We start from the raw sequence: 109720 nt of genomic DNA, 5'->3' as shown, positions 1-109720 counted from the left end.
TCTGCGCGAACTCGGGGCCGTATTCGACCAGGGTCAGGTCGCGCTCGGCCACGCCGCGTTCGAGCAGGGCGCGAGTGAACACGCCGGTGCCCGGGCCCAATTCCAGCACCGGGCCGGTATCGGCGTCGATCTGCGCGGTGATCAGCCGCGCCAGCGCGGCGCCGGACGGGGCGATCGCGCCGACCCGGCCGGGCGCGCGCGACCACGAGCGCAGGAACGACCAGTAGTCGCCGCGCGCGGGAACGGCGGCGGCGCGGGCGGCGGGAGACAGCGGCTGGCTCATGCGGGCAACGCTCCGATCCAAGTCTTGGCCTCGATTGTCCGCACCGGCATTGCGTCAACATTGCGTCGCCGCGACCGGCCGCTCAGCCCTCGTCGGCGACCAGGCGGTCGCGGCCGCCGGCCTTGGCCCGGTACAGCGCCTGGTCGGCGCGGTCGAACACCTGCTCGGGCCCGTCGCGGCCGGGCTCGCCGGCGGCCATGCCGATCGACACGGTCAGCGCGAACGGCAGCGACGAACGCGCCACCCGCCGGCGGATGCGCTCGCCGACCTCGGCCGCGTCGGCCAGCCGCGTGCCCGGCAGCACCACCAGGAATTCCTCGCCGCCGTAGCGGATGGCGACGTCGTCGTCGCGGATCGAGGCGGCCACCGCATCGGCGACCGCGCGCAGCGCGCGATCGCCGAGCAGGTGGCCGTGGCGGTCGTTGACCTGCTTGAAATGATCCACGTCGATCAGCATCAGCGTGTAGGCCGCGCGGCCGAGCCGGTGCACGGTGTCCGGGCTGCCCTGCAGCTGCGCCAGCGCGCTGCGGTTGAGCAGGCCGGTCAGCGCGTCGTGGCTGGCGCTGTGCTGCAGTTGCTCGTTGCGCCGCAGCAGGTCGGCCTGGGCGCTTTCCATCTGCAGGGCGAAGGCCTCGCGCTCGGACAGCAGGCGGCGCTGTTCCAGCGCGTAGCGGCGCAGCTCGAACAGGTGCTGGGTCTGCCGCCCCAGCGCCGCCAGGCCTTCGGCCTGGGCCGGGCGCAATCGCCGCGGCACTGCGTCGAGCACGCACACCGTTCCGAGCGGATGGCCGTCGGGCGTCCACAGCGGCGCGCCGGCGTAGAAGCGCAGCGCGCGGCCGTCCTCCAGGCTCAGCCCGAGCGGAGCGAAGCGCGGATCGCCGCCGACGTCGTCGATCGTCAGCAAGCGGCCGGGCTGCGACTGCCAGATCAGCTCCGAACAGATCGAATGCGAGCGCGGCAGCTCGCTCGGCGCCACGCCGATGCGCGCCTTGAACCAGACCCGCTCGCGGTCGAGCAGGGCCAGCGCCGCGCCCGGCGTGTCGCACAGTGTCGCGGCGAGGCGGACGATGTCGTCGTAGGCGCTCTCGGCGACGCTGTCGAGCAGGCCGTAGGCGTCCAGCGCGAGCAGCCGCGCGGCCTCGTCGGCCGGCGTGGGCGGCGGCGGGTCGGGCACCATATGCAGCGGGCGGGGACGGGACACGGTCGCGGTAAACGTCTCGGCTCGGGCCTGTTCAGGGTACTGCCGCGACGATTCAACGATCGTGACGGCGGCCGGGCGGCCGCGCCCGCGGTTCAGCCGCCAGCCGGGCTCGTGCGCCGGCCCGCCGCGCGCGACCTGCGACCCGCCGCGGCGCTTGCGGTTATGCCGCTTTCGCGCCTAATAGCCCGCACCGACCGGCCCGCGCCCGCCGTCCCTGCCTGCGCATCGTGCCGGCGAACGCCGGGATCCATGGCGTCTTCCCATCCGCGCCCTAGCCGCGCGCCAGCCACACCTCGAGCCCCTGCGCATTGAGCTCCACGTCGATCGCCAGCGCCGCCCGCACCTGCGCATCGCTCAACGCGCTGCCATGCGCCCGTGCCCGCGCCGCGTAGTAATCGGCCAGCGCCGCGGTCAATCGCGCGTGCATGCCCTCGCCGCCGACCTGCGCCGCGCGCGCCATCCGCACCATGTCGTCGATCTGTTCGATCAGCTCCGCGCCGAGCCGCTGCGCATCGCCGACCCGGCCGTAGTGGGTCAAGTACATCGCGGCCGGATCGCGCGCCAGCAACGCGCGGATCGACTGCTTGAGCGCCTCGGGCTCGAACTGCACCGGCGAACTGGTCGGCAGGATGAAGGGCCCGCGCGGCGAATCGAATTCGCGATACGACAGGCCGAAGGTGTCGCCGGTGAACCAGCCGCGGCTGCGCGCGTCCCACACGCACAGGTGATGGCGGGCATGGCCGGGCGTGTCCACGCACAGCAACGCGCGGCCGGCCAGGTCGACGACGTGGCCGTCGCCGGCCACCACCACCCGCTCGGCGGGCACCGGCACGATCTCGCCGTAGCTGCGCGCCATCTCCTGCTCGCCGTACACCGCGGTGGCGCCGGCGACCAGCCGCGCCGGATCGATCATGTGCGCCGCGCCGCGCGGATGCACCGCCAGGCGCGCGTTCGGCAAGCGCCGCATCAGCGCGCCGGCGCCGCCGGCGTGATCGAGATGGACGTGGGTGAGGATCAGCCAATCGACGTCGGCCGGCGCCAAGCCTTGCGCGTCGAGCGCGGCGAGCAGGGCCGGAATCGAATGCTGGGTGCCGCAGTCGATGAAGGCCGCGCGGCCGTTCTCGACCACCAGATAGGCCGCGTCGAACGACGGCCGCTGGAATCCGGTGTCGACGGTGATCACGCCGTGTTCGGCGGCGGAAGCGGTGGCTGCGCTCATGGGCGATGGCGGGGCTGTGACCGGTCCCCAGTCTAGGCCGGCGCGCGCATGCGCGGCGATGCGGCTTTGGTCGGAATCTGCAGGCCGGTGGCGGTTGTTGGCGTGGGAGGGGCTTCAGCTCCTACGCTTTCGGCTCAGATCGCTTGCGGCTTCACCGCGGCGGATCGGAAAGCATCGGGCCTGAAGGCCCTCCCACAGAAGCCCTCCCACAGAAGACCCTGCCACAGAGGGCCTGCCACAGAAGGCCTCGCCGCCCGAACCGAGCGCTTACTCGCGATAGTCCTTGACCCCGCGCAACCAGCGCCAGCGCAGCGCGAACGCCACCGTCAGCACCGCCAGGAACACGCCGTAGCCGAGCGAAGTGGCCAGGATCTGCGGCCACATCGCCCCATACTCGCGCCCGGCGTGCAGATGCGCCCAATGCACCGCCAGCACGAACGCGCACACCGATATCGCCAGCGACACCGCGTCGAACAGCTTGCGCGCGGGATTGCGCGGCCGTCGCGGATACAGCCAGAACAGCGCGCCGAGGATCGCGAACCACGGCAGGAACAGGATCAGCGCCAGGTTGAGCTCGACGAAGCGGCTCACGAAGCGGCGCGCTCCTGCGCGGCGGCGGCCTTGGCCTGGCGCGCGGCCTCTTCGGCTTCGCGGATCGCCTGCAGCGCCTGCGCCACGCGCGCGCGCGCATCGGCCGCGACCGGCTCGCTCGCCGCCAGCAGCGCGCCCAGCAGCGCGTCCGAGTCCTCGCTCTTGGCCCGGCCGATCAGCTGGCCGATGTCCTTGGGCGCAGCGAAACCGCGGCTCTGCAGCAGCACCTCGTCGCCGACGGCAAGCTTGAAGTAGAACCGGCCGTCGGCCTCGCGGTACTGCTTGAACGCCGCCACCGCCGCGGCCCGGGTTTCCTCCGCCAGCGACAGCCCGCCGGCGTTGGACAGGTCGCGCAGGCCGACCGCTTCGCGCAGCCGCTGCATGTTCGCCTTGCCGTAGCGCTCGCGCACCCGCCGCGCGCCGTCGATCAGCAACGCCTCGATGTCCTGCGGCCGCGCCATCAGCGCCTCGTACTTCTCGCGCAGCGGCGCGATCTCCGCGTCGATGCGCTCGAACAGCGCCTGCTTGGCCTCGCCCCAGGCGATGCCCTCGGCGAACGCGCGGCGCATCGCCTCGGTCTCTTCCTCGCTGGCGAACGCCTGATAGATCTGGAACAGCGCCGAACCCTCGGTCGGCTTGGGCTCGCCCGGCGCGCGCGAATCGGTGACGATCGAATAGATCAGCTTCTTCAACTCCTCGCGCGGCGCGAACAGCGGGATGGTGTTGTCGTAGCTCTTGCTCATCTTGCGCCCGTCCAGGCCGGGCAGCGTCGCCACGCTTTCCTCGATCAGCGCCTCGGGCAGGACGAAATGCTCGCCGTACAGATGGTTGAAGCGCTGGCCGAAGTCGCGCGCCATCTCGATGTGCTGGATCTGGTCGCGGCCCACCGGCACCTTGTGCGCGTTGAACACCAGGATGTCGGCGGCCATCAGCACCGGGTACATGAACAATCCGGCGGTGATCGACGCATCGTCGTCCTCGCCGTCCAGCCGGTTCTTGTCGACCGCGGCCTTGTAGGCGTGGGCGCGGTTGAGGATGCCCTTGCCGGCGACGCAGGTCAGGAACCAGGCCAGCTCGGGAATCTCGACGATTTCGCTCTGCCGGTAGAACCACACCTTGTCCGGCTCCAGGCCGCAGGCGAGCCAGCTCGCGGCGATCTCCAGGGTCGAGCGCTGCACGCGCTCGGGCTTTTGCACCTTGATCAGCGCGTGCAGGTCGGCCAGGAAGTAGAAGCTCTCCACCCCCGGGTCGCGGCTGGCGGCAACCGCCGGGCGGATCGCGCCGACGTAGTTGCCCAGGTGGGGAGTGCCGGAGGTGGTGATGCCGGTGAGGACGCGGGTCTGGGTCATGGGGAAATCTGCGATGGAGCCTGACAGGCCAGTGTAGCGGCTCGCGTCGCGCGCGGTGCGTACGCCGGCGCGGATCGGCGCGGGCGGTTGCGGGCGGTAGGCGCATGGTCGCCAAGCCGGACCGTCGCCCGCGGCTAAACCGTCGGCAACGGCGGCGGCACAGGCGGGCCCGCGACCGCACGGCCTAACCCCGCCCGCACCGGCCCCGCGTTAGCAACCTGCGACCCCGGCCCCGCCGCGCCGCGCGCGGCCCCACAGGAGATCCGCCATGTTCCGCTCATTCGCCCTGCTCGCCGCCGCCGCGTTGACCGCAGGCGCCTGCACCCCGGTCCAGGCCCGGCCCTTGGTCGACGTGGCGGTGATCGACCGCGACAACGGCGACTGGCTGCCGAACTGGTCCTGGCGCGGCCAGCAGTGGATCGCCGGCACGCCCGGCCATCGCTACACGGTCCGCCTCACCAACAACACCGGTGAGCGCGTGCTGGTGGTGCTGTCGGTCGACGGGGTCAACGCGGTCAGCGGCCAGACCGCCAGCCCGGCGCAATCGGGCTACGTGCTCGACGCCTGGCAATCCACCGAGATCAACGGCTGGCGCAAGTCGCTCGACGACGTCGCCCAGTTCGTCTTCACCGACCTGGGCGACAGCTACGCCGCGCGCACCGGCCGGCCCGCCAACGTCGGCGTGATCGGCGCCGCGGTGTTTCAGGAACGCCAGCGCTACCGCCCGGTCTACCCGACCCCGTCGCCCTACCCGTACCCGCCGTACGCGCGCAACGAGAACGGCGCGGCCAAGGCCGAAGGCCGCGCCGCCGGCAACGCCGCACCCGCCGCGCCGGCCGAGCGCGCGCGCGAATCGGTCGCCGCCGACACCGCGGCGCAGGCGCAGACCATCGGCACCGGCCACGGCGCGCGCGAATGGTCGCCGGTGTCGCAAACCGAATTCGTCCGCGCATCGCGCTCCCCCGCGCAAGTGGTGGAACTGCGCTACGACGACTACGCCACCCTGGTCGCGCGCGGCGTGGTGCCGCGCTACCCCGACCGCGCCTACCGCCCCGACACCCCGCGCGCCTTCCCCGAAGGCTTCGTCGCCGACCCGCCGCCGCGCCGGTGGTGAGCCCATCCGACCAACCGCTGTCGCCTCAGCGGATGCTGATGCCGTTGCCGTTGCCGTTGCCGTTGCCGTTGCCGTTGATGTTCGCTTTGACGCATCTCTACCCGAGGCCCAGGTTCCGCAGCCCCGGAGGGCGTGCGCATGGATGCGCACGCGCGCCATGGGGCAGGATGCCCCTTATGGCGCGGCCCCGCGCCGCTGCGAGCCATAATGGCTCTTGATCCGAAAAAACAAGGCCTTTTCTTTGGTTACTTTCTTTGTGGCTTAAGACAAAGAAAGTGACCCGGCCGCTTGCGGACGGAAGCTCTTGATGGTGGCTTGTCATCACCCGTAGCGACGACAGAAGCGAGAGCAACAACAGAGTCAAAATGGATTCCGGCTTCCGCCGGAATGACGGCTTGGGAGGTTCGTTGCTTCAAGGATTCCGGCTTCCACCGGAATGACGGCTTGAGAGGTTCGTTGCTTCAAGAAGCATCGGCGGAGCCACGTCGCTTCGGTTGGCTTCCGCCGGAATGACGGCTTGGGAGGTTCGTTGCTTCAAGGAGCATCGGCGGAGCCGCGTCGCTTCGGTTGGACGCCGGCTCTCGTCGAAATGACGCGCTGTGAGAATGGCGCCACACCCGAGCGGCTCCAAAACAACGACGGCGGCAACCCAAACCGCACCGCAACGGCAGCCCGGCTCGGATCTCCGCTCATCCCCAGACGCCCCAATCGCGATAGCGCCGCAGCCGCCCGCAAAAAAGCCGGGCGTCGCCCGGCCTACCGTCCCCACTCCACAGCCGCGACCCAACACCGCTACGGCCGCGAACGGAACGGCGGGCACCTTCGCCCGCCGTCCCGCCCCCGGATCAACGCGCGCAATTCAACGCACTGAAACCGGATAAAGCATTCAGTTCAACGTCTCGCCGAACTCACGCACTTCCTTCTCCGCCCGATCGCGTTCCCAGCCGTAGCGCTCCTGCAGCTTTCCGGCCAGATATTCGGAATTGCCTTCGGCGACATCGAACACGTCGTCGGTCAGATCGCCCCACTTGGCCTTGGCCTTGCCCTTGAGCTGGGTCCACTTGCCGGCAATGATGTCTTTGTTCATCGTTCCACTCCTGGTTGGGGGAAAACCTCGCGGCCCGCGTCGCGCTTCGCACTCGCAGCGATGCGCTCGCCGTCGGCCGGTATCGCCAGGACAGCTTCGCAGCGGACGCATTCGCGGACGGTCACGATTGCGTTAGCCCCTGCTTGACCTCGATGAACGCCTTGAATCCTTCAGCCCGCGATCGCGACCTGCGGCGCAAACCGCCAAAACGACAAGCGAAAAAAAACGAAGGCCGGGTCGCCCCGGCCTTCGTCGTCGCTCGTCAGGAGCCCGGCGCGCGTTACTTGCCGTCGCGCACGTCCTCGGCCTTCTCTTCGACCTTCTCGCCGGCCTTCTTCACGTCCTTGCCCGCGCCCGCGATGGTGTTGCACGCAGTCAGGGAGCCGATCGAGAACAGGGCCAGCAGCAGCAGGGCAGTCAAACGCTTCATGGGAACTCCTTGGGTCGTCGTTGCGGATAGCGAATCGGCCGCGCCAGCGGCCGCGTCCTGGGTCCGGATAAGACGCGAGCGAACGTGAAGCCGGCGTGCAGCGGCCTCCCTCAGCGCCGATTCATCCGCGCGCCGGCGCCTCAGTCGCGCATCAGGGTCGACTTGCCGAACAGGCTCTCGACCAGGTCCACCGCCAGCTTGGCGGTGCGGTTGCGCTTGTCCAGGATCGGGTTGAGTTCGACGATGTCGAGCGAACCCATCCGGCCGCTGTCGGCGATCATTTCCATCACCAGCTGCGCCTCGCGGTAGTTCGGACCGCCCGGCACCGTGGTGCCCACGCCCGGCGCGATGCTGGGGTCGAGGAAGTCGACGTCGAAGCTGACGTGCAGGTGGGTGTTTTCGTCCACGCCTTCCAGCGCCTCCTCCATGACCCGGCGCATGCCGATCTCATCGATGTAGCGCATGTCGTAGACGTCCAGCCCGTGTTGCTGGATCAGCTGCTTCTCGCCCGGATCGACCGAGCGGATGCCGATCTGGCGGATCTCGTCGGGCCGCATCGCCGGCGCATCGCCGCCGAGGCGGGTCAGCTCTTCCGGGCCGATGCCGCACAGGCACGACACCGGCATGCCGTGGATGTTGCCCGAGGGCGTGACCTGGCTGGTGTTGAAGTCGGCGTGCGCGTCGAGCCACAGCACGCGCAGTTGCTTGCCGGTGTCGCGGCAATAGCGCGCGACCGCGGTGATCGAACCCAGGCCCAGGCAGTGATCGCCGCCGAGCAGGATCGGCAGGCGGCCGACGCGCAGTTCCGCGCCGACGGCGTCCATCACCGCACGATTCCATGCCACCACTTCGGCCAGATGGCGGTAGCCGGCGACCGGCTTCTGCCACGGATTGCGCGGGCCGTCGAGATTGCCGCGATCGACCACGTCGACGCCGCGCGCGACCAGCGCCTCGCCGAGACCGGCGATGCGCAGCGCTTCGGGCCCCAGGCGCGCGCCGCGGTGGCCGGCGCCGACGTCGGTCGGCGCGCCGATCAGCGAAACGAGGGGATAAGTGCGACTCATGCGAATGTCCTCTGCGCCGCGCCGGACTAGCCACGGCGCGGCATCGTTAGGTGAACGCGCCAGTGCCGGCGGCACCGCGCGATCGCCGCAACAGGGCCGTTGCGGCCGCCGACGATGCGGGCATTTTAGAGGCTGCGCAGTGAGCGGGCCATGGTGGCGCCGCCGAGCGGCCGGGACGGCAAAGGCCGAACTGGGATGAGTGTTGGTTTCGCGGGAGATGCGCAGCGGGTATCGCGCGATGAACAGCGTCTGGAGACGCGGTTCCGGGTCGGGCAGCCCTGCGGGCGAAGCTGGGACGCAACGTGCGGGCGCTTGGCGTTTTCGACGTTGGCCCGGATCGCGAGCGGCCTTCGGATGGTGCGGCCGGGCGGTTGTTTTTACTCGGATTCACGTGGTGCCGCTTGTCCGAATCGAACGGACGACCGCTCGCTTACAAGGCGAGTGCTCTACCAACTGAGCTAAAGCGGCAGCGAAACGCGGGACCGGCTACGCTGCGCGCGCCGGCCGGGCCATTGTATCGCGCCGGCGCGGCCGCGGGACAAGCCGAGCGCCGCGGCGGCGCTCAGCGCACCTTGTCGCAGGAAATGCCGCGCCAACGTTGCGCGCCGGCGGCGACGCGCAGGGCTTCGCCCTTGGAGGTGACCGTGGCCGCATCGAGCCAGACCTGGCCGTTGCTTTCGCCCAGCGCCTCGACCTTGGCCGCGAACCCGGCCGCGGCCAGTTCCGTGCCGCGCTTGCGCGCCGATTCCTCGTTGCGGAAACGGCCCAGCGCGATCGCGTTGGCCTCCGCGCCGCTCATCACGAACAGGTCGTTGAAGCCGGCCGCGCGAATGCGCTGCGCGGTGGCCTGCGCGGCCTCGGCGCTGGCGGCCGGCAGATAGACCCGCCAACCGCGCGAATTGCCGCCGCCCGACAGCGTGCGGCTCGATACTTTCTGCGCCAGCGGCACGAGCTTGGCGCGCGCCGCATCGGCGGCGGCCACATCGGCGAACGGGCCGACGCTGAAGCATTGCGGCTTCGCGGCCGGCACCGCCGGTGCGGGCGGCGGCGGCACGGCGGCGGTTTCGCCTGCGAGCGGTTTGCTCTCACCCGCCTTGCTTTCGCCGGCTCTGTCTTCGCCCGGCTTGGCTGGCGCGACGCTGCTGTCCGCCGGTTTGACTTCGGCCGTCTTGGCCTCGCCAGGCTTGAGTCCGGCACCCGCCCCATCGAGCGGTCGCGCTTGCAGCGGCTGGCCCTGCCCCGCCGCGCCGGCCGCCAGCGCCGGCTTGGCCGCCGCAACGCGCTTGCCCTCGTCGACCAACCGCAGCCGGGCCACGCCCGGCGGCAGGGTTTCCGCAACCGGCGCGGGCGGCGCCGGACGCGCGATCCACCACGCGGCGACGCCGATGTTGAGAGCGGCCAACAGGACGATGAGGGCGCGAATGAGCATGCCGGGATTCTAGCCTGCCGCGCTCAGCGCGGAGTTTCGACCGCGGCCCAGATCGCCAGGCCTTCGAGCACCAGCGCGGGCGCGGCCTGCGCCATCGGCAGCGCCGCCATCAGCGCCTCGCCGCCGCCGCCGTGCAGCAACAGCCGCGGCGGCGCGCCCAGGCGCTGCGCCGCGCGCGCCAGGCTGCGCTCGATCAGCGCGATCGCCGCGCCGTCGGCGCCGGGCGCCAGCGCGTCCTCGGTATCGGCGGCGAAGTCGAGCGCGCGGCCGCCGTGCTCGGGCAGCTGCGGCGCGCGCGCGTGCAGCGCTTCGCGCATCAGCGTCGGCGACGGCGCGATCAAACCGCCGTGGTGCAGGCCGTCGGCGTCGATCAGGTCGATGGTCAAGGCGGTGCCGACGCCGCAGATCAGGCTCGCGCCGCGCGCGTGCGCGTGCGCGCCGAGCAGCGCGAGGAAACGGTCGACGCCGAACTTGCGCGGCTCGGCGTAGGCGATGCGCACCTCGCCGAAGCCCCCGGCGCGGAACCGCGATTGGGTGCGGGCGATGCTGATGCGGCCGCAGCGCGCGCTCAGCGCCTGCAGCACCGCCATGCGTTGGGCGGGATGGGCGACGCTGGCCAGGTAGGCGACGTCGATGCGCTCGCGCGGCAGCGCCTGCGCCAACGCGGCGGCGATGTCCTCTTCGCGATGCGGCAGCGCCAGCGCATCGCCGGGATGCCCGTCGGCGCGCAGCGGCGCGCACTTGAGCCGGGTGTTGCCGAGGTCGAACAGCCAGGCGTTCAACGCGTGGCTCCGCCGCGGCGCACGCTGACTTCGCCGGCGTGGAAGCGGCGTTCCTCGCCATCGTCCAGGCGCACGCGCAGGGCGCCGTCGTCGGCCAGTCCCAGCGCCACGCCGCGGTGCTCGCGATCGCTGCCGAGCACGCCGACCGCTTGCCCGGCGAGCGCGTCGAATGCGGCATAGCGGTCGAGGAACGGCGCCAGTCCCTGCGCGTCGAATTCGTCCAGCGCCGGCAGCAGCGCGTCGAGCAAGGCCGCCACGACCGCGTCGCGGGTCGGCGGCCGCGCGCCCGCCAGTTCGGCCAACCCGGCCAGATCGCACCAGGGTTGGTCGATCTGCGCCGCCGCGGCCGCCGGCATGCGCACGTTGAGGCCCAGGCCGATCACCGCGCGCGCCGGCCCGGCGTATTCGCCGCCGCCTTCCACCAGCAATCCGCCGAGCTTGCGCAGGCCGTCGCCGTCCAGCGCGACCAGATCGTTCGGCCATTTCAGCCGCACCGCGGCGAAACCGAGCGCGTGCAGCGCCTGCGCCGCGGCGATGCCGGCGACCAGGCTCAGCCCGCCCAGCCGCGCCAGCCCGCCGCCGAAGGCGCGCGCCAGCGACAGGTACAGGTGCGCCGCCAGCGGCGAGGCCCAGACCCGGCCGCGACGGCCGCGGCCGCCGGTCTGGCGTTCCGCCAACAGCACCGCCGCGCCGCGCGCGGGCGTGGCCCGGCGCAGCAGTTCGCTGTTGGTCGAATCGATGCTCCAGGCGACGTCCAGCGAATCCAGGCGCGCGCGCGCCGGCGCCGACAGCGCCGCCTCGATCGCGGCCGCGTCGAGCAGGTCCAGCGGCTGCGACAGCGCATAGCCGCGTCCGGGCTTGGCTTCGATCGCCACTCCGGCCTCGCGCAGCGCTTCGATCCGCTTCCACACCGCGGCGCGGGTCTGGCCCGAGGCCGCGGCGAGCGCATCGCCGGTGGCCGGGCCGGCGATCAGCCGCTGCAACAACGCGCGATCGTCCATCAGCCCCGGCGCCAGCGATGCAGCAACCGCGCGCGGGAGAAGCGCGATTCGGTGCCGGCGCGCAGGCGCGCCAGGTTGCCGCGATGGGTGAACAGCACCAGCGCCGCCGCGGCGACGCAGAACCACAGCCGCGGCGCGTCGGCGTCGCTGTACCAAGCCAGCAACGGCAGGCTCAGCGCGGCGATCACGCTGGCCAGGCCGACGTAGCCGCTCAGGGCGATGGTCGCGCCCCACACCAGCAGCAGCGCCGGCGTCACGAACGGCCACAGCACCAACAGGCCGCCGACCAGGGTCGCCACGCCCTTGCCGCCGCGGAAGCCGTGCCACAGCGGCCAGACGTGGCCCAGCACCGCCGCGAACGCGGCCAGGTAACCGTGCGCGGTGACCGACAGGCCGTCGCCGAGCGGCGCGTAGCGCAGCGCCAGCCACGCGGCCAGCGCGCCCTTGCCGATGTCGATCGCGACCACGCCGAGGGCGAAGCGCGCGCCCTGGGTGCGCAGCGCGTTGGTGCCGCCGGCGTTGCCGCTGCCCTGGGTGCGGATGTCGACCCCGCGCAGCTTGCCCAGGACGAGGCTGCCGGACACCGAGCCCAGCGCGTACGCCGCGGCGAACAGCGCCAGCGAGCGCGGTTCGGCGATGGCGGCGGACAACGAGGGCGCGAGATCGGAAAACGGCATGGCGCGGATTATGCGGGAGCCGGCGGGAATTGCGCTCCTGTGGGCGGGCCTTCAGGCCCGACGCTTTCCGGTCGGATCGCCGCGAACCGAAAACAAAAGCATCGGGCCTGAGAGCCCGCCCACAGGAGCGCTCACACCGCGCCGGGCACCGGCTGCAGCGACACCAGCAAGGCGCCGCGCCCGGCGTGCGCGCCCAGCGCCGGCCCGGTCTCGACCAGGAACGCCTGCTCCAGGTCGAGCCGCCGCCGCAGCGCTTCGAGCAGGCGCTCGCCGTCGGCGCGCGCGTCGCAATGGCCGACGATGGCGCGCCAGCGCTGCCGGCGCGAGGTACGCCGGGCGATGTAGCCGGCGAAGGCTTCCGGCGCGCCGGCGCGGGCGAACACGCCGCCGCTCACGCCCAGGCGGCCGTCGGCGCGGATCCGCGCGATCGGGGTCAGCCCGGTCCAGCGCACCAGCGGCCCGGCCCACGGTGGGATGCGGCCGCCGCGCACGGCGTGGGAAATATCGCGGGCCATCGCCCAGGTCGAGGTCAGCGGCTTGAGCCGCTCCAGTTCGGCCAGCACCGCCTCCAGGGCGATGCCGTCGGCGGCCAGTTCGGCCGCGCGCCAGGCCAGCAGCGCCAGCCCGCCAGCGGCGTTGCCGGTGTCGAACACCCGCACCCGCTGCGCATCGCTGCGCGCGGCCGCCTGCTCGCCGGCCTGCAACGTGCCCGAAACCGCGCGCGACAGGCCCACGTACAACACCTGCCGGCGATGGCCTGCGAGGAAATCGAACACCCGGCGGAAATCGCCCGGCGGCGGCTGGCTGGTGCGCGGCAGGTCGGCGCCGGCGGCCATGCGCCGGTAGAACTCGGCCGTGCTCAGCCCGGCCTTGTCGAGATAATCGCGCCCGTCCACCGACACCCGCACCGGCACCACCGCGATGCGGTAGCGTTCGGCCAGTTCCTCGGGCAGGTCGGCGGCGCTGTCGGTGACCACCGCCAGCGCCTGCGGGTGTTCGATGCTGCGCTGCTGCGCCAGCATGTCGTCGGCCTTCATGCCTTCGACCGCGCCGAAGCGCGCGCAGGCGTCGAACAAGGACTGCGGCGAGCCGACATGGCCGTGCACGCGCAGCCGCGCGGCGCCGCCGGCCAGCACCAGCGAGTCGGCGCCGAGCGCTTCGAGTTCGTCGCGCAGCGCCTCGCGCGGCAGGTTCTCGCCCAGCAACAGGCATTCGCTGCACCAGCGCCGCAGCGGATCGACCGCGTCGTGCGCGACCGGCAGCGCGTCGCCGTGGCCCGCGCCGCAGCCGTCGTTGGCGGCCGCGCCCGCGCCGCGCACGCGCAGCGCGCGCGGGCCGCCGTCGACGAACTCGGCGATGCCCTCGAGCAGGTCGACGAAGCCCTGCGCGCCGGCGTCCACCACCCCGGCGCGCTGCAACACCGCCATCTGCAGCGGCGTGCGCGCCAGCGCGCTGCGCGCCTGGGCCAGGGCACGGGCGAAGCCCGGGCGCGGGTCGCCGTCGGCGCTGGCGCGCGCGGCCTCGTCCAGCGCGTCGGCGAACGCGTTGATGACGCTGAGGATGGTGCCCTCGACCGGATGCGCCAGCGCCGCGCGCGCGTTGCCGGCGCCGTGGCGCACGGCCGCGGCCAGGGTCGCCGCGTCCAGCTCCGGTTGGGCACGCGCGTACTCGGCCACGCCGAACAGGAACTGGGCCAGGATCGCCCCCGAATTGCCGCGGGCGCCGTCGATGGCGTCGTCGCCGACCCGCTTGAGCAGTTCGCCGATGTGCCGGCTGCGCCGGCTCAGCGCCCCGTTCAGCAGGCTGCCGAGGGTGTGGGCGAGGTTGCTACCGGTGTCGCCGTCGGCGACCGGGAACACGTTGATGCGGTTGAGCGCCTCGCGCCCGGCGATGACCCGGCGCGCGCCGGCGATCAGGGCCCGGCGCAGGGCCGGGGCGGTCAGCGGCGGACGGGAGGCGGACATGAACGCGAGTCTGGCGCAAATGCGTGCCACGTCTTGCTGCAACGCACAATAGGCCGCCGCCCGAGCCGCCGGATTCGGTACGGTTTTCGCGTTATAGTCGGCAACTGCCGCAGCCCTACGGGCCGCGCCGCCCCTAGGATTCCGCCATGTTACGGATCTGCCTGTGCCTGCTGTTCCTGTCCGCGAGCCTGGCCGTGGCGCAGGCGAGCGCGCGCGAGGTCAACAAGCTGAGTCCGAACGACGCCTGCTCGTCCGGCGGCGCGGCCAAGGACGCGCCCGCGCGCGCCCAGGCCCGCGGCGGCAACGGCGGCGCGCCGCAGACCGCGCGCGACACCAAGGCCAAGCCGAGCGTGCACAGCGACTCGGACGCCGGCAACCGGCTGCAGTCGCCGCGCTGGCATAATTTCCTGCCGGGCATGTTCCGCTGAACTGAGCGCGCCGCCCGCTTTCCACCGGTTTTCCCTTGTTCGAATTCCTGCGCCGACTGCGGCGCCCCGCCGCCATCGACGACGCCCTGTGGCGCGACACCGTCGCCGCCGTGCCGTGGGCGCAAGCCCTGGACGCGCCGCGGCGCGAGCGCCTGCGCGAGTTGAGCGCGCGCTTCCTGCACGAGAAGACCATCAGCGCGATCGGCGAGTTCGAGCTCGGCGATCTGCAGCGCGCGCAACTGGCCGCGCTGTGCTGCCTGCCGCTGCTGGAGTTCGGCGCCGAAGGCTTGCGCGGCTGGTCGCAGCTGATCGTCTATCCCGACGCGTTCCGGGTCGGCCGCACCCACCTCGACGCGGCCGGCGTGCTGCACGAATGGGAAGACGAGCTGATCGGCGAATCCTGGGAGGCCGGGCCGCTGATCCTGTCCTGGGCCGACGTCGTCGCCGACTGCGCCGACCCGCGCGCGGGCTTCTGCGTGGCCGCGCACGAAATGGCGCACAAGCTCGACGCGCTCGACGGCGCGCTCGACGGCACCCCGCCGCTGCCGCGGCCGTGGCAGCGCGAATGGGCGCGCGACTTCCAAAGCGCGTACGACGCTTTCATCGAAGCGGTCGACAGCGGGCGCGAGGTCGTGATCGACCCGTATGCGGGCGAAGCGCCGGAGGAATTCTTCGCGGTCGCCACCGAATACCACTTCAGCGATCCGCGCTTGCTGCGCGAGGCGATGCCGCAGGTAGCCGACCACTTGCGCCGTCTGTACGGCGAATCGCCGTTCGCCTGAGCGTTTGTGGGAGGGGCTTCAGGCGCGATGCTTTTGGCTCAGTCGGCTTGAAACCTTCATCGCTGCGGATCGGAAAGCGTCGGGCCTGAAGGCCCTCCCACAAGAGCGCTGCGCAATCGCGATGCGGCCAAGACTTTCGTGGGAGGTGCTTCAGCCCCGATGCTCTTGGCTCAGACCGCTCGATACCGCACAGCAACGGATCGGAAAGCGTCGGGCCTGAAGGCCCTCCCACAAGAGCACTGCGTGATCGCGGTGCAAGCAAGCCTTTTGTGGGAGGGGCTTCAGCCCCGACGCTCTTGGCTCAGACCGCTCGATACCGCACAGCAGCGGATCGAAAAGCATCGGGCCTGAAGGCCCTCCCACATGAGCGCTGCGCGATCGCGGTGCAAGCAAGACTTTTGTGGGAGGGGCTTCAGCCCCGACGCTTTCGGCTCAGATCGCCAAAGCCTTCATCGCGACGGATCGGAAAGCGTCGCACCCGAAAGGCTTGCCGCCCCAAAACGCTTCCGCCCGAAGACGCCTCGTTTACAACCCCGGCGGCAGCTTCACCTCGAAACGCGTGCCGCCGAGCTCTTCCGACGCGGTGACGTCGAGCGTGCCGCGATACCCGCGCACCAGATCCTGCACGATCGCCAGGCCGATGCCGTGGCCATGCACGCGCTCGTCGCCGCGCACGCCGCGCTGCAGGATTTTCGCGACTTTCTCGGCCGGAATGCCCGGGCCGTCGTCGTCCACCGCCAGCAGCAGGCCGGGGCGGCGCTGGGCCGCGGTCTCGCCGGGCTTGACCGTCAGCAGCACCCGCGAATTGGCCCACTTGAACGCGTTCTCCAGCAGGTTGCCGAGCAGTTCCTGCAGGTCGCCCGGCTCGCCGTGGAATTGCACGCCGTCGGCGAGATCGAATTCGCACAGGATGCCCTTGGACGCGTACACCTTCTCCAGCCCGCGCACGATCTCTTCGGCGTGCGGCTCGATCGCGATCGGCGCGGCGAACAGCGCGTGGCCGCCGGATGCGGCGCGCGCGAGCTGGTAGGACACCAGCTCGTTCATGCGCCGCAGCTGCAGGTCCAGGTCCTCGCGCAGTTCCTTGTCCATCTGCGCGCCGCTGTCGTCGTCCAGGCGCGCGCGCAGCACCGCCAGCGGCGTCTTCAGGCTGTGGGCGAGGTCGGCCAGGGTGTTGCGCTGGCGGTCCAGGTTCTCGCGCTCGCTCTCGATGAAGGCGTTGATGCTCTCGGTCAGCGGCTCCAGCTCGCGCGGGTGGCGCTCGCTCATGCGCGAGGCCATGCCGCGCTGCACCCGCTTGAGCTCCTCGATCACGCGCTTCAGCGGACGCAGGCTCCACTGCATGATCAGCGCCTGCAGCAACAGCAGGATCACGCCGGCGCCGCCGAGGTAGCGCCACAGCGCCTGGCGGAACACGCCGACCTGATGGCGCAGCGCGCTGGTGTCTTCGAGGATCAGGATCGTGTACTGGAACTCGCTCCTGGGATCGCCGTCGACGCTCCAGATCAGCCCGCGCCCGTAGCGATAGGCCTCGCCGGGCTTGCCGTTGATCTCGGTAAGCGGCAGCGGGCCCTCGAAGGACTCCTCGGCCGGCTTGAGCATGCCGCCGTTGGGCAGCACGGGGCCCTGCGCCGACACCGAGTCCCAATGATCGTTGGGCAGGATCACTTCGGCGTACAGGCCGCTGCCCGGGCGGTCGAAGCGCGGGTCCGGCGGGTCGTAGGGCGGGATGATCTCGCCGCCGCGGCCGAAGTCGGTGTCGGCGGCGTAGGCCAGCGCGTAGCTGGTCAGGCGCTGGCGCAGGTTGTTCTCGGCGGTTTCCAGGAACGCGCGGTCCAGCGCCACGCCGGCCAGGGCGAGGAAGGCGAGCAGGCCGAGGCTGGCGGCGAGCAGCTGGCGCGCGCGCAGCGAGCGCGGCTGGCCCCAGCTCATGGCGACCGCCGGGCAGTCGTGGCCGTCGCGACCGCCTGGGCCGCTGCGGTGGATGGCGCGGGCCGCATGGGTCCGAACTGCTCCTGGGACCGAACTGGGGAAACCGCCGCCGGCGCGGTCTCGGCCGGGAAGCGGGCATGCCGCCGCGAAAGCGGCGGTCTATTGGATCGCCGCCGCGCGAATGCTGTCAACGTGCGCGGTCGGCGGACGAGCGGCTCAGTCGCCGCTGCGGGGAATGGCGAAACGGTAGCCGCGGCCGCGCACGGTCTCGATCGGCTTGAGCGCGCCGTCGGGATCGAGCTTCTTGCGCAGGCGGCCGATGAAGACTTCCAGCACGTTGGAGTCGCGGTCGAAATCCTGCTGGTAGATGTGCTCGGTGAGGTCGGCCTTCGAGACCAGTTCGCCGGCGTGCATCATCAGGTACTCCAGCACCTTGTACTCGTAGCTGGTCAGGTCGACGTTGCCGCCGTTGACGCTGACCGTCTGCGCGGCCAGGTCGAGCATGACCGGACCGCACTCCAGGGTCGGCTTACTCCAGCCGGCGGCGCGGCGCACCAACGCGTTGAGGCGGGCCAGCAGCTCTTCGACGTGGAACGGCTTGACCAGGTAGTCGTCGGCGCCCTGCTTGAGGCCCTCGACCTTGTCCTGCCAGCTCGAACGCGCGGTCAGGATCAGCACCGGGAATTTCTTGCCCTCGTCGCGCAGGGCCTTGATCAGCTCCATGCCCGACATCTTCGGCAAGCCCAGATCGATGATGCCCAGGTCGAACGGCACTTCGCGGCCCATGTACAGGCCCTCCTCGCCGTCTTGCGCGGCATCGACCGCGAAGCCCTCGCGCTTCAGGCGCGCGGCCAGGGTCTCGCGCAGCGGCGCTTCGTCTTCGACCAGCAGAATTCGCATGGGCACTCCCTTGATGATTTCGGCCCGACAGGATCGTTTTGCGGACCGTCGGAGCGAAGGTTAGTCGTTATTGTTGTCGTCGCGGCGTGTAGGGCGGTCGTCGTCGCGGCGCCCGCGCTGCTGCGGATCGTCCATGTAGACCCGGACCCGGCCGCTGGAATCGACCACCTTGACCCGATTGACGTCGCGGCCGTCGAAGGGGACGCGTTCCGCGCTCAGGACCTGGCCGCCGCCGCTTTCTTTCTCGAAGCGGCGGACCGAATCGGACAGGGTCTGCTGCTGGCCTTCGCGCCGGTCGTGGCCGCGCCAGCGCTCGCCGTCGTGCTGCGCCCAGGCGTTGCCGGCCGCCAGCGAGGCGACGAGCAGCAGCGACGGGACGCGGGCGGAGCGGATGTGCATGGCGTTCGGACTAGCCCCCAGCGGAACGATGTAGCGGCGAATAAGCGACGTGCCGGCATTTTCGAAACGCAGCGGTGAATCCGATCTGAACTTTTCCGGCGCCCCCCGGGCGCCATTCAGCCCGCCCGGACCCGCGTCACAGCGGGGCCGTGCGGTCGGCCGGCGGCGCCCGGCCATGCTCAGAACACCTCGCCGACGCAGCAACGCAAGGAGCCGCCGGCGGCCTCGATCGCGTCCAGCTCGACCGTCGCCACCGCGAATCCGGCCGAGGCCAGGGCCTGCCGGGTCTCATCGCGCAGGGCCCGGGCCGCGCCCGCGCTCATCCAAAGCGTATACGTCGACAGGGCGATGGCGTTGGCGGCGAAGGCGGCCTGCTCGGCGGCGTCGAGCACGATCCCGCGGCTGCCGTAGAACCCGGCGATGGCCGCGGCGACCGCCGGATCGGCGAAGCCGGCCGGGCTGACCAGGGCGGCGCGTCCGGCCAGCACCGCCAGCACCACGTTGGTGTGGTACTCGCCCTGCGCCAGGTCGAACAGCAAGGTGGCGCGCAGGCCGAAGGCCCGGTGCATCAGCGCCGCGCCGCGTTCGTCGCAGCGCTCCGACAGACCGGCGTAGCCGAGCCCGCGCGAACGGTCGATCACCATCGCGCCGGTCAGTTCGCACGGGTGCGGCTGCTGCGACAGGTCCACTTCCTCGTAGCCCAGCACGTCCTCGAAGAAGCGGCGGATGTCGCTGCGCGCGGCCTCGCGCTGGCGCACCGGGTGGCGCATGCGCCCGACCAGGTAGCGCGGCGCGGCGTCGGCGGCGCGGGCGGTGGCGAAGACGTTGTTGGGGAACAGCGCGTCGGGCGTCTCCGGGTCGCCGGCGAAGCAGACCGTCGGCAGGACCTGCGACAGGGCCTGGTGCAAGGCGCGGTGCTGGGCGCCGGCGCGGCCGGCGTCGAAGGCCTGGGCCTGCGCCATGTAGCGGTTGTCGCCGGCCGATTGCTCGGCGCGGGCGAAGCCGTCGGGCGCGACCAGGAACGCGGCGCGGGCGATGGCCGAGCCGAAGTCCGGGGCCAGGTCGCGGGCGTGCTCGAAGAAGGCGTGCGGGTCGCGGGTGATCATCGGCTCGGGTTCCGGCTCGGGTGCTGGCTCTGGCTCGTTTGGGGGCTCGGCCTCGGGCCCAGGTCAGGGTCGCGGTCGCGGCCCGGCCGCTCGGCGCGCGGCATCGGGCGCGACCGCGTCGCCGCGGACGCGGCGCGCCACGCAGACAGGTACGCAATCGGGCGACGCGACAGGCCTCGCGCCGGCGCCGCGGCCTCAGGCGGCATCGCGCGCGGCGAAGGATTCGGTAAGCGCCAGCGCGCGCTCGATCAGCGCCCAGTCGGCGCCCGGCCGGTGCGCGCCTTCGCTGAGGATCTGGCGGAACGCGCGCCCGCCGCGCTCGCCGTGGAACAGCCCGAGCAAGTGGCGGGCGATGTGCTTGAGGAACACGCCGCGCTCGAGCTGGGCCTCCACGTACGGCCGCAGCGAGCGCAGCAGCTCGGCGCGGCTGCGTTCGGCGCCGCCGAACCAGGCGACGTCGAGGCGGTGCAGCAGGTAAGGATCGTGGTAGGCGGCGCGGCCGAGCATGGCGCCGTCGGCATGCTCCAGGTGCGCGGTCGCCTCGGCCAGGTCGGCGATGCCGCCGTTGACCACCACCTGCAAGCCGGGCCGCTCGCGCTTGAGCCGGTAAGCCCAGTCGTAGCGCAGCGGCGGCACCTCGCGGTTCTCCTTCGGCGACAGGCCCTTGAGCCAGGCGTTGCGGGCGTGCACGACGAAGCTGCGGCAACCGGCGGCGGCGACCCGGTCGACGAAGTCGAGAAACACCTCGAAACGGTGCTCGTCGTCGACGCCGAGCCGGCACTTCACCGTCACCGGCACCGCGCAGGCGCCGATCATCGCCGCGACCGACTCGGCCACCAGGTCCGGCTCGCGCATCAGGCAGGCGCCGAAGCGGCCGGCCTGGACCCGGTCGGACGGGCAGCCGCAATTGAGGTTGACCTCATCGAAGCCCCAATCCGCGCCGATCCGCGCCGCCTGCGCCAGCAACGCCGGCTCGCTGCCGCCGAGTTGCAGCGCGACCGGGTGCTCGACCGGATCCATCGCCAGCAACCGCTCGCGGTCGCCATGGATGACGGCGTTGGCATGCACCATTTCGGTGTACAGCCGGGCATGCGGGGCGATGGCGCGGTGGAAGACCCGGCAGTGGGAATCGGTCCAGTCCATCATCGGCGCCACCGACAGGCGGACCTGCGGCGCGGGGATGGCGGGCGAGACGGCGGTGGGCGGGGTCGGGATCATCGCGGCCATTGTAAGGCCTGGGGCCGGCACGGCCGCCGGCCAGGCAGGGCGGGCCTCGCCGCGACGGTGAGCGTGGCAGCCGCTCGGTCGGCCCGGCGTCGCGCAACGGCTCGCCGCCAGCCGCAGGCACGGCGCCCACCTTCCCCACCCGCGCCGGCCGCTACGGCGGCGGCGCCGCGCCGGGCATCCCAACGTGCCGCCAGTCGCCCGAAAATTGCGACCCAGCGAACTTTCCTGCACAACGAGCGCACGTTTTTACGCGTTTTTCATCTCGCTGAGCGGAGCGTGCGAATCGCGCCCGGACGCGCCCATGGGGGACGTCGGCTCCTGAGCCGCAACGCTATGCATAGACACGATCGCTGTTCGCGCAACGCCGGCCTGCGCCCGGCGGCACCTTGGGTGCTGCTCGGGCTACCGCTGGCGCTGCTGTTCGCGCCCGCCGCGCAGGCCCAGTTCAAGGTCTCCTCGACCTTCCGCAACAACACCGAGGCGGGCTGGACCATCACCGGCACCAATCCCGGCACCAACCGCAGCGGCATCCTGACCGGCGGTTACGGCGCCATCCCCAACAACGTCAACGACGCCAACGGCAGCGGCTGGCTGCGCCTGACCACCAACCTCAACAATCACCAGGGCCAGGCGCTGTACACCGGCGGCTCGTTTCCGTCCACCCAGGGCGTCACCGTCGAGTTCGACTACGTCAACTGGGGCGGCAACGGCGCCGATGGCACCACCTTCTTCCTCTACGACGCCACCGGCACCATGGGCGGCAGCCCCGGCGGCAGCCTGGGTTATTGCGGCGGCAACGGCGCCTACCTCGGCCTGGGGCTGGACGAGTTCGGCAACTTCTCCGGACAACTGCCGGGCGTCACCGGCGGCTGCCCGTCCACCAGCGGCAGCCCCGGCAGCCAGTCCGACCGCCTGGTGCTGCGCGGCCCGGCCAGCGACAGCTACCGCTGGCTGGCCAACGCCGCGGTGAGCGGCGGCATCGACTCGCCCAGCGTCACCACCCGCCCCACCAGCAACCACCTGATGGTGGCGCTGATTCCGAACACGCCGCAGCCGGGCTACACCGTCACCGTTTCGCAGGGCCCGACCGGCGGCACCCAGACCGTGCTGCTCAACAACGTCAATTTCAACTATCCCGCGCCGGCCAACCTGCGCATGGGCTATGCCGCGTCCACCGGCGGCCTCAACAACATCCACGAAATCCGCAACATGCTGGCCTCGGTGCCGGCCGACGTGGGCATCGTCAAGACCGTCTCGGCCCCGCGCATCCGCCGCGGCCAACCGGTGACCTACACCCTGGTGGTCAGCAACAACGACATCAACCCGGTGGTCGCCGGCAACCAGGCGCCGACGATCCCCGGCACCGACGCGCCCGACATCGCCGACAGCTTTCCGGCCCAGGTCACCGGGGTCAGCTGGAGCTGCGTCGCGAGCGCCGGCTCCACCTGTCCGGCCAACGGCAGCGGCAACATCGCCGTGACCGGCGGCTATTCGCTGTTGCCCGGCGGCACGCTGACCTTCACCGTCACCGGCACGCTCGCCAACAACGCCACCTGCAACAGCACCGTGACCAACACCGCCACGGTCGCCTTCTCCAACAGCGACCGCTTCGGCGACATCAACACCGCCAACAACAGCTCCAGCGTCAACTTCGCGGTGGACTGCGTGAACCTGTCGGTGGACAAGACCGCCACGCCGGCCAGCTTCACCGCCGGCGGCACCGGCACCTACGCCATCGCCGTCGCCAACGCCGGCAACGTCGCCACGGTCGGCCAGCTCACCGTCACCGACGCGCTGCCGGCCGGGCTCAGCGTGCCCAACGGCGCGGTCGCGCTGGGCGGCGCGAACGCGGCCAACTGGGCCTGCACCGCGGCCAGCAACGTGCTGACCTGCCAGAGCAACACGGCCATCGCCGCGGCGGGCAGTTCCAGTTTCTCGTTCGCCGTCAACGTCGCCTTCGCCGCGACCGGGCCCTTGGTCAATACCGCGCGCGTCGCCGGCGGCGGCGACCCCAACTGCACCCTGGCCACGCCCTGCCCGGATTCGACCCCGACCAGCACGCCGGTGGTGCGGCCGTCGGTGAGCCTGCGCCTCAGCAAGGACGACAGCCGCACCAGCTATACGCCCGGCACCAGCACCATCTACGTCCTCAACGCCTGCAACGACAGCGGTCCGGACCCGGCCAACGGCGCCACCATCACCGACACCCTGCCGGCCGGCGCGACCCTGACCACCGGCTGGACTTGCACCGGCAGCGGCCCTACCCCGGGCACCTGTCCCTCCGGCGGCGGCGCCGCCGGCAATACCTCGATCAGCGTCGCCGGCATCGTGCTGCCGGTCGGCGGCTGCGTCAGCGTCAGCGTGCCGGTGACTTTCAGTTCCAATCCGGCCAACTACTGAGGCGCGCTATCGAAAACGCGGCATCGGCGGACACGAGCGCCGCACCATGAAAAAGGCCGCGCGGTGGGGCCGCGCGGCCTGCTCGTTTGCGCCGTGGCTATGTTTGTTCACGAGTTCACCGTCACCCGCCAGCAGCGCTTGCCCTGCTGGACCCAGTCGATCTCCACCGGCAGGAACTTCTCGATCAGGCGCGCATTGCTCGACAGGTGATCGCTGACGAAGGCGGTGGTGAACTCGCCGCCGCCGGCCAGCGCCATCGGCAGCAGCAACTGGTCGGACAGGTGCTCGCCGACCGCCGCATCCGCGCTCAGGTACTCGCCCACGCGCCGCGCCAGTCCGGCGGCGACCTGCTCGGCGCCGACGCCGCGCTCGCCGAGCGCGTCGAACAGCTCGGTGTGCTGGCCTTCGCCGCCGATCTTCAGCATCAGCACGTTGGCCGGGCTTTGCGCGGTCGGCGCGCGGCGCAGTTGCAACGCGTCGGGGCCCAACTTCAGCTGCCCGGCCAGCACCTGCAGCTCGCGCTGGCCGATCGCGTCGGCCAGCGACGCCAACAGCGCGGTCGCCTGCAGACGCGGCGCGGGGTCGCGCTCGAGGAAACTCGCCGGGCGCAAGGCCGCGCCGGGCGCGACGCGCAACTGCACGCAGCCGCCGCCGGCCGGGAAGAAGCCGTGGCGGTGCAGCGCGAACGCGGTCTCCACGCCGAACCGGCGCAGCGCCGGCAGGTAGCACTCGGCGAGGAAGTCGGCGCTCGGCGCGAGCGGGTTGTGGGTGCCGCCCTCGACGGTGATTTCCGAGGCCGCATCGCAGGCCCACAACGCCGGCAGCACCGTCTGCAGCACCAGCGTCGCCGAACCGGCGGTGCCGATGGAGAAGCGGTAGCGGCCCGGCTGCACCTGGCCCGGGACGAAGCGCAGCGTGGTCGCGCCGAGCTGCGCGCCTTCGACGTAGGCGCGGCCGATCTGCGCGGCCGCGCCGACCGCGGTGAGGTGCTGGCGCATCAGGCCCGGGCGCTTGCGCTTGGCGCGGATGTGCTGCATCTCGAACGCGGTGCCGGTGCACAGGCTCAGCGCCAGCGCCGTGCGCAGCAGCTGGCCGCCGCCGGTCGCGCCGCTGATTTCGATCATTTCCATTTTCTTGTCCATGGTCTTTCGCGCGCGCGCGGGCTCCGCCGCGCGCTGTCGTTTCCTTGCATGATTCGATGCGGGCGGCTCGCGCCGCCCGCTGTGTCGGTTCAATCCGCCGTTCGCGTCCATCCGCCGATCAGCCCTTCACGCACACGACCTGACGCAGGGTATGCACGATCTCGACCAAGTCGCTCTGCGCGGCCATGACCGCGTCGATCGGCTTGTAGGCGGCCGGCGATTCGTCGACCACGTCGGCGTCCTTGCGGCATTCCACGTGCGCGGTGGCGCGGGCGTGCTCTTCCAGGCTGATGCGCTTCTTGGCCTCGGTGCGGCTCATCACGCGTCCGGCGCCGTGGCTGCAGCTATGGAAGCTGTCGGCGTTGCCGAGGCCGCGCACGATGAAGCTCTTGGCGCCCATGCTGCCCGGGATGATGCCCAGCTCGCCCTTGCGCGCGCTCACCGCGCCCTTGCGCGTCACCAGCACGTCCTTGCCGAAGTGATGCTCGCGGTTGACGTAGTTGTGATGGCAGTTGACCGCCTCGGCCTGCGCCTCGAACGGCTTGGCGATGACCTTGCGCGCCGCGTCGACCACATGCCGCATCATGATCTCGCGGTTGTCGCGCGCGAACCGCTGCGCCCAGTCCACCGCGAACACGTAGTCGGCGTAATGGTCGCTGCCTTCGGGCAGGTAGGCGAGATCCTGGTCCGGCAGGTTGATCATCCAGCGGCGCATGTCCTGCTTGGCCAACTCGATGAAGTGGCTGCCGATGGCGTTGCCGACGCCGCGCGAACCGGAGTGCAGCATGAACCACACGCGCTGTTCCTCGTCCAGGCAGACCTCGACGAAGTGGTTGCCGGTGCCGAGGGTACCCAGGTGGCTCAAGTGGTTGCTGCGCTCGAGCTTGGGATGCTTGGCGACGATGCGGTCGAAACCCTCGTGCAAGCGTTCCCAGGCCTGCAGCGACGCCGTCGGCGGATTCGCCCACGCACCCTTGTCGCGCAGCCCGCGGCCGACGGTGCGGCCGTGCGGCACGGCTTTCTCGATCGCCGCGCGCAACGGGCCGAGCTGATCCGGCAAGTCGTTCGCCACCAGGGTGGTGCGCACCGCGATCATGCCGCAGCCGATGTCCACGCCGACCGCGGCCGGCACGATCGCGCCGAGGGTCGGCACCACCGAACCCACGGTCGCGCCCTTGCCCAGGTGCACGTCGGGCATCACCGCGATCCAGCGGTGCACGAATGGCAGCTTGGCGATGTTCTGCAGCTGACGACGCGCTTCGTCTTCCAGCGGCACGCCGCGGGTCCAGTGCTTGATCGGCACCGAGCCCGGGTCGTGGATGACGTCGTAGTGGGCATTGGCGTTGGCGTTCATGGGTGCAGCTCCTGCGGTTCGGGCTTCGTGCCCGTGGCTCGTTCGAGCCGTTGAATTGTCGTGATGCATCGTTGGTCCAGACCGGGCCGGCGGGCCACCCTGGCCCGCCGGCGTCTTCCCTGCGCCGCCTCGCACCTCCTTGGCGCGTGCGGCCGGCGGACCGTCCTGGTCCGCCGCGCGGAAGCGTTCCGTGCATCCGCGTCGCGGCGCGTCCTTGCGCCGCTGCGGCGACCGTCCGTGTCGCCGCCTGCACCCGCCTCGCGGCGGTAACGATCCGAGGCGAGGCGCCGAGGGGTTGGCCTTCGGGCACTCGCGTTCGGGACTTGCCAGGACTAACGCAATGGCCGTGCCAACTTTCCCAACCGCGAATCAACCTGTTGTTTTTGAAAGATTTAAGGTCAATCAGCCCGCCGACGCTCGCTATCTACTTCGATCTGTTCCTATACTTTGAGATATAAATTTATCCAAATAGATAGCCCATGAAGCGCCAGGTCGTCATCGGCATGCTCGGCACCCAACTCGACGCCGCCTCCGGCGCCGGCCGCTGGGAGAAATGGCGCCCGACCGTCTCGCTCGGCATGCACGAGGACTTCCTGCTCGACCGCATGGAGCTGCTCGCCGACGAACGCCGCTTCGCCCGGCTCGCCGGGCAGGTCGCCGCCGACCTCGCCCAGGTCTCGCCCGAAAGCGACATCCGCCGCCACGACCTCTACCTCAGCGACCCCTGGGACTTCGAGGCGGTTTACGGCGTGCTCGACGATTTCGTCCGCGGCTACGACTTCCGCCCGGACGAGGAGGACTACTACGTCCACATCACCACCGGCACCCACGTCTCGCAGATCTGCTGGTTCCTGCTGGCCGAAAGCCGGCTGTTCCCCGGCCGGCTGCTGCAGACCGCGCCGCCGCGCAAGCAGGACGGCCGCTCGCCGGGCAGCTTCGCGATCATCGATCTGGACCTGTCGCGCTACGACCGCATCGCCCAACGCTTCGCCGAGCAACGCCTGCACGACCGCGACCTGCTCAAGAGCGGCATCGCCACGCGCAACCCGGCGTTCAACCGCATGATCGAGCAGATCGAAACGGTGGCCACGCGCTCGAAGTCGCCGATGCTGCTGATGGGCCCGACCGGCGCCGGCAAGAGCCAACTGGCGCGGCGCGTGTTCGACCTGAAAAAGCAGAAGCACCAGCTGCCCGGCCGTTTCGTCGAGGTCAACTGCGCGACCCTGCGCGGCGACGGCGCGATGAGCACCTTGTTCGGCCATATCAAGGGCGCCTACACCGGCGCCTCGGCCGACCGCGCCGGCCTGCTGCGCTCGGCCCACCAGGGCCTGCTGTTCCTCGACGAGATCGGCGAGCTAGGCCTGGACGAACAGGCGATGCTGCTGCGCGCGCTGGAGGAAAAGCGCTTCCTGCCGGTCGGCGGCGACAAGGAAGTGGAAAGCGACTTCCAGCTGATCGCCGGCACCAACCGCGACCTGCAGGCCAGCGTGCTGGACGGCCGCTTCCGCGAAGACCTGCTGGCGCGCCTGAACCTGTGGACCTACCGCCTGCCCGGCCTGGCCGAGCGCGCGGAGGACATCGAGCCGAACCTGGAGTTCGAACTGGAACGGCATTCGCGCGAGAACCACCAGCGGGTGACCTTCAACCGCGAAGCGCGCGCACGCTACCTCGCTTTCGCGCTCAGCGGCGAAGCCAGCTGGAGCGGCAATTTCCGCGACCTGGGCGCGTCGGTGATGCGGCTGGCGACGCTGGCCGAGGGCGGGCGCATCCGCGCCGATCTGGTCGAGGAAGAGATCGGCCGCTTGCGCGCGCAGTGGCACGGCGCGCAAGCGGTCTCGGCATTGGACGAACTGCTCGGCGCGCATGCGGCGGCGCAGCTGGACCGCTTCGACCGGGTCCAGCTGGACGACGTGCTGACGGTATGCCGGCGCAGCAAGAGCCTGTCGCAGGCCGGCCGCGAGCTGTTCGCGATCTCGCGCGCGAACAAGGCCAGCAGCAACGATGCCGACCGGCTGCGCAAGTACCTCGCCCGCTTCGGCCTGGACTGGGAACGCGTTCGCGCGGGCTGAAGCGGCGGGCGCCGGCGCGCGGGCGCGGCGAACGCCGCGTCAGCGCGCGACGGTCACTGCACGCCGGCGTTGCGCAGTTCGTGGCTCGCCACGATCTCGGCGGCATTCTGCGCCAGGCCGAGCGGGCCGGTCACGCAGCTGACGTAGACGTACTTGCGGTTGTCGCGGGTCAGCATGCCGACCTGCCAGCGCACCGATTCGTTGCCGGCATCGACCGCGCCGGTCTTGATCATCGGCGGCACGCCGCCGGTCATCGCTCCGGCCGCGGCGATCACCCGCCCGCGCGAGGACACCACGTAGCCCGGCGGCTCCAGGCTCTCGCGCACGCTCATCATCGACTGGCGCGACACCGGCAACTGGTCGCCGAACAGGCGTTGCAGGAAACGCATTTGCTCGTTCGGCGAGATCAGCAGCGAGCCGCCGTTCCAGTACTCGCCGCCGCCGCGGGTGTCGGCGTTGCCGTAGCCGAAGCGGTTGAGGTATTCGCCCATGCGGGTCGCGCCCATCTGCCGGTCGATGTCGCGGAAGTATTCCGGCGAGGAATAGGCCAGCGCCGATTCCAGGGTCTGGCCGTTGCTGGCGCCGGTGGCGCGCACCACCGAGGCGTCCAGCGCGGCCAGCGCCGCGGCCAGTTCGAAGGTGGCCGCCGGCGAGACCTGGCGATCGCAGCCCTGCGCCGGCCGCCGGCGCAGTTCGCTGCCGCCCAGCTCGCTGAGCAGGAAGCAGGCGCGCAGCGGCGGTTGCTCGGGTTGCGGCAGCTCCGACGCCGGCGGCGTCGGATAGCTGCGCGGGTACTGCGCGGCCAGCGGCGGCGCGGCCACGGCGCACGCGAGCGCGGCGAGGACGGCCAAACGGGGAACGAAACGGCGGCGGACGGCATTCATGCCTGTTGCTCCTTGCAGCGGCGCAGCCCGCACGGGCCCGCCGGTACGGGCGGACGCGCGCGCCCAGCGCGCGGGGCGCCCAGAATGCCACGGCGACGGCGCGGTTTTCGAGCGCGCGCCGCGCCGGCGCGCGCGTTCGCCCGGTTCGGCACCGTGTTCCGGCGCCGCCGCGGCGCGGCGCCCCCCCCCGAGTTGACCGCAAGCGCGCTTGAGGTCCTATGCTCGCGCGTTCCCTCCCCGCGACCCGACCGCATGAGCGCCGTCCCGCCTCCCACCGATCCTCCCGCCGAAGGCGACGCCCGCGACGGCGCCGCGCCGGTCGCCCGCGCCGACGGCCGCCGCGACGACTGGTCGGTGCTGGCCTCGCTGCTGCCGTACCTGCGTCCGTATCTGGGCCGCATCGTCCTGGCCCTGCTGATGGTGCTGGCCGCCAAGCTGCTGAACCTGTACGTGCCGATGGCGCTCAAGCAGCTCATCGACCGGCTCAACGTGCCGGTCACACCGGTGCTGCTGCCGGTGGCGCTGCTGCTGGCCTACGGCGCGGCGCGGGTCGGGGTGACCTTGTTCACCGAACTGCGCCAGGTGGTGTTCGCGCGGGTGATGGCGCGGACCTCGCGCCAGGTGACCCTGCAGGTGTTCCGCCACCTGCACGGCCTGAGCCTGCGCTTCCACCTCGCCCGCCGCACCGGCGGCGTCGCCCGCGACGTCGAGCGCGGCGGCAGCGCGATTTCCGACCTGCTCGACTGGACGCTCTACACCATCGTCCCGGTGCTGATCGAAGTGGCGCTGGTGACCGCGGTGCTGGTGTGGATCTACGACTGGCGTTTCGCCGCGATCGCGATCGGCACGCTGCTGCTCTACGGCCTGTGGACGGTGGCGGTGACCGAATGGCGCACGCGCTATTACCGCGCCGCGGTCGAGGCCGACACCCGCGCCAACGAGCGCGCGGTCGATTCGCTGCTCAACTACGAGACGGTCAAGTACTTCAACAACGAAGAGCACGAAGCGCTGCGCTACGACGACAACCTGCGCCACCTGGAGAACGCGCAGGTGATGTCGATCAAGACGCTCGCCGTGCTCAACCTGGGCCAGAGCCTGACCGTGGCGCTGGGCGTGACCGCGATGATGTGGTTGGCCGCGCAGGGCGTGGCCGAGGGCCGCATGACCGTCGGCGATCTGGTCCTGGTCAATGCCTATCTACTGCAGCTGTCGGCGCCGTTGTTCATGCTCGGGATGATGTACCGCGAGGTGAAGCAGGCGCTGACCAACATGGAGCGCCTGTTCGGCCTGCTCGACGAGCGCCAGGACGTGCGCGACGCCGACGGCGCCGTAGCGCTGGCCAGCGCCCGCCCGGCGGTGCGCTTCCGCCAGGTCCGCTTCGGCTACGACCCGCGCCGCGAGATCCTGCGCGGCGTCGACTTCGAGATCGCTGCCGGCGCCACCGTGGCGGTGGTCGGCCACTCCGGCTCGGGCAAGTCGACCCTGGCGCGGCTGTTGTACCGGTTCTACGACGTGGATACCGGCGCGATCGAGATCGACGGCGCCGACCTGCGCGCGCTGAGCCAGTCCTCGCTGCGCGGCGCGATCGGCATCGTCCCGCAGGACACGGTGCTGTTCAACGACACCATCGGCTACAACATCCGCTACGGCCGGCCCGAGGCCAGCGAGGCCGACGTCGAGGCGGCCGCGCGCGCGGCCCACATCCACGAGTTCATCGTCGGCCTGCCCGACGGCTACGACACCCCGGTCGGCGAGCGCGGCCTGAAGCTGTCGGGCGGCGAGAAACAGCGCGTGGCGATCGCCCGCGCGCTGCTCAAGAACCCGTCGATCCTGATCTTCGACGAGGCCACCTCGGCCCTGGATTCCAAGTCCGAGCGCGCGATCCAGGGCGAGCTGGACCGATTGGCGGTAGGCCGCACCACCCTGGTGATCGCGCATCGTTTGTCGACGGTGATGGATGCGGACCAGATTCTGGTCATGGACGCCGGGCGCATCCTCGAACGCGGGACGCATGCGCAATTGCTGGCGATGCAGGGCGTGTATGCGCAGATGTGGGATCTGCAGCGGCGGCAGGGCGAGGAGGTTTCGGCCTGAGTCTTGTGCGCGGCCTCGCAGCGGCGGCGTCGACCGGGATTCGCGGTCGCGGCTTGCGCCGCTCCTACAGTCGCTCCGTGCCGGTTCGCGGTTACGGCCGCTCCCTGTAGGAGCGGCGCAAGCCGCGACCACGCACCTGCACGCTCGCGATGCGACTGCGGGCACTGCGTCGAAACCGCCCCTCAACCGGCAGGCAGCGCCTCCCACACCATGTACACATCCGCGCGCTGGTAATGCGAACCCGGCCGCGGCGCCGGGCGATGGCGGAAGCCGACGCTCTCGTACAGCTTCAACGCCGGCGCCAGCTTGGTGCTCGATTCCAGGAACAGTTCGCGCCCGCCCATCTGCGCGAACGCGTCGATCGCGCCGCCCATCAGGCGCCGGCCGATGCCGCCGCCGCGCAGTCCCGGCGCCACCGCCATCTTGGTCAGTTCGACCGTCCCGTCCGGGTACGGCAGCAAGGCCACCGTGCCGAGCGCGCGCTCGTCCGCGCCGACCGCGAACAGGATGCGGCCGCCGCCGGCCAGCAGGTGGGTTTCCGGATCGCCGAGCACCTCGCGGTCGATCGGCTCGACCACGAACCAGCGCTCCAGCCATTCGATGTTGAGGCGGGCGAAATCCGCGCGCCAGCGCGGGTCGTACTCGACGATGCGGACGGGCTCGACCGCGACGGTGGGAAAAGAAGGATCGCTCATGCCGCGATCATAGCCGCGCCGCCGCGACCCGGCGCCTGGACCAAAGCCGCATGTGCCCGGCGGGAACCAAAACGGTGGCTTCAAGCATGGCGGCTTGAAGCCGCCGTCGTGCGGTGCGCGTTGCGCCCGCGCTCAGTCCTGGGCCTTGCCGGCCGCGCCCTTGCCTGCCGGTCCCTTGGCGGGGGTCTGCTTGCCGCCGTGCGGCTTGGCCGGCCCCTTGCCGGGCTTGGCCGCGTCGCCGCCCTTCGCGTCTTTGGCCTTCGCGTCCTTGGCCTTGGCATCGCTGGCCTTGGCCGGCGCCGGCGTCTCCACGTCGCGGAACGGACGATTGGGGAAATCGCGGCGCAGTTCGCTGTCGATCAGGATCGGCCGGCCCCAGCGGTCGTAGGTCGGCACGAAGCCGCGCTTGAGCTTGTGGAACTCGGCCGAGCCGGGCTTGATCCCGAGCCGCTGCGCGACCGCGCCCCAGCCGTCGGCGTGGTCGCGGTCCCATTCGTCGACCACGTAACGGCACGGGCGGCCCAGCACCTGGGCGATGGCGCAGGCGTAGTAGACATCGCCCGGCGTCCAGCGGCGGCGATCGAGCAGTTCGCCGACCAGTTCGCGCGGCGCGCCGTAGTACCGCACCATCTCGTCGACGAACGGCTCGCGATAGCGCCCGCCGTAGCGGTTGATGTCGCCCAGCCACGCGTCCACCCAACCATCGCCGCTGCGCGGCTGCCACGCCGGCGCTAGGTCCTGCGCCTGCACCGAGGTGCCGAGCAGCGTCGCCAGCGACGCGGTCAGGGCGAAGAATTTTCGTTTCAGCGAATGCGGCATGGCGGGCTCCTCGCGGCGGCGACGCGTTTCGTCGCGGGCGCTGTCGTGTGTGCTGCGCGTGCTTGCTAAATCGGGCCGGCGGCGCGGGGGATCAACGCAGCGCGCGCGGCCAGTTCAGCCGGCAGCCACGGCGCGTTCGCGATCCAGTCAGCACTGGCCCATGCGACCCTGTCGAAACGAACGCCGGCACGGTTCGATCCGACGATGGCACCGCCGCGGCGCAGTCGCTGCGATCAGCGCGAGATCGTGAACTTGCCGAACGCCACGCCCAGGTCCCAGCCCTGGCCGGTGCCGGCCAGGGCCAGCGAAACCTCGCCCTTGGTCATCACCTGGGCCTTGCTCGAACGCGATGCGCCGGCATGGGCTTCGGCGGTGGCGTAGCTGCCGAGTACGTCGGAGATCCGGCGCACACCGGCGAACTCGCCGGTGCCGCGATCGATCCGCGACTTGCCGACGGTCAGGCCGCCGCCCTTGGCGCGGATCTTCACGCTCATGCTCTGGCCGTTGCTGCAATGGATCGTGCCCGAGCCGCTGGAAGTCTTGTAGAACACCGACCAGCCCGACATCGAGAACTTGAGCTTGCAGGTCAGCGTATCCGCCGCGGCCGTGCCCGGCAGCGCGAGCGCGGCCAGCAGCGCCGCCGCGAACGCGGCGCCGCGCAGGCGCGTGGAAGCGGGGGCGTGGACGGAAACCTGGGACATGCAGGACCTCGTGCGGACGGGGCGCGGGCGCCGGGTGCGGCCGCGGGGAAAGCAGGCTATCACCGTCCGCAGGCATTGGCGCGAGCGCGGGCCGGGGAGCCGCCGCGACAGCGGACGCGGCCCGGATGCAACGACGGCGCCACCGGGGCGCCGTCGTCGTGGAGCTTGCCTGGCCGCGGCCCTGCGCCAGCGGCCGGACGCCGCAGGTTCAACCGCGCCGGTTCAACGGCACCGACTCAATCGTCGTGGCGATCGCGCCAGCGGCCGTTGCCATGGCCATGGCCACGCCCGCGATCGTAGTAGCGGTTGTCCCAGCGATTGTCGTGGCGGCGGTCGTAGCGCGCGTCGTAGTACGTGGTCCGGCACTTGCCGTGGCGATTGCAGTCGCGGTCGTAGTAGCGGCGGTCGTTGGCGTAGTAGCGCGGCGGCGGCGCCGGGCGATAGCGGTAATCGACGTAGCGCGGGGCGTTGCGGTAGTAGGTCGGCCGGCCCCAACGGTCGCGCACCACGATCAGGCGGTCGTTGTAGCCGTAGTTGCCGTAGCGCCAGTACGGCGTGTTGTTGCGCACGATCACGTCGGCGATATCGACGATGACCCGGGTCAGGTCGTCGGCGCGCGCCGGCGCGGGCAGCGCGAAGGCCGCCGCACCGAGACCGGCGGCGAGGGCGACGGGAGCGAACCAGCGGGAAAGAGCGGTCATGGCGGTCTCCTGGGGGATGCCCGCATCGTCGGCGGGCAAGGCGACTTTGCCGCCGTCTCGGTGAACCGGTTTTTAACCGTTCGCGCCGCTTTCACGGCCGCTCAGTCGCGGTTGCCGTCGGCCGCGGCGCGGCATCGGGCCGGTACCGTTTTCATGCGGCGTGTTTCAGGCGGCCTGCTTCACGCGGCCTGCTTCACGCGGCCTGCGCCGCGCGCGCCAGTTCGCGCACCGCCTGCGGCAGCTCGGCCGCGCCGGCGACGCGGCGCAGGCGCGGCGCGTCGGCGGCGACCTCGGCCTCGGTCTCGTGCGCCCAGGTGGTGTGGTACGGCATGTGGATGCCCCAGCCGCCCAGATCCAGCACCGGCGCGATGTCCGAGCGCAGCGAGTTGCCGATCATCGCGAACTGCGCCGCCGGCAGGCCGAACTCGCGCAGCAGCCGGGCGTAGGTGCCGGCGTCCTTCTCGCTGACGATCTCGATGCGCCGGAACAGGTCGGCCAGGCCGCACTGCTTGACCTTGGCCTCCTGGTGGAACAGGTCGCCCTTGGTGATCAGCACGATCTCGAAGTCCGCGGCGATCGCCGCCACTGCCTCGGGGATGCCCGGCAGCATCTCCACCGGATGGCGCAGCAGGTCCTTGCCGAGTTCGACGATGCGGTGCAGGTCGGCCGCGGCGATGCGCTGGCCGGTGATCGCCACCGCCGCCTCGATCATCGACAAGGTCATGCCTTTGACGCCGTAACCGAACACGCCGATGTTGTTCTTCTCGATCTCGTACAGGCGCTCGTGCAGGCGCGCGTCGCCGAGGTCGACGTACCGGCCGACGATGCGCTCGAAATCGAGCTGGGCCTGGTCGAAATAGTCCTGGCTGCGCCAGAGGGTGTCGTCGGCGTCGAAGCCGATCATGCGAAGGGGTGCGCTCATGCGCGGATTATCCCGCATTTGCGTTGCGCGCACCCGCGCCGGCGATGCGCCGCGGCGAACCCGGCGCGGACCGAACAACCGCCCGGCGCCGGCGCGCGAATACGCGCAAAAAAGAAGGGCGGCCGAGGCCGCCCTTCGTACAACGCAGGAAGATCCTGCACCCCAAGGGGGCGGCCGGAGAGAGTTCGGCCGCCCTGACCGTGGCGCAGCCGCGCTTACTTGCCGCCGCTGCTGCTGGCGCCGCCGCCCGACTGGGCCTTGGCGACGTAGTTCTTGTATTCGTCCGGCGTCAGCTGGCCGTTGCTGTCGCTGTCGGCCTGCTCGAACACTTGGCTCAGCGCGGGCACGGCCGCGGCTTCGTTCTTGCTGAGGTTGCCGCTCTTGTCGGTGTCGACGTCGGCCCAGCTCTTCTTCTGCGCGGTCGGCGCCGGCGCGGCGGTCGCGGCCGCCGGTTCCTGGGCGGTCGCGGCCGGGGTCGCGGCATCGCCGGTCGGCGGCGCCTGCTCGGTGGCCGACTGGGCGAACGCCATCGGTGCGGCCAGCGCGGCGGTCAGGGCCAGGGCGGCGATCAGCGGCTTGCGGGACTTGATGTTCATCCGTCGGTTCTCCTCGTATTGGGTGGGCCGTTGTTGCGCGATCGACGCCTCGTCTGTCGGCGACCGCTCGGCATGTGGTGCTGCGAAGCACGGGGCCACCTTGCCGATCCGGTTCTGAACCGATCACCGGACGCGGGAGTTAAAGCTACGTTGGCTTAACCACAGCGCGGCGCGCAGCGGTTAGGCGCGGCCCCGATCGGGGCGACGCGCTACGACGAAACGTGACTCGCAGCGGCAAATCGTTAGCGCTTCGTTCGATGGATTTGGCTGAATGCAACACAACGTTTACGAAAACGCGGTGCGGTGGGTGGGTGGATCGCGGCTGGCGCGAGAGCGTCGGGACTGAAGTCCCTCCCACAACAGCGCTGTCGAAACCGTCTCGCGACGCGGCGCCGACGCGTTCGCTATTGATAGGAGGGCTTCTTGCGGAAGTGCTTTGTGGGAGGGGCTTCAGCCCCGACGCTCTCGTACCAGCCGCGACGCCGCTACACCGGCCGCTGCACCCGCGCGAAATGGATCTCGTGCCGCTCCCGATCCGCCGCGGCCACGCGCAGGCAATCGGCCGCCTGCGCCTCCAGTTCGGCGCGCTCCGCCGCCGCCAGGCGCCGGAACGGCGAGATCGTCAGCATCGCCGTGCGCGCATCGCGCTGCAGTTTCCACACCCCGGCGACGAAGCCGTCCACCAGCACGGTCGCCGCGACCAGGCCGTTGCGGCTGAACACCGCCGGCCGCAGCGCCTCGTCGAGGATGCGCGCGCGCCGCGCGTGGGCGAGCAGGACGTTGTCGAATTCGGGCAGCAAGCGCGGCGGCGCCGGCAGTTCCGGCGGCGGCCGCGGCGCGTCGGGCAGGTCGAACAACTCGCTGCCGTCTTCGTCGCGGAACACGCACAGGCGCGAACGCAGGCGCTGCAGCCGCTGGTTGGTCGCGGCCAGGCCCGACCACGCCGCGAGATCGCGCGCGCTGGCCGGCCCGAACGCACCGAGGTAGCGCAGCGCCATCGCGTCGACGGCGTCCTCGTCCGGCGCGTCGGCGATCGCGGCGCCGAGCCAATCCAGCGCGGTCGCGAACGCCGCCGGCTTGTGCCAGTCCCAGGTGCCGGCCGGCGGCACGTGCACCAGCGGTTCGAGATTGCGCACCAGACGCGCCAGTTCGTCGCAATCGTGTTGCGGCCACTGCGCGCGCAAGGCCTCGCCGAGCGCGGTCGCGCTCAGCGGCGCGGCGCGCAGCGCGTCGAAGCCGGCGCGGCGCAGCGCGTGCAGGTCCAAGCCCTTGAGCGCCTTGGCGTGGCCGCTGGCCAGCGACAGCCGTTGCAGCACCGGCTGCAACACCGGGCGCAGGGCGCGGTAGTCGTCGGCGCCGACCAGGTGCAAGGTGCCGCGCATCATCGTCGCGCGGACGATGCGGCGCTCGCGCATCGCCTGGGTCAGGTCGTCGAGGGCGAAGTCCTGCAACCGCGTCCACAGGCCCAGGTATGGCGGGTTCGGCGCCTGCGCCTGCAGTCCGATCAGGCGTTCGACCATCGCCAGCGGCGACTGCGCGCTGCGTTCGAGCAACGACTGCCGCGCCAGCAGCGCGCGGTTGAGCGCGCGCGCCGACAACTGCGGCGGGCTCAACGCGGCACCGGGCAGCGCGGCGGCCGATGGGGATCGTCGCGCCGCAGCGAGCGTGCGCCAGAGCGTTCGCCGGCGGGATCGCGCGCGAACGCGGTCGGATGCCCATCCGGCGCCCACGGCTCGCCGCTCTCGCCGCGCGTGCCGCACCCCGAAATCGGCGCGGCGGCCAAGCCGCACGCAGCCGGGCTCAGCGCCATCGTCGGCGTCGGCCTCACGCTTCGTTCTCGGCGAACACATCCACGCGCGGCTCGCCGTCCTCGTCCACGCTCACCGCGACCACGATCGGGCGGCAGCAGACCTGGCAATCCTCGATATAGCGCTGATCGCCGGCGGAATCGTCGACCAGCAGCTCGATCGGTTCGCCGCAATAAGGGCAATGCGCTTCCACGCTGGGCAGCATGCGGCGACTCCATGAGAGAACTTGAGGAACGGTGCGATAGCGGCCGCAGGATGCGCGGCCGGCGCGGTCGCGTCCAGTGACGATCCTCATCCCGGACGGCGCTGGCCGGGCGCCGCACCGCAGCATGGTCGGAGCGGGTTCGCGCGCATGGCAGCGTTCGCGAACCGGCCGACGAACGGCGCCGCGCATCTCACCGCACGTTAACCCGCGGCAGCGGACGCTGGCTTCGCCACGGCCGTGCAGGCATCGCCGCCGTGCCCGGCCGGGGTGCGACCGGCGTTCCTTCGCGAACGCCAGCGACGGCGGCGCGCGGAGGGCGACATGAAGACCCGTCATGTATTCAGTACTCCCGACCTGGCCAGCGCGCAGGCGGCGATGGACGCCGCGCGCGAGGCCGGCGTGCGCGACGACGACATCCTGCTGATCGCGCGCTCGGACATCGAGCTGGAATCGATCCCCGACGAACGCAAGGAAGCCGACACCGACCTGATGCCCGCGGCGCTGCGCGGCGCGGGCTACGGCGGCGCCGCCGGCCTGCTCGCCGGGCTGCTGGCGGTGGTGGTCACGCCGATCGGCCTGACCGTCGCCGGCACCGCCGCCGCGCTCGCCGCCGGCGCGATGGTCGGTTGCTGGGCCTCGGCGCTGGTGGGTTCGTCGCTGCCCGATCCGATCCGGCGCAAGTTCGATGCGCACATCCGCGGCGGCCGCATCCTGGTGGTGATCGACGGCGACCGCGAGCTGCTCGGCCAGGCCGAGGCGCGGGTGCTGGCACGCGCGGAAGGAGTGGAACTGCTGCCGTTCGACGCGCCCAAGGCGCTGGCCTGAAGATCGCGCGCGCCGGGGCGGATACCGGCCCGCGAACGCGATGGCCTCACGCGGGCGCCGGCGGCGCACGCGCATCGGTCGCTACGCGTGCGAACGCACGTTCGCCGCAGGGCCCCGGCACGGAGGGTTTGCGCAGCCGCAGCAATCGCGTGACCTGCGTACAGCACCGATGCGGGCGCCTGCGCGCGGCCATCTCGCGCGCTTACGATTTCCTAGCGCGCAAGCCACATTGCGCGCGTGATCGCGGTTGAAGATCGTTCGCCATGCCTGCACGGCGGCGATGAACTGCCGAGGCGGTCGCAAGATCGCGCGCGCGGCGGGTGGCACTCTCGGCCGGCCTCCCCTCACGCCCACGCCGGAGACTTCCGATGAAACTCAAGACGCTATGCCTGTCGTGCGTTGCCGCGCTGGCCCTGTCCGCGGCCGCCACCACCGCCAGCGCGCACGATGCGCCGGCCGACGACGCGGGCGCGGCCAAGGCCAACCCGTTCACCGCCACCGAAGTGGCGCGTTTCAACGAACCCTGGGCGATGACCTTCCTGCCCAACGGCCGCCTGCTGGTCACCGAGAAGCGCGGCGTGCTCAAGGTGCTGACCATCGGCGGCAGCGCGCAGACCATCACCGGCGTGCCGGCCGTGGCCTACGGCGGCCAGGGCGGATTCGGCGACGTGATCCTGCATCCGCAGTTCGCGACCAACAGCCTGATCTACATCAGCTACGCCGAGAGAGGCACGACCAGCGGCACCGCCGGCGCCACCGTCGCGCGCGCCAAGCTCAACCTCACCAGTTCCGGCGGCTCGCTGAGCAACCTGCAGGTGCTCTGGCGCCAGCCCAAGCTCAGCGGCAGCAACCACTACGGCCACCGCCTCGCGTTCGGCCCGGACCACAAGCTGTGGATCACCTCCAGCGAGCGGCAGAAGTTCGACCCCGCGCAGGATCTCAACTCGCCGCTGGGCAAGGTGATCCGGCTCAACGACGACGGCAGCGTGCCGACCGACAATCCCTTCTATAACCGCGGCGGCGTCGCCGCGACGGTGTGGTCCTACGGCCATCGCAACCTGCTCGGCATCGCGTTCGATGCGCAGAACAAGCTGTGGATCCACGAGATGGGGCCCAAGGGCGGCGACGAACTCAACCTGATCGAGCGCGGCTCCAACTACGGCTGGCCGCTGGTCTCGCAGGGCGACCACTACGACGGCACGCCGATCCCGCGCCACAACACCCGCCCCGACCTCAACGCGCCGGAAGCGTGGTGGAACCCGGTGATCGCGCCGGCCGGCTTCGTGATCTACTCGGGCACCCGCTTCCCGAACTGGGCCGGCAGCGGCCTGATCGGCGGCCTCGCCTCGCAGGCGCTGGTGCGGGTCAAGTTCAACGGCAATACCGCGGCCGAAGCCGAGCGCTATCCGATGGGCAAGCGCATCCGCGAGGTCGAGCAAGGGCCTAATGGCGATGTGTGGTTGCTCGAGGATGGGACGAATGCGCGGTTGCTGCGGCTTACGCCTCTTTGAAGCAGGAGTGAGCGTGGAGGAGTGAGGAGCGAGCGTTTGCGGCGCTTCGCGCTTGCTCTGCGGCAGCAAAGAAAAAGCGGGCTTCAGCCCGCTTTTTTCTTTGCTGCGCCCGCGCGCTTGTGCTCTCGCTCGCTCCTCGCTCCTCCGCGCTCACTCCTGCTTGCTTCACTGCGCCGCGCGCAACGCCGGCTTGCGCGTCCCCAACGCCAACTGATAGCGCTGCACCAGCGCCTCGACCTTGGCGATGTACTCCTGGGTTTCGCGATACGGCGGCACGCCGCGGTAGCGCGTCACCGTGCCGATGCCGGCGTTGTAGGCGGCCGTGGCCAGGGTCAGGTCGTTGTTGTAGCGCCGCAGCAGCGACTTGAGGTGGCGCGCGCCGGCCTTGATCGATTCGTCCGAGGAAAACGGATCGACCACGCCGTATTCCTTCGCGGTGTCCGGCATCAGCTGCATCACGCCCTGGGCGCCCTTGCTCGACACCGCCCGCGCGTCGAAGCCGCTTTCGGCGTGGGCGATCGCGCGCAACCAGGCGTCGTCCAGGCCGTTGGCCTTGGCCGCGCTGCGGAACTGCGCGGCGAACTTGTCCAACTGCGGCTTGCCGACCTTGCCCAGGCCCGGATGCGCCGGCTCGCCTGGCGGCGTTTCCACGCTGAAGCCCATCACCCGCACCGAACCGGGCAGGTTGCGCGTGCTGTAGACGGTCTTGCCGTCCTGCTGGCGCTCGTAGAGGTTGCCGTTGATGACGCCGAGCTCGCCCCACAGGTTCGGCAGCTTCACCGCGTTGTCGTCGATCTGTTTGGCTTCGCAGCGCGACCCCGGTTCGGGCGCGGTGGCGAGGCTGACGGTGCCGTCGCGCACGCAGCGGTACACGGTGCGCGCCTGCACGGCCGTGTTCGCCAGCGCCAGCAAGGCGAAGGCGGCGGCGAAGCGCAGAACCAGGGTGCGGGGGCGCGCGGGGGCGGTCATGGAGCGCGATTCTAGGGCCGCGGGGCGGCCCGGACAGCGCCGGAAGTCAGGGGCCGGGCGAAACGTTCATTCAGCTTGCGGGCAACTGCGCTTACGCGCATTCAGGCCCGATGCCGCGCGGCGACCTGAGCCGAAAGCGTCGGGGCTGAAGCCCTCCCACAAAAGCGCGCTTGTCGCGCCGCCGGCCGGTGTACCGCTCTGGTGGGAGGGCCTTCAGGCCCGATGCCTTCCGATCCGCTGCCGCGCAGCGACCCGAGCCGAAAGCCTCGGGCTCAAGCACTCCCACAAAAGCGCGCTTGTCGCGCCGCCGGCCGAAACACCGCTCTCGTGGGAGGGCCTTCAGGCCCGACGCCTTCCGATCCGATGCCGTGCGGCGACCCGAGCCGAAAGCGTCGGGGCTGAAGCCCCTCCCACAAAAGCGCGCTGGCCGCGCCGCTGGTCGGGAAAACCGCTCTTGTGGGAGGGCCTTCAGGCCCGACGCCTTCCGATCCGACGCCGAGCAGCGACCCGAACCGTGAGCCTCGGGGCCGAAGCCCTCCCACCGCGCTAAGAGCGCCGGGGCTCAAGCCCCTCCCGCCGCCGTCGTTGTCGTTGCCCGCTTGTCGAGGACGGCGCTACGCGGGAGGGGCTTGAGCCGCGGCGTTCTCCGACCGCACGCCAGACTTGCCTCGACCCGAAAAAACGGGCGCGACGCCGCCGACTCGCCCGGCCGCACCGCGCCCGCGAAAACAGGGCCCGGCCGCCCGCTCCGGCGGCCGGGCGCGGGAATCAGCCGCCGTCGCCGCTGGTCGGCGGCGGCGCGGTGGCGGCGTCGGCCGGGGCGCTGGACGGCGTACTCGAAGAGGACGCCGGCGCGTCCGGCGTGGTTTCGCCCTTGCTCGCGCACGCGGCGAGCGACAGCGCGCCCAGCACGATCGAAGCGTAGGCGGCAGTGCGGAGATCGATCTTCATGGAAGCATGCACCTCTTGGTTGGTTCGGCCGGCCCGCGGGGCCGCGGCTCGGCCGGTTCATGGCTACGGCCGCGGCTGCGGCGCGGTGCGGGGGAACACCGAGGGGGCCGCCGCAGCCGCGGCCGGCTGCGCGTGCCGCAGGGGAAGTGGGACGGCACGGGCTGCACACTGCCGTCACCGCGATGAACGCAAACGGGGCGGCGAGCGCCACGGCTACGTTTCTTTAACCAGCCGTGGCGGCGGCTGCGCTAGGCCGCGACGCGATCGCGCATGAAAGCGTGATCGGCTAATCGCTAATCCGCTGCGGCGTCCGCACGCGCCGCCTGAACGAAACAAAACGTTTACGAACGCGGCGGATTCATGCGCGCCGGCATGTGTCCTCGAGCCGTGCGCCGCGCTCATGCCGATGCGGCGGCGGCACATGCCGCAGTGCGCATTGCGGTCGGCGCGGCGCTGGCACTAAGGTGGCCCATCGCGGCCGCCGCGCGCGCCGCCCGCCACCGAGCGAGGGGAACAACGTCTTGAGCCAGCCGTCGAGCGAGCCGACTTCCGTCCGCGTACCTGCCGCATCCCCTTCCCTGTCCAACCCCAGCCCTGCCCCCGGCGACGCCGGCACCGTGCGCGCGGTCAGCCGCTGGCAGATCGTCGGCCTGTCGATCAACGACGTGATCGGCAGCGGCATCTACCTGCTGCCGGCGACCGCGGCGATGCTGCTCGGGCCGGCCAGCCTGTGGGCGGTGCTGCTGGCCGGCTTCGCGGTGGCGCTGCTGGTGCTGTGCTACGCGCAGGCGGCGAGCTATTTCGACCAGCCCGGCGGCGGCTACCTGTATGCGCGCGAGGCGTTCGGCCCGTTCGCCGGCTTCGAGGTCGGCTGGATGCTGCTGGTCACCCGCATCTCCACCGCCGCCTCGCTCAGCAACGGCCTGGCCGAGGCGGTGGCGCTGTTCTGGCCCGCGGCCAAGGCCGGGCCGGCGCGGGTGTTCATCGTCGCCGGTTCGCTCGGCCTGCTGGTGCTGATCAACGTGCTGGGCGTGCGCACCGCCGCGCGCGCCGGCGTGGCCCTGGCGATCGGCAAGCTGGTGCCGTTGGTGCTGTTCGTGGCGATCGGCGCGTTCTACTTCGATCCCGCGTTGCTGCATTCCGATGCGCCGCTGCCGATGGACCACCTCGGCGAAGCGGCGTTGTTGCTGCTGTTCGCCTACGCCGGCTTCGAGAACCTGCCCGCGGCGGCCGGCGAATACCGCAACCCGCGCCGCGACGTGCCGTTCGCGCTGCTGACCATGATCGTGCTGGTGACGATCGTCTACTTCGCCGTGCAGCTCGTCGCCCTGGGCACCTTGCCCGGCATCGCCCAGTCGACCAGTCCGCTGGCCGAGGCGGCCGCGCATTTCAGCGGCACCGGCCTGGCGCTGGTGCTGACCGTCGGCGCGGCGATCTCGATCCTGGGCACCAACAGCAACACCGTGATGATGGGGCCGCGCTACCTGCTGGCGCTGTCGCGCGACGGCTACGGCCCGCGCGCGCTCGGCGCGATCCATCCGCGCTTCCACACGCCGGCGCGGGCGGTGCTGCTGCTCGGCGCGATCGCGCTGGCGCTGGCGCTGACCGGCTCGTTCCAGCAGCTGGCGCTGCTGTCGGTGGTGGCGCGGCTGTGCACCTACATCGGCACCGCGGTGTCGGTGCTGGTGCTGCAAAAGCGCCACCGCGGCCGCGAGGGCGCGCTGCACCTGCCGGGCGGGCCGTTGATCCCGATCGCGGCGATCGTGCTGTCGCTGGGGCTGCTGGCCAGCGCCAGCGTAAAGAACCTGATCGCCGCGGCGATCGCGCTGGTGGTGGGCGCGGTGATCTACAAGCTGCGGCGCGCGCCGGAAGCTGCCGTGTGGTCGCGGCGGTTTCGCTCATTGCGGGAACTGCGCGAGCGCGGCCGCGGGACGGCGATGACGACGGCTGTGCGGTGTCTCGGTCGCAGCTTGCGCAGCGCCTACAGGAGCTTCGGGCGGGACGCGCTTGACCTGAGGTTTGGTTGAGGTATTAGCCTGCGGGACACTTCCCCCGAAGGTGCTTTGCCATGGCTTCCAATCTCCGCCTCGCGCTGGTTTACGGCAGCGCGCGCGAAGGGCGTTTCTGCGACGTGGTCGGCGAGTGGGCGCAGCGCCGCATCGCCCGCCACGGCGGTTTCGACGTCGACCGCATCGATCCGGTCGAATGGCCGCTGTCGGGCCGCCCCAGCCGCGCCGACGAGGCGCAACTGCAGCAACTGCGCCAGCGCCTGCACGCCGCCGACGCGTTCGTGATCGTCACACCCGAATACAACCACGGCTATCCGGCGGCGCTGAAGGCGCTGATCGACGCCTGCTATGAACCCTGGCGGGCCAAACCGGTGGCCTTCGTCAGCTACGGCGCCAGTTCCGGCGGGCTGCGCGCGATCGAGCAGCTGCGCCAGGTGTTCGGCGAATTGCACGCGGCGACCTTGCGCGACGGCGTGTGCCTGGCCCACGCCTGGCGCCAGTTCGGCCCCGACGGCGAACTGCGCGAGCCGCAGGCCGCGCACGCGGCGATGGACACGGCCTTGGCGCGGCTGCGCTGGTGGGCGCTGGCCCTGCGCAACGCGCGCGAAACGATGCCCTACGAACTCGCCACCGAGGCGGCAGCATGAGCGGCGCGGGCGAAACCGTGCGCCGGCACCGCTTCGACGGCGGCGACGGCCACGCGCAGGGACCGCAGGCCGGCGACCGTCTGCTCGCCTCGGGCGGCGCGCTGCCGTTCCTGGCCGCCGCGACGCTGCCGCCGGGCTGCGAACTGGTGCTGCTCAGCGGGCATACGCCGCCGGTGATCGACGCCTCGGCCCCGGCCGACAGCATCGCCGCCTACGGCGATACCTTCGCCCAGACCGACGGGACCTTGGGCGAACTGCAACGCAGCTTGCGCGGGCTCGGACTGACGATGGGCGATCTGGTGCAACTGCGCGTGTACGTGGTCGGCGACCCGGCGCTCGGCGGGCGCATGGACAACGAAGGCTTCTCGCGCGCGTACGCGCGATGGTTCGGCACGCCGGAGCAGCCGCGGTTGGTGGCGCGTACGCGGGTGCAGGTGGCTGGATTGGTCAATCCCGGCTGGCTGGTGGAGATCGAGGCGGTGGCGGTCGCTTGAGCGGCGTGGCGCGGTTCGGTTCGGTTCGGTTCGGCGCGGGTCTGGTCTGGTCGGCGGATCGGAAAGCGTCGGGGCTGAAGGCCCTCCCACAAGTGCCTGCGAGCACCACTGGGCACTTATGGTAGGGGCTTCAGCCCCGACGCTCTCGGCTCAGGTTGCCGCACCTACGGGCCGCGGTTCACCGCAACGGCGGCGCGGGCAACGGCGGCGGCGCGCCCTCGGGCAGCGCCAGCAACTGCCGCTGCAGGTCGTACAACACCTCCGCGTCGCCCGCCTGCCACTCGCGCGCTTCGTTGCCGCGGAAGCGGCGGTGGAACGAAGCCAACGCCGCGCCGGGATCGCGCAAGTCGTAGCCGATCAGGCGCAGCGCGGCCCAGGGGTCGAAGCCCGGCGGCGGCGGCGCGAGCGGTTCGCGCGGCCACAGGCCGAAGCCGGCATCGGCCAGGCGCTTCCATGGAAACAGCACGCTCGGATCGCTCTTGCGGCTCGGCGCGAGGTCGCCGTGGGCGAGGATCGCCTGCCGATCGATGCCCAAGCGCCGGGTCAGGTCGTCGAGCAGGCGCAACAGGCTTTGCATCTGCGCTTCAGCGAACGGCTCGCTGCCGTCGTTGTCGAGTTCGATGCCGATCGAGACCGAGTTGAGGTCGCCGATCTCGCCCCAGCGTCCCGCGCCGGCATGCCAGGCGCGGCGATCCTCGGCCACCAACTGATAGATCCGCCCGTCTTCGCCGACCAGATAATGCGCGCTGACCCGGCCTTGCGAGTTCGCCGTCTGCAGCGTGCGCAGCGCTTGCTCGGCGCTGTCCATCTGGGTGTGGTGCAGCACGATCAGTTGCGCGCGCCGCTCGTTGTGGTTCGGCGAACCGCGCCATTGCGCCAGCGGATTGTGCGGCGGCGCGCTGGCGCAACCGGCGAGCGCGAGCGCGGCGCAGAGGACGGCGGACAAAGGAAGGCTGCGCGATGTCATGCGGCGGGCGGCGGCGAAAACCCGAGTGTAGAACATGCCGGGCGCGGCGCCGGCGCGGCCGCGCCCGTTCGGGCCCGGGCTCGTTCATAGCGGGCCTGCTCCGAGGAGGCCCGCTCCGAGGCGGCCTGCTGCGAGCAGGCCTACTCCGAGCGGACCTGCGGCTAGCGGGCTTGCTCCGAGCCGCCCGCTCTGCACGGGCCCGCGCAGGACCCGCGCCTTACAAGTGTCATCGCGCCCGCATTCGGTGACGCGGTCGCCGGTTGCCGGCGGTGCGCGCGCCTACAGTCGCCACGCGCGGGCCTGCCGCGCCATCGTGCCGCAAGGAGCCACGCCATGCCGCTCTTCCGCACCCACCGCAGCGCCCGCCTCTGGCTGGGCGCCTTCGCCCTGGCCGCGTTCGGATTCGGATTCGCCGTCCAGGCCGCCTCGTCGGCGCCGCCGAACCGCGCCTTGTGCAGCCTCAAGGTCTGCCAGGACCGCTGCGGCGGCCTGCCGGGGTGGAATCCCGGCAACGGCCAGCCGTGCCGGTGTTGCGACTGAGTCGGGCGCTCTAGACGAGCGCCGCGCAGCCGTCGGGCTGCGCGGCGCGCGGATCTCCGGCCGCGACCGCGCCCAGCCGCAACCATCCCGGCGGCTCAGCGCGCGTGGCCGTCGGGCTCAGCGCGTGCCGGCCTGGTGCAGCTCGGGCTCGACCCGGTTCTTCTGCGCTTCGCGACGTTGCGAAGCCGTCGTGCACACGCGTTCGGTACGGTTGGAGCCGATCGCGCGCACGCGCTCGCAGCGGACCTTTTCCTCCGGTTCTGCCGCCGCGGTCGCGGTCGCGGCAGAGGGCGCGGCCGCGCCGCCGGCCTGACGGATCCATTGCAGGTCCTGCTGCGCCTGCTCGCGCTCGGCTGCGCTGAGCTGGTCGTAGCTGCGGCCTTGCAACGAGGCCTCCAGACGGTCCTGGCGCGTGCGCAGTTCCTGGCGCTGGGCCGGATCAAGCTTGGCGTAGTCGCCGCGGCCGGCGTCGACATCGCCGCGGATCTGCTTCTGCTGCGCGAGCACCGCGGCCGCGTCGAAGGGCTGGGACTCGCCGGAGGCGGCCGCTGCCGCACACACGCCGGCCAGGACCAGAGCCGCCAGACAGCGGCTCAACGAAAACCGGTTCGACTTCATCTTGCGCATGGCTCCCTTTGCTGTAGTCGATGACGGCGCGAACGCCGCGGGGGCGGCCGCCGAAGCGCCGCCCGCCTTCCTATGGTGTGTGGCCGACCCGCGTGGGGACCCGCGTTGCGATGCGTTCCCCAACGCGATCGGCAACCGATCCTAAATGAGATCGACGCCACAACTCCATAGCCTTTCGACCTAGAACCCCATCCGGCGGCTTGCCGAATCGGCCTGCTGGGTCCGCGGGGCTCCGCCATGCCGACGGGCCCGCGCTGCGCGCGCGGGCCCGCCTGTAATCCGTCCGTGCCGGGGTTCGCTCAGGGCTTGAGCCAGTTGTTCGACACCGCCAGCATCGACAGCAGCTTGACGCTGTCGCCGTAGTAGTCGCTGGTGCCGCCGCTGGCCATGTAGGTCCACAGCTTGTCGAGCCAGGCCTGATCGGTATCGACCGTGGCGGCGACCGCGAACGGCGCGGTGAAGAAGGTGCTGTTGTAGTTCTCGGTCACCGTGCCGTCGAGCTTGTAGCCGCTGCGGACGTTGTTGGCGTTGTTGCCGGCCTTGACCTTGATCCACTGGCTGAGCTTGCGCGCGGCGTTGCGCGAGCGGCTGTCGCCGCTGACCGCGGCGTCGATGCCGATGCGCCACGGCACCCGGCCGGCGTTCCACGAGTACCAGCCGTCGGTGTCGGCTTCCAGGAAGTTGGCCGGCGCCGGCTTGGCGGTGGTGTTGGTGTTGACGATGAAGTCCGGCAGCAGGCCGGTGTTGGGCGCGTAACTGCTCTGCATCTTCGCGATCAGGTTCTGGTGCGCGTCGAGCACGCCGGTCCAGTAGCTGTCGCCGAGCTTGCTGGCGAAGCCGCGGAAGTGGCCGAGCATCCAGTCCGAGCTGCGGGTGGCGTTGTAGTAGTTCGGCGAGCCGCTGTCGACCCAGTCGCCGAGGGTGACCAGCTTGGTGTTGGCGTTGACGTTGCTGCTGCGGATCGCGGCGATCACCTTGCGCGCTTCGGCCAGGTAGTTGATCGAACCGCCCGAGCCCCATTGCAGGTCGGCCAGCAACAGCGCGTAGGCGATGTCGAGATCGCCGTCGGTGGCCGAATCGGCGCCGGCGACGTTCTTGCAGTTGACGTCCTGAGCCCAGGCCAGCAGGGCGGGATTCTGGTTGCTGGGGTGGCCGCGGTTGTAGCGGTGCAGTCCGTCGAACAAGGCCTGCGCGTCGGGATCGTTGCCGGCCATCATCACCGTGATCAGCATGCCGTAGCCCTGCCCTTCCGAAACCACGTAGGCGTCGGCGGTGGAAGCCTTGACCCGGTACTCGCCGGCCTTGCAGGCCGGCACCAGGTAGCGCTGCTTCCAGGTGCGGTAGAACGAAGCGGTGGACTGGTCGGCGGCGGCGCGGCCGACGCTGGGGCTCAGGGTGCCGGCGACATAGGCCTGGCGGTGGCTGGCGAAGGGATAGTTCGGCGCGGCCTGGGCGGCGAGCGGGACGCCGAGGACGGCGGCGGCGGCCAGGACCAGGGCGAGGCGCGTGCCGCCGCGGCGCGGGCGGGCGTGGGCTTGCTGCATGGGAGGTCTCCGGAACGGAACGAAACGTCGAAGGGCGACCGCGCAGGCGGCGCCGCACGCGGGCGCGGCGCGCCCGCGCCGCGACGGCGGCGGGAGAGAGGAGCGCAGCAGGCGCGGACGGCGCCGCTCGCGCGGTCGATGGGAACCGCGGCGGCGCGCATGCTTCGCCGCCGCGGGCGCAAGCAGGCTAGCGCGGGCGGACGCGGCAAAGCGCGACCGCCGTCATCGCGCGCATGAACGCTCATGCGCGGGTTCGCAGATCGACTTTGGTCTTAGCGCGGCGGGTGCGCGCAGTCGCGGTATACGCGTGCCCGCGGTTGCATTCGCGGGTGGGGTGTCGCGCGCGAGCCGGTAGCGGGGCGGCGGTGCGGAGGTTCTTGGCTCGGATCGCGATGCCGCATCGGATCGGATCGGAAAGCGTCGGGCCTGAAGGCCCTCCCACAGGAGCGCCGAGCTATGTGGGAGGGACTTCAGTCCCGACGCTTTCGACTCAGGTCGCCATGTCGCGTTTGGATCGAAGAGCGTCGGGCCTGAAGGCCCTCCCACAGGAGCGCTGGGCTGTGTGGGAGGGACTTCAGTCCCGACGCTTCCGGCTCAGGTCGCCATGTCGCGTTGGATCGAAGAGCATCGGGCCTGAAGGCCCTCCCACAGGAGCGCCGAGCTATGTGGGAGGGACTTCAGTCCCGACGCTTTCGGCTCAGGTCGCCACGGACCCGCCGCACTCATTCCTTGCGGATCGCATGCCCGCCGAATTCGTTGCGCATCGCCGCCAGCAGTTTGTCGGCGAAGGAATCCTTTTCGCGCGAGCGCAGGCGCTCCATCAGCGAGGCGGTGATCACCGGCGCGGAAACGTCGAGGTCGATGGCCTCGGCGACGGTCCAGCGGCCTTCGCCGGAATCCTCCACGTACGGCGCGATGCCCTGCAGGTCCGGGTTCTTGCCCAGCGCGTCGGCGCTGAGGTCGAGCAGCCAGGACCGCACCACGCTGCCGTGGCGCCAGATCTGCGCGATCTGGTGCAGGTCCAGGCCGAACTCGGCCTTGCGCCCGAGGATCGCGAAGCCCTCGGCGTAGGCCTGCATCATTCCGTACTCGATGCCGTTGTGGATCATCTTGGTGAAATGGCCCGCGCCGCTGGGACCGACCCGGCCCCAGCCGCGCTCGGCCGCCGGCGCCAGGGTTTCGAAGATCGGCCGCAGGCGTTCGACCGCGGCCTCTTCGCCGCCGATCATCAGGCTGTAGCCCTCCTGCAGCCCCCACACGCCGCCGCTGGTGCCGGAATCGACGTAGTGCAGGTCGTGCGCGAGCAGTTCGCCGGCGCGGCGCACGGTGTCCTTGTAGTTGGAGTTGCCGCCGTCGACGACGGTGTCGCCCGCGGCCAGCAGCGGCCGCAGTTCGGCCAGGGTCGCGTCGACCGCGCCGGCCGGCACCATCAGCCACAGCGTGCGCGGCGCCGGCAACGCCGCGACCAGTTCGGCCAGCGACGCGGCCGCGCCGATGCCGCGCGCGGCGGCCTGTTCGCGCGCCGCGGCGCCGGGGTCGAAGCCCACCACCGTGTGCCCGCCGCGTACCAACCGTTCGGCCATGTTGGCGCCCATGCGGCCGAGGCCGACCATGCCCAGTTCCATGTCGTCTCCCAATGTTTCGTGTTCGATGTGATCGCGTTCGATGTGATCGCGGCGCGGTTCGCCGCCGCCGCGGGACAGGCGATCTTGGTGCCCGTCGCGGTAAGGAAGTGTGAGCGGATCGGGCGAAATAAAGGGGACGCAGCGTTCCGCATCGGGCGGGAATCGCGGCCGCTCTTGCGGCAGGGCCTCCAGGCCCGATGTTTTTCGCTCGGACCGCGGCGATCTGAGGCAAAAGCATCGGACCTGAAGGCCCTCCCACAGCCGCCGCCTCAGCGCCCCATCTGCTTGCGCATCTGCATCGCCTCGAACACGGCGATGGCCGGCGCCGCCGGCTGGTCGTTGGGGATGTCGTGCGAGCTGTCGGCGATGGTCACCCGCTTGGCGTAGCGCGAGGTGCCGATCAACGCCAGGTGGGTCTGCTCGCGCGCGGCGGTCAGCGCCTTGAGGTCGTCGGCCGGCGCGCCGGCGTAGGGCTGCTCGGCGCTGAGCACGATCACCGGCTTGCCGTCGTGGCGCTCGCTCTTGGCCACCGCGCTGCCGTACAGCGACAGCCGGTCTTGCGAGCCGGTGATCACCGTCTCCCAGAACGTCGGCTTGGAGCGCCACGCGCGGATCGCGGCGTTCAATTTGTCGCTGTAGTTCGGGTTCGGCGGACGCAAGCAGTTGCGCAGCTCGGCCGGCGGCCGCGCCGCGCCGAGCCGGCCTTCGCGCGCGCCCTGTTCGCAGGCGCGGTACATCGCCAGCATGCGCGGCGCCATGGCGGCTTCGGTCTTGGCGTAGGAGGCGGAGAACTCGCCGACGTTCTGCTCGGGCGGATCGACCAGCACCAGCGCCGCGACCTTCTTCGGGTGCAGCTCGTCGTAGCGGCGCACCACCTGGCTGCCGTAGGAATGGCCGAGCAGGATCAGCGGCGTGTCCAGGTCTGCGGCCTCGATCAGCGCGTGCAGGTCGGCGACGTCGGCCGTGAGGTCGCGCGGCAGCGGGCCGCCGTCGCTGAAGCCCAGGCCGGCGCGATCGTAGGCGCAGACCCGGTTGCGTTCGGCGATCTGCGGCTGCGACCGCGCCCAGGCCAGCGAATCGGAGCCGAAGCCGGCTTCCAGCAACACCGTCGGCCGGCCCTGGCCGCTGCAGCGCAGGTTGAGCTTGCGCCCGCCGCCGATGTCGATGCGCTCGCCGGGCTCGGCGTAGACGTCCAGGCGCGCGTCCGGCGCCGGCTTGGGCGGCTTGCGCGCGCCCGGCTTGGCCGCGGCGTCGACGCCGCCGGCCACGATCATCAACGTCAATCCCAGGATCGCGCCGGAAGTCCGGCCGAAGTGTCCATGCGCCGCGCCCATCACCGCCCGCCTCAGGTCAATGAAGCGGCGATGGTAAGCAAGGCCGGTGCGGTTGCCGGCATCGGCCGGCACGCGCGAGACAGATTCGATTCAGTTCTGCGGCGCGGCCGATCGCCCGCGCCGAAGCGAAGCGCCGAGGCCGTGTCGATCCGCGCCGCCGCGGTTCGTCGCCATGGCAAGAGCGCGCGGGAACGGCCGCAACCGACCGGACCCGCCGCCCGCCCACCGATCCGCGCCACCCATCCAGGAGACCGACCATGCGTTTCATGATGCTGATGATTCCCCAGGGCTACGAATCCGCCGAACCCGGCACCCTGCCCAGCGCCGACAGGATCGCGACGATGATGGAATACAACCGGGCCCTGCAGGAGGCCGGCGTGCTGCGCGCGCTCGACGGCCTGCACCCGCCGTCGATGGGCGCGCGGGTCAGCTTCCGCGGCGGCGCCTCGCGGGTGGTCGACGGCCCCTTTCCCGAAGCCAAGGAAGTGCTCGGCGGCTACTGGGTGATCGAGGTCGGCTCGCGCGGGGAAGCGATCGCGTGGGCCCGGCGCTGCCCGGGCGCGGACAACGAGACCATCGAGGTGCGGCAGATCATGGGGATGGATGACTTCCCCGAGGACGTGCAGCAGGCGGTCGGGCCGGTGTGATGCGGCGATAGGCGCCTGTAGGAGCGACGCGAGTCGCGACCGCGAAACCGCGCTTGCGTCGTAGCTGCGGTGTCGCGGTCGCGACTCGCGTCGCTCCTACAGGGAGCACGGGGAGAACGCGAAGCGGACGCGCTTACGCGACTTCGCGCCCGGCGCTGGCCTGCCAGACCTCGTACCAGTCCTGCGCCGACAGCTCGATCCGCAACGCGTCCACCGCGTCGCGCAGCCCCTGCTCGCGGCCGCTGCCGGTGATCGGCCACGGCCGGGTCGGATGGCGCAGCAGCCAGGCATAGGCCATGGTCGCGACCGAGGCGCCGCCGTGGCGGCGGCCGAGGTCGGCCAGCACCGCGCGCACGCGTTCGGCGCGCTCGTCGCCGCCGCCGAACAAACGGCCGCCGGCGAGCGGCGACCACAGCATCGGCCGCAGTCGCAGCGCCTGGCATTGCTCCAGGGTGCCGTCGTCGAGCGGCGGCAAGTGCAGCGGCGACAGCTCGACCTGGTGGGTCGCCAGCGGATGCCGCGCATGCAGCAGCGCCAACTGCGCCGGGGTGTGGTTGGACACGCCCACGTGCAGCACCTTGCCCGCGGCCTTGAGCTGCGCGAAGGTCGCGGCCAGTTCGTCGGCGTCCATCAACAGGTCGGGACGGTGGATCAGCAACAGGTCGAGGTAATCGGTGCGCAGCGCGCGCAGCGAATGCTCGACGCTGGCCAGCACATGCGCGCGCGAACTGTCGTAGGACTTGATCGCATGCGTCGGCCTTTGCGCCGAAGTCAGCTTGATCCCGCACTTGCTGACCAGGCGGATACGTTGGCGCAGGCCCGGCTGCAGCGCCAGCGCCTCGCCGAACAGCGCCTCGACCGAATAATCGCCATAGATGTCGGCGTGGTCGAAGCTGTCGATCCCCAGCTCCACCGCCTGCGCGATCCAGCGCAGGCGCCCGGCGGCATCGAGCTTCCATTCGGCCATGCGCCAGCAGCCGGCGACGATGGGAGACAGCGTCAGCGATTCGGAAGCGCTCATGCGGGAAGCCGGAAACAGGGGAATGCAGTCTACCGTGGGAGAGGCCTCAACCCCGATGCTTTCCGCTCGGATCGCGATGTCGCTTCGGACCGGAAAGCGTCGGGCCTAAAGGCCCTCCCACAAAAACCCGCGCCGCGCGCCTAGCCCAGGCTTGCTCTTGTGGGAGGGGCTTCAGCCCCGATGCTTTCCGCTCGGATCGCGATGTCGCTTCTGACCGAAAAGCGTCGGGCCTGAAGGCCCTCCCACAAAACCCGCGCCGCTTCGTCGCCCAGACCCGCTCTTGTGGGAGGGGCTTCAGCCCCGACGCTTTCCGCTCGGATCGCCGTCCAGCGCAAGAACGAAAACCAAGAACCGCCAAGCTTCAGACGCTATCGCCCAACTCATCGATCCTGGCATACACCGCATCGAACTCCTCTTCCAGTACAGGATGCACGCCGCGCAACCCGGCAACCACCTGCGCCGCCCAGTCGAAGTACTCGCGCTTGCGCTGCCGCGTCCACGGCGGCGGCGACTGCAGCAGGTCGCGCAGGTTGCAGATCTTGTCGGCCAGCTTGACCAGCCGGGCCTCGGGCGAGATATGCCGCGCATGTTCGATCTGCAGGCGCTTGCGTTCGGCCTTGGGCAGCGACTTGTCGTCGCTGACCTGCGCCACCACCGCGGCGACGCGCGCGCCGAACGCCAGTTCGATCTCCTCCAGCGTGGTCGCGGTGTCCTCGACGGTGTCGTGCAGCAAGGCCGCGCACAGCACCACCGGATCGGCGATGCCGCCGAGGTTGGCCAGGATGTCGGCCAGCGCCAGCGGATGGTTGATGTAGGGGCTGCGCTCGGCGTCGTGGCGGCGCTGGCGGCGGTGGCGCTGCGCGGCGAACGCCGCGGCGCGCAGGACGGATCCATGGTCGTGGGTCACAGTCGCTCCTTGTGGCGAAACGGCAAAGCGGTCGTACCGCGCGCTCGCCCAGCCGCCGGCGTCGCGCGGCCAGGGGCTGCGCGACGCGGAACGATCCGGGGGAGAGTGCGGCGATGCGCCGCGGGACGGCAGCCGTTGCGGCTGCGCGGCCATTGTAGCGCAGCGGCGCGCGCTCGGAACGCGGCCGCGGCCCGCGCCGGGCCGGCCATGGGCTGCAGCCGCTCGCGCGATCCGGCCGAACGGTTCCGGCGCGCATCGATGCCCCCGCCCACTCCGACTCGCCCACTCCGACTCGCCCGCTCCGATTCGCCCGCTCCGATTCGCCCGATCCAAGTCGCCCGCTCCACGTCGCATGATCCGCCGGCCGCGCTTCCGCACCGCCGTTCGCGATTACCATGGCCGCCGACTCACGGAACGAGCCCCGCATGATCCGCCCGCTGCACGTCCGCCTGCTCGTCGACTTCGCCGCAGGCCCCGGCGCCTTGGTCGCCTTCGGCGCCGGCCCCGACCGCGCGTTGTACGCGTTGCATGCGCTCAAGCCGGTGGATTACCGCACCGCGGGGCCCGGGCCGTCGTATCCGAAGATCAACCCCGCCCGGCCGCAGGACTACCGCGCCCGCGCCTGGCTCGATGGCCAATGCGTGCTCGACCTGCGCATCGACGGCGAACGCTACAACGTGCACGCACTGCAGCCGCTCGGCGACGACCTGCTGCTGGCGTGCGCGCGCTCCGGCGGCAGCGCCGGCCGGGTGTATTCGCGCGACGGGCGGTTGCTGCGCGAACTCGCCCTCGGCGACGGCATCGAACACCTGCAGACCACACCGCGCGGCGCGATCTGGACCGGCTACTTCGACGAAGGCGTGTTCGGCGACGACCCGGTCTCGGCCTGCGGCCTGGCCGCGTGGGACGCGCACGGCGCGAACACGTACCAGTACCAGCCCGAGGACGGCCTCGACACGATCTGCGACTGCTACGCGCTCAACGTCGCCGACGAACGCGAAACCTGGCTCTGCTACTACACCGAATTCGCCCTGGTGCTGCTGCGCGAACGGCGCCTCGCCGGGCATTGGCGGCCGCCGTTCGAAGGCGCCCAGGCGATGGCGGTGCGCGGGCGCCATGCGCTGATGTACCGCCATCCGCGTCGCGGCCACGAGGCGGCGCTGTTCCGGCTCGAAGACGATGGCCGCTGCGCCGAGCTCGCCCGCTTCGAGCTGCGCCGCGAGGACGGCGCGCCGTTGCGGCCCGAGCGTATCGATGGCCGCGGGGATACGCTGTACTTCGTCGCCGACGGCCGCGCCTGGACGGTTTCGCTCGAACAGGCGATGGCGGCGGCGTTTTGAGGCCGCGACGCCGGCGTCGGCGGCGAAGCCCCTGCCGCGGGTTTCGCCGCCGATTTCGCGATCTACTGCGCCACTTGCTTCGCCGCGTCCGCCTTGCGCCGCTCGATCTGGCGCTGCAGCCCGCGCTCGAACGCCTCGCCTTGCGCCAGCTGCCGATCGATCTGCGCGATCGACAGCCAGCGCCCCTGCGCGAACACGCCGGCGACCTTGCCGACGTTGTGGATGTCGGCCAGCGGGTCGGCGTCGAGCAGTACTAGGTTCGCGCGCTCGCCTTCGCGCACCGCGCCGCTGCCGGCCTGCGGGTCGAACAGGCGGTGGGCGTTGAGCGAGGCCGCGCGCAGCACTTCCAGCGGGCTCAGGCCGATCTCGCGCAGTTCGATCATCTCCTGCCGCACCGACACGCCGAACGCCAGCCCCGGCAGCGCGGCGTCGGTGCCGACGGTCAGCGGCACGCCGCGCTTCCACAGCGCACGGGTCAGCACCCGGGCGAAGTCGTAACCGGCGGAAAAACGGTCGGCGCCCTCCTGGTCGCGGAAGGCCTGGCTCAGATAACGGTTGGCCGGCGGCGTCCAGTCCAGCCGGGTCACCGGATCGACCGTGTCCTGCCAGCCGTCCGGCACCGCCGGCACCTCGCGCTGCACGTACATCGCGACGATGGTGCGCAGGGTGACCAGGGTCGGCGTCACCGACGCGCCGCTGTCGGCGACCGCTTGCGCCAGGGCCTCGATCTCGGCCGGTGCGAGGTCGCTGCCGATGCGGGCGAAGCGCGCCAGTTCCTCGCTGTGGGCGATGTTGGTCATCGGATGGGCGAAGGCGAAGGCGCGGTCGGCGCAGCTCGCGCAGCCCAGTTCGGGCAGGTGGCCGGTGGTGACGAAGCCCTGCCGCCGCGCTTCCTCGACCACGGCCAGATACGTCTGCCGATTGAGGAACTGATAAGGCTTGATGAAGTCGTAGCCGCGTTCGCGCGCACGCCGCACCGCGGCGATCCCGTCGGCGGCGGTGGTCGGCGCCTCGGGCCTGGACGCCGGCACCGGCTTGCCGTCGGGGCGCACCGCGACCGCCGCGCGCGGGCCGTTGATGCGCTTGCCGACGTAGAGCTTGGGGCCGATCTCGCGGCCGGCGTCGATCTCGCCGCGCAGGCGCAGCAGGTCGTCGTCGCTGCCGGCGCTGCCGCCGAGATTGGCCGCGCCGGTCACCCCGGCCTTGAGGAACGCCAGCATCGCCTGGCGGTCGTAGTCGTGCCCGTCGCCGAGGTCGAGGCCGTTGATCGCCGGGTCCTTGCTGTCGCGGATCGCGCCTTCGGTGGCGATGTGCACGTGGGCGTCGACGAAGCCGGGCACCAGGTACTTGCCGCGCCCGTCCACCACCTGCGCCGCGTCCGCGCGCAAGCGCTGGCCGGCCGGCGCGATCCGCACGATCCGCCCGTCCTCGATCAGCACGTTGCGATGGGCCAGCACTTCGTCGGTGTCGACCGGAACGACGGTGACGTCGCGGACCAGATAACGCCCGGCCGGCGCGTCGCCCGGTCCGGCCCAGGCCGGCGCCAGCGCGGTCGATCCCAGGGCCAATCCCAGCGTCAAGGAACGGAAATTCATGCGGCTCTCCTGCGGTCCGGTTCGATCATAGGCATCGCTTCGCGCGCCGGCCATCGATCGCGGACCGGCGGCATGGGCAGATGCGCCGCGCCGCGCTATGGTTGAAACGCGCCCGCACGGGCGCGTTTTTCGCTTGCAGGGACGGCCATCGGATGAAACCCAAGATCGTAGTGTTCACCGGCGCCGGCGTCAGCGCCGAAAGCGGGCTCAAGACCTTCCGCGACATGGGCGGCCTGTGGCACGAGCACCGGCTCGAGGACGTGGCCTCGCCCGAGGGCTGGCGGCGCGACCCGGCCACGGTGCTGCGCTTCTACAACGAGCGCCGGCTCGGCGTGCTGGCCGCGCAGCCCAATGCCGCGCACGCGGCCATCGCCCGGCTGGAAGAGAAGTACGACGTCGTGGTGATCACCCAGAACATCGACGACCTGCACGAGCGCGCCGGCTCCAGTCAGGTGCTGCACGTGCACGGCGAGATCCTCAAGGCGCGCAGCAGCGCCGACCAATCGCGCGTCTACCCGATGACCGGCGCGCTGATCGAAATCGGCGACCTGTGCGAACTGGGCAGCCAGTTGCGCCCGGACGTGGTCTGGTTCGGCGAGAACGTGCGCCATCTGCGCGAATCGGCGCGGCATTTCGCCCAAGCCGACAAGGTGCTGGCGATCGGCACCTCGCTGACGGTGTGGCCGGCGGCCGGGCTGGTCGATCACGCGCGGGACCGGGCCGAGCGCGTGTTCGTCTCGCCGGAGCAGCAGGAGATTCCGGATCACTACCGCTTCCTGCGCGGGACCGCGGTCGAGAAGGTGCCGCCGTTGGTCGAAGCGTGGCTCGCGCAGGCCTGAAGCCGGAGCGGCGTCAGGGAAACTCGCCGCGATGCAGGCGCTCGCGCAGGCCCGGCGGCATCTTGTGCCAGACCGGATCCTTGCAGACCGAGCAACCCAGGCGCGCAGTGAACAGGATGCCGTGGGTTTCGCAGAACGGGGTCTGCGCGTCCGGAACGATCGGCTCGTCGCTGACGATGGCCGAGCCGGGCACCGCGAAGTCCGGCACGCTGTCGAGCGCGTCGGGCAGCTGGCGCAGGTGCAAGATCCATTCCAGGCTGACGTACTCGCCGCGCCTGGCCGCGTCGCGGCAGTCCAGATAGCGCGCCGCCACGCTCTTGCCCCCGGCGTGCTCGCTGCGCTGCGCGTACCAGGCCGAGGCGCCCACGACCTTGGCCGGGTCGATCTTGACCCAGACGTTGAACTGCATCGGATCGAAAAACTCGGCGTACTCGGGCGGGAGCATGGACAGGGATCGCGCCCGGAACGATGCGGGCTTCGCCGGCGGAAGTATGCCTGCGGCGCAGAACGTACGCCGGCGTGTGGACAGCCTCCCGACCCGCTCCTAGACTCGCCCCATGCGCCTGTCCCTGACCGCCGAACGCCGCATCGACGCGCCGCCCGAGGCGGTGTTCGCGTTGGCGCTGGACAGCGACCGCTTCCCCGCCCTGTTCCCCGGCTACGGCCCGATCCCGGCGCTCGTGCGCATCACCGCGCTGGCGCCGCCCGCGGTCGGCGCGCTGCGTTCGCTGGAAAGCAGCGACGGCTCGCGGCTGATGGAGCGCATCACCGCACTGGAGCCGCCGCACCTGCACGCCTACACCCTCGACGGGCTGCGGCCGCCGCTGGCGTGGCTGGCGCGCGCGGGCCATGCGCGCTGGGAGTTCGCCGCCGACCGCAGCGAAGGCGGCAACGCCACCCGCGTCGCCTGGCGCTACGACTTCGAACTGACCTCGCCGCTGGCCTGGCCGCTGGCCGCGCCGCTGCTGCGCGGCTGCATGCGCGCGGCGATGCGGCGCTGCCTGGAACGCATGGCCCAGGCGCTGGAAGGCGCCTGGCGCGAGGAGCGGCGCTGATGGAAGAGTGGATCCTGCTGGCGCTGGCGCCGGTGTTCCTGGCCCTGATCGCGCTGGAAGCGTGGTACTGGCGCAAACGCCGCCCCGGCCAGTACAGCCTGCGCGACACCTTGTCGAACGCGGCGCTGGCGCTGATGCACCAGGCCAGCGACGCGATCGCCTGGCTGCTGGTGATCGGCCTGTACTACGCGGTCTACGCCCACCGCCTGTTCGACCTGCCGGCCTCGGTGTGGACCATCGCCGCGCTGTTCGTGGCGCAGGATTTCTTCTACTACTGGTTCCACCGCGCCAGCCACCGCGTCCGCTGGCTGTGGGCTTCGCACGTCACCCACCACTCTTCGGAACGGCTGAACCTGTCGACCGCGTTCCGCCAGAGCCTGACCTACCCGATCTCGGGCATGTGGGTGTTCTGGCTGCCGCTGGCGTGGATCGGCTTCGAGCCCAAGCACATCGTCGCGGTGGTGGCGATCAACCTCGCCTTCCAGTTCTTCGTCCACACCGAAGCGGTGGGCAAGCTCGGCTGGCTGGAGAAGGTGTTCAACACGCCCTCGCACCATCGCGTCCACCACGCGCGCAACCCGCGATACATCGACCGCAACTACGCCGGCGTGCTGATCGTCTGGGACAAACTGTTCGGCACCTATGTCGAAGAGGACGCCGCCACGCCGTGCGAGTACGGCATCGTCGGCCAGATCCGCAGCCACAACCCGATCCGGCTGACCTTCCACGAATGGATCGCGATGTTCGCCGACGCCTGGCGCGCGCGCGGACTGCGCGGCGCGCTGGGGCAGCTGTTCGGGCCGCCGGAGCGCTCGCTGGCGCATCTGGAGCGGGTGCGCGAGTAGCCGGGGCTTTGGCGCATGGGTCGCTTTGGTGGGAGGGGGCTTCGGCTCCGATGCTCCTGGCTCGGGTCGCTTCGTCGCCTCGGATCGGAAAGCGTCGGGCCTGAAGGCCCTCCCACAAAAGCATTCGACACAACTGACGCGACGGCTTGCATTTGCGAGCAAGGCTGCTCTTGTGGGAGGGGCTTCAGCCCCGACGCTCCCGGGTCAGGTCGCTTCGTCGCGTGGGATCGAAAGGCATCGGGCCTGAAGGCCCTCCCACAAAAGCATTCCATGCGACGGCTCGCTCTGGTGGGAGGGGATTGAGCCCCGATGCTTTCGGCTCAGGTCGCTGCGTCGCGCTGGATCGGAAAGCATCGGGCCTGAAGGCCCTCCCACAAAAACTTTCGATGCGACGGCTCGCTCTGGTGGGAGGGGCTTCAGCCCCGACGCTTTTGGCTCAGGTCGCTGCGTTGCGTCGGATCGGAAAGCGTCGGGCCTGAAGGCCCTCCCACAAAAACTTTCGATGCGACGGCTCGCTCTGGTGGGAGGGGCTTCAGCCCCGACGCTTTTGGCTCAGGTCGCTGCGCCGCATCGGATCGGAAGGCATCGGGCCTGAAGGCCCTCCTACTGGATCTGAAACCAGGGTGTCTGCATCGCTCAGTCGTGCGTCTGCCCCGACAACGGCGTCGCCCGCATCGACGCGCGCCGCTCGAACGCGTCCTGCCACGCCGCCAGCCGCGGCCGGCCGATGCGGAAGCCGGGCAGTTCGCGGAATTCCAGCCAACTCAACGCGGTGGCCACGGCGATATGGCCGACATGCAAAGGCGAATCGATATCGAGTTCGCGCTCCAGCCAGTCGTAGCTTTCCACCAGCTTCTGCGTGTAGCCCTCGCGCAAGACTTCGTAACGCAGCGCCTCGGGCCGGCGCACGGTTTCCCAGCGCACCTTGATCCCGGCATCGGCCAGCCCCTGCGCCACCGCCTGCAGACGCAACGCGTGCCAGCGCGCTTCGCCGTCGGCGGGAATCAACGGCGCGCCGGCGTGCAGCGTGTCCAGGTAGGCGCAGATCACGTCGGAGTCGAAGATCGGCGCCAGCCCCGGCCGCAGCAGCACCGGTACCTTGCCGAGCGGGTTCTGCGCATACACCGCCTCGTTGCGCAGGGTCGGGCTGGTCTCGTGGTGGACGACCTCGATGCGCTCGCCCAGGCCGGCTTCCAGGGCGAACACCAGGGCCTTGCGGGCGAACGGCGAGTGGGTCTGGTACAGCAGGCGCATGGCGCCTCCGATGATGGGGGCGCATCAGGCTAACGGCGCGGCCGCGCGTTTGCGCCGCGTCCGCTGCCGCCCGCGCGCGGTTTTCCGGCGCCGATCCGGGTCCGCGCGTCGCGCCGCAGCGGGGACGGCGGCCCTAAGATGGCGGCCATGAAACTCGACCGCTTCGACCGCCGATTGCTCAACCTGGTGCAGGACGACGCCGACCAGACCGCCGAGCGCCTGGCCGAACAGGTGGCCCTGTCGCCTTCGGCGATCCAGCGCCGGCTGCGGCGGCTGCGCGAGGCCGGGGTGATCCAGCGCCACGCGGCGGTGCTCGATCCAAGGCAGGTCGGCAAGCCGACGTTCTTCCTGGTCTCGCTGCAGGTCGAGCGCGAGCGGCCGGAACTGCTGGCGCAACTGCGCCGCTGGCTGGCCGAGTGCGCGCAAGTGCAGCAAGCGTTCTACGTCACCGGCGAGGCCGACTTCGTGCTGGTGGTCGCCACGCCCGACACCGAGGCCTTCGACGCGCTGATGCTGCGGCTGGTGGCGGAGAATCCGAACGTGCGGCGCTTCACCACCAATGTCGCGCTGAGCCTGGTCAAGCGCGGGCTGGCGATCGCGGTGGCGGAGGATGCGGACGATTGAGGCGGCGTGGCGACCTGACAGGAAAGCATCGGGCCTGAAGGCCCTCCCACAGAACCGTCGTGGGAGGGCCTTCAGGCCCGATGCTTTTGTCCCAGATCGCTGCGCAGCACCGCAAAGAAAAACATCGCGGCTAAAGCCGCCCCACCATCACCGCGACAGGCACTCGACCAGGAACTCGACCGTCGCGCGCACGCCCGGCAACTGCCCGCGCCGATGCGGCATCAACAGGCTCGTCGTCACCGTGCCCGCGTTCCAGCCCGGCAGCACCCGCAGCAGGCGCCCATCGCCGAGTTCGGCCGCGCACAAGCGCTCGGGCAGCACCGCGATTCCCAGTCCCGCGACCGCCGCCGCCGCGAGCACCCGGCCTTCGTTGGCGACCATGCGCGCGCGCGGCGTCGCCACCACGCGCTCACCGCCGTCCGCGCACAAGGTCCAGGCGGTGTTGCCCGGCCCGGTCAACAAGCCGTCGTGGCCGGCCAGCTCCTGCGCCGACTGCGGCGTTCCGCGTTCCTGCAGATAGGCCGGCGCCGCCACCAGCACGATCGCCTCGACCGCGGCCTGGCGCTGGATCAATCCCGAATCCGGCAGCGGCGCGAAGTGGCTGCGCACGCCGATGTCGTAGCCCTCCTGGACCAGGTCGACGAAGCGGTCGCTGACGTCGATCTCGACCTGCAGGCGCGGATACGCGCGCGCCAGCGCCGGCAGGTGCGGCGCCAGATAGTCCTGCGCGGTCGGCACGCCGCAGGTGATGCGGACCTTGCCGCTGGGCTCGGCGGTCAAGCGGCGCACTGCGTTCTCGGCCGCTTCGGTCTCGATCAGCGCGGCGCGCGCGTGTTCGTGGAAATCGCGGCCGGTGTCGGTGAGCACGAAGCTGCGCGAGGTGCGGTGGATCAGGCGCGCGCCGAGTTCGTCCTCGAGCGCGGCCACGCGCTTGCTGATCGTGGACTTGGGCACGCCGAGCCGGCGCGAGGCCGCGGCAAAGCCGCCGCTCTCCACCGCGGTGGCGAACAGGACGAGGTCGTTTAGGTTCAACATGGCCCGCAAAGTACACATGTATGGACTTTGCGTCCACTTTTCGCCGACTACACGGCCGAAGTCCACATTCCTACAGTGGCCACACCCGCCGCGAACGCCGCGGCCACTCCAGCCCAAGGAATCCAGCATGTCCCCGATCCTCTACTACGGCGTCCCCTCCGGTTGCTCGTTCGGCTCCATCGTCGCGCTGGAATGGTCCGGCCAGCCCTACCGCCTGGCGCGGGTGAACATGCCCGAAGACATGCAGACCGACGCCTTCGCCGCGATCAATCCGGTCCGCGAGAGCCCGGCGCTGGCGACCGCGCGCGGCGACTTCCTCAGCGAGAGCATCGCCATCCTCAACCACGTCGGCGCCCTGCCCGGCGCGCTCGACGCCGGCATCTCGTTCGCCCAGGGCACGCGCGAATTCGACCGGCTCAACCGCATGCTGGCCTTCCTCAACACCACCTTCTTCAACTCGTTCGCGTCGCTGTGGTGGCTGCTGGAGCACGAGTCGGACGAAGCGACCCAGCGCGCGCTGACCGCCTACGGCCGCGCGCGGGTGATCCACGCCCACCAGGAACTCGAACGCATGCTCGGCGACCAACCCTGGCTGCTCGGCGAACACCGCACCCTCGCCGACGCCTATTTCATCGGCATCGCGCGCTGGACCAAGTACCACGACGTGGTCGACCGCCGCGATTACCCCAACCTGCAGCGCCTGTTCGACAAGCTCGAAGCCGACCCGGCGGTGATCTTCGCCCACGCCATCGAGCAACAGCGGCCGGCGACGAGCGTGGGGCGGTTCGAAGGCGAAGTCGGCATCGCCGAGTCGCTGGCGTCGCGGCCCGAGCCCGGGGCGCGCGCTGCGGATCCGGCGCCGCACGGCGTCGGGGATTCGCGTGCGGTCGGGATGGAACGCGAGAAGTGAGCGTAGAGGAGTGCGGAGTGAGCGAAAGCGGGTTCGCTCGCTTTTCGCTGCTCTGCGCTCACTCCTCGCCTTTCACCGCCGGCAACGCCCGAAACGAAAAATCCCCCGACACCGCGAGGCGTCGGAGGATTCGCGCACCGTTAGGGGAGAAACGAGCGAAGGAACGAAAAGCGCGCGAACCCGCTTTCGCTCACTCCTCCACACTCACTCCTCGCCCGCCCTTCATCCCCGCGCTCAGCCCTGCGCTTCGGCCAAGGCCTCGGCCCGCACCAGCGGCCGGCGCTTGCGCGGACGGCTCGGGAAGGCGTGACGGACGATGCGCCAGCTGACCTCGGCGAACTGCCGCGGCAGCGAGCCGGTGTCGTAATGCTGGCCATAGCGCGCGCAGATCTCGCGCACTTCCACCGCCATCGACGCGTAACGCCAGGCCGGGATGTCGGGATAGAAGTGGTGCTCGATCTGATGGCTGAGGTTGCCGGTCATCAGGTTCATGGCCTTGCCGCCGGTCAGGTTGGCCGAACCGCGCAGCTGGCGCAGGTACCAATGCCCGCGCGACTCGTTGCGCACCGATTCCTTCGGGAACACTTCCACGTCGTGGGTGAAGTGGCCGCAGAAGATCACCACGTAGGTCCACACGTTGCGGATGCCGTTGGCGACGAGGTTGCCGAGCAGCACCGGCAGGAAGAACGGGCCGGCCAGCAGCGGGAACAGCACGTAGTCCTTGAACAACTGCTTGCCCATCTTGCGCCCGACCGGGACGAACTTGCGCCACATCGCCCGGTGCGTGGTCTTGCCGGCGAGCCAGCGGCCCACGCGCAGTTCCTGGATCGCCACGCCCCACTGGAACAGCAGCGCGAACACCACCGCGATCGGCGGCTGCAGCAGGTAGAACGGGCGCCAGCGCTGCTCCGGGAAGATCCGCAGCAGGCCGTAGCCGATGTCGTCGTCCATGCCGCGCACGTTGGTCCAGGTGTGGTGCTGGTAGTTGTGCGTCTTGCGCCAGTTGTCGCCGGTGGCGACGATGTCCCACTCGTAGCTGCGGCCGTCCAGGTGCGGATCGCGCATCCAGTCGTACTGGCCGTGCATCACGTTGTGGCCGACTTCCATGTTCTCCATGATCTTCGACGCGGCCAGCAGCAGCGCGCCGAGCACGCACGCCGGCCACAGCAGCCACGACACGAACGCGCCGCCGATCGCGCCGACGTACAGCAGCGCGCGACCGGCCAGGCCGGTCCAGCGCACCGCGGCGACCACGCGGCGGATGTAGTCGGCGTCGACCTTGCCCACCTGGGCCAGGGTGCGCGCACGCAGCGCGTCGAGTTCTTCGCCGAAGCGGTCCAGTTCCTGCGCGCTCAGCGCGCGATTGCGTTGCTTGCTCATGCGGGGCTCGGAGGAAGGAAGTACGTCAGAGGTCGAGGACGAGATCGCCGGCCGGCGCGCTCACGCACAGGCGCAGCGCCGAGGCCGGCTCGGCGTGCAGCTCGCCGGTATGCAGATGGCGGGTGGCGCCGGAAGACTTGCCGCAGGCGCAGGTGTTGCACAGGCCCATGCGGCAGCCCGAGGGCAGCTTCAAGCCCTGCGCTTCCAGCGCGGTCAGCAGCGATTCGCCGCGCGGCAGCTCGAACGTGCGGCCGCTGCGCGCCAGCACCACCTGGGCGTGGCCGTCCTCGCGCGTTTCGCGCGGCGGCGGGGTGAAGGCTTCGCTGGCGAACGAACGCGCGGCGCCGTCGGCCAGCGCGCGCGCGCTTTCGACGAAACCGCCGGGGCCGCAGGCGAACACCGCGCGTTCGCGCAGGTCGCGGGCGTGGCGCGCGAGCAGATCGGCGTCGATGCGGCCGGCGTCTTCGTCGGCGGCCTGCGGCTCCTGCCGGGTCAGCAGGAAACGCACCTGGAAATTCGCATGCGCGGCGGCCAGCGCGCGCAGTTCCTCGACGAAGCACAGCTCTTCGCGGCGGCGCGCCCAATACAACAAGGTCAGCGGCTGCGGCATGGCGCGCGCGGCCTGCGCCCGCACCATCGCCATCAGCGGGGTGATGCCGCTGCCGGCAGCGAGGAACAGGCGCGCGCCGTCGCCGCGCTGCGGCAGCACCATCTCGCCGAACGCGGCGCCGAGTTCGAGCACTTCGCCGATGCGCGCGCGCTGATGCAGGTAGCCGCTGAGCTTGCCGCCCTCGATCGCCTTGACCGTGATCTCGATGCGGCCGTCCGCGCGCGGGGCGGCGGACAGGCTGTAGCTGCGCGTCACCAGCACGCCGTCGATGCGCGCGCCGATCAGCAGGTGCTGGCCGGCGACCGCGCCGCGCCAGTGCCGGTTCGGCGCCAGCAGCAGCGTCGCCGCGTCGGCCGAGGCCTCGCTGCGGCCGACGATGCGCGCCAGCGGGCGCTCCCAGGACCAGGTCGGATGGAAGCGCGAGGCCCAGAAATCAAAGACTTGCGGCGAAACGAAGGGCGAAACCAGGCGGCGCAGGCGGCTGCGCGGACGGGCGGCGGCGGGGCGGACGGCAGCGTTCATGGGGGCACTATACAGATATCCGCACAGATGTGTGCACAACCGTATATTAATTCAGCAACGGGAGTATCATGTGCGCTGCCCGTCCACGCGCCGCCGCCCAGTGACCCAACGCCTTTCCACCGACATCGACGTCGACAGTCACCCGGGCCGCAAGGCGACGATTTCGCGCGAGGACATCATCTACGCCGCGCTGAAGCTGGTCGGCCCGCACCGCAGCGTGTCTTCGCTGAGCCTGCGCGAGGTCGCGCGCGAGGCCGGCATCGCCCCGAACAGCTTCTACCGCCAGTTCCGCGACACCGACGAACTGGCGGTGGCGCTGATCGACCTGGCCGGGCAATCGCTGCGCAAGATCGTCGGCGAGGCCCGCCATCGGCTGACCACCCGGCGCAGCATCGTGCGCAGTTCCATCGAGGCTTTCATGGAACAGTTGCGCGCCGATGACCGCCTGCTGCACGTGCTGCTGCGCGAGGGCACGGTCGGCTCGGACGCGTTCAAGCGCGCGGTCGACCGCGAACTGTCGTTCTTCGAGGAAGAGCTGCGCGTCGACCTGATCCGGCTGGCCGCGCTCGACCAGGTCGAGTTGTACGAACCGGCGCTGGTGGCGCGCTCGATCACCCGGCTGGTGTTCGCGATGGGCGCCACCGCGATGGACATGCCGCGCGAGAAGGACCCCGAGCTGATCGAACAGATGAGCGCGATGGTGCGGATGATCCTGGCCGGCTCGCGCGCCATGGCCGAACGCGGCAAGGCCGCGCGCGGACGCGCCGAGCGCAACCGGGCGCGCTAGGCCTCGCGACGGCCGGCGGGGCGGCGCCGCATTGCGCCCGCGCTTACGCCAACTGCATCGGCACCGTCGCCATCGGCCCCGGCCGCGCGCCGGAGACGATCGCCTCCACCGCCGCCAGGAACGCCCCAGCGTCCGCCGCGGGGCCGTGGCCCCAATTCGCTCGATGGTCCGCGGCCAATTCGGCGATGACCGTGCACTCGCGCTGCTCGGGGAAACTCAGCGAACGCTCCAGGCAGAACACCCGGACGCCGCCGGAGCCGGCGACCGCGGCGACGAAATGGGCATCGTTGCGTTCCGGCGCGGGCAGGCTCAGCAACAGCGCCGGCGAGCCGTCGTCCAGGGCCAGGCCCTGCGCCGCCAACCCCTGCGCGGCGACCCGCTCGTGCTCGGGCAACTCGCTGCCGACCAGTTCCCAGAAACGCGCCAGGCAGCCGCTGCCGTCGGCGCCGCCGAAGGTGTCGAAGAACCAGGTCGCGTCCCGCAGCGCGGTCCGCGCCAACAGGTACTTCGCCTGCATCGGATGCGCGCGGCCGGCCATGCGGTGTCCCCTTTCGCCGCCCCATCGCAGCGCCAACGCATTGTGACCGCGTTCGCGGTGGAGTGTCGACCGCCGCACGGCACGGCCGGACCCGCGCCTCAGTTCTCCCAACCGCAGGCGTCCCACACGCCCAGCGCCTGCATCGGCGGCAGCCCGAGCCGCCGCGCCAGCGGCTCGTAGCTACGCTGCGGCATCGGCTCGCCGAGCGGCGTCGCCGCCGGCGCGCGCGGCGCGGGCGCGCGCTTGGCGAAGAGTTGATAGAGCGGGCGCTTGGTCGATTGCGGCGGCCGCTGTCCGATCGCGATGTAGTCCGCGTTCTCGGCCACGGCCGACACGCAGGGATCGGACAGGCCCATCGTCGTGGTGTCGTCGATGCGATAGGCCAGGTGCGCCTGGTCGGGCGCGTCGATCCACAGCACCACGTACCGTCCCGACGACCACAGCTCGCGCGAATCCAGCACGCCGCAGCCGCCGGTCGCGAACGCCAGCGCCGCCGCCCCGCAGCGCGCTCATCGCGCGCGTGCGCCATCGGCGCCGGCTTCGCAGGCCAACACCGCGTCCCAGATCGCCCGCGGCGACGCGGCGGCATAGCCCGACTCCTGGCCGTCGTGGCATTCGATCACGATCCAGCGCCCATCCGCGGTCTTGGCGAAGTCCACCACCAGCAACGGCACCCGCAGCCGCCGCGCCGCCTCGGCGGCCAGCGCCAGCCCAGCTTCGATGTCGTCGCAGGCGTAAGGCGGGGCCTGATGCCAATAGCGTCCCCAGCCCACGCAGCGCCCGCGCCACCAGAAACTGCGGAACTCCAGCGAGGCCGGCACCTTGCCGGCGATGCCGCCGGCGACCGGCGCCAGCGGCACGAACTCGCGCACCGCCGGGCGCTGCCAATGCAGCACCGGATCGCGCCGATACTGTTCCACCGCCCAGGCGTAGTGCTCGCGGTCGCCGATCACCGACAGCTTGGCGTTGTGCTTGCTGGTCTGGCGCGAGCCTTTGAGGAAGATCGGCCAGGCGAATTCGGCTTCGATGCGCTCCTCTGGCGGCAAGGCGTCGAACACCTGGGTACGCGGGGTCATCTCCCGCAGCAAGGGATACCAATGCTCCAGCTCGCTGGCGCGGTCGTGTTCGGCCGGCGAGTTGACCGGGCGCAGGCCCAGTTCCGTCAACTCGGCATAGCGCACGGCGTAGTCTTCGACCGCGCCGACGCGCAACACGCAGGGCGTCTCCGGCGCGAAGAACGAGGGATGGCTGCAGCGGAAATACAAGGCGAAATCGAAGTCGTACACCGCCACGCCGATGCGGCGGCTGACGATGGCGAGCGTGTCTTGCAGCAAGGCGATGTCCATTCGCGCAGTGTCGCGTATCCGGTGCGGCGTTCAGTGTGCCAAAACAATCGACGACGCGGCAGCGCGGTTCACCGGACCCAACGGCGACGCTCAACCCCTGCCCGGCTCGTACATCGCCGAATACGTGAGGATCCGCTGCAAGACCGCCTGCGGATCGACCGCCGCGCCCGCCAGATTCACGTTGAGCATCGCGTAGCCCATGCGCTGGTTGAGCGCGGCCAGGCGTCGCTGGCGCGGCGACAGCTTGTCCGTCCAATGCTCGGGGTTGCGCAGTTCCAAACAGACGAACGCGTGGCCGCGCACCGTCAACAACCGCGCATCGGCGATATCGCGCCACGGGATGATGCCGACGCCGAGGGTGCGGTCGTTCAATCCGTCGTCGTCAAGAATCAATCGCGGCCGGCGATCGAGCAACTGGAACGCGAACAGCACCGCGCCGGCGCCGAAGAACGCGATCGACGCGCCGCCGATCAGGAAACCGCCCAGGCCGGGCTGGCGCAACACGATCAGCGCGCCGATGGCGACGAACGCCAGCGCGCACAGCAGCAACGCCAGGTACTTGCCGCGCGCATTCGCCACCACCAGCCGTTCCGTCCGCATCCGCGCTCCGCCCGTGCCGAAACCGCGCGGCCGCGCCGCGCACGCGGACTCTAGCCGGTGGGCCGCGGCCGCCGCCAATGCTTAGCCGATCGGGAAATTATTCTTGCAATCGTCCGAGGGCCAGGGCAATACTTACCCAATCGGGAAACAATCGACCCCGCCACGCGAGCCCGCCATGTCCTTGCACCTGTATTCGCACCCCCTGGCCTCGTTCTGCCACAAGGTGTTGATCGCGCTGTACGAGAACGACACGCCGTTCCAGGCGCATCTGGTCGACCTCGCCGATCCTGCGGGCAAGGCCGAGTTCCTCGAACGCTGGCCGGTCGGCAAGATGCCGGTGCTGCGCGACGAGGCGCGCGGGCGCACGGTGCCGGAGACCTCGATCATCGTCGAGTACCTGCAGCAGCACTACCCCGGCCCGCGCGCGCTGCTGCCGGCCGACGCCGACGCACGCCTGGACGTGCGGCTGTGGGACCGATTCTTCGACCTCTACGTGCAGGCGCCGATGCAGAAGATCGTCGCCGACTTCATGCTCAAGAAGAAGGACCAGGACGATCTCGGCGTGAGCCAGGCGCGGCGCACCCTGCAGACCGCCTACGACATGATCGAGCGCCAGCTCGCCGACGACTGGATCTGCGGCGCCGACGTCACCCTGGCCGACTGCGCCGCGGCGCCGGCGCTGTTCTATGCCGAGATCGTCGAGCCGTTCCATCGCCATCATCCGCGCCTGATGGCCTACCTGACCCGCTTGATGGCGCGCCCCTCGTACGAACGCGTCTTGTTCGAAGCGCGGCCTTACTTTCACTTGTATCCGTTCCACGAGCTGCTGCCGCCGGGTTGGGTGCAGCGATGAGCGTGCGCGCCCCGCGCCGGCGCGAGCCCGACCCCGCGCGGCTGGACCGCCTGTTCCACGCCCTCGCCGACGCCAGCCGCCGGCAGATGATCGATCGCCTCAGTGCCGGTCCCGCCTCGGTGTCGGAGCTGGCCCAGCCGCTGGCGATGGCGCTGCCGTCGGTCGTCAAGCACCTCGCGGTGCTGGAATCCGGCGGCATCGTCGCGTCGGAGAAACGCGGCCGCGTGCGCACCTACCGCATCGCGCCCGACGCGCTGGCCCTGGTCGAGACCTGGATCGCCGAACGCAAGGCGCGCTACCAATCGCAGTTCGACGCGCTCGAACGCTACCTGGCGAGCCAACCCGACGAGGACGAGGCATGAACGCACGCAGCGTGCAGCACGGCGAATTCACCATCGAACGCACCTACGCCGCGTCCCCGCGCAAACTATTCCGGGCCTGGGCCGACCCGCAGGCCAAGCGCGCCTGGAGCGCGTGCCAGGACGGCATGGCGACGATCGAGCACCGCATGGACTTCCGTCCCGGCGGCGAGGAAGTCATCGTCAACCGCGGCCCGGGCGGTGCGATCCATCGATTCCACGGGCACTACCTCGACATCGTCGAAGACCACCGCATCGTCTACGGCTTCTCGATGGACGTGGACGAACAGCGACTGACCGCCTCGCTGGCGACGGTGCAGTTCCTGCCGGGCGACGCGGGCACGCGCATGGTGTTCACCGAACAACTGGCGTTCTTCGATGGATTGCAGACGCTGCAAGAACGGCGCGAGGGGACGGCGGTGTTGTTCGACAACATCGCGCTGTATTTGCTTGAGGCCACGGCGCAATAGCGCGAGGTGGTTGACGGCGCGGCGTCGGAGCGGAAAGCGTCGGGCCTGAAGGCCCTCCCACTACAGCAAACCACCAGCAGAAGGCGAGGCTCTCGTGGGAGGGACTTCAGTCCCGACGCCTTTGGATCAGCCGCTTCGCCGCATCGAAGCGGAAAGCATCGGGCCTGAAGGCCCTCCCACTACAGCAAACCACCGGCAGAAGGCGCGGCTCCCGTGGGAGGGACTTCAGTCCCGACGCCTTTGGATCAGCCGCTTCGCCGCATCGAAGCGGAAAGCATCGGGCCTGAAGGCCCTCCCACTACAGCAAACCACCGGCAGAAGGCGCGGCTCCCGTGGGAGGGACTTCAGTCCCGACGCCTTTCGATCAGGTGCTGCGTCGCATCGAAGCGAAGAGCATCGAGCCCGAAGGCCCTCCTACACCAGCGGACCATCCGCTCAGCCGACCGGCGCCACTTCGCCATAGCGCCACTGTTCTTCGCGGGCGCTCTCATCGCCGGACCGGCACTCGACGCCACGCTCCAGCATCCCCGACGGCAACGCCAACCCCCATTCGGACGCCAGCGAGCGTCCCTGGATCGGCACGATCGCGGCCACCCCGGACGCGTCGGCTTCGACATGGCTGCGCCAGTAATCCTCGTCGAGATAGATGCACAACTCGCTGCCCCAGACCTCGGGCACGCAGATCGTGCAGGTCACCCGCACACCCGCCGCCCAATCCGGCTTGGTCCGCAGCAGCGCGGCGCAGGCATCGATGAGGCGCTGCGCGCACTCGCGCCGCGTCGCCTGCGCCGCTGCGTTCTCGCCCTGCAACAAGCGCGCATCGAACGGAAGCTTCCAGTTCCAATACCGCGGATGCTCGCTCAACTCGCGCGCGGACGGGAAACGGCCGGCGAATCCCGCGGCCCAGCGCTCGAGTTCGTGCAACGCGTGCAGGCGGTAGGGCAGCGGCTTGCACGGGCGGGACCGGGCCATATGGCGACATCGGGACTGAGATGGCAGCAGTCTAGCAATTGTCCGGCCAAGCCACCCCGCGATGCTCAATACAAGAGCTACGACAATTGCGAACGCGAGATAGCCACCTGCGTCGTAAGCGCGTTGTCGCGGTCGCAACTGGCGAAGTCACTACAACCGGACCTCGCGCATCGACGCGAGGCCGAACGAAAAATCGCGCCGCGAACCTCCACCGCCCACAAAGGAACGACGGAGACCACGGCGCGACGCGCCCTTCAGGCTTGGACCCCGGACCTCAGATCCGTACCCTTACGCTCACTCGACGCGCATCAGGTAACGCAAGGTGTTGCGCCCGCCACCCATGATCTCGTCGGGGCTGCCGAGCAACCACGAGTTCCAGTTGACAAGATCCTCGTCGTCCTGGTGCACGTAACCGGCGCCCAAAGGATGCGTCGGCATCGAGAGCGGAGCAAACACACCGTGCGCGAAACCGTGCTGCGGGAAGGTCGTCATGTGGCCCAGAGCAGACGAAGCTCCCCCGTCGAAGTGGCAATAAAGCGTGAACCAAGTGTTCAAAACACGGAAGTTCGGGAATACTCCGCCGTACGAACCGTTCTGATTACCCCAAACTTCGTTGGTCTGCATGCGCGTGTAGCGACGCGCGCCGGACGGGCAGAACAAGCCCATGTTCAGCACCGCATAGTCATAGCGGTTTCCGGCCTGGGGCAGCGGCCGGTACTGCATCGACTTGAACGTGCTGACTTTGCAAAAACGCCAGGACGTGTTGGCGTTCGACACGGTCGCGCCGATCCAGCCCTCGCGGCGGTTGGCGTTTCGGCGATCCTCATCGTCCATGCGGATTTCCGTCCAGGCATAGCCCGCCGGGCACGCGTTGTTATGAGGAATGATGCCTACATTGGTGAAACGCATCGTCAGCCAGTCCCACCAGCCCAACGCACGCTTGGCTGCGCTGTGTTCCGGCGAGTAGGCGACGAACACCTCGTCGCCCTTGCGGTCCTCGGGCACGCAAGGGCCATCGAAGCCCAATACGTTGCAGTACGCCTGCGCCACCGCCTCGCCTTCGGTTTCCATGAAGCGGGCGACATCGATCTTGGCGCTGTCCGGATAGCGGCGGTCGAGATCCTCCAGCACCTTGAGGAACTTCTTGACCGGCTCGGTCATCGGATCGCTGCGCTCGGCGAGCTCCCATTCCTCCGGCGGGCTTTCCTTCTCCGAATCCTCGGCCCAGGCCGACAACGGTGCGGCGATCAACCCACACAGCACGACAGGCAGCAACTTCTTGTTCATTTCGCTTCCTTGATAAATGACGGATTGCTTGTGCACCCTGGCGTCCTGGCCGAGTGCGTCGCTCCGTCCGCGCATGCCGGACGGATCGAGACAACAAGGACATTTGCGGTTACAAGCGCCCAAGTTATCGGTGCGCGAACGCGAACCCGGACAGTCGAATCGGGACGTACGCCGCACGACGGAGCAGGCAACGTTCGCAGTCACGATCCCGGTCACGCTTCTGCGATGCGCTTCCCAGTCAGTCATGCGACTGCAATCAAGCCGCCGGACAGTGGCCGCTCCCCCGAACCACCGAGCCCTGCCCTCATGCGCGCCACCTCGCATCGCTCCGCCCTGCCCGTCCGTACCGTCCTGGGCGCCGCCTTGTGCACCACCCTCATCGCCCTGCCGGTCGTCGCCGCGCCCAAGCAGGCCGCGCCGAAGGCGCCGCCGCGCGCGGAAAGCGCGCAGCGCTGGTTCGAAGAGGGCGCCGAGACCGCGCGCGCCGGCGCCAACCTGCGCCCGCTGCCGTTCAAGGCCAAGAACGTGATCCTGTTCGTCGGCGACGGCATGGGCATCTCCACCGTGGCCGCCGCGCGCATCCGCGAAGGCCAGCTCAAGGGCGGCAGCGGCGAAGAGAACTTCCTCTCGTTCGAGAAGCTCCCCTACGTGAGCCTGTCCAAGACCTACTCGGTCGACGGCCAGACCCCGGACTCGGCGCCGACCATGACCGCGATGGTCACCGGCATCAAGACCAACCAGGGCGTGCTCAGCGTGACCCAGAAGGCCAAGTACGGCGACTGCGCGTCCGCGCGCGGCCAGGGCGTGGTGACCATGCTGGAACTGTCCGAGGCGCTGGGCCTGGCCACCGGCATCGTCAGCACCGCGCGCATCACCCACGCGACGCCGGCGGCGACCTACGCGCATACGCCCAACCGCGACTGGGAAAGCGACGCCGAACTCAGCGCCGAGGCCAAGGCCAACGGCTGCAAGGACATCGCCCGCCAGCTGATCGAATTCCCCTACGGCGACGGCCTGGAAGTCGCGCTCGGCGGCGGCCGCAGCTACTTCCTGCCCAGCACCGTCAGCGACCCGGAAGACGCCGGCGCCGCCGGCCGGCGCAAGGACGGCCGCAACCTGCCGCAGGAATGGAGCAAGCGCCCCGGCGCGAACTACGTCTGGAACAAGGCCCAGTTCGACGCGATCGACCCGCGCCGCACCCGCCACCTGCTCGGCCTGTTCGAGCGCTCGCACATGGAATACGAGCAGGACCGCGCCAAGGACACCGGCAAGGAACCGAGCCTGGCCGAGATGACCTCCAAGGCCATCGACGTGCTCAGCAACAACAGCCGCAAGGGCTATTTCCTGATGGTCGAAGGCGGCCGCGTCGACCACGCCCACCACGCCGGCAACGCCAGCCGCGCGCTGACCGACGCCATCGCCCTGTCCGACGCCGTGCGCGCCGCGCTGAAGAAGACCGACGAGCGCGACACGCTGATCATCGTCACCGCCGACCACAGCCACACCTTCACCGTCGCCGGCTACCCGGACCGCGGCAACGACATCCTCGGCAAGGTCGTCACCAACGGCCAGCTGGCGCTGGACAAGAACGGCAAGCCCTACACCACGCTCGGCTACGTCAACGGCCCCGGCTACCGCGGCCCGAACGCGCGTCCGGACCTGAGCGGCATCGACACCGCGCACCCGGATTTCCTGCAGGAAGCGACCGTGCCGCTCGGCGACGAGACCCACGCCGCCGAAGACGTCGGCATCTACGCCCGCGGCCCCGGCGCGCACGCGTTCCAGGGCGTGGTCGAACAGAACACGATCTTCCACGTCATGGCCCAGTCGCAGCGCAACACCAGCGTGTTCCTGTGCACCCTGTTCGGCTACTGCAACAACGGCTTCCCGCGCGGCCGCGGCGCGCTGGCCGCGCCGCTGATGGAAGAGGACCTGCGCGCGGGTATGGCGCGCAACCAGGCCAAGCTGTGATCGGTCGGGTTTTGATCGGCCGAGACGTCATGGTTCGAGTGGTGATGCGTCCCGCAATGAAGCGACCCGCCGCCGCAGTGCGGCGGGTCGCGGCGAGTGGCGGCCTCGCGCTCGCCCTCGCATGCGCGCTCGCCGGTCCCGCGTGGGCCGGCGACGCGGCCGCGGCGAACGCGACGCCCGGCGTCGTCGCCGATACGGTGGTCGCGCCCACGGTCGTACTGGATGCGCAAGCCTTGGTCGCCGAGTACCAAGTGCGCGACGCCCGCGGCGAACGCAGCTTGATCTTGATCCGCAGCGCCGACCGCATCGAATACCGCCAGCCCGGCGAACCGGTCGAACTGTGGCGGCAGACGCCCGACGGCATCGCCCGCCTGGAACTGTTCGCCGCGGAGAAGCGCAGCATCGCCTGGGCGCCCGGCGACCTGCGCACCACCGGCCGCATGCCGCAGTGGGAGCAATTGGCGAGCCCGATCAATCCGCAACTGCGCGACAAGCTCAAGCGCGACGGCTCGGCCAAGGTGTTCGGGCTGAGCGCCGAGCGTTATCGCGGCGAGAGCGCCGAAGGCCAAGCGATTACGCTGGAATGGCTGGCTGGCGAAGGCTTGCCGGCGTACTACCGCACCGGATCGGCGAAACCGAAGGCGGGCGATACCGGCTTCTACGAATTGAAGCTGGTCAAGCTCGAACGTGTCGGCGCGGAAACCGCCTTCACCGCCACCGGCGACTACCGCGAGACCGACTACGCCGACCTCGGCGACATGGAACTCGATCCGTTCGCCGCCGCCTACCTCAAGCGCAACGGCCACGCGCATTGACGTGGGAGGGCCTTCAGTCCCGATGCCTTTCGCTCAGGTCGCCTCGCCGCATCGGACCGAAAAGCGTCGGGGCTAAAGCCCCTCCCACACGAGCCGGCCCACTGGGGGAGGGACTTTAGTCCCGACGCCTTACGCTCAAGCCGCACTGACGCATCGGCCCGAAAACGCGGGAACCGCATCCCTCTCATCACAAACGGCTGCGCTCGACCTCGCATCAGAAACGGCGCCGCTTCCGCGACGCCGTTCCGACCTGACCGCAACGATCCATGCAGCGGCTTACTGCTGCTTCAAACAGACCACGTAAGCCGTCGCGATGATGGCGCTGTCGGGCGAGGGATATGCGCTGGTATAGCGAATGCCCCAGCCTTGCACGCCATTGTTCGAGATCGGCGCGCTCTTGGAGATGTAAAGATCGAGCGCATCGAAGGTCTTGTAGCCGCCGCCCGTCGCTACCTCTCCGGGCTCGCACCACACATCCACATCGCGGCTGTGCGGCGCGGGAAAACCCCAGATCGTCGTATGGCGCACGGTCTGGACCAGAGCCGCATGCGCCGACGCGGACACCCCGAGAGCGAACAGGCCCGCGGCCAGGACTTTCAGCTTCTTGCCAAGCATGTACTTCCTCCTTGAATGACGATGAGCGCCGGCAGTCGATGCGCACCAAGCGCTTCCACTGCGCGGGCGATTCATCATGGCATGGGCGAGACACCGATCAGGCGCGCGTTATCTGCGTTCGGTCACAGATGGCAACGGCCCGACATCGCCCGGAAGCCGTCACCCGCCGTCGCGCAGCGCGGTCTGCTCGTCGAGCCTGCAGAAATAGACCTGGGTGTCGTATTTGCGGCCCTCGCGCACGAAGGCCGCGAACTCGGCCGGCGAGAAATCGCCAGTGGCGAGAAATTCGCGCAGTTTGAACATCGCGTAGTCGATGGTTTAATCAGCCATTGACAAGCGCACCGCGGTCTCGGACTTGACGATCGCATCCTCGGCCGAGCGCGCCAGCACGATGCGGGCCACAGCGACCGAGGCCTCATGCAAGCGCGTCGCCACGAGATCCTCGCTGGCCTCCTCCCGATCCGCCGATGCGAGAGCCCGCATGGCGGCCAGCATGGCTTCGGCGCCGACTCGATCGAACCAAAAGCTCAGTTCGTCGGCGCTGTGCGGACCAAAGCGGTAGGCGATCATGGCGTCTGTCTCCAGTTCCTTGGGCCCGGGCAGGTGAGGCACGGCCGCTGGAAAGACTCGCTCACCCGGCACCGCATCCGCAACGCCTGCGAATTAGCTGGCGTTCGCAAGTGCGATACTTGTAAAGCGGGTAGAAGCTCGTACAAAGCGAATCCAGCCTTCCGCCGGCTCTCTAGAAGTATCGACGCCCATTCGACGAAGGAGGCCACGCTCCGGCTTCCAGTTCGCTCCCCACCACAAAACGCTCCCGGTCCAACTGAAACATCCATTCCTCCCGCCCTCGCACGACGCCGTCCTTGACGGGGACATGCACGGCCGGCCCGCCGAACCGCTCGCAGAAAAAAAGCCATGCATCGCCCTGGATCGGCTCGTTCACGCTCTCGGGCGGCCGCTCCTTCTCAAGGGGATAGATGAATTCCACCAGCCAGAACCGAGCCTGCGCATCCACTCGGTAGACCGGGATATAACCGGACCACAGCGCCGAGCACCGGATCTTCGTGTCCGGGCTCGGCGTCGCCAGCGTACGGTAGCTTTGCCGCATGTCCCAACCCGATTCGCTGTCGGGCACATGCGCCAGGACCCGGTACAAGTGCAGACCGGAGAAGTCCAAGGCTTCGCATTCGTTGGTGAGGCGATAGGGTCGTTGGGCGGTCATCGGGTCGGAGGCGGCATGGTCCGCGCGGAAGCGTATCCCGGTTTGGGGCTACGCGTACCAAAACCGCTGTAGCTGCCCCCCAGGAATCGCAGCGACCATTGCCTCGTTAGCCCCGTACCAGCGGGCTTTTCTGTAGTTCCTGCACCGCTGTCTCTTGAGCTATATCAAACATCGGAGCCTTGATCTCCTCCAACTTGCCCAGCGACTCCTCGACAGCGGTCCGCGCCGCAGCCTGGCCTGCCACATCGACACGGCGATTCGCCGGATCGGCCAAGTCTCCCACGACCGCGAATACATGGCGCCCAGAACCATCGGCCGCCGGGTTCCCAACAACGACGTGATCCGGACGCTCGATACCTTGACGGCGGCATTCGACCGCCAAGCGCACAGCAATCCGATCCATATCCGCATCCGCCGGAACAGCGCCTTGAACGGAAAACGCCCGCGGCAATCGCTCTCGCAAAGATTGCACCAGAGCATCGCTCATTCCCGGCGATGAGGTTGCGGAGAACACGGGATCGAGCGGCCTACGGCGCTCACCGGCCTCTTCGATCTGTCTCGGGGTCGGTGGCGCGCATGGACGGTCGTCCGCGCCCGCTCCAAACGGATGAGGCATCGGGGCGAATGGCGCCTCCTGGGGCGAGATCCCCTCGAGCGCGGGGTCGAACGTCGGCGGCGCTTTCGCAGGGATGCCTTGCAACATGTGCCTATCGATATCGCCGGTCTGCGGCACGCATTGCTCACGCTGGTAATCGAGCACCGCACGTTGCATGTTCAAGCGATACACGCCATCGACCTCCAACGGATCGCCGTCTGCACCGATGTGGCCCAAACGGTTCAGATGCTCCTGCACATCGCGGATGCGCGAACTGGACTCCCCCAACCGCAATGCGCCGTCGTCCACCACGGCCCGAGGGCGAATGTCCACCCGATGCTCGGGCTCCAACTTGAACCGTCCCTCCGTCAAATCGGCAAGGTAGTTCTCGAACTGCCGGTAGTAACGGGTGTCCATCTCCAGGTGGACGTGCTTGCCTTTGGTAGCGACATCGTCCTGCTGACCCAGCGTCTGACCGTAAACGACCTGCTTGCCCTCCAGATCGGGAATCTTGCTCATATGCCGCACGCGAGCGATCAGGTCGCCATCCTTGCGGTCGTAGATATCGACCAACCCCTGGCTTCGACTGACTCTTTGGACATAGCCGTCCATAGGCGACGGCACATCCACATCGCGGCCGGCGCCGCGGGGCTCGGTGGAGTCCTCGAGAAGAAAGTCCTTTTTCAGCAGGACTTGATCCGGTTTCAACCCCTGGAAATCGCGACCACCGCGGGCCATCTCGATTTCCTGGATCTCGCCGCTGATGAACGCGTGGAGCCGCCCGGACTGCCCATCCACGACCAAACCGTTTTGCAATCGCGCCCGCCTGTTGTCGCCAGGGTGATGCGTGGCTAAGCCATCGAAGTCCGCAACCGGCTCATTGACCTGCAAGCCCGCACGTCCACGCGGTGGGCCCAATTGTTCGACCCGATACGGCGTGCCTTCCCCATCGTCCATGATCGCCCCCTTCCAGCTGCCGAAAGAACCTCACCTCATTGGCGCCTCATGCTCGCGCTGTGCGCGGCACTCGTCCGGCCACTTGCACTCTACGATCGCTTCGCGCTCCCAACGTTCCACAAAGCGCCAGCAGCCAGAGGTCAACTCGTAGGTGTCGATATCGCCCTCGTCGTACTCGACCTCATAGCGGACATCCGTCACGCGGCGGATGCGGAAGAGAGGAAGCCCGGCGTAAGACACGTCCGTTTCGTCCGCTTGAATGCTGTTCCATCGCTGGCCCGGCTTCAGCTTCTTGCCCGACCATATGAAACGCTCGCTCGCCGCGTCGTAGCGGTACTTGACCCGTGCCGGACCGGCCTCCTCATCCACCACCCACTTCGGGTGCGCCGGATCGCCGGGCTGGGTGTTGTGCTTCCAGTAGTAGGGATACTTATGGCGGATACGGCGCGCCGAAAACGTGTCCTGCAGATCCGCGCTGTTGACGAACTCTTTCAGGAACACATCGAACTGCTGGGATGGGCAAGCGAATGCGCCATGCGCGCTCTTCGCCACCGACGCCTGACGCGATTCGGGCGGTTTTGGGGAAATCTGCGCGGCTGCGGGGGACACACTCGGCGCCGGTGGTTCCGCCTCGGTGGCGCAAGCGAAGAGCGAGGTCATTACCCCTGCCAGCACCACGGTTCGCAAAAGCCGTTGAGCCAAGCCACGACCTGAACGTCCCTGAGCGAATCGCATGCGCTTTCTCCTGTGACGCTGGCGGCTACCTTAGGCCGCCCGGACCCCGGCGGGAAGTACCCGTTGGTTACTGCCAGACCCGAACCGCCTTCGCCGCTGCTGAATCAGCACATCAGTGCCAGCTCATGTCATCGGAGTACACGATGCATGTGCCGGGCCGGAGGACGATTTCGTAGGCGGATTCCGCTGTCGCGTGCACCGGTCCGGCGGCGCTTCTTCGCGACGCGTGGCTCCGAAGCGACACGCTACGACTCAAGTAAGGATTTTTTGCCCTCCGGAGAGCTTCGCTTAGTCTCGCGCAAGCCGTTTTTGCTCTGCGTTGAGCCTCGCGCGGCTTCGCGTGAGCCTCTTTCGCTCAACGCCAAGCAAATTCGGGGCTCGCATGAAGAAAATCGGCTTAAGCGAGGAGCTTTTCGGGACTCGCGTAAGCGAATTTGCGACATCGATAGAGCAAAACGGGACTTGCGTGAGGAAATTTCGGACTCGCTTGAGCCAAGAAGGGACTCGCGAGAACCAATTTTGTCCATCGATAAGGCAATTCACGACTCGCGTGAAGCTTTTTTGGCTTCGCGAATGGAAAAAAGACTCAAAACTTGTGCACGTCCGGCTGTGCGAGGCGCTGACGGGGTCTATGAACGTCCGGAGCAAAGCCGCCGTGGCGGGAGCACCTGCAGGAGACGAGGGGGCCGGCAGGCGCGTCGGCTTCGCGCCCGCCTCGCGGCGGGGCGCTCGTCACTCTGGTGAGAAGTCCTCAAGCACCAAGCCGCCATCGTGCCGGCCGACCACGCGGAACCGCAGCCGCGTCCCGTCCTTCTGCCGCAACCAGCACCAGGCGCTGCCTTCGCTCTCGAGCGCCAGCCCCATTTCGTAATGCGCCGGACCGCGATTGGCTTCGTATGGATAGATACCAGGCTTATCGGGGCCGGGCACCTCGAAGAGACCGGCCGATCCGGCCCCATGGAAGAACGTCACCCAAGGCGAAACCAGCGAGCCGACGAACGATTCTTGGTGCTCCCGAACATACGCCGCCACCCAGTCGTCGAAGGCCTCGCCAAGCGAACGCACGGCGCGGTCTTGCGCGTCCCAAAGCGCGCCGGCCTCATCGCCGGACGCAAGCGGCTTCATCCGTTCGGCCCGCTCATCGGGCTTGCCGGGCGGCGGGCCGTCGGGGAACACGGCCTTTGCATCCAGACAGGCTTGCCACGCCGCCTCGGCGCCCACCGTTTTGAACGCGTCCGCCACCTCGTCGAGGTCGGCGGACGACGCATACAACTGCGCGAATCCGCCCTCGACGATCACGCCCCTGGCCCACCACGCCAACAGGACGACGCGCTCGGGCACCGTCAGCGCAGCCCTGCCCTCACGCTCGGCCTTGGGCGTCAGTCCGTAGGTATGGATCGCGTGTACGAACTTGAAGGACGTCAGTGCGCCGATGCCAGCCATGATCCATTCCGTGATCCGGGGAGTGGGAAGGATATAGAACCGGCTCGGCGAAATGCGGGAATCCCGGGCTGCCGTGGGCAAACGCGAGCCCTTACGCGAGGGGACCGTGGACGAAAACACACAAAGAAAGCCAATGGATGCCTGCTTGATGGTCGAGCCTATGACTCGATGCCGAAACTTAGCTCATCGACGCGCATTCCCCACAGTCAGTCCGCTCCATAAAAAACGGCCGCGAGAGTTAGAACTCCGCGGCCGTTTTCATTGACGCCACTGAATGACGTTACGACTCTTGCTTACTTGGCCGGCCGCTCCCCCGCACTCTCATCCCGAGCCGCCCGAAACTCCGAATCCTCCGCCCAATTCGGCCACCGGTTCGAATTCGCCAGATCGTTACCCAACGTGTAGAGAATCTGCAGATCCCGCGCCATGCCGGTGAAGTTCCAGCTGGCTTCCCAGTGGTCCGCCGGCTGGTGGTAACGATCCTTCACGTAGGCCTCGCCTTCCGCCTTGCCCGCGGCGACGCCGCCGTCGACTTTGTCCTCGCCCGAGCCGAACGACACCGCCGGGACGCCGCGCTTGGCGAAGGGGAAGTGGTCGGAGCGGAAGAAGTGGCCGGCCTCGGGCTTGGGGTCGGGCGCGTAGGTGACGTTCCACTTCTGCGCGGTGGCGATCAGTTCGTCGAGCAGTTCCTGCTTGGCGCTGCCGGAGGTGGTGAAGTCGCGCGCGGGGCCGGTGGGGTCGAGGGCGTCGGTGTTGATGACGGCGACGGTCTTGGCCAGCGGGTACAGCGGTTTGGCGCTGTAGTACTCGGAGCCGAGCAGGCCCTTTTCTTCGGCGGTCACGGCCAGGAACACGACCGAGCGCTGCGGCTTCTTGGCCTTGGCGAAGGTGCGGCCCATTTCGATCAGGGCGGCGGTGCCGGTGGCGTTGTCGACGGCGCCGTTGTAGATGGTGTCGCCCTTGGCGTCGGGCTGTCCGATGCCGAGGTGGTCCCAGTGGGCGCTGTAGATGACGGTTTCGTCGGGGCGCTTGCTGCCTTCGACGCGGCCGACGACGTTCTGCGAGGTGATCACTTCGCTGTCGACGGCGTAGTTGGCCGAGAAGCTGATGTTCTTCAGCGTCACCGGCTTGAAGTCGCGGGTCTGGGCCTGCTTCTTGAGCTTGTCGAAGTCCAGGCCGGCGCTCTTGAACAGGGCGACGGCGGTGTCGCGCTGGATCCAGCCTTCCAGGGTCGGGTGGGTCGCGCGCGGGTTGTCGCGGACCACGTCGAACATGGTGTTGGTGTTGGAGTTCTTGACCGTGGCCCAGCCGTAGGACGCCGGGTCGGTCTCGTGCACGATCAGCAGGCCGAGCGCGCCGCGGCGCGCGGCTTCTTCGTACTTGTAGGTCCAGCGGCCGTAGTAGGTCATGGCCTTGCCGCCGAAGTCGCCGCTGCCGGTTTCGAAGTCCGGGTCGTTGATCAACACGACGGCGATCTTGCCCTTGAGGTCGACGCCCTTGAAGTCGTCCCACTGGCGCTCGGGCGCGCTGACGCCATAGCCGGCGAACACCAGCGGGGCGTTCTTGATGGCGACGGTCTTGGAGCCGTCGAGCGCGGCGCGCACGGCGATCTCGTTGCCCTGAGTCAGCGGGCGGGCCTTCTTCTTGATCGAGTACGACAAAGTCGGAGTGCCGGCGATCTGCGAGCGCAGCAGCGGCACGGCCTGGGTCCACAGGCGCTTGCCGTCCTTGAGGTCGCCGCCGGGCTGGACGCCGGCCGCTTTGAACTGCGCGACCAGGTAATCGATGGTCTTGGTCTCGCCCTCGGTGGCGGGGCCGCGGCCCTGGAAGTCGTCGGAGGACAGCGTCTTCACTTCCTCGGACAGGCGCTTGGTGTCGAAGGTCGGGGCCTTCGGCGCTTTCGGCGCCTTGGCCGGCTTGGCGGCGTAGGCGGGCATCGACAGGACGGCGGCGCAAAGCACCGCCAGCGGAGTGGCGATCAATTTCATAGGTGGGGCCCCAGGGGTGGTCGGCCGATACTAGCCAGGGGCGCGTGACGGGTCTATTGGTTCTTGGGGTGGGGTTCGTGGGGGAGCCGGAAGCCCTTGTAGGAGCGGCGCGAGCCGCGACCGTGGGGGTGCGGCGGGCGGCGTCGGGTATGGTCGGGCGGCGATTTTCGCGAGGGCGTCGGCATTGAGGGTGGCGCCGGTGGGTGCGGTCGCGGCTTGCGCCGCTCCTACAGGGGGAAGCGCGGCTGCGGTCGCATCGTGTGGGGAGCGGCCCCGGCTGTTGTGGGAGGGCCTTCAGGCCCGATGCCTTTCGCTCAGGTCGCGGCGAACTGGAACAAGAGCGTCGGGCCTGAAGACCCTCCCGCAAGGGCACAGGCTGGGCTTTAGCTCAGGCGCTGCGCAGGGTGCGCGCGGGCGTCGGTGCGCTGTCGGGCAGTTCTTCGATCATGCGGCCGAACGCGGCCACCGCCGGGGTGCAGGCGCCGGGGCGGCGCAGCAACACGAATTCGGCCGGCGGCAGTTTCGGCAGGCCGTAGTGGCCGTCGACGATGCGCATGCCCGCTTCGACGTCGTCTTCGATCATCACGGTGATGCCCAGGCCGGCGGCGACGGCGGCGAGCAGGCCTTGCTGGCTCGGCGAGGTGAACACGACATGCCAGTCCACGCCGGTGCCGTCGAGCGCGGAGACGCCGATGTGGCGGTTGACGCACGGCGAGGGAAAGAACGCGAACGGCAGCGAGCGACCGGCGCCGATGTCGAAGTGGTCGGCGGCGACCCAGACGAAGCGCGTGCGCCGCAGCACTTGTTCGCCGTTGCGGCCGGGCAGGCCGATGACGACGGCGATGTCGAGTTCGTCGTTGTCGACCATCTGCCGCAGGTCCATGCTCATGCTGACGTTGACGTCCATGCGCACGTTCGGGAACGCGCAGGCGAACTGGCGCAGCAGGCCCGGCAGGCGGTCGCCGATGAAGTTCTCGGGCACGCCGAAGCGCACGCTGCCGGCGATCGGCGAGGGCTGGAAGCGGCGCGACAGCGCTTCGAGCGAATGCAGGATCTGTTGCGCGTGGCGCAGGAAGTCTTCGCCGTCTTCGGTCACGGTCAGCCGGCGCGTGGTGCGGTGGAGCAAGGCGCGGCCGACCTGGTCTTCGAGGCGGCGGATCTGGTGGCTGATCGCGGACTGGGTCAGGTGCAGGCGTTCGCCGGCGCGGGTGAAGCCGCCGGTTTCGACGACGGCGACGAAGGTGCGCAGCAGGGTCGGGTCGAAATCCATCGCGGGGGCCTCGCGATTGATGATGGCGGGTGATGGATTCTACAAAATCAAATCATTTCCCTCATGAGTGACCGGGGAACACAATGGCTGCGCCGCCGGGACGCTGCGCCGCGCTCCGGCGGCCGGCCGCCGCGGCCGTCCCCGCCATGACGCTGGCAGCAGCCCCGCGCGAGGCTGAGGCCCCGACGCGCCCTTGCGCCCCACCCTGCCCCACACGCGAAGCCCGCGGGCCCGCGGCGCGTCCGCTCGCCCGCGCGTCGCCGACGTTTTCAACGGATGCCCCCAATGACCTTGTCCGTCTCGACACGCAACGCGCTCGCCCTCGGCGCGATCAGCCTGGCCGCGCTGATGTTCGGCCTGGAGATCTCCAGCGTGCCGGTGATCCTGCCGACCCTGGAAAAACAGCTGCACGGCAGCCTGCGCGACCTGCAGTGGGTGATGAACGCCTACACCCTGGCCTGCACCACGGTGCTGATGGCCGCCGGCACTTTCGCCGACCGCTACGGGCGGCGGCGGGTGTTCGTGATCAGCACGATCGCGTTCGGCCTGACCTCGCTGCTGTGCGGGCTGGCGCCGAACATGCCGGTGCTGATCGCGGGGCGCTTCCTGCAGGGACTGGCCGGCGGCGCGATGCTGACCAGCCAGTTCGCGATCCTCTCGCACCAGTTCCGCGAAGGCCGCGAGCGCAGCCGCGCGTTCGCGGTGTTCGGCATCGTGTTCGGCTTCGGCCTGGGCTTCGGGCCGATCATCGGCGGCGGCATCGTCGCGCTGTCGAGCTGGCCGTGGGTGTTCCTGGTGCACGCGCCGCTGGCGGCGCTGACCTGGGCGATGGTGATGGCCGGCGCGCAGGAATCGCGCGAGCCGCACAGCCATCGGCTCGACGTGGCGGGGCTGGCGACGCTGTCACTGGCGGTGCTGGGGCTGACGTTCTACATCACTCAGGCGCCGGAGACGGGTTATGCCGATGCGATGTTGTTGGGCGTGTTGGTCGCCGCGGTGGCGGCCTTGGCCGCGTTCGTGCGGATCGAACGGCGCCATCCGCATCCGATGTTCGAGTTCGGCGTGTTCCGCATCCGCGCGTTTTCCGGCGCGATCATGGGCTCGATCGGGATGAACTTCAGCTTCTGGCCGCTGATGATCTACCTGCCGATCTACTTCCAGAGCGCGCTCGGCTACGACGCGGTCAGCGCCGGCACCGCCCTGCTCGCCTACACCGTGCCGACCCTGGCGATGCCGCCGCTGGCCGAGCGCTGGGCCCAGCGCCATGGCGCGGGGCGGGTGATTCCGGCGGGACTGGCGTTGATCGGCGTCGGCTTCCTGGCGATGTACGCCGGCAGCCTGCCGGCGGCGGCGAGTTGGAAAACCTTGCTGCCGGGCGCGGTGTTGTCGGGGATCGGCTTGGGGCTGACCAACACCTTGGTCAGCAACACCACGACCGGATCGGTGCCGGCTTCGCGCACCGGGATGGCGTCTGGCATCGACATGAGCGCGCGGTTGATCACCTTGGCGATCAACATCGCGTTGATGGGCTTGATCCTGATCGCCGGGATCGCCTCGCACCTGCGTGGCGCGGTCGGCGCGTCGCTCGGCGGCGGGCAACTGCGCGCACTGGCGGCTCGGATCGCGGTCGGCGATCTCGAAGCCGTGCACAAGCTCGGGTTGGGCGGCGAAGCGGGCGTGGTGGCGCACGCGGCACTAGTGCACGGGTTCGCGTGGCTGTGGTGGTACGGCGGGTTCGGCGTGTTGGTGCTGGCGGCATTCAGTTGGCGGCTGTTCGCGCAGCAGCGCCGGGCGCACGCGGACGGCGAGGTGCCGCAGGCATCGTCCGGCGTGCGGGCGCACTGAACAGCGCCAGCCGCGATTGCTACCTGTAGGAGCGGCGCGAGCCGCGACCGCGGGGTTGCCGGGCGCGGCGAAAGGTTCGTCGCAGTTGCGTTGTCGCGGTCGCAGCTTGCGCAGCTCCTACAGCCGTTGCGTTGGAACAACGCTGCAACCCAATTCGGACGACGGTTCACCGTGTCATCGGCCCGCTTCGGCAAACTCCCCATGCCGCAAGGATTTCTTTTGCCTCCCGCGAGAAATCCTCGTTTGCGGCATCACGCCGGGCCTGCGAATAATCGCGGCTCGCCCCGACGGAGTTCCCCCATGCAACGACGCGATTTCCTCCAGTTCACCGGCACCGCCCTGCTCGCCGGCGGCGCGTTCGCCAGTTTCGGCGCCGCCGCGCTCAAGCCGGCGCCGGCCGACGAGGCGCTGCGGGCGAAGTTGGCGGAACTGGAAAAGCGCAGCGGCGGCCGGCTCGGCGTGTCGGCGCTCGATACCGGCGACGGCCGTCGTTTCGATCTGCGCGGCGATGAACGCTTCGCCATGTGCAGCACGTTCAAGTTCCTGCTGTCGGCGGCGGTGTTGCATAAGGTCGACCGCGGCGATCTCGACCTGCAGCAGCGCATCGCCGTGCCCAAGTCGGCGCTGTTGCCGCATGCGCCGTTCACCGCGCCGATCGCCGAGGCCGGCGGCGACGCCAGCGTCGCCCAGCTGTGCGAGGCGACCATGACCCTCAGCGACAATCCCGCGGCCAACCTGCTGCTGCCGCTGGTCGGCAATCCGGCCGGGCTGACCCGGTTCCTGCGCGGCATCGGCGACGCGGTCACGCGCCTGGACCGCAACGAGCCCGAACTCAACACCGCGATCCCCGGCGACCCGCGCGACACCACTTCGCCCAACGCGATGCTCGCCAGCATGCGCACGCTGCTGCTCGGCGACACGCTCGGCGCGGCCTCGCGCAAGCAACTAACCGATTGGCTGATCGCCAACAAGACCGGCGACAAGCGCCTGCGCGCGGGCCTGCCGAAAGACTGGCGCATCGGCGACAAGACCGGCAGCGGCAACGGCACCACCAACGACATCGCCATCGTCTGGCCGACCGGGCGCAAGCCGGTGTTCGTCGTCACCTACCTCACCCAGGCCCGGGGCGAGGACGAACAGCGCAGCGCGATCCTCGCCGATTGCGCGCGCGCTCTGGCCGCGCACTGGATCGGCACGGCGTGAGCGACGGCGCGGCGGCGATGCGCGGCGCGACGCGACGCAGCGCGGACATGCTGCGCACCGACCCAGACGCGCTGACATAGAATCGGGCGCTTGAGCGCGCCGCGTCCGCGATGCGGCGCGCGCCCCGAGGAACCGCATGTCCCGCAAACCCTGGATCCTGCTCGCCGTCGGCGTCACCGCGCTCGCGCTCGCCGCGACCTTCGTGTTCGAACCCAAGCCCGGCGGCTTGCTCGCGCCCAAGCCGGCACCGCCGCCGCCCACGCCGTTCGACTGGAGTTCGCAGGTGGAATGGATCGCCGGCGACGGCGTGCGCGGGCTGCGCAACGGCGCCAAGGCGCAAGCGCGCTTCGACGATCCCTACGGTCTGGTGCGCACCGGCAACGGCACGCTCTACATCGCCGATGCCGGCGACAACAACCGCATCCGCATGGTCGGCGCCGACGGACGCGTGGCCACGGTCGCCGGTTCCAAGGAAGGCTTCGTCGACGGCTCCGGTTTGTCCGCGGCGTTCGATACGCCCTCGGGCTTGGCGCTGGACGGCGACGGCAATCTGTACGTGGCCGACACCGGCAATCACGCGATCCGCAAGATTTCCCGGCAGGGCGTGGTCAGCACGCTGGCCGGCGACGGCACGCCCGGCTATCGCGACGGGCCCGGTGCGCAGGCGCGGTTCGACGGGCCGATGGGCGTGGCGGTGAGCCGGCGCGGGCGGGTGTTCGTCGCCGACACCTACAACGACCGCATCCGCGTGATCGAGCCCGACGGCACGGTGAGCACATTGGCCGGCAACGGCCGTCCCGGCTTCGCCGACGGCGCGGCGGCGATCGCCCAGTTCGACACGCCCACCGCGCTGGCGCTGGATGCGCGCGGCCTGCTATGGGTCGCCGATACGCGCAACAAGGCGCTGCGCAGGGTCGAGCCCGACGGCGATGTCGCGACCCTGGCGCTGGCGCCGGGCGAATCGAATCGAAGCCCGCTGGTGCGGCCGGCGGCGCTGGCGATCACCCACGACGGTTGGTTCTACGTCGCCGATCAGGCGCTCGGCGGCGTGCTGCAGATCCGCCCCGACGGCAACTGGGCGCTGATCAGCGGCGACAGCCAGGACCAGCGCCTGTCGCGCCCGGCCGGGCTGGCGCTGGCCGACGACGGCTCGCTGTACCTCAACGACGCCAACGGCCACCGCGTGCACCGCATCGCGCCGGCCGCGCCGGCGGTGGCGCCGCCGGCCAACGGGCCGGTCGGCCCGGCCGACGCCGATCCGCTGCCCGACACCGCGGGGCGCTGGCCGCTGAAGCCGCAGGACGGCTGGCACGAAGTGGTCGGCACGCTCGGCGAGGTGCGCGGCGACGGCTACGGCGAAAGCCGCCACCACCTGCACGGCGGCCTCGACATCCGCGGCGACATCGGCCAGCAGGTGCTGGCCATCGCCGATGCCAAGGTGTCCGCGCCGGTGGCGTCGTGGGGTTTCGGCAATCTCGGCGAAGGCGCCGAACTCGGCCGGCTGTCCTACATCCACATGCGCGTGGGCCGCACCGCGCAGGGCGAGCCGCTCGACACCGACCGCTTCCAGCCGGTCTACGGCGACGACGGCAAGCTCGAACGCATGCGCCTGCGCCGCGGCACCCGCTTCGCCGTCGGCGACGTACTGGGCACGATCAATCCGATGGCGCACGTGCACCTGAGCCTGGGGCCGAGCGGCTTCGAGCGCAACGCGATCGCGCTGAACTTCGTCGGTTACGCCGACCACGTGCCGCCGCGGCTGGAGCGCATCGAACTGCTCGATGCGCTCGGCCAGCCGCTGAAGGACAAGCGCGAGGGCCGCTTGATCGTGCCGCGCGCGCTGTCGGGATTGCAGCTCGTCGCCGAAGGCTGGGACCAGGTCGACGACAATCTGCCGCGGCGGCGGCTGGGACTGTATGCCGTGGGCTATCAATGGCTCGACGCGCAGGGCAAGCCGTTGCCGGGCTACGAGACGCCGCGCATGAACATCGAATTCGACCGCTTGCCGCCGGACGATGCGACCCAGACGATCTACGCGCCGGGCAGCGGCATCACCGTGCACGGCAGCGCGGTGACGCGCTTTCGTTATGTGCTCAGCAACACCGTGCGCGGCGGGCGGGTCAGCGAAGGGCTGTGGCTGCCGAACGAATTCGCCGCAGGCGACTACACCTTGCGGGTGGTGGCGCGCGACTACAGCGGCAACGAGGCGGTGGGGCGGCGGGATCTGGCGATACGGTTGCAGTGATCGGTTTGCGGGTGGGCGTGCGGTAAGCGCAAGAGCAGGATCAAGATGGGTTCCGGCTTTCGCCGGAATGACGATGTCTTGGGGCGTGGACCATGGCTTGCGGGTCGCAAGTTTTAAGGGCGGCTACGGGACTTGGTTTGCCGACTGCGAGTGCGGATCGCGATTCGCAGCCAGGCACTGCGCCGTCGGCGGCGCGCCCGCGGCTCAGCCCGACAAGGTCCAGGCGAACACGAAGTAGTGGCGGTCGGTCTCGACCAGCGCCGCCACGTCGTTGAACTGCTGGTACATGCGCAGGCCGCGGCGCCAGCCTTCGGGCTCGCGCACGAACGCGGGCAGCGGCGCGCGCAGCATCGCCGCGTACTCGCCGACGATGCGCGCGAACACCGCACGATCGATCGGTTGGCACAGCGCGGCCTCGATGTAGCGGATTTCGCCCGGATGCGCCTGGGCGCCGTCGATGCGCGCGCCGAAGCGTTCGCCGGCGCGCTGCGCGGCGATCCAGAAATGCAACGGTTCGGCGAACTTCGCGCGTTCGCCGCGGACCACGCCGATGGCCTGGCCCGAGGCCGGCTGGGAGAAATCGCCGGGGCCGAATTCCACGAGGTCCAGCGCGCCCGCGGGCGCCGGCGGCGCCTGGCGCCAGTGTGCGATCAGATGACTGCGGTCGAACATTGCCTACTGCTCTGGTGACGGCTTGCGTTAGCTGCGCCGGATGATCGCATGCCGGCTCCGGCCAGCGCGACCTGGAGGCAAGGCCACGCTTCAGGTTGTGGCCGCGCGGCGGAAAAAAAGCACAGGCGGTCACGCGGGAAACCGGCGATCGGACCGGAAACGCAAAGTCGGCGCGGCGTCGTAGCTGCGAGGCGGGAACAGGAGATCCGCCGAAGCATGGCGCTGAAGTATCTGGATCCGCGCGTTCGCGGGGATGACGGTAGGTGAGGATGCGGCGAGTCCACCCGTGTCGTTCCCGCGAGGGCGAGGACCCGACTCGGTCGAAGCGCGATGCTGAACTCTTTGGACTTCGACTCAGCGAGATGGCGCGGGCAAGAACGCGGCGCCCCACCTACGTCGTTCCCGCGACAGCGGGAGCCCAGGGCGTCATCGCGATAGGCTTGCTACGTGCATGCTTGCGAAGTGCGCACGCATGCTCGCCCGGACATCGATCCGGCGAACATCGAAAGGATTCCGGCTCTACCGCAACGACGGCGCGGATCCGCGCCGCACCACAACGCCGCTAAGCCACGCCTACCCCATCCGCCGACGCCGCGGCGTTCGCGGCATGAAACGCTGCATGCGCCCGCGCCCCCTGTCGTCGCCCGCGCCGCGGCCTTACTGTCGTTCTCGCCGCCCCGCAGCGGCCGTCTCCGACCGAAGGAAACCGCCATGACAGATTCGACCGTCCCCACCGTCCACGCCCGCGGCGAAGCCGCACCCTATGCGGTCAGCTTCGTCGACGACGGCGAGCACCGCTGGCAGGCCGACGAACCGGCCGAAGTCGGCGGCGGCGACCGCGCACCCTCGCCCGAGCGCCTGCTGCTGTCGAGCCTGGGCGCCTGCACCGCGATCACCGTGCGCATGTACGCCGAACGCAAGCAGTGGCCGCTGGCGCAGGTGGAAGTGACGCTGCGCTTCAATCCCGCCGGCAAGCCCGCCGCCGGCACCGACATCGAACGCCATATCGTCCTGCGCGGCGAACTCAGCGAAGAACAGCGCGAGCGTTTGTTGCAGATCGCCAACGCCTGCCCGATCCACAAGGTGCTGAGCGGCGAGGTGCGCATCGCCACTGCGCTGGCGGCCGACGCGCAGGCGTGAGCCGCGGCTGACGCGGCGCGGGCCCGCGCTGGAAGGCGGGAGCGATCAGCCCCGATGGCGTTCGAGGACCGGCCCGCGGCCGCGCCCTCGCCCGCTCAGCGGCACTGGTACTCGTCGGCCGAGTAGTCGCTTTCGATGCCGCGGTCGTCGGCGCTGCCGTCCTGGGCGTCGACCACCCGGCGGAAGATCACGTAAGCCACCGCGTGGGTGCCGGCGACGCAGGGGCGCGGCAGGTCGTTGGGAGCGTAGAAGTTCTCGCTCGCCGACACGCCCTGGCCGTTGAGGGCATAACCGGCGAAACGGCACGAGGACGGGTACTGGTAGCCCAGCACGCACACGCCGGTGGCTTCGACCGCGTCGGCCGCCGCCATCGCCGCGTTGAAGTTGGCGGCCCAGCCGGTACCCGGGTCGGCGATGCAATCGCCCGAGGCCAGCGGCGTGGCGCCGCTCTGGCAACCGTTGGAGCCGTTGCCGCCGAGCGGACCTTCGCTGAAGTACTGGTAGCGCCCGCTGTGGACCCAATCGGCCGCGGCTGCCGGCAACGCCGCGCCGGCCAGCGCCAGGCCCCACAACGCCGCGATCGCCGCGACCCGACCCGACTTGCGCATGTTCATCCTTGCCGCTCCTGTCGTATGAATGCGCGGCGAGGCATCGCCGGCGCAAGCGGCGCGAGGATAACGCAGGCATGCGAACGGCAGATTGCAGTTTCGGGCCGTCCGCTCATCTTCCGATCGGCTTCGCCGCGGCGGCCCGACGCCGCGCACACTCGCGACGCGCGCGGTGCACGGCCGCCGCGCGAGCGCATTCAGTCTTCGTCGCGCAGGCGCTCGCCGGGCAGCAGCGGCAGCCGGCCGCCGTCGAGCGCGCCGCGGCTGAAGCGGCCGTCCTCGACCAGCAGGATCTCGCCGCTCTCGCCGTTCTTGAGCCCGCTGTCCACGCCGATCACCCGGCCATCGAAATAACTGGCGATGTGGTGGTGGGTGGTGTGGCCGACGACGATGCGCGAGACGCCGAGCCGGGCCGCGATCGCATCGACCTGCTCGCGTTGCAGCGCGGGGTCGGTGAAATAGCCGCGGTACCAGATCGGGCTGGTCTTGCCGTTGTACAGCGGCGACAACCGCGGATCGTCCTGCCACACCGCCTTGGGCGTGCCGAGCGAGGCGCGGTAGAGGGCGTTGCCGCGCTCGATGTCGCCGTCGCCGGCGAGGTAGTCGGGCGAGATGCCGCCGTGCACGAACAGCAGGCCGCCGACCCGGGCGATGGCCGGGCGGGTGCGCAGCCATTGGCCGAGCACGCTGTCGGGCCCGTACAGCTGCGGGTACGTCTCGCCCAGCGCCGCGGCGCTGCGTTGGTAACCGGGATTGACGTAGCGCAGGTCGCCGCCGAGCGCCATCGCCTCGTGGTTGCCGATCAGGTAGTGCACGCCGCCGCCGGCCTCGCGCGCCTGCTGTTCCAGCGAATACAGCAACCACAGCGCCTGGTTGACCTTGGGGCCGCGGTCGAACACGTCGCCGACCACGACCAGATGGCCGCGGCCGTAGCGCCAGCGCAGATCGCGGCCGACGATGCCGTGTGCCTGCAGCAGCCGCACCAGCAAGTCGTACTGGCCGTGCACGTCCGACAGCGCCGCGATCCGCGCCGCCGCGGCGTCCGCCGCATCGGCCGGTGGCTGCGCCGGCGCGCGCACCAGGATCGGCCGCTCGAAACCGCAGCGCGGCGGCACCCGCACCGGCCAGCGCGCGGCGGGGTAGCGCGCGGCCGGGTAGCGGCGCTCGAGCACTTTGCCGGCGCAGACCCAGCGGGCGATGAGTTCGCCGTCGCCGTAGCGGATATAGGGGCCGTCGTCGAACGCGGCTTCGGCCGCGGGCGGCGGCGGCGCAGCGGCGGCCGGCGTGGCGGCGAAGGCGCTGCCCAGGCATGCGGCGTACAGGGCCAGACCCAGGCTCCAGGGGCGCAAGGCGAATGCGTTCAAGGCGGCTCCCGAAGCTCGACGGATGACGGGGGAGCTTGGCGCTTGCGTAAGGCGCGGGCAAGCGGCGGGGTTTGCGGCGGGTGGCGGGATGCGCGGGGTGGTGATGGGTTCCGCGGTTCGGACGTGGGTTGCGGGGCTGGGTAAAGCGAAAGCAACGTCAAAATGGGTTCCGGCTTTCGCCGGAATGACGGGAGGTGGAGGCGAAATTTCCACCTCGGCAATGAAGTGGAGGCAAAACCCCCACCCCGTCATTCCGGCGAAAGCCGGAACCCATTTTGACCTTGCCTTCGCCTTCGCTCTTTATCGCCCAGCCCCCAAAAAAACGGGGCTCCGAAGAGCCCCGTCCGGGTCGAACTCAGGATCGCAGCCGCCGGCCGACGCCGGCGCGCGCGATCACGGCCACTTGAGGTTCAGCGACACGCCGACCACGCGCGGCTCGTTGTACACCGCCGCCATGTAGTTCTCGATCACGCCCTTGAGGTTCTTCTCGTTGGTGATGTTGCGCGCGAACAGCGCCACTTCGTAGGCGCCGTAACCGCCGGTGTAGCCGACCTGCAGGCCGCCCTCGAAATTGCCGCGCGAGTTGAACTCCTTGGAGTCGTACAGCACGAAGCTGGTGTAGCCCTGCTTGTTCCAGTCGGTGGCGACGAAGAACGCGCCGGCGTCGCTGACCGGGATGTCGTAACGCGCGCCGAGGCTGAGGTTGTACTTGGGCGCGTTCGGCAGCGGGTTGCCGTCGATCTGGGCGAACACGTTGGAGCCGATCTTGATGGTCGGATCGTTGACCGTGCACACCACCTGGCCGTTGAGGCCGCAGACCTGGGCGTAGACGCGCTTGTCCTGGATCTCGCTGTGCAGCCAGCTGGCGCCGGCGGTGATCGACAGGTTCGGGATCGGGCGCCAGTCCAGGTCGGCTTCGACGCCGTAGGCGCGGGCCTTGTCGGCGTTGAACAGCACGCCGTTGCCGTTGGAGTCGTTGCCGTTGAGCTGGATGTCGTCGACGGTGTAGGTGAACGCGGCGGCGTTCAGGCGCAGGCGGTTGTCGAACAGGCTCGACTTCACGCCGGCTTCCCACGACAGGATGGTTTCCGAGTCGGCGGTGGTGAAGTCGGCGTTGAACACCGCCGAGCGGCCCTGGATGGTCGGGCCGCGGAACCCGCGGGCGACGCGGCCGTAGACGCTGACCTGCGGGGTGATCTCGTACATCGCGCTGAGGTCCCAGCTCGGCGTGGTGTCGGCCATCTCCACGTCGCGGCGGCCCTTGTAGGTGGACACGCCGGCGACGGTGTCGGCGGTCTTGAGCAGGCGCGTGCGCTTGCTGTCGCGGGTTTCGCGCACGCCGGCGGTGACGGTGAACTTGTCGCCGAACTTGTAGCTCAGCTGGCCGAACGCGGCCCACGAGGTGTTGCTGTTGCGCAGGCGCACCCAGTTGTTGGGGTTGCGCGCGTTGCCGCTGAGGAACCAGGCGCGCTGGTAGAAGTCGGTGGTGTCGCGGCCGTCGAAGTAGAACGCGCCGAGCTGCCACTGCAGCGCGGCCTCGCTCTCGCTGGCCAGGCGGATTTCCTGGGTCAGCTGGTCGAGGTCGCGGACCTGGCCCATCGACTGGCCGTAGCCGTTGGGCTGGCCGTTGAACGGATAGTCGGCCGCGGCGCCGCCGTCGGTGTCACCGCGGCTGTAGCCGGAGGTGGTCTCGTAGGCGCTGATCGAGGTCAGCGACATTTCGTTGAAGCGCCAGGTGGCCTTCACCGAGCCGCCGTAGGTCTTGTAGGCCTGCGGGTTGTCGCCGGCTTCGTCGTAGGCGACCTTGTCGCGCGCGCCGAACACTTCGTTGGAGCCCTTGCGCAGCGCGTTGCGCAGGAACAGGGTCGAGGTGCCGTCGTAATCGCGGGCGTGGGCCGAGGCCAGCAACGAGAAGTTCTCGCTCGGCTCGAGCAGGAACTGCACGCGCAGGTTGCGGTCGTCGTAGCCGCCCATCGCGTCGTTCTTCGGCGACACCGTGCCGTCGGCGCTGGCGCCCGTGTAGGTGTTGTCGACCCAGTCGTCGCGGTGCTGGTACAGGGCCGAGACGCGGAACGACAGCACGTCGTTGATCGGGCCGCCGACGCCGCCGTCGAGCGAGACGGTGTTGTAGCTGCCGTAGCTGGCGCTGAGGCGGCCGGAGTAGTCCTGGCTCGGCTTGATGCTGTCGAACTTGACGATGCCGGCGGTGGTGTTGCGGCCGAACAGCGAGCCCTGCGGGCCGCGCAGCACTTCGACCTGGTCGACGTCGAACACCGGGTTGGACTTGAGCACGACGTGCTCGAGCACGACGTCGTCCTGGATGATCGACACCGGCTGCGACGCGCCGAGGTAGAAGTCGATGTTGCCCAGGCCGCGGATGTAGAAGCGCGGGAAGATGCGGCCGGTGGTGGTCTCGGCGTAGAAGCTGGGGACCTTGCCAGACAGCGCCAGCAGGGTGTCGTCGCCGCCGGCGGTGAAGGCGCGCATCGCGTCGCCCTGGACCACGCCGACCGAGACCGGCACGTCCTGCAGGTTCTGCTCGCGGCGCTCGGCGGTGACGGTGATGGCGTCGAGCTGGGTGGCGTTGGCGTCCGCGGCGCGCGCCGGCGGGGCGTCGGCCTCCGCCGCCTGCTGCGCGGCGGCCGGCAGCGCGGCGCCGAGCAGCAGCAGGCTGGCGACGGCGCTGGCCAGCGCGGTCTTGCGCGCGAGCGGGCGACGGGAATGGAGATCGGCGACGCGACTGCGCTGCGGCAGGCGTGCGGCGGAAACAACGGACATGGGGGTGGGATCCTTTCGTGGCGCCTGGCTGCGAATGCGTCCGGCTGGCGCGGGGCCGGCAGCGGGGGCGGTATTCTCCGCGCCGCGGCAAGGTATGTCACCTGTGTTTCACGCCAATTTCAGGCCCTGTGCGCGCTGCGGCGCGATCGCCGCGAACGATGGCGACGTGCGGGCAAATGCGGCAAAGCCGCGCCTTCGCCGCCTCCGCCACGGCTGCGCCGTGGAGCGGCTTCAGGCCCGATGCCTTGCGTCGCTATGGGAGGCCTTCAGCCCCGATGCCCTGCGTCCCTGGGAGGGCCTTCAGGCTCGATGCCTTGCATCACCGTGGGAGGGCCTTCAGGCCCGATGCTTTCCGCTCAAATCGCCGCGCCCTCGAACGCGCGCCCTCCGCCGCTCCCCGCGCTTACTCCCCCGGCACCCACCCGCTCTCGCGCAAGAACGCCTTCGCGTCGGGCATTTCCAGTATCCGCGCCAACGCCGCGCGCTTGTCCGCGGCGCGTTCGTAGTAGGCCCGGGCAATGCGGTAGCCGACCCAGTAACCCTGGTCGTAAGGCTCGTCCGATCCCTTGCGGTAATTGAACATCCAGCGGCTGAAGTCGCGGTCGTCCTGTTCGCGCAGGAACGCCTCGCCGACGTCCCGCTCGCGGCCGCGCACGCGCACCGCCAGCCCCGGGTTGGCGACGCCGCCGGCGATCAGCTCGGCGACGAACTCCGCGCCGCCCTCGGTCAGCGACATGCCCAACACGCTCGCGCGCGGGTCGCCGGGTTCCAGGTCCTGGGCTGCGGCGGGCTGCTGGATGTGCGCGTATTCGTGCGCGATCACCCGCACGAAGCGGTCTTCGGGATCGGGGTTCATGAAGTCCGCGGCGCACAGCGCCTCCAGCCCGATGGTCACGCCGGCCGGGTTGGTGATGCCGACCGGCTTGCCGCGGCCGACCACGATCGCCACCGGCGGAAACTTCGACCGCGGATACAGTTCGCCGAGCGTGCGCAGCGACGCCGCCACCCGCCGCTTCACTCGCGGCAGCAGCTTCATGCATTCGCGCGCGTCGCGGTACATCGCCGGGTCGGCCGCCATCTGCGCGGCGATGCGCTCGCCGGTGACCCGCCGCAACTGGGCGAATTGCTTCAGGCTGTCGGTGCCTTGGGCGAGATACTCATCCAGTTGCGCCGCGTCCGGTTTGCCGTCGGTCGCGGCGTAGAGCGCATAGAAGCGGTCGACGTCGTCGGTACGGATGTCGGGCTCGACCATGGGCTCGGCGGCGCTCGCCGCGGCGGCGACGGCGAACCAGGCGGCCAGCACGACGAGACGCAGACGAAGACGGGAACCGGCTGTGGGCGAAGCGAACGGCGGTTTGCGCATGGGCGGACTCGGGCGAGGAAAACGCGGGCAGCGCCGAGTCTGCGCCCGATCGTCGGCCCCGCTCACTGCCGCAAGTCATGACTTTGGGGTGCGTCGCGCGCTCACGGAATCGAGGTGCCGATCCGCTCGAAGTCGAACCCGTCGTCGAAATTGAGCCACACCAGGAACGCGCGCCCGACCAGATTGCGTTCGGGCAGGAAGCCCCAATAGCGGCTGTCCTCGCTGTTGTCGCGATTGTCGCCCATGACGAAGTACTGCCCCGCCGGCACCGTCCACTCGCCTTCTGCGAGCAGCGGCTGCGGCAGGTCGCGGCGCAGCAGCACGCGATGGACATGCCGGCCCAGCGTTTCGCTCAGTTCCTGCGCGCCGGTCGCCTCCGCGCCGCTGCCGTGGCCGGTGTAGACGCCGACAGGCTGGTACGCCACCGCGGCGCCGTTGATGGTCAGCCGCCCGTCGCGGTACTCGACCCGGTCGCCGGGCAGCCCGACCACGCGCTTGATCAGGTTGACGTCGGCGCGCTGCACCGAGTGGAACACCACCACGTCGCCGCGCTCGGGCGCGCCCAGCGGCAGCACCTTGGTGTTGCTGATCGGCAGGCGCAGGCCGTAGACGAACTTGTTGGTCAACACGAAATCGCCGGTCAGCAGGGTCGGCATCATCGAATTCGACGGAATCCGGAACGGCTCGGCGACGAAGCTGCGCAGCACCAGCACCACCAGCAGCACCGGGAAGAACGCCTTGGAGTAATCCACGACCCAGGGCTCTTCGCCTTCGTCGAGCAGGCCCGCGCGCGCGGCGCGGCGCCTGGCCAGCCAGTGCTTGTCGAGCAGCCACACCAGCCCGGTGAAGGCAGTGAGCGAAACCAGCGCGATTTCGAACCAGCGCATCGATTACTCCATGGTGTCGTTGGACTCGGGCATCCTGCCGCCGCCGCGCGCGGCGGTCGGCGCCCTGGCGAGTGTGCGCCGTTCGCGCCGGGCGACGCCTGCCACAAGTCACGGTCGGCGCGACCTCGTACAGGCTCGCGTGCGCCACGCAAAAATCGCGCTGCGGCGGCCATCGGCGCCGGTTTCATTCGCGCACGAAGCCTTCGCTCCAGCCGCCGTCCGAGTCCTGATCCAGCCGACAGGCCTGGATGTAGAAACCGTCGCCGTCGCCGTCGCTCACGATCTCAGCGTATTCGCGGAAACCAGGCTGCCGGCCGAAGCGCTGCGCGGCGCGATGCGCGAGCTGCCGCGAACTGTAGACGCCGAGCAGCTTGGATTCTTCGTCGCCGTCGCAGGCGCGGTACAGATGTTGCAGCACGAACACTTCACTCATGGGATTGCCTCATCGATCGATTGCTGCGGCGCGGTTCGCGGCCGTTGTCGCCAATGACGATGTGGCGCGGGCGTATCGCGATCACAGTTTCCCGCCGCTTCGGCGCGAACGCACTGTAAGTTTTCTTGCCGCGCCGCACCAATTATGGACAAACGCTTTCGACCTGCGCGAGGATGCGGACGCGGCGTTTTCCCGGATCGGACGATGCGTCCGCAACCGCGCGAAAGCGCCGCGATGCTCAAGGAAGTCGCAGACCGATGTCCGGCAAGGAAGCGCTGTGTGCGTGTTGGACAGCCTCCGTCCGCCGGGCTTTTCCGATACCACAACCGAAGGAGTGGCGACATGCAAAACGACGACCATGTGTCCGACTGGCTCAACGGCGCGGACAGCGTCGACGGCCTCAGCAATCCCGCCGGCCCGCTGTACATCGAAGGCGCCGCGGCGACCGAGGACGCGCTGACGTCCCCGAACGAAGCCAATATGTTCTCGACCCGCACCGCGATCACCTGCATCGGCGCCGCCTGCTGCTTCTGCGCCTGAGTTTCTCCGCGACAACGGCGCGCAGCCGAGCCTGGCTGCGCGCCGCCCGGCAATCCCGGGCCCTCGCGCCGGCGCGGCGCGGGCGCTCCCGCTCATGGACGACACGATGACCGATGCAGGCTCCGCTGGCGGCTTCGCGCCGATCGTCGAACATTTCTGCGCCGCCGCGCGCGCGCGGCTCGCCGCGACCCTGGCGCAGCTGTCGCCGGCCATCGACGGCGAAGAGGCCGCGCGCATCCACGCCGCCGCGGTCGAGGCGCTGCACGGCAACGCGCGCCTCAAGCTCAACCGCGTGCTGCTGCTGGAGTTGTATGCGGCCAAGAGCGCCGGCGAACTCGGCGACGGCGACGATGCCGCGCGTTTCGAGCGGTTCGTCGACCGCTGCCGGCACGACGACTTCGGCCGCCACCTCGACCGCCGCTACCCGAACCTGCGCGCGCGGCTGACGCGGGTGCTGGACGAACAATGCGGCGGAACGGCGACCTTGATCGGGCGCCTGGCGCGCGACCGCGAATCGCTGGCGGCGCTGTTCGGCCGCCCCGCCGGACGGCTGACCGGAATCTCGCTCGGCCTGGGCGATCTGCACGCGCACGGGCAAGCGGTGGCGCGGCTGTCGTTCGAAGGCGGCCAGGTCATGTACAAGCCGCGTTCGCTGCGCATCGACGCGGCGCTCGACGGGTTTCTCGAACGCCTGTTCCCGTCCGACCCGCAACGCATCCGCGTGCCCGCGGTGATCGACCGCGGCGACTACGGCTGGGCCGCGCACGTCGCCCACCGCTATTGCGACGGCGACGACGAACTGCGCCGTTTCTACCGCGGCCTGGGCGAGTGGCTAGCGGTGCTGCGCCTGCTCGGCGGCACCGACATCCATCTGGAAAACCTGATCGCCGTCGGTCCGACGCCGGTGGTGGTCGACGTCGAAAGCCTGTTCGCGTCGGCCCACGGCACGGCGCCGTCGGGATACGGCGACGCACACGACCTCGCGCGCGAGTTGATCCGCACCTCGGTGCTGCGCACCGGCATCGTGCCTTCGCGCGCGCCGACGCTCGGCTTCGACAAGGTCGACCTGTCCGCCGCCGGCGCCCTGCCCGGCGAGCAGCCGCGCGTGCTGGCGCCGGTGATCGCGCGCGAGGGCACCACCGACGCGCACCTGGAAATCATCAGCGTCGACGTCAGTCCGGCGCAGAACCACCCGAGCCCGCGGCCGGAGCTGTCGCGCTACTGGGACGGCATCAGCGACGCGTTCCTGGAAACCAGCGCGCGCCTGCGCGAACTCGACGCGCAAGCGGCGCTCGCGCCGCTCATGCGCGGATTCGTCGGCTGCGGCGTGCGCGACATCCGCCGCGCCACCAAGGCCTACTTCGAGATCGGCCGCATGCTCTGGCATCCGGCGTCGCTGCACGACCAAGCCAAGGCGGTCGAGCGCGCCCGCGACCTGTTCGTGCGCAACGCCGCGGTCATGCCCGCCGCGCCGTCGTCGATGCACGAGATCGACCGCGAAATCGACGACCTGCTGCACGCCGACATCCCGGTATTCGCCTCCGCGCTGACGCCTGAGCGGGTCGATGCGGCGCTCGGCAGCTGGCGCGCTATGCGCGTGGATCTGGAAGAAATGACGATCCGCAGCGCGCTGGTGGTGACCGAGCTGAACCATCGCGCCAACGCGTCCGCGAACGCGCCGCCGGACGACGGGCAGCCGCGCTACGGCGCGCGCCGGCCGCACGCCGAAGACCTCGAACCGCGCCGACGCACGCTGGCCGCGCAGGCGGTCCAGCGCTTGTTGGGCCTGGCGGTGTACGGCGAGGACCGCTCCGCGACCTGGATCACCCCGGGCGCGAGCAGCACCGGCTGGCACGTGCACCCGCTGCAGTCGGACATCTATTCCGGGCTCGGCGGCGTCGCCGTCGCGCTGGCCGGCTACCGCCGCGAGGTCGCGCACGGCCGCGCCGATCCCGTCGCCGGCGTCGAGGAAGCCATCGACGGCGCGCTGCGCGTGCTCGCGCGGATGACCGCCGAACGCCTGGACAGCGCCGGCGGCTTCAGCGGCTACGGCAGCCGCATCTGGTCGTGGCTGCGGCTGCACGATCTGCTGCAACGCCCCGACCTGCTCGAGCACGCGCTCGTCTACGCCGGCAAGCTCGAGGCCGAAGGCTTCGACGCCGACCGCTCGCTCGACCTCATCGACGGCAGCAGCGGCGCGATCGTGCCGCTGCTCGGGCTCGCCGAGCGCAGCGGCGATCCGCGCTGGCTGGAACTGGCGGCGCGCGCGGGCCGGCACCTGGAGGCGACCGCCATCGTCGACGAGCGCGGCGCGCGCTGGTCCGCGGCGGCGTTCGCCGAGCCGGTCGCCGGCTTCGCCCACGGCGCGGCGGGCATCGCCTGGGCGCTGACCCGCCTGACGCTCGCCGGCGCCGGCAGCGCCGCGGACCGCGAACGCTGGAACGCGCTGGCCGCGGCCGGCTTCGCGTTCCAGGACGGCGCGTTCGACGCAGCGGCGGGCAACTGGCGCGAACCCGCCTCCGGCCGCGCCGACATCCACACCTGGTGCGGCGGCAGCGTCGGCATCGGCCTGGCCGCGGCCGATCTCTATGCGCGCACCGCGGCGCCGCGGCATCTGCGCGACCTGCGCCGCGCCGTTGCCGCGTCGCGCGGTCATTGGGGGCTCTCGCACACGCTTTGCCACGGCGACTTCTCGCTGTGGGAGCTGCTGGCCCGCGCCGCGGCGCTCGATCCGGACATGCCGGCGGACGACGGCGCCGACGCGACCGCGCAGATCGTCTCGGCGATGGAAGAGCATCACGGCATGGTCGGCGGCATGACCCGCGAAGCCTTTACTCCCGGCCTGATGACCGGGCTGGCCGGCGCGATCCACGGCCTCGCCGGCATGCACCCGCACGGCCGGTCGATGTCGCCGCTGCTGCTGGAGTGCGGCTGAGGCCGGGCCTCAGGGCGCCGTTTCGGCCGCCGCAATCCCCGGCACGCCGCGCCGGATCGCGCGCGAGTAAGCGCCCGCGTCCGCGGCGTCGGCCGGGATCGAACGGGCGCGCGGATTGACGTAGCCGCGCTCGTGCAATTGCGCGTAGCTGTATCCCGGCGTCAGCCCGCCCTGGTCGTAGACGTATTCGGCGAAGTGGCCGGCCGCCAGCAAGCGATAGTCCAGCGGCAGGTCCGGGACGACGTGGCGGGCGATCTCGAATACCACCGTGGTGCAGTTGCTGGTTAGGGTGTTGTAGAAGGACGGCGCGCGCCGCAGCGCATCGGCCTTGGCGAGGAAGCCCAGGAACATCGGCCGCAGCGTCCGCGGCGGAACGTTCAGCCGATACAGGTACACGTCTTCGCCGCGCGCGTTGCTGCGGGTGCGCACGATGTCGCGTTCGTCGGCGGCCACCAACACCTGCTCGAAGCGGCGGAAGAAGCCGCCCAGCGCGGAGAAGCTTTCGCCGCGCTGCTTGCGGATCTCCAGCGAGAACACCAGCCGCTGGCCGTCGTCGAAGCCGAACGACACCAGCGTGTGGGCGATGTCCGGCCCCATCCAGTACGACAGCACCAGGTCGGCCGAGGACAGGCGCGAGAGATCGTATTCGCGGGTCTCCCAGCGCGGCGTGTAGTCGCTTTCGCTGCGCCATTGGAAATTGCGCACGTTGTGCAGCACCACCCGGTCGCCGCGCACCTGGGCATCGAACTGGCGGGCGACGTCGTCGGCCCAGTCGCGGTCCTGCGAGGGCGCGATCGCGGACCACCAGGCCAGCAACGCGGCGAAGCCGGCCGCGAACGCGATCAGCGCCGGCCGCCGCGCCGCGCCGCGGCGCCGCCACGGCAGCGCCACGCAGGCGGCCACGCCGAGCAGGCACCACAACACGATGAGGCCGTTGCGAAGCAGCGCCGCGCCCGGGAACTGGAACGCGATCAATCCCGCGCCCCAGGCCGCGACCGCGAGAATCGCCAATGCCGCCAGTCCCATCGCGGCGATGCGCAGCCACCGCCTGCCCGCGCTGGGCGCCGGCGGGATATCTTCAGCGGGCATGGCCGACTCCTTGCGTGCGGGCGAATCCGGTCCGCTACTTTACGCTGGCGGCCGAGCCGACGGCATGCCGCGCCGGTCCGGTGTCCGGTGTCCGGTATCGGCCGTTCGGCCGGCCGCATCTTGCGCGGCGATGTGAGCGATGTTTCTCGTTCCCCTCGCGTTCCCCTCGCGCAGGTCCGGCAAGCGACCTTCCGCGCGAATCGCCTCGGCGCGCGTTCGGGCTGACAGAGATCGAAAGCGCCCCGCGCAGACGCGGGACGCTTTCGAGAACGCATGGCCTCATCGGCGAAAGGGACGGTGTCAGGGGTACACCGCGCACCGCCGATGGACGGACTCATGCGCATTGCGGCCGCAGCCGGCCGTAGCGGTTACGGCGCGTAGCAGATGCCGCCGCCGATCGGGCAGACCTTTTCCAGCATCCACTTGTTGCCCGTACACCGGTAGTAGTAGCGCCAATTGCCGTGGACGGCGGTTTCCGATTTTCCGTTGGGGCTGCAGCTCTGCCCCGGCACGGGCTCCGCGCTGGCAACGCCGCCGATCGCCACACCGATCGCGAACAGTGCGGCGGCCATTACTTTCATCGTCGTTCGATGCATGAACTGTTTACTCCATGACGTGATGTCGCTGGAATCGCGCTCGCCCACCGGCGAATGCGCAGCCTGCGGCTCGCGGCCGCACGACGGGAACGGACATCCAGCGGTTCTGCCCGCTTCCGGCTTCGGCGCTCCGGGCTGCCGACGCAATGCGTGAAGCGCAACCCGATGCAATCGCTCGGATGTATCGATACCCGATATTTCGCGCGGTGTCCGAGCGCAGGCGATGGGCGTTGTATTTGAACTGTGTGTTTCCTCGCAGTTCTCCAGATGCATGCGCATCGATGTTGCACCGCGAGATCGCATGCGCCGCGCGACCGCCGCAGGCATCGGCGTTGTCGCGCCCGGTGCACGGGCACCGGTCGCCGACGCCATGAATCCGTCGGCCGGCGCGCATCCACGATGAGCAAAATCCATGCCTGATCATCAATTCGTATGCGCACGTTACGTTGCCTGCGGGTGAGTGCGCGGAACGAAAAATGCGCAGGCCGCTGTCGCGGGCGAAAGCGGAGGTGGGGGGAGCATCCAAGCAACGCGTTCTAAGCGAGGGGGAAGCGGCTTCCTTCAGGCGCAAGCCATTCATATTCGTTGGAAACGGAGATCATTCGATGAAACTGTTCCCTGTGCTCGCAGGCGTTGCGCTGCTGGCGGCCTCTTCGGCGGCGTCGGCGTACGACGGTACGATCCACTTCGAAGGCTCGGTGATCGCGCCGACCTGCGTGCTCACCAACGGGCCGTCGCCGGCCGACATCCGGGTCAAGCTGCCCGCGGTGGCGGTATCGGCGCTGTCGGCCGCCGGCGAAGTCGCCGGCCGCACGCCCTTCATCATCCGCGTCGCCGATTGCGACGCCAGCACCACGCTGGTCCAGACCTTCTTCGAGCCGGGTCCGACCATCAACACCAGCAACAACAACCTGACCCTGGAAGGCGGCACCGGCACCGCCGCCAACGTCGAGCTGCAGGTGCTCAACGCCGACTTCTCGCAAGTGCTGCTCGGCAACCCGCTGGCGCTGCAGAACAGCCAGCAGGTCGCGGTCGAGACCGGCGGCGCCGCGCTGCGCTATTACGCGCAGTACTACGCCACCGACGCCGCCAGCGCCGGCTCGGCGAACAGCAGCGTCACCTTCACCATGATCTACCAGTGACACGTCCGGCGATGCGTCGCCGCGGCTGAACCCGTTCCAGCGATCCGCACGCACGGACCGCGCGTCCGCGGCGAAGGCCGCGGATGCGAAAGGCACAGCGCGTTCGCGACATCTCTCATGACATTTTCAAGGAGTTGGCGGCATGCGACACCCTATCGATAAGAAAACCACGCTGAGCCTGGCCTTGCTGGCCATCGCCTGCAGCGGCGCCGCGCAGGCGCAGGCGCAGCAGGGCGATCCGCTGTATCGCTACCAGTGGCATCTGATGAATTACGGCCAGAGCGTGCTCGGCGATTCCAAGCCGGCGTTCGCGGTCGACCTGGGCATCGACGACCTGCACGACTACAACGTCCGCGGCAAGGGCGTGGTCGTCGGGGTGCTCGACGAAGGCGTGGAAATCGCCCATCCGGACCTCGCGGCCAACATGGTCCCGAACGGTTCCAGGAACTTCGATCCCGGCCGCCCGCTGCACGATCCGACCCCGACCAGTCCCGGCGGCTCGCACGGCACCGCCGTGGCCGGCATCATCGGCGCGGTCGGCTGGAACGGCATCGGCGTGCGCGGCGTGGCGCCGGCGGCGAGGCTCAAGAGCTTCAACGGCTTCGGCGAATCCGGCGGCCTGTCGGAGGACAAGATCGTCTACTCGTGGTGGGACGGCGCCGAATCCAAGGACGTGGCCGTGTCCAACAACAGCTGGGGCGGCTCGCCGGCGTTCGTGCTCGGCCTCACCCAGGACCAGGTCGCGGCGTACGAGCGTCCGATGTCGGCCACCCGCAACGGATTGGGCACGGTCTACGTCAAGGCCGCGGGCAACGGCTACGCCAGCGTGCCCTTCTTCGGGTTCAACCTGTGCGGCCAGGACGTCATCGATTACAACGTCGGCTGCAGCCAGACCGGCCTGGACCAGCGCAACAACCTGTTCAACGTGATCACCGTGGCCGCGGTCAATGCGGCCGGCAAGCGCTCCAGCTACTCGTCGCCCGGCGCCGCGCTGTGGGTGTCCGGGCTCGGCGGCGAGTACGGCCATCAGCGCAAGTACTCCAACGTCGCCGGCGCGACCCGCGTCGATCCGGCCATCGTCACCACCGACCTGACCGGCTGCGCGAAGGGCTTCAACAACTACTTGCCGAAGAACGCGTGGAACCTGGAACGGGTCAACGACCTGGATTCGGCGCAGTCGACCATCGACGACAGCTGCAACTACACCGGCATGATGAACGGCACCTCGGCCGCCTCGCCGACCGTCGCCGGCGTGACCGCGCTGGTGCTGCAGGCCAATCCCAAGCTGAGCTTCCGCGATGTGAAGTACATCCTGGCGGCCACCGCGCGCAAGGTCGATCCGGGCCAGCCCGCGGTCAAGCATCCCAACGGGACCTTGCTGGTGCCCGGCTGGGTCACCAATGCGGCCGGACGCCCCTTCAGCAACTGGTACGGCTACGGTCTGGTGGATGCGACCGCCGCGGTGACCAGGGCGGGGACGTTCAAGCCGCTGCCCGCGCTCGTCGACAGCGGCTGGCAGCAGGTGCAGCCGGCCAGCGCGCCGGCCATCGGCTCGCCCGCGGCGCCGGCGACGCTGAAGATTTCCATCGCCAGCGCGGTGCGCAAGGTGGAGAGCATCCAGCTGGGTTGGACGACCGACTACGCCATCACCAGCGGCGCGCCGCTGCCCTTGCAGTTCGTGCTGATCTCGCCGAGCGGCACGCGCAGCCATGTGATGCCGGCCATGAGCTACGGCTCCGGCGATCTGTTCTCGCCGGGCTATTCGATCCCGTTCATCGCCAGCAACGCCTTCCTCGACGAGCCGGGCCAAGGGGTCTGGACCCTGGAGGTCGCGGACGTTCCGCTCGCCGACGCGGCCTCCAAGGGCGCGCTCCAATCCTTCAAAATCCGCGTTCTGGGGCATTGATCATGAAGAACTCCATTCTCTATCTGTCGTTGTTGGGCGCGATGCTGGCCGCGCCGGCCATCGCCCAGACCATGCCGACGGCCAAGGCCCTGCAGCAATCGGCCACCGGCGAATCGTTCACCATCGGCCAGATGCGCTTTCGCGTCGTGCCCGATGCCGTGCTCGAACCGTCCGCCGCCAAGGCCCAGGCGACCCCGGCCATCGGCAAGACCAATGCGCGCCAGCAGCCGGCGATCGGCAAGTACACCGTCAAACTGGGAGCGGCGAAGTCGGCCGCCGCCGTCGCCACCGGCGGCGATGCGCGCATGGCCGTGGCGATGTCCGACAGCGGCGTGCCGGTCGTGGTGACCTCGTCGCTGGACGTCTATGTCAGCCACATCGGCGCGCTGAACGAGGCGGTGCGCGACACCGGCGGAAAGCTGAAGTACTCCTCCGCGCTCGGCGGCAACGGCGTGATCGAGTACGCCAGCGTCGCGCAGGCGTTGCAGGCGATGCAGAAGCTGTCCGCCATCGCCGGCGTCAAGAGCGCCTCGCCGCGCCTGATCCGCGAGGAATTCGTTCTCTACTGACCGCGTTGCCCGCCCCCGCCGGACGCTGTTCCGGCGGGGGCGACCGCCGGCCGCTACCAGGCCTGCGGCCACGGCCGCGCGGCGGCCGCCGCGAAGCCGGCGTTGACTTCGCGGGCATGCTCGCGCAAGCGCGCGCGCAGCGTCGCCGGAATCGCCATCGACGCCTTGCCGGAGTGCAGGCGCGAGGCGTCGGGATTGAGCTTGCGGCGCAGGTGGTCCGGCAGCTCGCGCAACTGCTTCATCGCCGTCATGCGCACGGCCTCGCGCGCGCGCCGGGCGTCGAAACTGACCGCGGTCTCGGGGTCGATCCCCAGCCACTGCGCGAGGTCGCGGAAGCCGGCTTCCGGCGCGCGATAGAACTCGTCGAACAGCACCACGCGCATGCGCTCGCCGGGGAAGCATGCGCGCCAGCGCGCCAGCGGCGTGGCGAAGTCCATCAGCTGCAGGTAATGCAGGCCGAACGGGAAATAGCTCGTGGCGAAGCGGGTCTGCCCGGCGCGCAACAAGGCCGATTCCGGATCGGTCTCGGCTTCGTTGCCGGTGCGCAGGTACAACTCGTACAGGCTGATCGCCATGTCCGCGGGGTTGCGCAGCAGCACCACGATGCGCGCGTCCGGATGGTGCCGCGCGATCCGCACCGGCGCTTCGCGGCTGTACAAGTACCAGACCGAGGCTTCCGCGCGAATCCGCTGATCGCCGGCCGCGGCGAACAGCCGCGCATAGTCGTCGGGATCGGACACCGTATGCGGCTGCGCGGGCAGGTCCGGCGCGTGGAAATGCGGCTCCTTCAGCACCGAGGCGTACACGTCCGGGTGCTGCTTCAACGCGGCGAACAGCGAGGTCGTTCCGCAGCGCGGCGCGCCGACGACGAACAGATTGGGCGAGTTCACCACGGGAACAGCGCCTTGTCCTTGTAGAACCGTCCGGTCTCGCCGCCGCCGTCGAGCGCCAGCCACAGGATCGTGTCGGCGCCTTCCTCGGGCGAGCGCGGCGCGGCGATGCCGCCCAGTTTCGTGCGCACCCAGCCGGGAGTCATGCAGTTGACGCGGATGCCGCTGTCGGCGAGTTCCGCCGCCATCGCCTGAGTCAGCACGTTCAATGCCGACTTGGAACTGCGATAGCCCAGGTTGTTGCCTTCGATCCGGGTGGAACTGCCGTGTCCGCTGGAGACGTTGATGATGTGGGCCTGCGGCCGGCCGCGCATCAGCGGCAGCGCGAGCTGGCTCAGGCGCCAGGGACCGAAGAAATTGACGTCGAAGGTCGCCCGGGCCTGCGCCAGGCTCTCATCGCTGGGCTTGTCGCGCACGCCTACGGACATGCCGGCGTTGTTGACGAGCAGATCGAGGTGGCCGTGCGCCTCGGCGATGGCGCCGACCGCCGCGGCCATCGACGCTTCGCTGCACACATCCAGCCGGATCGGCTCGACGCCGGCGAGCCCGCGACGCTTGATCGCCGCGCGCCCTTCGTCGAGGTCGCGGCAGCCCATGTACACCCGGACGCCGCGCCGCGCGAAGCCTTCGCACACGGCCAGGCCGATGCCGCGATTGCCGCCGGTGACCAGGGCGATGCGGGTGTCGTCGTTGGCGTCGGTCATGCG

108 protein-coding genes, 1 tRNA gene and 5 pseudogenes (2 of these 114 running past the window's edge) are annotated in these 109720 nt (G+C 70.1%); 38 read left to right on the top strand and 76 right to left on the bottom strand.

The window, feature by feature from the left end:
* The 5 genes from RDV84_RS11465 to RDV84_RS11445 all read right to left on the bottom strand — a co-directional run.
* Positions 1-283: the 5' end (the start) of a class I SAM-dependent methyltransferase gene (locus RDV84_RS11465; protein ID WP_309153488.1), read on the bottom strand. Its footprint begins 350 nt before the window's first position; only the first 283 of its 633 coding nucleotides appear in the window; its start codon is at positions 281-283; the stop codon falls past the left edge of the window.
* An 82-nt stretch (positions 284-365) separates the two neighbouring features.
* The gene (locus RDV84_RS11460; RefSeq protein WP_309153487.1) at positions 366-1484 is read right to left on the bottom strand and encodes a GGDEF domain-containing protein; all 1119 of its coding nucleotides are present in this window, start codon (positions 1482-1484) and stop codon (positions 366-368) included.
* A 271-nt stretch (positions 1485-1755) separates the two neighbouring features.
* Positions 1756-2703, bottom strand: a complete 948-nt coding sequence (locus tag RDV84_RS11455; RefSeq protein ID WP_309153486.1) for an MBL fold metallo-hydrolase — start codon at positions 2701-2703, stop codon at positions 1756-1758.
* 267 nt (positions 2704-2970) lie between these two features.
* On the bottom strand, positions 2971-3294 hold the full coding sequence (locus RDV84_RS11450) for a hypothetical protein (RefSeq protein WP_231736207.1): 324 nt from the start codon (positions 3292-3294) through the stop codon (positions 2971-2973).
* Positions 3291-4643: a tryptophan--tRNA ligase gene (locus RDV84_RS11445; protein ID WP_309153485.1), complete on the bottom strand. Its 1353-nt coding sequence runs from the start codon at positions 4641-4643 to the stop codon at positions 3291-3293. Before RDV84_RS11445 ends, RDV84_RS11450 begins: the two co-directional genes overlap by 4 nt.
* 268 nt (positions 4644-4911) lie before the next feature.
* Here RDV84_RS11445 and RDV84_RS11440 point away from each other — a divergent pair, with 268 nt between their 5' ends.
* Positions 4912-5757, top strand: a complete 846-nt coding sequence (locus RDV84_RS11440; RefSeq protein WP_309153484.1) for a hypothetical protein — start codon at positions 4912-4914, stop codon at positions 5755-5757.
* Positions 5758-6643: 886 nt separating this feature from the next.
* Here RDV84_RS11440 and RDV84_RS11435 read toward each other — a convergent pair.
* The 10 genes from RDV84_RS11435 to RDV84_RS11395 form a co-directional block, all read right to left on the bottom strand.
* Positions 6644-6844: a CsbD family protein gene (locus RDV84_RS11435; RefSeq protein WP_057948967.1), complete on the bottom strand. Its 201-nt coding sequence runs from the start codon at positions 6842-6844 to the stop codon at positions 6644-6646.
* Between the two features lie 280 nt (positions 6845-7124).
* Positions 7125-7274: an entericidin A/B family lipoprotein gene (locus RDV84_RS11430; protein ID WP_057948968.1), complete on the bottom strand. Its 150-nt coding sequence runs from the start codon at positions 7272-7274 to the stop codon at positions 7125-7127.
* Between the two features lie 140 nt (positions 7275-7414).
* Positions 7415-8338 carry an arginase gene (gene rocF / locus RDV84_RS11425; RefSeq protein WP_057948969.1) on the bottom strand — a complete coding sequence of 308 codons (924 nt, stop codon included), beginning with the start codon at positions 8336-8338 and terminating at the stop codon, positions 7415-7417.
* 392 nt (positions 8339-8730) lie between these two features.
* A tRNA-Thr gene (locus tag RDV84_RS11420) sits at positions 8731-8806 on the bottom strand.
* 94 nt (positions 8807-8900) lie between these two features.
* Positions 8901-9767 carry an SPOR domain-containing protein gene (locus RDV84_RS11415; protein ID WP_309153483.1) on the bottom strand — a complete coding sequence of 289 codons (867 nt, stop codon included), beginning with the start codon at positions 9765-9767 and terminating at the stop codon, positions 8901-8903.
* Between the two features lie 23 nt (positions 9768-9790).
* On the bottom strand, positions 9791-10549 hold the full coding sequence (locus tag RDV84_RS11410; RefSeq protein ID WP_309153482.1) for a type III pantothenate kinase: 759 nt from the start codon (positions 10547-10549) through the stop codon (positions 9791-9793).
* Positions 10546-11550 (bottom strand): bifunctional biotin--[acetyl-CoA-carboxylase] ligase/biotin operon repressor BirA, encoded by a 1005-nt coding sequence (gene birA, locus RDV84_RS11405; protein ID WP_309153481.1) that lies wholly within the window; start codon positions 11548-11550, stop codon positions 10546-10548. Before birA ends, RDV84_RS11410 begins: the two co-directional genes overlap by 4 nt.
* Positions 11550-12227: a glycerol-3-phosphate 1-O-acyltransferase PlsY gene (gene plsY / locus RDV84_RS11400; protein ID WP_309153480.1), complete on the bottom strand. Its 678-nt coding sequence runs from the start codon at positions 12225-12227 to the stop codon at positions 11550-11552. Before plsY ends, birA begins: the two co-directional genes overlap by 1 nt.
* 8 nt (positions 12228-12235) lie before the next feature.
* Positions 12236-12352, bottom strand: a complete 117-nt coding sequence (locus RDV84_RS26270) for a DUF6053 domain-containing protein (RefSeq protein WP_425606409.1) — start codon at positions 12350-12352, stop codon at positions 12236-12238.
* A 6-nt stretch (positions 12353-12358) separates the two neighbouring features.
* The gene (locus tag RDV84_RS11395) at positions 12359-14191 is read right to left on the bottom strand and encodes a DegV family protein (protein WP_309153479.1); all 1833 of its coding nucleotides are present in this window, start codon (positions 14189-14191) and stop codon (positions 12359-12361) included.
* Positions 14192-14337: 146 nt separating this feature from the next.
* On the opposite strand from RDV84_RS11395, the gene RDV84_RS11390 reads away from it, so the two are divergent.
* Both RDV84_RS11390 and RDV84_RS11385 read left to right on the top strand, forming a co-directional pair.
* Entirely contained in the window at positions 14338-14619 is a 282-nt protein-coding gene (locus RDV84_RS11390) for a hypothetical protein (RefSeq protein ID WP_057948975.1), read from the top strand.
* Positions 14620-14654: 35 nt separating this feature from the next.
* Entirely contained in the window at positions 14655-15401 is a 747-nt protein-coding gene (locus RDV84_RS11385) for a M90 family metallopeptidase (RefSeq protein WP_309153478.1), read from the top strand.
* A 525-nt stretch (positions 15402-15926) separates the two neighbouring features.
* Here RDV84_RS11385 and RDV84_RS11380 read toward each other — a convergent pair.
* The 5 genes from RDV84_RS11380 to dusA form a co-directional block, all read right to left on the bottom strand.
* Complete coding sequence (locus RDV84_RS11380) at positions 15927-17333, bottom strand: ATP-binding protein (RefSeq protein WP_057948977.1); 1407 nt, start codon at positions 17331-17333, stop codon at positions 15927-15929.
* A 216-nt stretch (positions 17334-17549) separates the two neighbouring features.
* On the bottom strand, positions 17550-18233 hold the full coding sequence (locus RDV84_RS11375; protein ID WP_031372686.1) for a response regulator transcription factor: 684 nt from the start codon (positions 18231-18233) through the stop codon (positions 17550-17552).
* A 60-nt stretch (positions 18234-18293) separates the two neighbouring features.
* The gene (locus RDV84_RS11370) at positions 18294-18632 is read right to left on the bottom strand and encodes a hypothetical protein (RefSeq protein ID WP_057948978.1); all 339 of its coding nucleotides are present in this window, start codon (positions 18630-18632) and stop codon (positions 18294-18296) included.
* Positions 18633-18811: 179 nt separating this feature from the next.
* Entirely contained in the window at positions 18812-19738 is a 927-nt protein-coding gene (locus RDV84_RS11365) for an arginine deiminase-related protein (protein WP_309153477.1), read from the bottom strand.
* A gap of 195 nt (positions 19739-19933) precedes the next feature.
* The gene (gene dusA, locus RDV84_RS11360) at positions 19934-20956 is read right to left on the bottom strand and encodes a tRNA dihydrouridine(20/20a) synthase DusA (protein ID WP_309153476.1); all 1023 of its coding nucleotides are present in this window, start codon (positions 20954-20956) and stop codon (positions 19934-19936) included.
* Positions 20957-21298: 342 nt separating this feature from the next.
* Here dusA and RDV84_RS11355 point away from each other — a divergent pair, with 342 nt between their 5' ends.
* Complete coding sequence (locus RDV84_RS11355) at positions 21299-23365, top strand: hypothetical protein (RefSeq protein ID WP_309153475.1); 2067 nt, start codon at positions 21299-21301, stop codon at positions 23363-23365.
* 107 nt (positions 23366-23472) lie between these two features.
* Here RDV84_RS11355 and rtcA read toward each other — a convergent pair whose 3' ends face one another.
* Together rtcA and RDV84_RS11345 are read right to left on the bottom strand one after the other, a co-directional pair.
* A complete protein-coding gene (rtcA, locus tag RDV84_RS11350; protein WP_231736210.1) occupies positions 23473-24507 on the bottom strand; it encodes an RNA 3'-terminal phosphate cyclase in 1035 nt (344 codons plus the stop codon).
* A 118-nt stretch (positions 24508-24625) separates the two neighbouring features.
* Positions 24626-25861, bottom strand: a complete 1236-nt coding sequence (locus tag RDV84_RS11345; RefSeq protein ID WP_309153474.1) for an RtcB family protein — start codon at positions 25859-25861, stop codon at positions 24626-24628.
* Between the two features lie 479 nt (positions 25862-26340).
* Here RDV84_RS11345 and rtcR point away from each other — a divergent pair, with 479 nt between their 5' ends.
* The gene (rtcR, locus tag RDV84_RS11340) at positions 26341-27930 is read left to right on the top strand and encodes an RNA repair transcriptional activator RtcR (protein WP_057948983.1); all 1590 of its coding nucleotides are present in this window, start codon (positions 26341-26343) and stop codon (positions 27928-27930) included.
* Positions 27931-27983: 53 nt separating this feature from the next.
* Here rtcR and RDV84_RS11335 read toward each other — a convergent pair whose 3' ends face one another.
* Positions 27984-28814, bottom strand: a complete 831-nt coding sequence (locus tag RDV84_RS11335) for a penicillin-binding transpeptidase domain-containing protein (protein ID WP_057948984.1) — start codon at positions 28812-28814, stop codon at positions 27984-27986.
* A gap of 252 nt (positions 28815-29066) precedes the next feature.
* Between RDV84_RS11335 and RDV84_RS11330 the strand changes: the two genes are divergently transcribed.
* Complete coding sequence (locus RDV84_RS11330; RefSeq protein ID WP_309153473.1) at positions 29067-30908, top strand: ABCB family ABC transporter ATP-binding protein/permease; 1842 nt, start codon at positions 29067-29069, stop codon at positions 30906-30908.
* A gap of 182 nt (positions 30909-31090) precedes the next feature.
* Here RDV84_RS11330 and RDV84_RS11325 read toward each other — a convergent pair whose 3' ends face one another.
* The 8 genes from RDV84_RS11325 to RDV84_RS11290 all read right to left on the bottom strand — a co-directional run bounded on the left by RDV84_RS11325 (position 31091) and on the right by RDV84_RS11290 (position 37355).
* Positions 31091-31603 (bottom strand): GNAT family N-acetyltransferase, encoded by a 513-nt coding sequence (locus RDV84_RS11325; RefSeq protein ID WP_309153472.1) that lies wholly within the window; start codon positions 31601-31603, stop codon positions 31091-31093.
* A 132-nt stretch (positions 31604-31735) separates the two neighbouring features.
* Complete coding sequence (locus RDV84_RS11320; protein ID WP_309153471.1) at positions 31736-32422, bottom strand: hypothetical protein; 687 nt, start codon at positions 32420-32422, stop codon at positions 31736-31738.
* A gap of 233 nt (positions 32423-32655) precedes the next feature.
* Positions 32656-33123, bottom strand: coding sequence for a hypothetical protein (locus tag RDV84_RS11315; RefSeq protein WP_309153470.1), 468 nt, complete (start codon positions 33121-33123; stop codon positions 32656-32658).
* A 236-nt stretch (positions 33124-33359) separates the two neighbouring features.
* The gene (locus RDV84_RS11310) at positions 33360-33824 is read right to left on the bottom strand and encodes a hypothetical protein (protein ID WP_057948989.1); all 465 of its coding nucleotides are present in this window, start codon (positions 33822-33824) and stop codon (positions 33360-33362) included.
* A gap of 193 nt (positions 33825-34017) precedes the next feature.
* On the bottom strand, positions 34018-34746 hold the full coding sequence (locus RDV84_RS11305; protein WP_231736212.1) for an HAD family hydrolase: 729 nt from the start codon (positions 34744-34746) through the stop codon (positions 34018-34020).
* A 215-nt stretch (positions 34747-34961) separates the two neighbouring features.
* Positions 34962-35342, bottom strand: coding sequence for an EF-hand domain-containing protein (locus tag RDV84_RS11300; RefSeq protein WP_057948991.1), 381 nt, complete (start codon positions 35340-35342; stop codon positions 34962-34964).
* 485 nt (positions 35343-35827) lie between these two features.
* The gene (locus RDV84_RS11295; protein WP_309153469.1) at positions 35828-36955 is read right to left on the bottom strand and encodes a winged helix DNA-binding domain-containing protein; all 1128 of its coding nucleotides are present in this window, start codon (positions 36953-36955) and stop codon (positions 35828-35830) included.
* Between the two features lie 211 nt (positions 36956-37166).
* A complete protein-coding gene (locus RDV84_RS11290; protein ID WP_057948992.1) occupies positions 37167-37355 on the bottom strand; it encodes a CPXCG motif-containing cysteine-rich protein in 189 nt (62 codons plus the stop codon).
* Positions 37356-37676: 321 nt separating this feature from the next.
* Here RDV84_RS11290 and RDV84_RS11285 point away from each other — a divergent pair, with 321 nt between their 5' ends.
* A complete protein-coding gene (locus tag RDV84_RS11285) occupies positions 37677-38180 on the top strand; it encodes a hypothetical protein (protein WP_057948993.1) in 504 nt (167 codons plus the stop codon).
* A gap of 368 nt (positions 38181-38548) precedes the next feature.
* Positions 38549-39691: a PQQ-dependent sugar dehydrogenase gene (locus tag RDV84_RS11280; protein WP_078997121.1), complete on the top strand. Its 1143-nt coding sequence runs from the start codon at positions 38549-38551 to the stop codon at positions 39689-39691.
* Between the two features lie 165 nt (positions 39692-39856).
* On the opposite strand, the gene RDV84_RS11275 is transcribed toward RDV84_RS11280, so the two are convergent.
* From RDV84_RS11275 to RDV84_RS11270, 3 genes are all read right to left on the bottom strand, one after another.
* A complete protein-coding gene (locus RDV84_RS11275) occupies positions 39857-40660 on the bottom strand; it encodes a lytic transglycosylase domain-containing protein (protein WP_309153468.1) in 804 nt (267 codons plus the stop codon).
* Positions 40661-40999: 339 nt separating this feature from the next.
* Complete coding sequence (locus RDV84_RS27335) at positions 41000-41074, bottom strand: DUF6053 domain-containing protein (protein ID WP_486624525.1); 75 nt, start codon at positions 41072-41074, stop codon at positions 41000-41002.
* Positions 41075-41428: 354 nt separating this feature from the next.
* Positions 41429-41611: a hypothetical protein gene (locus tag RDV84_RS11270; protein WP_057948996.1), complete on the bottom strand. Its 183-nt coding sequence runs from the start codon at positions 41609-41611 to the stop codon at positions 41429-41431.
* A 578-nt stretch (positions 41612-42189) separates the two neighbouring features.
* On the opposite strand from RDV84_RS11270, the pseudogene RDV84_RS11265 reads away from it, so the two are divergent.
* The 3 genes and pseudogenes from RDV84_RS11265 to RDV84_RS11255 all read left to right on the top strand — a co-directional run.
* A pseudogene (locus RDV84_RS11265) lies at positions 42190-43473 on the top strand (APC family permease); the annotation flags it as partial.
* Positions 43474-43679: 206 nt separating this feature from the next.
* A complete protein-coding gene (locus tag RDV84_RS11260) occupies positions 43680-44267 on the top strand; it encodes an NADPH-dependent FMN reductase (protein WP_250449178.1) in 588 nt (195 codons plus the stop codon).
* Positions 44264-44761 (top strand): RidA family protein, encoded by a 498-nt coding sequence (locus tag RDV84_RS11255; protein ID WP_309153467.1) that lies wholly within the window; start codon positions 44264-44266, stop codon positions 44759-44761. Before RDV84_RS11260 ends, RDV84_RS11255 begins: the two co-directional genes overlap by 4 nt.
* Positions 44762-44939: 178 nt before the next feature.
* Here the strand turns inward: RDV84_RS11255 and RDV84_RS11250 are convergent, their stop codons facing one another.
* On the bottom strand, positions 44940-45728 hold the full coding sequence (locus tag RDV84_RS11250; protein WP_309153466.1) for an N-acetylmuramoyl-L-alanine amidase: 789 nt from the start codon (positions 45726-45728) through the stop codon (positions 44940-44942).
* A 333-nt stretch (positions 45729-46061) separates the two neighbouring features.
* On the opposite strand from RDV84_RS11250, the gene RDV84_RS11245 reads away from it, so the two are divergent.
* Complete coding sequence (locus RDV84_RS11245; RefSeq protein ID WP_057948999.1) at positions 46062-46268, top strand: hypothetical protein; 207 nt, start codon at positions 46062-46064, stop codon at positions 46266-46268.
* Positions 46269-46385: 117 nt separating this feature from the next.
* On the opposite strand, the gene RDV84_RS11240 is transcribed toward RDV84_RS11245, so the two are convergent.
* The 5 genes and pseudogenes from RDV84_RS11240 to RDV84_RS11225 all read right to left on the bottom strand — a co-directional run bounded on the left by RDV84_RS11240 (position 46386) and on the right by RDV84_RS11225 (position 51338).
* Complete coding sequence (locus RDV84_RS11240) at positions 46386-46895, bottom strand: hypothetical protein (RefSeq protein ID WP_309153465.1); 510 nt, start codon at positions 46893-46895, stop codon at positions 46386-46388.
* A 299-nt stretch (positions 46896-47194) separates the two neighbouring features.
* The gene (locus tag RDV84_RS11235) at positions 47195-48439 is read right to left on the bottom strand and encodes a family 8 glycosyl hydrolase (protein ID WP_309153464.1); all 1245 of its coding nucleotides are present in this window, start codon (positions 48437-48439) and stop codon (positions 47195-47197) included.
* Positions 48440-49161: 722 nt separating this feature from the next.
* A complete protein-coding gene (gene gnd / locus RDV84_RS11230) occupies positions 49162-50064 on the bottom strand; it encodes a phosphogluconate dehydrogenase (NAD(+)-dependent, decarboxylating) (RefSeq protein ID WP_057949001.1) in 903 nt (300 codons plus the stop codon).
* Positions 50065-50239: 175 nt separating this feature from the next.
* Positions 50240-50323: pseudogene (locus RDV84_RS26260) on the bottom strand (DUF6053 domain-containing protein); the annotation flags it as partial.
* A gap of 10 nt (positions 50324-50333) precedes the next feature.
* Positions 50334-51338, bottom strand: coding sequence for an alpha/beta fold hydrolase (locus RDV84_RS11225; protein ID WP_309153716.1), 1005 nt, complete (start codon positions 51336-51338; stop codon positions 50334-50336).
* A 317-nt stretch (positions 51339-51655) separates the two neighbouring features.
* On the opposite strand from RDV84_RS11225, the gene RDV84_RS11220 reads away from it, so the two are divergent.
* Positions 51656-52045 (top strand): YciI family protein, encoded by a 390-nt coding sequence (locus RDV84_RS11220; RefSeq protein WP_250449171.1) that lies wholly within the window; start codon positions 51656-51658, stop codon positions 52043-52045.
* 133 nt (positions 52046-52178) lie between these two features.
* Here the strand turns inward: RDV84_RS11220 and RDV84_RS11215 are convergent, their stop codons facing one another.
* The 3 genes from RDV84_RS11215 to RDV84_RS11210 form a co-directional block, all read right to left on the bottom strand.
* The gene (locus RDV84_RS11215) at positions 52179-53066 is read right to left on the bottom strand and encodes an aldo/keto reductase (protein WP_250449170.1); all 888 of its coding nucleotides are present in this window, start codon (positions 53064-53066) and stop codon (positions 52179-52181) included.
* A gap of 140 nt (positions 53067-53206) precedes the next feature.
* The gene (locus RDV84_RS27330) at positions 53207-53314 is read right to left on the bottom strand and encodes a DUF6053 domain-containing protein (protein ID WP_486624542.1); all 108 of its coding nucleotides are present in this window, start codon (positions 53312-53314) and stop codon (positions 53207-53209) included.
* A gap of 113 nt (positions 53315-53427) precedes the next feature.
* Positions 53428-53973, bottom strand: a complete 546-nt coding sequence (locus RDV84_RS11210) for an HD domain-containing protein (RefSeq protein ID WP_250449169.1) — start codon at positions 53971-53973, stop codon at positions 53428-53430.
* A 425-nt stretch (positions 53974-54398) separates the two neighbouring features.
* Here RDV84_RS11210 and RDV84_RS11205 point away from each other — a divergent pair, with 425 nt between their 5' ends.
* The gene (locus RDV84_RS11205; RefSeq protein ID WP_250449168.1) at positions 54399-55313 is read left to right on the top strand and encodes a hypothetical protein; all 915 of its coding nucleotides are present in this window, start codon (positions 54399-54401) and stop codon (positions 55311-55313) included.
* Between the two features lie 62 nt (positions 55314-55375).
* On the opposite strand, the gene RDV84_RS11200 is transcribed toward RDV84_RS11205, so the two are convergent.
* Positions 55376-56908, bottom strand: a complete 1533-nt coding sequence (locus tag RDV84_RS11200) for an amidohydrolase family protein (protein ID WP_250449167.1) — start codon at positions 56906-56908, stop codon at positions 55376-55378.
* A 152-nt stretch (positions 56909-57060) separates the two neighbouring features.
* Between RDV84_RS11200 and RDV84_RS11195 the strand changes: the two genes are divergently transcribed.
* A complete protein-coding gene (locus RDV84_RS11195) occupies positions 57061-57747 on the top strand; it encodes an SIR2 family NAD-dependent protein deacylase (RefSeq protein WP_250449166.1) in 687 nt (228 codons plus the stop codon).
* Positions 57748-57760: 13 nt separating this feature from the next.
* Here the strand turns inward: RDV84_RS11195 and RDV84_RS11190 are convergent, their stop codons facing one another.
* Positions 57761-58192 carry a hypothetical protein gene (locus RDV84_RS11190; protein ID WP_250449165.1) on the bottom strand — a complete coding sequence of 144 codons (432 nt, stop codon included), beginning with the start codon at positions 58190-58192 and terminating at the stop codon, positions 57761-57763.
* A gap of 112 nt (positions 58193-58304) precedes the next feature.
* Between RDV84_RS11190 and RDV84_RS11185 the strand changes: the two genes are divergently transcribed.
* Complete coding sequence (locus RDV84_RS11185) at positions 58305-58802, top strand: SRPBCC family protein (protein WP_078997136.1); 498 nt, start codon at positions 58305-58307, stop codon at positions 58800-58802.
* Entirely contained in the window at positions 58802-59647 is an 846-nt protein-coding gene (locus RDV84_RS11180) for a sterol desaturase family protein (RefSeq protein ID WP_057949011.1), read from the top strand. Before RDV84_RS11185 ends, RDV84_RS11180 begins: the two co-directional genes overlap by 1 nt.
* Before the next feature lie 636 nt (positions 59648-60283).
* On the opposite strand, the gene RDV84_RS11175 is transcribed toward RDV84_RS11180, so the two are convergent.
* Entirely contained in the window at positions 60284-60901 is a 618-nt protein-coding gene (locus RDV84_RS11175; RefSeq protein ID WP_250449164.1) for a glutathione S-transferase, read from the bottom strand.
* Positions 60902-61048: 147 nt separating this feature from the next.
* Between RDV84_RS11175 and RDV84_RS11170 the strand changes: the two genes are divergently transcribed.
* Together RDV84_RS11170 and RDV84_RS26250 are read left to right on the top strand one after the other, a co-directional pair.
* Positions 61049-61525, top strand: a complete 477-nt coding sequence (locus tag RDV84_RS11170) for an Lrp/AsnC family transcriptional regulator (RefSeq protein ID WP_309153463.1) — start codon at positions 61049-61051, stop codon at positions 61523-61525.
* A gap of 59 nt (positions 61526-61584) precedes the next feature.
* Positions 61585-61659 carry a DUF6053 domain-containing protein gene (locus RDV84_RS26250; protein WP_425606410.1) on the top strand — a complete coding sequence of 25 codons (75 nt, stop codon included), beginning with the start codon at positions 61585-61587 and terminating at the stop codon, positions 61657-61659.
* 13 nt (positions 61660-61672) lie between these two features.
* Here RDV84_RS26250 and RDV84_RS11165 read toward each other — a convergent pair whose 3' ends face one another.
* Entirely contained in the window at positions 61673-62560 is an 888-nt protein-coding gene (locus tag RDV84_RS11165) for a LysR substrate-binding domain-containing protein (RefSeq protein ID WP_057949013.1), read from the bottom strand.
* A 127-nt stretch (positions 62561-62687) separates the two neighbouring features.
* On the opposite strand from RDV84_RS11165, the gene RDV84_RS11160 reads away from it, so the two are divergent.
* Positions 62688-63470, top strand: a complete 783-nt coding sequence (locus tag RDV84_RS11160) for a glutathione S-transferase family protein (protein WP_309153462.1) — start codon at positions 62688-62690, stop codon at positions 63468-63470.
* A gap of 234 nt (positions 63471-63704) precedes the next feature.
* On the opposite strand, the gene RDV84_RS11155 is transcribed toward RDV84_RS11160, so the two are convergent.
* Together RDV84_RS11155 and RDV84_RS11150 are read right to left on the bottom strand one after the other, a co-directional pair.
* Positions 63705-64850: a fatty acid desaturase family protein gene (locus RDV84_RS11155; RefSeq protein WP_309153461.1), complete on the bottom strand. Its 1146-nt coding sequence runs from the start codon at positions 64848-64850 to the stop codon at positions 63705-63707.
* Between the two features lie 25 nt (positions 64851-64875).
* Entirely contained in the window at positions 64876-65982 is a 1107-nt protein-coding gene (locus RDV84_RS11150; protein WP_309153460.1) for a ferredoxin reductase, read from the bottom strand.
* Between the two features lie 100 nt (positions 65983-66082).
* Here RDV84_RS11150 and fabR point away from each other — a divergent pair, with 100 nt between their 5' ends.
* Positions 66083-66769 (top strand): HTH-type transcriptional repressor FabR, encoded by a 687-nt coding sequence (gene fabR, locus RDV84_RS11145; protein WP_057949016.1) that lies wholly within the window; start codon positions 66083-66085, stop codon positions 66767-66769.
* Positions 66770-66812: 43 nt separating this feature from the next.
* Here the strand turns inward: fabR and RDV84_RS11140 are convergent, their stop codons facing one another.
* From RDV84_RS11140 to RDV84_RS11125, 4 genes are all read right to left on the bottom strand, one after another.
* Positions 66813-67307, bottom strand: a complete 495-nt coding sequence (locus RDV84_RS11140) for a hypothetical protein (protein WP_078997144.1) — start codon at positions 67305-67307, stop codon at positions 66813-66815.
* 98 nt (positions 67308-67405) lie between these two features.
* On the bottom strand, positions 67406-67768 hold the full coding sequence (locus RDV84_RS11135; RefSeq protein WP_309153459.1) for a hypothetical protein: 363 nt from the start codon (positions 67766-67768) through the stop codon (positions 67406-67408).
* Between the two features lie 48 nt (positions 67769-67816).
* The gene (locus RDV84_RS11130) at positions 67817-68653 is read right to left on the bottom strand and encodes an ATP-grasp domain-containing protein (protein WP_309153458.1); all 837 of its coding nucleotides are present in this window, start codon (positions 68651-68653) and stop codon (positions 67817-67819) included.
* A 90-nt stretch (positions 68654-68743) separates the two neighbouring features.
* A complete protein-coding gene (locus tag RDV84_RS11125; RefSeq protein WP_250449158.1) occupies positions 68744-69253 on the bottom strand; it encodes an STM3941 family protein in 510 nt (169 codons plus the stop codon).
* Positions 69254-69428: 175 nt separating this feature from the next.
* On the opposite strand from RDV84_RS11125, the gene RDV84_RS11120 reads away from it, so the two are divergent.
* From RDV84_RS11120 to RDV84_RS26235, 5 genes and pseudogenes are all read left to right on the top strand, one after another.
* Positions 69429-70106 carry a glutathione S-transferase family protein gene (locus tag RDV84_RS11120; RefSeq protein WP_309153457.1) on the top strand — a complete coding sequence of 226 codons (678 nt, stop codon included), beginning with the start codon at positions 69429-69431 and terminating at the stop codon, positions 70104-70106.
* Positions 70103-70468: an ArsR/SmtB family transcription factor gene (locus tag RDV84_RS11115; RefSeq protein ID WP_309153456.1), complete on the top strand. Its 366-nt coding sequence runs from the start codon at positions 70103-70105 to the stop codon at positions 70466-70468. The genes RDV84_RS11120 and RDV84_RS11115 overlap by 4 nt, the downstream gene beginning before the upstream one ends.
* Complete coding sequence (locus RDV84_RS11110) at positions 70465-70935, top strand: SRPBCC family protein (RefSeq protein WP_309153455.1); 471 nt, start codon at positions 70465-70467, stop codon at positions 70933-70935. The genes RDV84_RS11115 and RDV84_RS11110 overlap by 4 nt, the downstream gene beginning before the upstream one ends.
* Positions 70936-71029: 94 nt before the next feature.
* Positions 71030-71110, top strand: a pseudogene (locus RDV84_RS26245) (hypothetical protein); the annotation flags it as partial.
* Between the two features lie 157 nt (positions 71111-71267).
* Positions 71268-71348: pseudogene (locus RDV84_RS26235) on the top strand (hypothetical protein); the annotation flags it as partial.
* 22 nt (positions 71349-71370) lie between these two features.
* Here RDV84_RS26235 and RDV84_RS11105 read toward each other — a convergent pair.
* Together RDV84_RS11105 and RDV84_RS11100 are read right to left on the bottom strand one after the other, a co-directional pair.
* A complete protein-coding gene (locus RDV84_RS11105; RefSeq protein WP_309153454.1) occupies positions 71371-71907 on the bottom strand; it encodes a DUF3916 domain-containing protein in 537 nt (178 codons plus the stop codon).
* Between the two features lie 294 nt (positions 71908-72201).
* A complete protein-coding gene (locus tag RDV84_RS11100; protein WP_078997151.1) occupies positions 72202-73194 on the bottom strand; it encodes a hypothetical protein in 993 nt (330 codons plus the stop codon).
* 306 nt (positions 73195-73500) lie between these two features.
* Here RDV84_RS11100 and RDV84_RS11095 point away from each other — a divergent pair, with 306 nt between their 5' ends.
* A complete protein-coding gene (locus RDV84_RS11095) occupies positions 73501-75165 on the top strand; it encodes an alkaline phosphatase family protein (RefSeq protein WP_082644664.1) in 1665 nt (554 codons plus the stop codon).
* A 56-nt stretch (positions 75166-75221) separates the two neighbouring features.
* Positions 75222-75980 carry a hypothetical protein gene (locus tag RDV84_RS11090; protein WP_309153453.1) on the top strand — a complete coding sequence of 253 codons (759 nt, stop codon included), beginning with the start codon at positions 75222-75224 and terminating at the stop codon, positions 75978-75980.
* Between the two features lie 276 nt (positions 75981-76256).
* On the opposite strand, the gene RDV84_RS11085 is transcribed toward RDV84_RS11090, so the two are convergent.
* The 8 genes from RDV84_RS11085 to RDV84_RS11050 form a co-directional block, all read right to left on the bottom strand.
* Positions 76257-76595, bottom strand: coding sequence for a hypothetical protein (locus tag RDV84_RS11085; RefSeq protein WP_309153452.1), 339 nt, complete (start codon positions 76593-76595; stop codon positions 76257-76259).
* Positions 76596-76754: 159 nt separating this feature from the next.
* The gene (locus RDV84_RS11080) at positions 76755-76898 is read right to left on the bottom strand and encodes a hypothetical protein (protein WP_309153451.1); all 144 of its coding nucleotides are present in this window, start codon (positions 76896-76898) and stop codon (positions 76755-76757) included.
* A 15-nt stretch (positions 76899-76913) separates the two neighbouring features.
* Positions 76914-77165 carry a hypothetical protein gene (locus RDV84_RS11075; protein ID WP_309153450.1) on the bottom strand — a complete coding sequence of 84 codons (252 nt, stop codon included), beginning with the start codon at positions 77163-77165 and terminating at the stop codon, positions 76914-76916.
* Positions 77166-77337: 172 nt separating this feature from the next.
* Entirely contained in the window at positions 77338-77820 is a 483-nt protein-coding gene (locus tag RDV84_RS11070) for a hypothetical protein (protein WP_309153449.1), read from the bottom strand.
* A gap of 106 nt (positions 77821-77926) precedes the next feature.
* The gene (locus RDV84_RS11065) at positions 77927-79372 is read right to left on the bottom strand and encodes an XVIPCD domain-containing protein (protein ID WP_309153448.1); all 1446 of its coding nucleotides are present in this window, start codon (positions 79370-79372) and stop codon (positions 77927-77929) included.
* Between the two features lie 30 nt (positions 79373-79402).
* Positions 79403-80107, bottom strand: coding sequence for a hypothetical protein (locus tag RDV84_RS11060; protein WP_309153447.1), 705 nt, complete (start codon positions 80105-80107; stop codon positions 79403-79405).
* 732 nt (positions 80108-80839) lie between these two features.
* Positions 80840-81550: a DMP19 family protein gene (locus RDV84_RS11055; RefSeq protein ID WP_309153446.1), complete on the bottom strand. Its 711-nt coding sequence runs from the start codon at positions 81548-81550 to the stop codon at positions 80840-80842.
* Positions 81551-81843: 293 nt separating this feature from the next.
* Positions 81844-83487, bottom strand: coding sequence for a M28 family metallopeptidase (locus tag RDV84_RS11050; RefSeq protein WP_309153715.1), 1644 nt, complete (start codon positions 83485-83487; stop codon positions 81844-81846).
* 309 nt (positions 83488-83796) lie between these two features.
* On the opposite strand from RDV84_RS11050, the gene RDV84_RS26230 reads away from it, so the two are divergent.
* Positions 83797-83925: a DUF6053 domain-containing protein gene (locus RDV84_RS26230; protein ID WP_425608209.1), complete on the top strand. Its 129-nt coding sequence runs from the start codon at positions 83797-83799 to the stop codon at positions 83923-83925.
* Between the two features lies 1 nt (position 83926).
* Here the strand turns inward: RDV84_RS26230 and RDV84_RS11045 are convergent, their stop codons facing one another.
* Positions 83927-84808 (bottom strand): LysR family transcriptional regulator, encoded by an 882-nt coding sequence (locus RDV84_RS11045; RefSeq protein ID WP_309153445.1) that lies wholly within the window; start codon positions 84806-84808, stop codon positions 83927-83929.
* A 285-nt stretch (positions 84809-85093) separates the two neighbouring features.
* Here RDV84_RS11045 and RDV84_RS11040 point away from each other — a divergent pair, with 285 nt between their 5' ends.
* From RDV84_RS11040 to RDV84_RS11030, 3 genes are all read left to right on the top strand, one after another.
* Positions 85094-86653 carry an MFS transporter gene (locus RDV84_RS11040; protein WP_309153444.1) on the top strand — a complete coding sequence of 520 codons (1560 nt, stop codon included), beginning with the start codon at positions 85094-85096 and terminating at the stop codon, positions 86651-86653.
* Between the two features lie 300 nt (positions 86654-86953).
* Positions 86954-87856, top strand: coding sequence for a class A beta-lactamase (bla, locus tag RDV84_RS11035; RefSeq protein WP_309153443.1), 903 nt, complete (start codon positions 86954-86956; stop codon positions 87854-87856).
* Positions 87857-87992: 136 nt separating this feature from the next.
* The gene (locus RDV84_RS11030) at positions 87993-90101 is read left to right on the top strand and encodes an NHL repeat-containing protein (protein ID WP_309153442.1); all 2109 of its coding nucleotides are present in this window, start codon (positions 87993-87995) and stop codon (positions 90099-90101) included.
* A 204-nt stretch (positions 90102-90305) separates the two neighbouring features.
* On the opposite strand, the gene RDV84_RS11025 is transcribed toward RDV84_RS11030, so the two are convergent.
* A complete protein-coding gene (locus tag RDV84_RS11025) occupies positions 90306-90773 on the bottom strand; it encodes a hypothetical protein (RefSeq protein WP_078997166.1) in 468 nt (155 codons plus the stop codon).
* A 711-nt stretch (positions 90774-91484) separates the two neighbouring features.
* Here RDV84_RS11025 and RDV84_RS11020 point away from each other — a divergent pair.
* A complete protein-coding gene (locus RDV84_RS11020) occupies positions 91485-91913 on the top strand; it encodes an OsmC family protein (protein WP_309153441.1) in 429 nt (142 codons plus the stop codon).
* A gap of 95 nt (positions 91914-92008) precedes the next feature.
* Here RDV84_RS11020 and RDV84_RS11015 read toward each other — a convergent pair whose 3' ends face one another.
* The 6 genes and pseudogenes from RDV84_RS11015 to RDV84_RS10990 form a co-directional block, all read right to left on the bottom strand.
* Positions 92009-92527 (bottom strand): hypothetical protein, encoded by a 519-nt coding sequence (locus tag RDV84_RS11015; protein WP_139381910.1) that lies wholly within the window; start codon positions 92525-92527, stop codon positions 92009-92011.
* A 191-nt stretch (positions 92528-92718) separates the two neighbouring features.
* The gene (locus RDV84_RS11010) at positions 92719-93885 is read right to left on the bottom strand and encodes a metallophosphoesterase (RefSeq protein ID WP_309153440.1); all 1167 of its coding nucleotides are present in this window, start codon (positions 93883-93885) and stop codon (positions 92719-92721) included.
* A 393-nt stretch (positions 93886-94278) separates the two neighbouring features.
* Positions 94279-96582 (bottom strand): annotated as a pseudogene (locus tag RDV84_RS11005) (TonB-dependent receptor); the annotation flags it as partial.
* A gap of 484 nt (positions 96583-97066) precedes the next feature.
* On the bottom strand, positions 97067-98026 hold the full coding sequence (locus RDV84_RS11000; protein ID WP_309153439.1) for a DUF2268 domain-containing putative Zn-dependent protease: 960 nt from the start codon (positions 98024-98026) through the stop codon (positions 97067-97069).
* A 101-nt stretch (positions 98027-98127) separates the two neighbouring features.
* Complete coding sequence (gene lepB, locus RDV84_RS10995) at positions 98128-98913, bottom strand: signal peptidase I (RefSeq protein WP_057949044.1); 786 nt, start codon at positions 98911-98913, stop codon at positions 98128-98130.
* 184 nt (positions 98914-99097) lie between these two features.
* Complete coding sequence (locus RDV84_RS10990) at positions 99098-99346, bottom strand: hypothetical protein (RefSeq protein WP_309153438.1); 249 nt, start codon at positions 99344-99346, stop codon at positions 99098-99100.
* Between the two features lie 342 nt (positions 99347-99688).
* Between RDV84_RS10990 and RDV84_RS10985 the strand changes: the two genes are divergently transcribed.
* Both RDV84_RS10985 and RDV84_RS10980 read left to right on the top strand, forming a co-directional pair.
* On the top strand, positions 99689-99886 hold the full coding sequence (locus RDV84_RS10985; protein ID WP_057949046.1) for a DUF6229 family protein: 198 nt from the start codon (positions 99689-99691) through the stop codon (positions 99884-99886).
* Between the two features lie 106 nt (positions 99887-99992).
* On the top strand, positions 99993-102821 hold the full coding sequence (locus RDV84_RS10980; RefSeq protein ID WP_309153437.1) for a type 2 lanthipeptide synthetase LanM family protein: 2829 nt from the start codon (positions 99993-99995) through the stop codon (positions 102819-102821).
* A gap of 9 nt (positions 102822-102830) precedes the next feature.
* Here the strand turns inward: RDV84_RS10980 and RDV84_RS10975 are convergent, their stop codons facing one another.
* Together RDV84_RS10975 and RDV84_RS10970 are read right to left on the bottom strand one after the other, a co-directional pair.
* A complete protein-coding gene (locus RDV84_RS10975; protein WP_425606412.1) occupies positions 102831-103895 on the bottom strand; it encodes an Lnb N-terminal periplasmic domain-containing protein in 1065 nt (354 codons plus the stop codon).
* Positions 103896-104278: 383 nt separating this feature from the next.
* On the bottom strand, positions 104279-104920 hold the full coding sequence (locus RDV84_RS10970; RefSeq protein ID WP_309153435.1) for a hypothetical protein: 642 nt from the start codon (positions 104918-104920) through the stop codon (positions 104279-104281).
* 191 nt (positions 104921-105111) lie between these two features.
* Between RDV84_RS10970 and RDV84_RS10965 the strand changes: the two genes are divergently transcribed.
* From RDV84_RS10965 to RDV84_RS10955, 3 genes are all read left to right on the top strand, one after another.
* On the top strand, positions 105112-105648 hold the full coding sequence (locus RDV84_RS10965) for a fimbrial protein (protein WP_057949049.1): 537 nt from the start codon (positions 105112-105114) through the stop codon (positions 105646-105648).
* Between the two features lie 142 nt (positions 105649-105790).
* Entirely contained in the window at positions 105791-107554 is a 1764-nt protein-coding gene (locus tag RDV84_RS10960; protein ID WP_057949050.1) for a S8 family serine peptidase, read from the top strand.
* Positions 107555-107556: 2 nt separating this feature from the next.
* The gene (locus RDV84_RS10955; protein ID WP_057949051.1) at positions 107557-108123 is read left to right on the top strand and encodes a hypothetical protein; all 567 of its coding nucleotides are present in this window, start codon (positions 107557-107559) and stop codon (positions 108121-108123) included.
* Between the two features lie 53 nt (positions 108124-108176).
* Here the strand turns inward: RDV84_RS10955 and RDV84_RS10950 are convergent, their stop codons facing one another.
* The 3 genes in view from RDV84_RS10950 to RDV84_RS10940 are tightly spaced (each overlapping or abutting the next) and all read right to left on the bottom strand, a layout consistent with a single transcriptional unit that may run on beyond the window.
* Positions 108177-109013 carry a sulfotransferase family protein gene (locus RDV84_RS10950; RefSeq protein ID WP_309153434.1) on the bottom strand — a complete coding sequence of 279 codons (837 nt, stop codon included), beginning with the start codon at positions 109011-109013 and terminating at the stop codon, positions 108177-108179.
* The gene (locus RDV84_RS10945) at positions 109010-109717 is read right to left on the bottom strand and encodes an SDR family NAD(P)-dependent oxidoreductase (RefSeq protein WP_309153433.1); all 708 of its coding nucleotides are present in this window, start codon (positions 109715-109717) and stop codon (positions 109010-109012) included. The genes RDV84_RS10950 and RDV84_RS10945 overlap by 4 nt, the downstream gene beginning before the upstream one ends.
* A protein-coding gene (locus RDV84_RS10940; RefSeq protein ID WP_309153432.1) for a hypothetical protein crosses the window boundary here: on the bottom strand, positions 109714-109720 show its final stretch. It continues 749 nt past the right edge of the window; 7 of the gene's 756 nt are visible here — the last part of the coding sequence; the start codon falls outside the window, past its right edge — the gene reads right to left on this strand; it ends in the stop codon at positions 109714-109716. The genes RDV84_RS10945 and RDV84_RS10940 overlap by 4 nt, the downstream gene beginning before the upstream one ends.

The organism is Lysobacter yananisis, from assembly GCF_031199375.1.
Lineage (GTDB): Bacteria > Pseudomonadota > Gammaproteobacteria > Xanthomonadales > Xanthomonadaceae > Lysobacter > Lysobacter yananisis.
The sequence above is the reverse complement of the archived record's forward strand: the minus strand, read 5'-3'. Positions and strand labels throughout refer to the sequence as shown.

Bases quoted from the DNA above. Each gene is read 5' to 3' on its own strand.
- RDV84_RS11160 (WP_309153462.1), top strand. From the start codon at position 62,688: ATGTCCCCGATCCTCTACTACGGCGTCCCCTCCGGTTGCTCGTTCGGC.
- RDV84_RS11095 (WP_082644664.1), top strand. From the start codon at position 73,501: ATGCGCGCCACCTCGCATCGCTCCGCCCTGCCCGTCCGTACCGTCCTG.
- RDV84_RS11120 (WP_309153457.1), top strand. From the start codon at position 69,429: ATGTCCTTGCACCTGTATTCGCACCCCCTGGCCTCGTTCTGCCACAAG.
- RDV84_RS11045 (WP_309153445.1), bottom strand. From the start codon at position 84,808: ATGGATTTCGACCCGACCCTGCTGCGCACCTTCGTCGCCGTCGTCGAA.
- RDV84_RS11435 (WP_057948967.1), bottom strand. From the start codon at position 6,844: ATGAACAAAGACATCATTGCCGGCAAGTGGACCCAGCTCAAGGGCAAG.
- RDV84_RS11345 (WP_309153474.1), bottom strand. From the start codon at position 25,861: ATGAACGCCAACGCCAATGCCCACTACGACGTCATCCACGACCCGGGC.
- RDV84_RS11375 (WP_031372686.1), bottom strand. From the start codon at position 18,233: ATGCGAATTCTGCTGGTCGAAGACGAAGCGCCGCTGCGCGAGACCCTG.
- RDV84_RS10970 (WP_309153435.1), bottom strand. From the start codon at position 104,920: ATGGATTTTGCTCATCGTGGATGCGCGCCGGCCGACGGATTCATGGCG.
- RDV84_RS11190 (WP_250449165.1), bottom strand. From the start codon at position 58,192: ATGCTCCCGCCCGAGTACGCCGAGTTTTTCGATCCGATGCAGTTCAAC.
- RDV84_RS11325 (WP_309153472.1), bottom strand. From the start codon at position 31,603: ATGAGCGATCCTTCTTTTCCCACCGTCGCGGTCGAGCCCGTCCGCATC.
- RDV84_RS11150 (WP_309153460.1), bottom strand. From the start codon at position 65,982: ATGAACGCTGCCGTCCGCCCCGCCGCCGCCCGTCCGCGCAGCCGCCTG.
- RDV84_RS11085 (WP_309153452.1), bottom strand. From the start codon at position 76,595: ATGCTTGGCAAGAAGCTGAAAGTCCTGGCCGCGGGCCTGTTCGCTCTC.
- RDV84_RS11430 (WP_057948968.1), bottom strand. From the start codon at position 7,274: ATGAAGCGTTTGACTGCCCTGCTGCTGCTGGCCCTGTTCTCGATCGGC.
- RDV84_RS11040 (WP_309153444.1), top strand. From the start codon at position 85,094: ATGACCTTGTCCGTCTCGACACGCAACGCGCTCGCCCTCGGCGCGATC.
- RDV84_RS11280 (WP_078997121.1), top strand. From the start codon at position 38,549: ATGAAACTCAAGACGCTATGCCTGTCGTGCGTTGCCGCGCTGGCCCTG.
- RDV84_RS11390 (WP_057948975.1), top strand. From the start codon at position 14,338: ATGTTACGGATCTGCCTGTGCCTGCTGTTCCTGTCCGCGAGCCTGGCC.
- RDV84_RS11395 (WP_309153479.1), bottom strand. From the start codon at position 14,191: ATGTCCGCCTCCCGTCCGCCGCTGACCGCCCCGGCCCTGCGCCGGGCC.
- RDV84_RS11315 (WP_309153470.1), bottom strand. From the start codon at position 33,123: ATGTCCCAGGTTTCCGTCCACGCCCCCGCTTCCACGCGCCTGCGCGGC.
- RDV84_RS11115 (WP_309153456.1), top strand. From the start codon at position 70,103: ATGAGCGTGCGCGCCCCGCGCCGGCGCGAGCCCGACCCCGCGCGGCTG.
- plsY (WP_309153480.1), bottom strand. From the start codon at position 12,227: ATGCCGTTTTCCGATCTCGCGCCCTCGTTGTCCGCCGCCATCGCCGAA.
- RDV84_RS11370 (WP_057948978.1), bottom strand. From the start codon at position 18,632: ATGCACATCCGCTCCGCCCGCGTCCCGTCGCTGCTGCTCGTCGCCTCG.
- RDV84_RS11175 (WP_250449164.1), bottom strand. From the start codon at position 60,901: ATGCGCCTGCTGTACCAGACCCACTCGCCGTTCGCCCGCAAGGCCCTG.
- RDV84_RS11310 (WP_057948989.1), bottom strand. From the start codon at position 33,824: ATGACCGCTCTTTCCCGCTGGTTCGCTCCCGTCGCCCTCGCCGCCGGT.
- RDV84_RS11075 (WP_309153450.1), bottom strand. From the start codon at position 77,165: ATGATCGCCTACCGCTTTGGTCCGCACAGCGCCGACGAACTGAGCTTT.
- rocF (WP_057948969.1), bottom strand. From the start codon at position 8,338: ATGAGTCGCACTTATCCCCTCGTTTCGCTGATCGGCGCGCCGACCGAC.
- RDV84_RS11170 (WP_309153463.1), top strand. From the start codon at position 61,049: ATGAAACTCGACCGCTTCGACCGCCGATTGCTCAACCTGGTGCAGGAC.
- RDV84_RS11025 (WP_078997166.1), bottom strand. From the start codon at position 90,773: ATGTTCGACCGCAGTCATCTGATCGCACACTGGCGCCAGGCGCCGCCG.
- RDV84_RS11070 (WP_309153449.1), bottom strand. From the start codon at position 77,820: ATGACCGCCCAACGACCCTATCGCCTCACCAACGAATGCGAAGCCTTG.
- RDV84_RS11305 (WP_231736212.1), bottom strand. From the start codon at position 34,746: ATGAGCGCACCCCTTCGCATGATCGGCTTCGACGCCGACGACACCCTC.
- RDV84_RS10980 (WP_309153437.1), top strand. From the start codon at position 99,993: ATGACCGATGCAGGCTCCGCTGGCGGCTTCGCGCCGATCGTCGAACAT.
- RDV84_RS11285 (WP_057948993.1), top strand. From the start codon at position 37,677: ATGAAGACCCGTCATGTATTCAGTACTCCCGACCTGGCCAGCGCGCAG.
- RDV84_RS11165 (WP_057949013.1), bottom strand. From the start codon at position 62,560: ATGTTGAACCTAAACGACCTCGTCCTGTTCGCCACCGCGGTGGAGAGC.
- RDV84_RS11205 (WP_250449168.1), top strand. From the start codon at position 54,399: ATGATCCGCCCGCTGCACGTCCGCCTGCTCGTCGACTTCGCCGCAGGC.
- RDV84_RS11380 (WP_057948977.1), bottom strand. From the start codon at position 17,333: ATGAGCTGGGGCCAGCCGCGCTCGCTGCGCGCGCGCCAGCTGCTCGCC.
- RDV84_RS11455 (WP_309153486.1), bottom strand. From the start codon at position 2,703: ATGAGCGCAGCCACCGCTTCCGCCGCCGAACACGGCGTGATCACCGTC.
- RDV84_RS11000 (WP_309153439.1), bottom strand. From the start codon at position 98,026: ATGCGCAAACCGCCGTTCGCTTCGCCCACAGCCGGTTCCCGTCTTCGT.
- RDV84_RS10985 (WP_057949046.1), top strand. From the start codon at position 99,689: ATGCAAAACGACGACCATGTGTCCGACTGGCTCAACGGCGCGGACAGC.
- RDV84_RS11235 (WP_309153464.1), bottom strand. From the start codon at position 48,439: ATGCAGCAAGCCCACGCCCGCCCGCGCCGCGGCGGCACGCGCCTCGCC.
- RDV84_RS11100 (WP_078997151.1), bottom strand. From the start codon at position 73,194: ATGAACAAGAAGTTGCTGCCTGTCGTGCTGTGTGGGTTGATCGCCGCA.
- RDV84_RS11155 (WP_309153461.1), bottom strand. From the start codon at position 64,850: ATGAGCAAGCAACGCAATCGCGCGCTGAGCGCGCAGGAACTGGACCGC.
- RDV84_RS11015 (WP_139381910.1), bottom strand. From the start codon at position 92,527: ATGAACATGCGCAAGTCGGGTCGGGTCGCGGCGATCGCGGCGTTGTGG.
- RDV84_RS11250 (WP_309153466.1), bottom strand. From the start codon at position 45,728: ATGACATCGCGCAGCCTTCCTTTGTCCGCCGTCCTCTGCGCCGCGCTC.
- RDV84_RS11255 (WP_309153467.1), top strand. From the start codon at position 44,264: ATGAGCGGCGCGGGCGAAACCGTGCGCCGGCACCGCTTCGACGGCGGC.
- RDV84_RS11300 (WP_057948991.1), bottom strand. From the start codon at position 35,342: ATGAACATCAAGTCCCGCAAGCCGCTGATCGCCGCCCTGGCCCTGACC.
- RDV84_RS11260 (WP_250449178.1), top strand. From the start codon at position 43,680: ATGGCTTCCAATCTCCGCCTCGCGCTGGTTTACGGCAGCGCGCGCGAA.
- RDV84_RS11245 (WP_057948999.1), top strand. From the start codon at position 46,062: ATGCCGCTCTTCCGCACCCACCGCAGCGCCCGCCTCTGGCTGGGCGCC.
- birA (WP_309153481.1), bottom strand. From the start codon at position 11,550: ATGGACGATCGCGCGTTGTTGCAGCGGCTGATCGCCGGCCCGGCCACC.
- RDV84_RS11445 (WP_309153485.1), bottom strand. From the start codon at position 4,643: ATGACCCAGACCCGCGTCCTCACCGGCATCACCACCTCCGGCACTCCC.
- RDV84_RS10955 (WP_057949051.1), top strand. From the start codon at position 107,557: ATGAAGAACTCCATTCTCTATCTGTCGTTGTTGGGCGCGATGCTGGCC.
- RDV84_RS10960 (WP_057949050.1), top strand. From the start codon at position 105,791: ATGCGACACCCTATCGATAAGAAAACCACGCTGAGCCTGGCCTTGCTG.
- RDV84_RS11330 (WP_309153473.1), top strand. From the start codon at position 29,067: ATGAGCGCCGTCCCGCCTCCCACCGATCCTCCCGCCGAAGGCGACGCC.
- RDV84_RS11335 (WP_057948984.1), bottom strand. From the start codon at position 28,814: ATGAATGCCGTCCGCCGCCGTTTCGTTCCCCGTTTGGCCGTCCTCGCC.
- RDV84_RS11275 (WP_309153468.1), bottom strand. From the start codon at position 40,660: ATGACCGCCCCCGCGCGCCCCCGCACCCTGGTTCTGCGCTTCGCCGCC.
- rtcA (WP_231736210.1), bottom strand. From the start codon at position 24,507: ATGGACAAGAAAATGGAAATGATCGAAATCAGCGGCGCGACCGGCGGC.
- RDV84_RS11180 (WP_057949011.1), top strand. From the start codon at position 58,802: ATGGAAGAGTGGATCCTGCTGGCGCTGGCGCCGGTGTTCCTGGCCCTG.
- rtcR (WP_057948983.1), top strand. From the start codon at position 26,341: ATGAAGCGCCAGGTCGTCATCGGCATGCTCGGCACCCAACTCGACGCC.
- RDV84_RS11185 (WP_078997136.1), top strand. From the start codon at position 58,305: ATGCGCCTGTCCCTGACCGCCGAACGCCGCATCGACGCGCCGCCCGAG.
- RDV84_RS11365 (WP_309153477.1), bottom strand. From the start codon at position 19,738: ATGATCACCCGCGACCCGCACGCCTTCTTCGAGCACGCCCGCGACCTG.
- bla (WP_309153443.1), top strand. From the start codon at position 86,954: ATGCAACGACGCGATTTCCTCCAGTTCACCGGCACCGCCCTGCTCGCC.
- RDV84_RS11060 (WP_309153447.1), bottom strand. From the start codon at position 80,107: ATGCGATTCGCTCAGGGACGTTCAGGTCGTGGCTTGGCTCAACGGCTT.
- RDV84_RS11105 (WP_309153454.1), bottom strand. From the start codon at position 71,907: ATGGCCCGGTCCCGCCCGTGCAAGCCGCTGCCCTACCGCCTGCACGCG.
- RDV84_RS11065 (WP_309153448.1), bottom strand. From the start codon at position 79,372: ATGGACGATGGGGAAGGCACGCCGTATCGGGTCGAACAATTGGGCCCA.
- RDV84_RS11080 (WP_309153451.1), bottom strand. From the start codon at position 76,898: ATGTTCAAACTGCGCGAATTTCTCGCCACTGGCGATTTCTCGCCGGCC.
- RDV84_RS11055 (WP_309153446.1), bottom strand. From the start codon at position 81,550: ATGGCTGGCATCGGCGCACTGACGTCCTTCAAGTTCGTACACGCGATC.
- RDV84_RS11110 (WP_309153455.1), top strand. From the start codon at position 70,465: ATGAACGCACGCAGCGTGCAGCACGGCGAATTCACCATCGAACGCACC.
- RDV84_RS11125 (WP_250449158.1), bottom strand. From the start codon at position 69,253: ATGCGGACGGAACGGCTGGTGGTGGCGAATGCGCGCGGCAAGTACCTG.
- RDV84_RS11020 (WP_309153441.1), top strand. From the start codon at position 91,485: ATGACAGATTCGACCGTCCCCACCGTCCACGCCCGCGGCGAAGCCGCA.
- RDV84_RS11220 (WP_250449171.1), top strand. From the start codon at position 51,656: ATGCGTTTCATGATGCTGATGATTCCCCAGGGCTACGAATCCGCCGAA.
- RDV84_RS11270 (WP_057948996.1), bottom strand. From the start codon at position 41,611: ATGAAGATCGATCTCCGCACTGCCGCCTACGCTTCGATCGTGCTGGGC.
- RDV84_RS11140 (WP_078997144.1), bottom strand. From the start codon at position 67,307: ATGGCCGGCCGCGCGCATCCGATGCAGGCGAAGTACCTGTTGGCGCGG.
- RDV84_RS11195 (WP_250449166.1), top strand. From the start codon at position 57,061: ATGAAACCCAAGATCGTAGTGTTCACCGGCGCCGGCGTCAGCGCCGAA.
- RDV84_RS10990 (WP_309153438.1), bottom strand. From the start codon at position 99,346: ATGAGTGAAGTGTTCGTGCTGCAACATCTGTACCGCGCCTGCGACGGC.
- RDV84_RS11290 (WP_057948992.1), bottom strand. From the start codon at position 37,355: ATGCTGCCCAGCGTGGAAGCGCATTGCCCTTATTGCGGCGAACCGATC.
- RDV84_RS10945 (WP_309153433.1), bottom strand. From the start codon at position 109,717: ATGACCGACGCCAACGACGACACCCGCATCGCCCTGGTCACCGGCGGC.
- dusA (WP_309153476.1), bottom strand. From the start codon at position 20,956: ATGATCCCGACCCCGCCCACCGCCGTCTCGCCCGCCATCCCCGCGCCG.
- RDV84_RS11200 (WP_250449167.1), bottom strand. From the start codon at position 56,908: ATGAATTTCCGTTCCTTGACGCTGGGATTGGCCCTGGGATCGACCGCG.
- RDV84_RS11215 (WP_250449170.1), bottom strand. From the start codon at position 53,066: ATGAGCGCTTCCGAATCGCTGACGCTGTCTCCCATCGTCGCCGGCTGC.
- RDV84_RS11090 (WP_309153453.1), top strand. From the start codon at position 75,222: ATGAAGCGACCCGCCGCCGCAGTGCGGCGGGTCGCGGCGAGTGGCGGC.
- RDV84_RS11050 (WP_309153715.1), bottom strand. From the start codon at position 83,487: ATGCCCGCCTACGCCGCCAAGCCGGCCAAGGCGCCGAAAGCGCCGAAG.
- RDV84_RS11440 (WP_309153484.1), top strand. From the start codon at position 4,912: ATGTTCCGCTCATTCGCCCTGCTCGCCGCCGCCGCGTTGACCGCAGGC.
- RDV84_RS11240 (WP_309153465.1), bottom strand. From the start codon at position 46,895: ATGCGCAAGATGAAGTCGAACCGGTTTTCGTTGAGCCGCTGTCTGGCG.
- RDV84_RS11225 (WP_309153716.1), bottom strand. From the start codon at position 51,338: ATGATCGTGGCCGGCGGCGTCGACGCCGCGGCCAAGCCGGGCGCGCGC.
- lepB (WP_057949044.1), bottom strand. From the start codon at position 98,913: ATGCGCTGGTTCGAAATCGCGCTGGTTTCGCTCACTGCCTTCACCGGG.
- RDV84_RS11130 (WP_309153458.1), bottom strand. From the start codon at position 68,653: ATGGACATCGCCTTGCTGCAAGACACGCTCGCCATCGTCAGCCGCCGC.
- RDV84_RS11355 (WP_309153475.1), top strand. From the start codon at position 21,299: ATGCATAGACACGATCGCTGTTCGCGCAACGCCGGCCTGCGCCCGGCG.
- RDV84_RS11030 (WP_309153442.1), top strand. From the start codon at position 87,993: ATGTCCCGCAAACCCTGGATCCTGCTCGCCGTCGGCGTCACCGCGCTC.
- RDV84_RS10965 (WP_057949049.1), top strand. From the start codon at position 105,112: ATGAAACTGTTCCCTGTGCTCGCAGGCGTTGCGCTGCTGGCGGCCTCT.
- gnd (WP_057949001.1), bottom strand. From the start codon at position 50,064: ATGGAACTGGGCATGGTCGGCCTCGGCCGCATGGGCGCCAACATGGCC.
- RDV84_RS11415 (WP_309153483.1), bottom strand. From the start codon at position 9,767: ATGCTCATTCGCGCCCTCATCGTCCTGTTGGCCGCTCTCAACATCGGC.
- RDV84_RS11320 (WP_309153471.1), bottom strand. From the start codon at position 32,422: ATGCCGCATTCGCTGAAACGAAAATTCTTCGCCCTGACCGCGTCGCTG.